The sequence below is a fragment of the Cupriavidus respiraculi genome (assembly GCF_914271545.1).
Classification (GTDB): domain Bacteria; phylum Pseudomonadota; class Gammaproteobacteria; order Burkholderiales; family Burkholderiaceae; genus Cupriavidus; species Cupriavidus respiraculi.
Map to the genome: position 1 here is coordinate 1 of NZ_CAJZAH010000005.1, position 114,036 is coordinate 114,036.

Genomic DNA, 114,036 nt, shown 5'->3' on the forward strand with positions numbered 1-114,036 from the left:
GCTCAGGCCGCCGCGCCGCGCCAGCCCGAGGCCAGACCCGCAACGGCCACGCCCGTGCCGGCGGCACCGGCCGCCTACGCGCCCATGTCGCCCGCACGGGCGGCGCTGGCCGCCGCGCGGCAGGCATCCGCGGGGCGCGCGGGCGGTGCCCGTCCGTCGGCCAATGCCCCGGCCCCGGCACCCGCCGCGGCGGCACGCCAGTCCGCGCAGCCCCTGCGGCCCACGCCCGCGGCGCCGGCCGCCAGGGCCTCGCAGCCGGTCCCGGCGCCGCAGGCGCGTCCCGCACAGCCCGCATCACAGCCCGCATCACAGCCCGCAACGCAGCCCGCAACGCAGCCCGCATCCCAGCCCGCACCCGCCCAGAAACGCAGCCCGGCCGCCGATACGTCGGACGTGCCGCCGTGGGAGGTGGCCGGCGGCAGCGATGTGCCGCCGTGGGAGGAGTTGCCGCCTGACCTGCCGATCATCGGGCCGTACGACATGGAGCCGGCATTCGCGCCGCCGCCCGCGTCGCGGCCCATGCCCGCGCCGCGGGCCGAAGCCGTGCCGGCGGCGCGGCCGGTTCCGCAACCTCGCTCGATGCCGGATGACGGCGCGACGCGGCCAGCCGAACCGCAGGCCCCGGCACGCGCGGCCACGCCGGCCGCCGCGCCCGCGCCCGCCGACGATGGCACGCCGCCCGTGTTTACCGGCGAATGGCCGGCGCTGGCCGCCAGCCTGCCGCTGAAGGGGCTCGCGCAGCAGCTGGCCTATCAGAGCGAGCTGACCGCCGTGGTCGGCCGTACGATCACGCTGCGCGCGCCCGTTGCCGCAATCACCGAAGGCGGCACCGTCGAGCGCCTGCAGCAGGCACTCACCGATCATTTCGGCGTGCCGGTGCGCGTGCAGTGCGAGGTCGGCGCGGTCGCGCAGACCGCCGCCGCCGCCGATGCGCAGGCACGGGCCGAGCGCCAGCGCGAGGCGGAGATCACCATCGACAACGATCCTTTCGTTCAGGGCCTGTTGCGCGAATTCGGCGGGCAGATCGTGCCCGGCTCGATTCAGCCGCGGGCGGCCTGAACGCCATGGACCGAGCAGGCGCACCCGCCGCCGGTCCCGAACCCATCCATCCCATACCAGGAGAGACGCCATGATGAAGGGCCAGATCGCCGGGCTGATGAAGCAAGCCCAGCAGATGCAGGAAAACATGAAGAAGATGCAGGAAGAGCTCGCGCTGATCGAGGTCGAGGGCCAGTCCGGCGCCGGCCTGGTCAAGGTGGTGATGACCTGCAAGAACGACGTGAAGCGCGTGACCATCGATCCGAGCCTGGTCGCCGAGGGCGAGGACAAGGAACTGCTGGAAGACCTGGTGGCCGCCGCGTTCAACGACGCGGTGCGCAAGGCCGAGGCCACGACGCAGGAGAAGATGGGCTCGATGACCTCCGGCCTGCCGCTGCCCCCGGGCTTCAAGCTGCCGTTCTGAGCTGGCGCCGTTGCCTCTGAATCCCCATAGCGCGAGCGCGGTCTCGCCGCGGCGTCCACTGCGATGAAGGCCCCGACCCCGACCTCCCTGCAGGCCCTGATCGAGGCCCTGCGCGTCCTGCCGGGCGTGGGGCCGAAGTCGGCCCAGCGCATGGCCTACCACATGCTGCAGCATGACCGGGAGGGCGCGCGCCGCCTGGGCGACGCGCTGCGCGGCGCGGCGGACGGCATCCGCCACTGCATGCGCTGCAATACCTTTACCGAGCGCGAGATCTGCGAGACGTGCCTGGACGAGCGGCGCGACGCCACGCTGCTGTGTGTGGTGGAGACGCCCGCCGACCAGGCCATGATCGAGCAGACGATGACCTACCGCGGCCAGTATTTCGTGCTGATGGGCCGGCTCTCGCCGCTCGACGGCGTGGGCCCGCGCGAGATCCATCTGGACCGGCTGCTGGCACGCGCCACCGATCCCGAACTCGGTGGCCCGGTGTCCGAGGTGCTGGTCGCGACGAACTTCACCAGCGAGGGCGAGGCCACCGCGCACTATATCGGCGAGATGCTCAAGGCCCGCGGCCTGAAGGTGTCGCGGCTGGCGCGCGGCGTGCCGGTGGGCGGCGAGCTGGAGTACGTCGATGCCGGCACCATCGCCCGCGCGGTGATGGACCGCCGCACGCTATGACGCGCCCGCCGGCGGCCTGTCGCGATGCCCGCGACCGCTGCCACGCCCGCACCATCGCCCCATGAATCTCGCCCGCTTCGATCTCGTCACGCTCGGCCTGTTCGTTGCCGTCGCGCGCCAGGGCAGCATCTCGGCCGGCGCGCGCCAGTCGCATCTGGCGGTGGCCGCGGCCAGCAAGCGCATCTCCGATCTGGAGACCGCGGTCGGTGCGCCGCTGTTCTTCCGGCACGCCGCGGGGGTCCAGCTGACCGAGGCGGGGCAGGCGTGCTTCCACCATGCGCTGACCATCCTGCAGGACGTGGAGCGGATGGCCGGCGTGATGTCGGACTATGCGTCCGGCGTGCGCGGCCAGGTGCGCGTCTGCGCCAATACCTCGGCCATCACGCAATTCCTGCCGGACGACCTCGCCGCGTTCATGCAGCTGCATCCCACCATCCGCATCGAGCTCGAAGAGCAGAACAGCAGCGATATCGTCGCGGCGCTGGTGGAGAACCGCGCCGACGTCGGCATCTTCGCCGACCGCACCCCGTGCGCGGGACTGGTCACCGTGGAATACCGGCAGGACGAACTGGTCATCATCACGCCGCCCGGCCATCCGCTGTCGGGGCGGGGACCCGTGCGCTACGCCGATACGCTCGAATACGACTTCGTCAGCCTGCCGCAGGTCACCTCGCTGGCCGCGCGGCTGCTCGAGGAAAGCAGCCGGCTGGACCGGCCCTTCCGGCTGCGCATCCAGGTGCGCAGCTTCGATGCGATGTGCCGCATGGTGATGGCGCGGCTGGGCGTGGGCGTGCTCCCGCGCATCGCTGCCGAACCCCATGTCAAGTCGATGGGCCTGTCGCTGGTCGCGCTGCAGGACCCGTGGGCGCGCCGCTCCCTGCTGATCGGCATGCGCGATCCCGCCGCGCTGACGGTCTCCGCCCGGCTGCTGATCACCCATCTCTGCGGCGACCGCGCGCCGTTCTAGGCGGCGGGCCCCGATGGCCCTGGGTGGCTTTCGCGTTACGAGAAAGCCCGCTTCTCCGATTGGCGATTCCCGCCACCTCCCCGCTGCGGCACACTCCGTCAAAACCCGCGTGGCGGCATCGCACACACCGCGACAGCCCGCCAACGCCGGACCCCACAGCCATCGCACGGAGACAACCCCATGGCGCGACAGATTCTGGAAGGCATCCGGGTGCTCGAGCTCGGACAGCTGATCGCCGGCCCCTTCGCCGCCAAGACGCTGGCCGACTTCGGGGCCCATGTCATCAAGGTGGAGCCGCCCGGGCAGGGCGATCCGCTGCGCAAATGGCGGATGCTGTACGAGGACACCTCGGTCTGGTGGGAAGCGCAGTCGCGCAACAAGCAGTCGATCTGCATCGACTTGCGCAGCCAGGAAGGGCAAGACGTGGTGCGTAAGCTGGCCGCCGAATGCGACGTGCTGATCGAGAACTTCCGCCCCGGCACCATGGAGAAATGGGGCCTGGGGTGGGACGCGCTGCATGCCGCCAATCCGAAGCTGATCATGGTGCGCGTATCGGGCTACGGCCAGACCGGTCCCAAGCGCGACGAACCGGGTTTCGCCGCCGTGGCCGAGGCCATGAGCGGCCTGCGCCATCTGACCGGCGAACCTGGCCGCCCGCCGGTGCGCGCGGGGTTGTCGCTGGGGGACACCATCGCCGGCCTGCACGGCGCGCTGGGCGTGCTGCTCGCGCTGTACCAGCGCGATGCGCGCGGCGGCGAAGGGCAGGTGATCGACGTCGCGCTGTACGAATCGCTGTTCAACCTCAGCGAAAGCCTGCTGCCCGAGTATTCGGCCTTCGGCGCGGTGCGCCAGCCCGCTGGTGGCGCGCTGCCCGGCATCGCGCCGTCCAACGCGTATCCCTGCGCCAGCGGCGAATACGTGCTGGTGGCGGCCAACGGCGATGCCATCTTCAAACGGCTGATGCTGGCGATCGGCCGCGCGGATCTGGCCGAGGACCCGGCGCTGGCGCGCAACGATGGCCGCGTGCGCCGCGTCGACGAGATCGATGCCGCCATCGCGGCATGGACGCGCACACAAACGGTGGAGGCCGCGCTGGCGGTGCTCAAGACGGCCGAGGTGCCGTCCGGCCGCATCTATACCGTCAAGGACATCGCGGAGGACCCGCACTACCGTGCCCGCGGCGTGATCGAGAGCGTCACGGCCGCGAGCGGGCTGACCGTGGAAGTGCCGGGCATCATCCCGAAGCTGTCCGCCAACCCGGGCGCCATTCACGATCGCGGCCCGACGCTGGGCGAGCACACCGATGCGGTGCTGGCCGAAGCCGGCTTCGACGCCGGCACCATCGCCGATCTGCGCGCACGCGGGGTGGTGGCATGAACGACATCAGACCAGCCGGCAGGGCCGCGGCATTTCCGCTGCGCGGGCCCGCCCGCATCGAGATCAACGAGGTGGCGCCGCGCGACGGCCTGCAGATCGAGCCCGTCGTGGTGCCCACCGATGCGAAGGTCGCGTTCGTCGATGCGCTGGCCGCCTGCGGCTTCGCCCGCATCGAGGCCACCTCGTTCACGTCCGCCAAGGCGATCCCCGCGCTGGCCGACGCCGAAGCCGTGATGCACCGCATGCAGCGCGTGCCCGGCGTGCGCTACACCGCGCTGGTGCCCAACCTGCGCGGGCTGGAGCGCGCGCTGTCGTGCCGGCCCGACGAGGTCAATCTCGTGATGTCGGTCAGCGAGACCCACAACCGCGCCAACCTGCGCATGACGCGCGAGCAGTCGCAGGCGCAGCTGCTGGCCATGACCGGGGCGGCCACTGCCGTCGGCGTGCCGGTCAATGTCTCGCTGTCCACCGTGTTCGGCTGTCCCTTCGAGGGCGACATCGAGCCTGATGCCGTGATGGCGCTCGCCCAGCGCTTCGCCGGGGCCGGCGTGGCCGGTATCACGCTGTGCGACACCACCGGCATGGCGTATCCGAACCAGGTGCGCGCGCTGTGCGAGACGTTCCAGCAGCGCTTCCCCAAGGTGGGGCTGACCATCCATCTGCACAACACGCGCGGCATGGGGCTTGCCAATGCGCTCGCCGCATGGGAGGCGGGCGTGAGCCGCTTCGACGCGGCCGCCGGCGGACTCGGCGGCTGCCCCTATGCGCCCGGCGCCAGCGGCAATGTCGCCACCGAGGAGCTGGTGCATATGTTCGACGCGATGGGCGTCGATACCGGCGTGGACCTGGAGCGGCTGCTCGGCATGGTGGCCGCGCTGCCGCAGCTGGTCCAGCGCGACATCGGCAGCCAGCTGCTGCGCGCCGGCACCCGGCTGCGCACGCACCAGCCGCCGGCCTGGCTCGCGGAGCATTTCGCCGGACAACCGTGATTTCGCGCCTGGCTCGCCGGCGCACCAAGTAGTCGAGCACAACAACAAACACAGGGTCATCAGGAGACAACACATGTCCAAGCAGCAGCCTTCGCACGTCCAGCAAACCCGCACCGGCGCAGCGGTGGTATCCCGCCGCCGCGCCCTGTCCACGGTCATGAGCGCGGCCGCGCTGGCCGCCATGGGCCTGGCCGCGTCCGGCGCCTCGGCGCAGGACGGCGCCTATCCGAACAAGCCGGTCACGCTGATCGTGTCCGCGGCCGCCGGCGGCACCACCGACATCGCGGCGCGCATGATCGCCGAGCCGCTGAGCAAGGCCCTCGGCCAGCCCGTCGTGGTGGACAACCGTCCGGGCGGCAACGGCGGCATCGCCGCCAGCGCGGTGCAACGCGCCAAGCCGGACGGCTATACGCTGCTGGTGCAGTACTCGGGCTTCCACGTCATCACGCCGCTGCTGATGAAGAACCTGCAGTGGGATCCGGTGAAGGACTTCGCGCCGGTGGCGAACCTGCTGTCGGCGCCCCAGGTGCTGGTGGTGCGGCCCAGCCTGCCGGTGAAGTCGCTGAAGGAACTGGTGGCCTACGCCAAGGCCAATCCCAACAAGCTGAACTACGCCTCGTCGGGCAACGGTTCGCTGCAGCATGTGTCCACCGAACTGCTGAACCAGATGGCCGGCATCAAGATCACGCACGTGCCGTACAAGGGCACGGGCCCGGCGATGACGGACCTGCTGGGCGGCTCGGTGGACCTGACGATCACCACGCCGCCCCCGCTGATCCCGCATATCGCCGCCGGCAAGCTGCGTCCGCTGGTGGTCACCAGCAAGAGCCGCATCCCCAGCCTGAACGACGTGCCGTCCGCGCCCGAGGCAGGCTATGCGGATCTGGACGTGTCCTCGTGGTTCGCCATGTACGCGCCGGCCGGCACGCCCAAGGCGGTGGTCGACAAGCTGGCCGGCGATATCGAGGCCATCATGCGCACGGACGCATTCCGCAAGAAGGCCGAGACGCTGGGCGCCGAAGCGAAGTTCATGGGCCCGCAGCAGCTGGACCAGTACCAGCGCGCCGAACTCACGCGCTGGGGCAAGGTGATCAAGTCCGCCGACATCCAGGCCGAATAAGCGGAAGGGCCCTCGCGGGCCCGCATGCCGGGCCGGGCGTGGCCGCTAGGTATTGATCCCGATGCGGCGAACGAGCGCTTGCGGGTAGCATCGCAACGAGCCGCATGGCGGCGCGACACGAGACACGCCCGGCCTTTCCCTCGGACCGGGAGCGAAGAGGCAGGAGACAACATGTACAACAAGAAATTCTGGAAGCAGGCGCTGATCGCGCTCGCGCTGTTCCTGGCGGGCTGGTTCACCTTCGGCGGCTTCGCGCACGCGCAGGGCAAGCCCGAGAAGACCAAGGTCACCATCGCGGTGGGCGGCAAGAACCTGTTCTACTACCTGCCGCTGACCATCGCCGAGCGCCTGGGCTACTTCAAGGAAGAAGGGCTGGACGTCGAGATCGTCGACTTCGCCGGCGGCGCCAAGGCGCTGCAGGCCGTGGTCGGCGGCAGCGCGGACGTGGTCTCCGGCGCCTACGAGCACACCATCAATCTGCAGGGCAAGGGCCAGCAGTACCAGGAATTCGTGCTGCAGGGCAGGGCGCCGCAGATCGTGCTGGTGGTGTCCAACAAGACCATGCCCAACTTCAAGTCGATCGCCGACCTGAAGGGCAAGAAGATCGGCGTGACCGCGCCCGGTTCGTCGACCAACATGATGGCGAACTTCGTGCTGGCCAAGGCCGGGCTGAAGCCGTCGGACGTGTCGTTCATCGGCGTGGGCGCGAGCGCCGGCGCGGTGGCCGCGATGCGCTCGGGCCAGATCGACGCGATGGCCAACCTCGACCCGGTGATCTCGATGCTGACGCAGAAGAACGAGGTGCGCATCGCCTCGGACACGCGCACGCTGAAGGACACGCAAGCCGTGTTCGGCGGCAACATGCCCTCGGGCTGCCTGTACGCGTCGACCGCCTTCATCCAGCAGAACCCCAACACCACGCAGGCGCTGACCAATGCCATGGTGCGCGCGCTGAAGTGGCTGCAGAAGGCGGGCCCGTCGGACATCGTCAAGACGGTCCCCGAAAGCTACCTGCTGGGCGACCGCGCGCTGTACCTGTCGGCCTGGGAGAAGGTGCGCGAGGCGATGTCGCCGGACGGCATGATGCCCGCCGACGGTCCGCGCACCGCGCTGAACACGCTGCAGCAGTTCGACGCCGAGCTGAAGGGCAAGACCATCAAGCTGGAAAACACCTTCACCAACAGCTTCGTGCAGAAGGCGAACGCCAAGTACAAGTAATACGCGCGGCGCCGATCCGCGGCCGGACGACAGGGCCCGCTCTTGATACGGCGGGCCCTTCTGTTTCCCGCGGGGCGCCTTTGTATCAGACAACGCCGCGCCCCTGGGCGGCGAGGCACGACGACGGTCCGCCATGAGCACTTCCGCACCTGTATCCGCTGCATCCCCCTCCCATGCCACGCCCGCGCTGTCCCTGGACAACGTCACCTGTACCTTTGTCTCGCGGGAAGACCGCAGCCAGCGCTATACCGCCGTCAAGGACGTCACGCTGCACGTGGCGCCGGGCGAGTTCGTCTCGGTGGTGGGGCCCACCGGTTGCGGCAAATCCACGCTGCTCAATGTCGGCGCCGGACTGCTGCAGCCCTCGTCGGGCGAGGTGCGCGTATTCGGCGAGCCGCTGGTCGGCGTCAACAAGCGCGCCGGCTACATGTTCCAGTCCGAGGCGCTGATGCCGTGGCGCAGCGCGCTGGACAACGTGATCGCGGGCCTGGAATTCCGCGGCGTCGCGCGCGCCGAGGCAGTGAGGGAAGGCGAGGAATGGCTGCGCCGCGTGGGGCTGGGCGGCTTCGGCGACCGCTATCCGCACCAGCTCTCCGGCGGCATGCGCAAGCGCGTGAGCTTGGCGCAGACGCTGGTGCTGGATCCGGACATCATCCTGATGGACGAACCGTTCTCCGCGCTGGACGTGCAGACCCGGCAGCTGATGGAGAACGAGGTGCTGGACCTGTGGGCGGCCAAGCGCAAGGCGGTGCTGTTCATCACGCACGACCTGGACGAGGCCATCGCCATGAGCGATCGCGTGGTGGTGCTCTCTGCCGGACCGGCGACCCATCCCATCGGCGAGTTCGACATCGATCTGCCGCGCCCGCGCGATGTGGCCGAGGTGCGCAACCAGCTGCGCTTCGTCGAGCTGCACGCGGCGATCTGGGACGTGCTGCGCGAGGAAGTGCTCAAGGGCTATGCACAGCAGCGCAAGGCCGCCTGAGCCCGCGACCGCGAACACGGCGGCAGCTGCCACGGCAGCGACAACGACAACGACAACGGCAACGACGACAACAACGATAACGGCCGCGACGGCCGCAACGGCGAATTCCATGGCATTCCGATCCGACTCCAAGTTCATGCTGCGCGTGTGGCAACTGCTCGTCCTGGTGGCGATCCTGGGCGCATGGCATGCGTTCACGCGCTCGCAGCAGGTGTCCTTCTTCTTCGGCGAGCCGCTGGTGGTGGCGCAGCGCATCTGGAACTGGTTCGTCGTCGAGCGCGATATCTACATCCATCTCGGCGTAACGCTGCTGGAAACCGTGCTGGCCTTCGGCATCGGCACGGTGGCGGGGCTGGGCGTGGGCCTGTGGCTGGCGCTCAGCCCGCTGACCTCGGCCATTCTCGATCCCTACGTGAAGGCGATGAACTCGATGCCGCGGGTCATTCTCGCGCCGATCTTCGCGGTGTGGTTCGGCCTGGGCATCTGGTCCAAGGTGGCGCTGGCCGTCACGCTGGTGTTCTTCATCGTGTTCTTCAACGTCTACCAGGGCGTCAAGGAAGTCAGCCCGGTGGTGCTGGCCAACGCGCGCATGCTGGGCGCCAACCAGAAGCAGCTGCTGCGCCATGTCTATCTGCCCAGCGCGACGAGCTGGGTGTTCTCGTCGTTGCATACGTCGGTGGGTCTGGCCTTCGTGGGTGCCGTGGTCGGAGAGTATCTGGGCTCCGCGCGTGGCGTTGGCTATCTGATCCTGCAGGCCGAAGGCACCTTTGACATCAACACGGTCTTCGCCGGCATCGTGGTGCTGACCGCCTGCGCGCTGGTGCTGGACTGGATGGTGGGCATCGCCGAGCGGCGGCTGATGAAGTGGCAGCCGAGCAGCGGGGAAACGGAAAAGCTGTAGGGCGCCCGGCGGGGCGCTGTCGCCCGCGGGGACTATCTCCTTGCGCGGCGTGGGGTCATGCGGGGACTAAGGGTATTCCCTATAATCGGCCGGACGTGCTGCGCGGCGCCCCTGGGGCGCCGCCAGCGACCCCGACCGCTTCCCCCCAAACACGGCCCCCCCGATGACTTCTTCGCTGTTCCAGCCCGCGCAAGCGGGCGCCGTATCGTTGCCCAACCGCGTCCTGATGGCGCCGCTGACCCGCTCGCGGGCCGGCCAGCCGGGCGATGTCCCCACCGACCTGAACGTCGAGTACTACGTCCAGCGCGCCAGCGCCGGACTGATCGTGACCGAGGCCACGCAGATCTCCCGCCAGGGGCAGGGCTATGCCTGGACCCCGGGCATCTATACCGATGCGCAGGAAGCGGGATGGAAGCGCGTGGTGGACGCCGTGCATGCGCGTGGCGGACGCCTGTCGCTGCAGTTGTGGCACGTGGGCCGGATTTCGCACAGCCTGCTGCAGGAGAACGGGCAGGCGCCGGTGGCGCCGTCCGCGTTGATCGCCGAGAACTCGCAGTGCTTCGTGGTGCAGCCCGACGGCACGCCGGCCAACGTGCCGACGGAAACGCCGCGCGCGCTGGCCACCGACGAACTGCCCGGTATCGTCCTGCAGTACCGCGATGCGACCCGCCGCGCGAAGCGCGCGGGCTTCGACCTGGTGGAGATCCACGCCGCCAACGGCTATCTGCTGAACCAGTTCCTCGCGACGGGGAGCAATCAGCGCACCGACGCCTACGGCGGCTCGCTGGAGAATCGCGCGCGGCTGGTGCTGGAGGTGGTGGATGCCGTCGCGGCCGAGATCGGTGCCGATCGCACCGGCATCCGGCTGTCGCCGCATTTCTCGGGGCATGGCATGGTCGACGACGAGAGCGAGGCCATCACCCTCTATCTGGCGCGCGAGTTCACGCGGCGCGGCCTTGCCTATCTGCATATCGCGGAGCCCGACTGGGCTGGCGGGCCCGACCTGACCGACAGCTTCCGCCGCCAGTTGCGCGAGGCCTTCGGCGGCCTGCTGATCTTCTGCGGCAAGTACGACCGCGACAGCGCCGCGGCGCTGATCGATGCCGGCATCGGCGACGCCGTGGCCTTCGGCCGCCCGTTCATCGCCAATCCGGACCTGGTCGAGCGCATGCGCCGGGATGCGCCGCTGAACAAGCCCGACCGCAACACCTTCTACGGCGGCGGCGCCGAGGGCTATACCGACTACCCGGCGCTGGCGGCCTGACGTCGGGCCTGATGCGCGTCGCGGGGACGTCCGATTTCCCCGCGCGCGCACCGCGTCAAACGCAGGGTCAGGGCACGATCACGATCTTGCCGGTGACCTTGCGCGCCTCCATGTCCTTCAGCGCCTGCGTGGCCTGCTCCAGCGGATAGCGGGCCGAGATATGCGGGCGGATCTTGCCCTCCTGCATCCAGCCCAGCATCTGCGCCATATTGGCCTGATTCGCGCGCGGCTCGCGCCGCACGAACTCGCCCCAGAACACGCCCACCAGCGAGGCGCCCTTGAGCAGCGCCAGGTTCAGCGGCATCTTCGGAATCTCGCCGTTGGCGAAACCCACGACCAGATAGCGTCCGCGCCAGCCAATGGAGCGGAAGGCCGGCTCCGCGTACACGCCGCCCACCGGGTCGTAGACCACATCGGGGCCCTTGCCGGCGGTCAGTTCCTTCACCCGCTCGCGCAGGTCCTCGGTGCTGTAGTTGATCAGCGCATCCGCGCCGTGCTCCTTGCACACCGCGAGTTTCTCGTCGGTCGAGGCCGCGGCGATCACGCGCGCGCCGATGGCCTTGCCGATCTCGATGGCCGCCAGGCCCACGCCGCCCGCGGCGCCGAGCACCAGCATGGTTTCGCCGGCCTTGAGCTCGCCGCGGTCGACCACGGCGTGGTGCGAGGTGCCATAGGTCAGCGTGAAGGCGGCGGCGGTCTCGAAATCGATGCCCGGCGGCATCGGCACCACGGCCTTGGCCGGAGCCTTGGCCTGCGAGGCGAACGCACCGTTGCCCAGGTAGGCGATGACCTTGTCGCCCGGCTTGAACTGCGTCACGCCTTCGCCGACGGCGCTGATCACGCCGGCCAGTTCGGAACCGGGAGAGAAGGGCAGTTGCGGCTTGGCCTGGTACTTGTTCTGGATGATCAGCACGTCGGGAAAATTGACCCCGGCCGCCTTGACGTCGATGACCACTTCGTCCGGACCCGGCACGAGGTCGGGCAGCGTTTCCAGAACCAGCGAATCGGGCGGACCCCAGGCTTTGCACAGCACGGCTTTCATCTTGTCTCCTCGGATAGTGGTTGTTTGCGCGCCGCAACGCAGGCGCGCGGGCCGATCAAGTGTAGCGCACAAAAGTACGACCGTTCAGTTCGGTGAGAGGCGCGCCGGAAGCGGCCGCGCGGTGCGCTGGCGCGCCTTTCGCGCGTGGCGCGGCGGCATTGGCGGGGTTTGCCTCAGGTACAATCGCGGCCATGCATATCCTTCTCGCAAACGATGACGGTTATCTGGCGCCAGGACTTGCCGTCCTGCACGCCGCGCTCGCGCCGCTGGGTCGCATCACGGTGATCGCGCCCGAGCAGAACCATAGCGGCGCCTCGAATTCGCTGACGCTGCAGCGTCCGTTGTCGATCTTCGAGGCCACCGAAGGCGTGCAGAAGGGCTTCCGCTTCGTCAATGGCACTCCGACCGACTGCGTGCATATCGCGCTGACCGGCTTGCTCGACGAAAAGCCCGACCTGGTGGTGTCCGGCATCAACCAGGGGCAGAACATGGGCGAGGACGTGCTGTACTCCGGCACCGTCGCCGCCGCCATCGAGGGCTTCCTGCTGGGCATTCCATCGATCGCCTTCTCGCAGCTGGACAAGGGCTGGGAACATCTGGACGCCGCCGCCCGCATCGCGCGCGGCATCGTCGAGCGCGCCATCGCCGCGCCGATGCCCGAGCCGTTCCTGCTCAACGTCAATATCCCGAACCTGCCGTTCGAACATATCAAGGGCCATCGCGCCACGCGGCTCGGCAAGCGCCATCCGTCGCAGCCCGTGATCGCGCAGGTCAATCCGCGCGGCGAGACCAACTACTGGATCGGCCCCGCCGGCGACGCGCGCGATGCCAGCGAGGGCACGGACTTCCATGCGACCGCGCAAGGCTACGTGTCGCTGACCCCGTTGCAACTCGACCTCACCCATCGCGCCGGGCTGGAACAGATCAGCGCATGGCTGAAGTAAGCCGGTCCGCCATGCGCGCAGCGCCGATACCGTCGCCATGAGTTCGGACTCGCGTCGAAACAAGTGGCCGTTGCCGCTGGACGCCGTCGTCGAGCGCAAGCCGGCGCCGGCGCGCACGGCCGGCCTGCCGGCAGTGGGTGCCACCCGCAAGCCGACCGCCGCGCCGGCACCGGCACCGAAGCCGCGCGCGGCGTCGAGCCCCGCCAAGCCCAAGCCGGCCGCCCCGGCCCCCGCGCCGGCCAGCGCGGTGCTGGCCAAGGCGAGCGCCGCCAGCGCGGGCGGCGGCGGCATGGCCTCGGACAGGGCGCGCGGCGCCCTGGCGGCGCGCCTGCGCGCCGGCGGCATACGCGACGAACGGGTATTGGGCGCGATCGGCACGGTGCCGCGCCATCTGTTCGTCGAGCCCGGCCTGGCCTCGCAGGCGTACGAAGACGCCGCGCTGCCGATCGGGCATCAGCAGACCATCTCCAAACCGTCCGTGGTGGCACGGATGATCGAACTGCTGCGCCATGGGCTGGCGCCGGGGCAGCCGCTGGAGAACGTGCTGGAAATCGGCACTGGATGCGGTTACCAGGCCGCCGTACTTAGCCTGGTGGCGCGCGATGTGTTCTCCATCGAACGGATCCGGCCGCTGCACGAGCAGGCCAAGGCGAACCTGCGTCCTTTACGCCTGCCCAATCTGCGGCTGCACTATGGCGATGGCATGCTGGGCCTGCCGCAGGCGGCCCCGTTTTCATCCATCATCCTGGCGGCGGCCGGCATGGAAGTGCCGGAGGCGTTGCTGGAGCAGCTCGCCATCGGCGGGCGGCTGATCGCCCCCGTGGCGGTGGCGCCCAGCGCCGGGCCGGGACAGGCGGGAACGCAGCAGTTGCTGTTGATCGAACGGCGCGCGCGTCACCGTTTTCACCGTACCGCGCTTGAAGCCGTTTTCTTTGTGCCATTAAAATCGGGCACCACCTGAGTCGAACTATGCACAACATCGTGATTTCGCAACCGATTGCGCAACGTCTGGCACGTGCCGGGCAGTTGGCCACCGTTTCCTCGCTGGTCGCCCTGCTGGCCGCGTGCGCGTCGTCGCCCATGCCCGCCCCGGTGGTCGACCGCACCACCGGCGGCACCGCCGCGGCCCCGGCCCCGCTCGAGCCCGCGCCCCCCGGCTTCTACCGCGTCAAGCGCGGCGATACCCTGTACCGGATCGCGCTCGAGAACGGGCAGTCCTATCGCGATGTCGCGAGCTGGAACAACATCGTCAACGCCAATCAGATCGAGGTTGGCCAGTTGCTGCGCGTGGTCCCGCCCGGTGCCGAGGTCAATGCGGCCACCGGCGTAGCCACCATGCCGATAGCGCCGGGCAGCGTGCAGGCCCAGCCGATCGACCAGGCCACGCCAGCCGCCACGCCGATGCCGTCCGCGCCCGTCGCCACCACCCCGTCCACGCCGCCGTCCGCGCCTGCCGCGGCCTCGGCCCCCGCGGGCGAGGGCTCGGTCGCGCTGGCCTGGCCGGCGACCGGCCAGCTGCTCGGCCGCTTCGATGACAAGGGCAACAAAGGCATCGATATATCGGGCAAGAAAGGCGATGCCGTGCTGGCCGCGGATGACGGCCGCGTGATTCACGTCGGCCCCTTGCGCGGCTACGGGAATCTTGTCATCATCAAACACAACGAGACTTTTCTTACTGCCTACGGCCACAACGAAAAGGTTCTGGTCACCGAGCAATCGACGGTCCGCAAGGGCCAGAAAATTGCGGAAATGGGCAACACTGATGCCGATCGCGTGAAGCTGCACTTCGAGGTACGCAGAAACGGGAAGCCGGTTGATCCGATGCGGTACTTGCCGCCACAGTGAGGGTTCATGCCACGCCAGAAAACTGTCTCCTCCGGAAATACCACACGGACCCGCCGTGCCAAGGAACCGGAAGTCCGCTCTGGTGTGGCACAGTCCGAGGTTGAGATCGACGGCTTCGACGGCGATCTCGCGGCGGACATGGTCCCAGTGACCGACGAACCCATCGCGCCCGGCGCCTCCGTCGCCGAACTGCGCGAAGCCGATATCCTCGCCGACGACGCCGGCTCCGCCCGCGATGACGACGACGGCGACGACGATGCGGACGAGGACGAAGCCACGGCCGAGCCGGCGGCCACCGAACACGAGGAATTCCGCAGCGCGCTCCATACCGAGCTGGCCGCCGATACGGTGCAGCACTACCTGAACCGCATCAGCATCAAGCCGCTGCTGTCCGCGCCCGAAGAACTGCATTTCTCGACCCTGGCCAAGGACGGCGATTTCTCCGCGCGCCAGGTCATGATCGAGCGCAACCTGCGGCTGGTGGTCAGCATCGCGAAGGGCTATCTGAATCGCGGCGTGCCGTTGCTCGACCTGATCGAGGAAGGCAATCTCGGCCTGATGCACGCGATCGAAAAATTCGATCCCACGCGCGGGTTCCGCTTTTCCACCTACGCCACCTGGTGGATCCGCCAGAGCATCGAGCGCGCGATCATGAACCAGGCGCGCACGGTACGGCTGCCGGTCCATGTCATCCGCGAACTGAATCAGGTACTGCGCGCCAAGCGGCATCTGGAGAAGGGCGGCACCGACGGGCGCGACGCCAGCCTCGAGGACATCGCGCACCTGCTGGGCAAGACGCCCGACGAGATCCAGGATGTGCTCGCGTTGAACGAGCACACCACCTCGCTCGATACGCCGTTCGACCTGGACCCGGGCTCGAGTCTTCTGGACTTTCTCTCCGACGAACACAATGCCGCGCCCGATCAGGAAGTCGCGCACCGCGAACTCGAAAACCTGATGAAGCTCTGGCTCGCGCGCCTGTCGGAGAAGCATCGCTACGTGGTGGAGCGCCGTTTCGGCCTCAACCATATCGAACCCGCCACGCTGGAAGAGCTTGCCGAGGAAATGGGCCTGACACGCGAGCGCGTGCGCCAGATCCAGCAGGAAGCCCTCGTCAAGCTGAAGCGGCATTTCGCCTCCCAGGGCGTAAGAAAGGACGCTGTTCTATGACGCCTGTGCTGGTCTTCGACATCGAGACCATTCCCGATGTCGCCGGCTTGCGCCGTCTGCACGACCATCCCGATTCCCTCAGCGATGCCGACGTGGCGGAGCTCGCCTTCGCGGCGCGCCGCGAAAAGACCGGCAGCGATTTTCTGCCGCACTACCTGCAACGGGTAGTGGCCATTTCCTGCGTACTGCGCCGGAACCAGCGCGATGGCACGGCGGTATTCCATGTCGGCTCGCTCGGCTCCGAGGAAGATGGCGAAGCGGCGCTGATTCAGAAGTTCTACGAATTGATCTCGCGCTACAGCCCCCAGCTCGTGTCGTGGAATGGCGGCGGGTTCGATCTGCCGGTGCTGCACTATCGCGGCCTCGTCAATGGCGTGGTCGCGCCGCGCTATTGGGAGATGGGCGAGGGCAGGGACGACGACAGCCGCGACTTCAAGTGGAACAACTACATCAGCCGCTACCACATGCGGCATCTGGACCTGATGGACCTGCTGGCGATGTACCAGCCGCGCGCCAGCGCGCCGCTGGATGACCTGGCCAAGCTGTGCGGCTTCCCCGGCAAGATGGGCATGGACGGCAGCAAGGTGTGGCAGGCCTTCCAGGACAATCAGCTCGCCGATATTCGCGCCTACTGCGAGACGGATGTCGTCAACACCTATCTGATGTACTGCCGCTTCCAACTGATGCGCGGCGGCCTGACGCCCCAGGAGTTCGATCTCGAGATGGAACTGGTGCAGCAGACGCTGGCCGAGCTGCCCGGCTCGCAGTGGATGGAATATCTGCGCGCGTTCCGGCTCTCGCCGATGCACGTCGAGACGGAAGAAGATTGAGCCCCGGCGGCCGCCGCGCGCCCGCCGTTGTCCGAAGCCGCTAGCGCTCCAGCGAGATCGTCAGATGCACGGGCTGATGGTCCGATGCATCGGTTTGCGCATTGACCTCGCATCGCTCGATGCCCGCTTCCAGGTCCTCCGTCACGAACATGAAGTCGCAGGCGAACGGTGGCTGGGGCCATTGCTCCTTGTCGTAGAGACCGCAGGTGGGCGCGTGCGCAAGGTCGGGATGGGTATGGAGCCAGGCGTCGCGCCACCCCGGGATGCCCTCGTCGAACGGGGCAACCGTGCGCTGGTAGGCAACATCGTCCGGCCTCGCATTGAAATCGCCGCAGAGAATGGCCGACTGTGGCCGCGGCTCCGGCGTAAAGGGGCCCGGATAGCTTTCGCCTGGCGCGGGATGCAGCGCGCGTTGGCAAGCCTCCTCGTGCCAGCTACGCAGCGCCTCGGCCTGCGCGGTGCGCTGCCGCTCCGAGTAGTACTCCAGGTGGGTGCAGATGATGCGCACGGGCCGGATGCCCGCCAGCAGCGTGACTTCGAGCGCCACGCGCGGCATCGAGGCCACATGCGGGTCCACGGGCCACGGCAGCGGCCGCCGGAATACTTCCCGCACCGGCAGCCGGGTCGCGATCAGGTTGCCGAACTGCCGCGGCGTGCCGGCCTCGGAGCGCCGGTCCACGCCCGGCGCAAACAGGATCTCGTAGTCCGGCAGCAGTCCCTCCAGTTCCTCCACCTGGTCCCGGCCCGGCGTGCCGCGCAGTTCGGGAAAGCCGCGGGAGACCTCCTGCAGGCACAGCACATCGGCATCCGCCATGTCGCGCAGCGTGGCGACGGTACGGGCCAGGTCGACCCTGCCGTCGCAGCCGCGGCCCCATTGAATGTTCCAGCTGATCAGATCCATGTCATGCCTTCCGGTTGAGTGCGGCGCGCCCGGCCAGCGGTTCGACTGGTCTACAATCGCGCTTTCGCAAAACAATACTCAGGTCCCGCAGGTGTCTCAAGCCGTATCCCCTTCGCAAGCCCCGCTCGCGGCCGCCGCCGCGCCGGCCGATCCCACGGTCACCATCGAAAGCCTCGATATGGAGGCACGGGGCGTGGGCCGCCTGGTCAACGAGGACGGCACGCCCGGGAAAGTGGTCTTCGTGGAAGGTGCGTTGCCCGGCGAAGTGGTGAGCTACCGCAGCTTTCGCCGCAAGCCCAGTTACGAGCAGGCCCATCTGGTCGAGGTCAAGCAGGCCTCGGTGATGCGGGTGGCGCCGGGATGCCAGCATTTCGGCGTGTGCGGCGGCTGCTCGATGCAGCACCTGGACGCGCGCGCCCAGCTTGCCATCAAGCAACGCATCCTGGAAGACAACCTGTGGCATCTGTCCAAGGTGCGGCCTGACATCGTGTTCCGCCCCATCGCCGGGCCGGATTGGGGATACCGCTATCGCGCGCGGCTGACCGTGCGGCATGTCGCCAAGAAGGGCGGGGTGCTGGTCGGTTTCCACGAACGCAAGAGCAGCTACGTGGCGGACATGACGCGCTGCGAGGTGCTGCCGCCGCACCTTTCCGCGATGCTGGTGCCGCTGCGCGAACTGGTGGGCGGGCTGTCGATCCGCGATCGCATGCCGCAGATCGAGGTGGCCGTCGGCCACGAGGTGACCGCGCTGGTGCTGCGCATCCTGGAGCCCCTCACCGACGCCGACAAGGATCTGCTGCGCGCCTTCGCCGACCGGCATGGGGTGCAGTTCTGGCTGCAGCCCAAGGGCCCCGACACCGTCGCGCCGTTCTATCCGCTGGACGTGGAACTGGCTTACGAATTGCCGGAGTTCGGCATCCGCATGCCGTTCAAGCCGACCGACTTCACGCAGGTCAACCACCAGATCAATCGCGTGCTGATCGGCCGGGCGCTGCGGCTGCTCGATGCCCAGCCCGGCGACCGGCTGCTGGACCTGTTCTGCGGTATCGGCAATTTCACGTTGCCGCTGGCGACCCAGGGACGCGCCGTGGTCGGCATCGAGGGCAGCGAGGCGCTGACCACCCGCGCGCTGGCCAACGCCGAATACAACGGTCTCGCGCACAAGACCGAGTTCGCCTGCCGCAATCTGTTCGAGGTGGGCGCCGAGGACATCGCGGCGCTGGGCCGCTTCGACCGCTGGCTGATCGATCCGCCGCGAGAGGGCGCGCTGGCCGTGTGCAAGGCGCTCGGCGAGCTGGCCGAGCAGGGCAGCGATGTGCTGCCGCGGCGTATCGTCTATGTGTCGTGCAATCCCGCCACCCTGGCGCGCGATGCCGGGCTGCTGGTGCACGAGGCCGGATATCGCCTGACCGGCGCCGGCGTGGTGAACATGTTCCCGCACACGTCGCACGTGGAATCCATCGCCGTCTTCGAGCGGGACTGAGCAGCAAGAGGCGCAAAAAAAAGAGCCAGCTCGCGCTGGCTCTTTTCACATGGGCCGCAGGCCCGGGTGCGTATGGGTCAGTCCCTGTTGCCGCCGAAGATGCCGAGCAGCGCGAGCAGGTTGACGAAGACGTTGTAGACGTCGAGGTAGATCGCCAGCGTCGCCGTGATGTAGTTGGTTTCGCCGCCATTCACCACGCGCTGCACGTCGTACAGCATGTATGCGGAGAAGATACCGATCGCCAGCACCGACACCGTGATCATCAGCGACGGCAGTTGCAGCCAGATATTGGCCACGCTCGCCAGGATCAGCAGGATCACGCCGACGAACAGGAACTTGCCCATGTTCGAGAAATCGCGCTTGCTGACCGTGGCGACGGTCGCCATCGTCGCGAAGATCGCCGCGGTGCCGCCGAAGGCATACATGATCAGCGCCGGGCCGTTGGAGAACTGCAGCACCGAGCCGATCAGCCGGGACAGCATCAGCCCCATGAAGAACGTGAAGGCCAGCAGCAGCACGACGCCCATCGAGCTGTTCTTGGTCTTCTCGATGGCGTAGAAGAAGCCGAAGGCGATGCCGAGGAACAGGATCAGCGACAGGCCGGGGCTGCCCGCCATGAAGCTGAAGCCCGTCGCCACGCCGATCCAGGCGCCCAGCACGGTGGGGATCATGGACAGCGCAAGCAGCCAGTAGGTGTTGCGCAGGACCCGGTTGCGAACGGCGACGGAACCCGCCGTCGTGCTCGCGCTGCCGAAACTATAGGTGTTCAGCTTGTCGTTCATGGTGACTCCTGTGTCGGAAGATGCGGCGCCCCGGTTCTGCCCGGGCATACCCACCGCCAATGTGGCACCGACCAATGGCGATTGCAAGCCCTGGAAGGTAGGGAAAAAATCACATTTCGTTGAAAAAGTGCGCTGTCCCAACGCTGCTTAGTGTGGTTCGGTGGCGAGGCCGTTCCCATGTATTGCACATTTGTAATGTTGGCTCGCCGCTCAGCCCGCGCCGGGCTTCCCGGCGCCGGTCCTGTTCTCGAAAGTCATGCGGTCTCATGCTAGAATCTCGCGTTTCTTCCATTGGTAACCCCTTCATTTTTCGGAGTTTTTATGGCGATCGAACGCACCCTGTCGATTATCAAGCCCGATGCCGTGGCTAAAAATGTCATCGGCCAGATCTATGCCCGTTTCGAAGCCGCTGGCCTGAAGGTCGTGGCCGCCAAGATGGTGCACCTGTCGCGTGGCGAAGCCGAGCAGTTCTACGCCGTGCACAAGGCCCGCCCGTTCTTCAAGGACCTGGTGGACTTCATGGTTTCCGGCCCGGTCATGATCCAGGCGCTGGAAGGCGAGAACGCCATCGCCAAGAACCGCGAACTGATGGGCGCGACCGATCCGAAGAAGGCCGACAAGGGCACCATCCGCGCCGACTTCGCCGACAGCATCGACGCCAACGCCGTGCACGGCTCGGACGCCGCGGAAACGGCCGCCGTCGAAATCGCCTTCTTCTTCCCGGGCATGAACGTTTACTCGCGTTGATTGTCTGGTCTGTCACGCAACACTAGACTGACATCCAAGCGGATACTGCCGTCATGAACGATCTCGTCAACCTGCTCGATCTCGATGCGGACGCGCTCACCGCCTATTGCGGCGAGCTCGGCGAGAAGCCGTTTCGCGCGCGGCAGTTGCAGCGCTGGATCCACCAGTTCGGCGCCAGCCGTTTCGACCAGATGTCGGACCTGGCCAAGTCGTTGCGTGAAAAGCTGGCTACCCGCGCCGAGATCCGCTCGCCGGGCGTCATGGCCGACCACCTGTCGGCCGATGGCACCCGCAAGTGGCTGCTCGACGTGGGCAACGGCAATGCCGTCGAGACGGTATACATCCCCGAAGAAACGCGCGGCACGCTGTGCGTTTCCTCGCAGGCGGGATGCGCGGTCAATTGCCGCTTCTGCTCCACCGGCAAGCAGGGCTTCTCGCGCAACCTGACCACCGGCGAGATCATCGGTCAGCTGTGGATGGCGGAATTCGCCATGCGCGCGCAGCTGGGCCGCGGCCCCAAGGACGACCGCGTCATCTCCAACGTGGTGATGATGGGCATGGGCGAGCCGCTGCTGAACTACGACGCGGTCGTGCCGGCAATGCGCCTGATGCTGGACGACAACGCCTACGGGCTGTCGCGCAGGCGCGTGACGCTGTCCACCTCGGGCGTGGTGCCCATGATGGACCGCCTTGCCAGGGATCTGCCGGTCGCGCTCGCGGTGTCGCTGCACGCGTCGAACGATGCACTGCGCGATGGATTGGTGCCGCTGAACAAGAAATATCCGCTCGCCGAACTGATGGCCGCCTGCCGCCGCTATCTGGAGTTCGCGCCGCGCGACTTCATCACCTTCGAATACTGCATGCTGGACGGTGTCAACGACAGCGTCGAGCATGCGCGGGAACTGTTGAAGCTGGTGGCCGACGTGCCATGCAAGTTCAACCTGATTCCTTTCAATCCCTTCCCGGAGTCGGGGCTGAAGCGATCCAACAACGAGCAGATCCGGCGTTTCGCGCAGGTGTTGCTGGATGCCGGCATCGTCACCACGATCCGCAAGACGCGCGGCGACGATATCGACGCGGCCTGCGGCCAGCTCGCTGCCGAAGGGCGCGTGCAGGACCGCACGCGGCTCGCCCAGCGCGGCAAGTTCGGCAAGATCACGCCGATCGTCGCCGCGCCCGCCGGGGACGAGGCCAAGGCTCGGGAGGCTCGCCCTGCATGATGCGCCTGATTGTGGCGGTCTGTTCCGGGCTGATGCTGCTGTCCGCCTGCCAATTGCCGCACACGCCGGCGCAAGACATCCAGACCGCTTCGGACCAGACCGATGCGCGGCGGCGCGCCAGCATCCGCCTGCAGCTGGCCAGCAGCTATCTGGAGGCCGGACAATACGCGGTGTCGCTGGACGAGGCCAAGCAGGCCATCGCCATTGACCCGTCGCTGGTGGACGCCCACCATGTGAAGGCGTTGGCGTACATGGGCATGAACGAGAACGCGCTGGCCGAAGACAGCTTTCGCACCGCGTTGTCGATGCGGGCCAGCGATGGCGACCTGCTGAACAACTACGGTTGGTTCCTGTGCCAGTCGGGCCGCTATGCCGAAGGCATGGCGACGCTGCGGCGCGCGGTGGCTTCGCCCTCCACAGCGGGGGCCGGCAAGCCGTTAACCAGTCTGGGCGCGTGCCAGTTGCGCGCCGGCGACGCGGTGGCGGCGGAAAAGACGCTGCTTGCCGCGCTCGGTTACGACCGCAACAACCCGGTGGCCAACACGAGCCTTGCGCAACTGTATTACCAGCGGGGCGACTACCCGCAAGCCAGGCAGTACGTCGGACGCGTCAACAGCGGCATCTACGCCAGCGCGCAATCGCTGTGGCTGGGTGCGCGCGTGGCCCGCCGGCAGGGCGATACGGCGGCGCAGAATGCGCTGGTCGCCCGGCTGCGCGAACGGTTTCCCCAGTCGCGCGAGTTGACCGCCTACGAACAAGGAGCATGGGATGAGTGAACACGAGCGCGCCGAGAGCCCGGCCGTCTCGCCGAACCAGGTGGCCGGCAGCCCCGCGGAAGCGGTGGCCCGCGAGATCGGTGCGAGTCTTGCCCGCGAACGCGAGGCGCAGGGATTGTCGCTCGACGACGTCAGCGCTCGCCTGAAGGTGGCGGGCAACAAGCTGGCCGCGATCGAGGCGGGGCGCATCGACGCGCTGCCTGACCTGACGTTCGCCAAGGGCGTGATGCGCGCCTATGCACGCATGCTGCATGCGGACATCGACAATCTGCTCGCCCGCTTCCATGCGCAGGCGATGCCCGCCGTGGATGTCGGCATCCGGCGGCAAGGCACCATCAACGAGAGCTTTGACGACCGTGCGCGCTTCCGCTCCAGCGGCTCATTCCGCTCCAGCGGTTCGAGCGGCTCGGGTGGCCGCTGGGTCTGGCTGGCGCTGATGGCGGCGGTGGTGTGCGCCGGCGCGCTGTTCGGCGTGGACCATATCAAGCAATGGATCGACGCCCAGCGCGAAGGGTTTGCCACCTCCGCCCCGGCCGACGAGACGACCGCGACGACCACCGAGTCGGGCACCGTGGTGGCGCCGCTGCCGCAGGTGATGGCGGGCGCCGATGCGTCGGCACCGTCCGAGTCGCCCGCCATCGGCGCGACGGCGACCACCGGCACGACCGGCACCACCGAAACGCCGCTCGCGGCGCCCCTCGGTGGCGCTTCCGCGCCCGTGGGCACGGTGGCTCCCGCCGCTTCCGCGCCGGTGGCCGCTCCCGCCGTTGCCACGGCGCCGGCCGCCAGCGGCGACGTGCGCCTGCGCTTCGTCGCCGAAACGTGGTACGAGGTGCGCGACAGCAGCGGCAAGGTCGTGATCGGCGGCACCGCCAAGGCGGGCGACGAAATCGCAGGCACCGGCACGCCCCCCTACAAGGTCGTGATCGGCAACGTCAAGGGCGTCGAATCGATGACCCGTGGCGGCGCGCCGGTCGACGTGCAGGCGGCCAACCGTAACAACGTGGCGCGCCTGACGCTGCCTTGAGCGAAGCTCGGCGGCGCAGGTGCAATGCAAGGTGGTAACGCTATGAACCAACAGGACGGCTCGCCGGTACTGCCCGGCTCGATGCCGCGCCGCCAGACCCGGCAGGCGCGGGTGGCGTGGGGCGACAACATCGTCACCATCGGCGGCGACGCGCCGGTGCGCGTGCAGTCGATGACCAACACCGACACGGTCGACGCCATCGGCACCGCGATCCAGGTCAAGGAACTGGCGCGCGCCGGCTCGGAGATCGTGCGGATCACGGTCAATACGCCGGAAGCCGCCGCGGCGGTGCCGGGCATCCGCGAGCAGCTCGACCGCATGGGCGTGAACGTGCCGCTGGTCGGCGACTTCCACTACAACGGCCACAAGCTGCTGCAGGACTATCCCGAGTGCGCGCAGGCGCTGTCCAAGTACCGGATCAATCCGGGCAACGTGGGGCAGGGCGCCAAGCGCGACACGCAGTTCGCGCAGATGATCGAACTGGCCTGCCGCTACGACAAGCCGGTGCGCATCGGCGTGAACTGGGGCAGCCTGGACCAGGCGCTGCTGGCGCGCGTGATGGACGAGAATGCGCAGCGGCCCCAACCGTGGCCGGCGCAGAGCGTGATGGTGGAGGCGCTGATCACCTCGGCCATCGAGTCCGCGCGCAAGGCCGAGGAGATCGGACTGGCGGGCAACCAGATCATCCTGTCGTGCAAGGTGTCGCAGGTGCAGGAGCTGATCGCGGTCTACCGCGAGCTCGCGCGCCGCTGCGATTACGCGCTGCACCTGGGCCTGACCGAGGCCGGCATGGGCAGCAAGGGCATCGTCGCTTCGACCGCGGCGCTGTCGGTGCTGCTGCAGGAAGGCATCGGCGATACCATCCGCATCTCGCTGACGCCGGAGCCCGGCGCCCCGCGTGAGAAGGAGGTCTATGTCGGGCAGGAAATCCTGCAGACCATGGGCCTGCGCAACTTCACGCCGATGGTGATCGCGTGTCCCGGTTGCGGACGCACCACCAGCACGGTGTTCCAGGAGCTGGCGGCCAGCATCCAGGCCTATCTGCGCGAGCAGATGCCGGTCTGGAAGACCGCCTATCCGGGAGTCGAGGAAATGGACGTGGCCGTGATGGGCTGCATCGTCAACGGTCCCGGCGAGAGCAAGCACGCCAATATCGGCATCTCGCTGCCGGGCTCGGGCGAGTCGCCCGCCGCGCCGGTGTTCGTCGACGGCGTCAAGGTCCGGACCCTGCGGGGCGACCGGATCGCCGAGGAATTCCAGGCCATCGTCGACGACTACGTGCGCACGCACTACGGCAAGGACGCCAAGCCTGCCGCGCCGGCGGCCTGAGCCGAACGAATCGCGCTCGCGCGAGCATATTGAGAACAATGAACCAGACCGAGAAAGCGGCGCCCGGCGATGGCGCCAAGCCTGAAGAAAAGAGCAAGCCGGCCAAGGCGCTGCAGGGTGTGAAGGGCATGAACGACATGCTGCCCGCCGACGCGCCGCTGTGGGAGCATTTCGAGAGTGCCGCGCGCGCGATGCTGCGCGCCTATGGCTACCAGCAGATCCGCACGCCCATCGTCGAGCACACGCAGCTGTTCGTGCGCGGCATCGGCGAGGTGACCGATATCGTCGAGAAGGAGATGTACTCCTTTACCGACGCGCTCAACGGCGAGCAGCTCACGCTGCGCCCGGAGGGCACCGCGGCCGCGGTGCGCGCCACCATCGAGCACAACCTGCTGTACGACGGTCCGAAGCGCCTGTGGTACACCGGCCCGATGTTCCGCCACGAGCGCCCGCAGCGCGGCCGCTACCGCCAGTTCCACCAGCTTGGCGCCGAGGCGCTCGGCTTCGCCGGTCCCGATGTGGATGCCGAGATCATCCTGATGTGCCAGCGGCTGTGGGACGACCTGGGCCTGACCGGCGTGCGGCTGGAGCTCAATTCGCTGGGGCAGGCGCACGAGCGCGCCGCCCATCGCGAGGAACTGATCAAGTACCTGGAAGGCTTCCAGGACATCCTGGACGAGGACGGCAAGCGCCGGCTCTACACCAACCCGCTGCGCGTGCTGGACACCAAGAATCCCGCGCTGCAGGAGATGGCCGCCAACGCCCCCAAGCTGATCGACTTCCTCGGCGAGGAATCGCTGGCCCATTTCGACGGCGTGCAGCGCCTGCTGAAGGCCAACAATATTCCGTTCAAGATCAATCCGCGCCTGGTGCGCGGGCTGGACTACTACAACCTGACGGTGTTCGAGTGGATCACCGACAAGCTCGGCGCGCAGGGCACCATCGCCGGCGGCGGCCGCTATGACCCGCTGATCGCGCAGATGGGCGGCAAGCCGGCGCCCGCCTGCGGCTGGGCCATGGGCATCGAGCGGATCATCGAACTGCTGCGCGAGGAAAAGCTGGCGCCGCAGGCCGAGGGCTGCGACGTGTACCTGGTGCACCAGGGCGAAGCCGCCGCGCAGCAGGCGATGGTCGTGGCCGAGCGCCTGCGCGATGCCGGCCTGGACGTGGTGCTGCATGCCACCCCGGACGGCAAGAGCGGCAGCTTCAAGTCGCAGATGAAGAAGGCGGACGCCAGCGGCGCGGCCTATGCCGTTATCATCGGCGACCAGGAAGTGGAGGGCGGCGTGGCACAGGTGAAGGATCTGCGCCAGGCGGCGGGCGGCGAGACCAACAACCAGGTCACCGTGCCGGCCGATGTGCTGGTCGACTACGTCATCGACGCCATGGTCGGCGCCAGCGAATGAGCGCATACCGCTCGAACGCCTGATCGCAGCAACGGGGCGGCGCTGGCCGGCTCCGGCAGTTCAAGGGGCCGCCAGCGGGCGGCCTTGCCCATAACGGAAACGACAACGGAACGCGGGTGGATCCCTCGACATGGCTTACGATCTAGAAGAACAGGAACAGCTCGAGAACATCAAGGCATGGTGGCGCCAGTACGGCAACTTCCTGACCTGGCTCCTGATCGCCTGCCTGCTGGCATTCGCGGCATGGAACGGCTGGAACTACTGGCAGCGCAAGCAGGCCGGCGAGGCGGCGCTGCTGTACGAGCAGGTGATGAAGGCGGCCGAGAGCCGCGACGTCGAACGCACCAAGCGCGCGGCCGGCGACCTGGAGCAGAAGTTCGGCAAGACCGCCTATGGCCAGATGTCCGCCATGGTCGCGGCCAAGGTGCTCTATGACGCGGGCGATCTGGCCGGCGCCAAGAGTCATCTGCAGTGGGCCGTCGAGCATGGCGACGGCGAATACGTGCATCTGGCGCGCGTGCGCCTGGCCGGCATCCTGCTGGACGAGAAGGCGTACGACCAGGGCCTGGCGCTGCTCAAGGACGAGCCGCCCGCACCGTTCGTGTCGCTGTACGCCGACCGGCGCGGCGATCTGCTCGCCGCCCAGGACAAGCGCGAGGAAGCGCGCGCGGCCTATCAGAAGGCGCTCGACAAGATGAGCGCCGGCGATGCGTCGATGCGCCAGATCATCCAGTTCAAGCTCGACGCGCTCGGCACGGCATAATCCGCACACCCGAACCGGCCAGTCCGCCGCTCCGTCCGCCCTTCGGTGAAGGGGCGGCCCGAGGTGGCGGATTTTCGCTTCACCATTTTCAGGAACGACAAGCACATGACGTCCATGCATTACGGAGCCGCCCGGATTTCGCGCCATGGCGGATTTGCAGGTGCCCTGACGGCCGCGGCCTGCGCGGCCCTGCTGGCAGGCTGCTCGCTGTTCGGCAAGGCCGACAAGCATCCGCCCAACGAACTGAAGCCGTTTACGCAGACGCTGTCGATCAAGCAGGCGTGGAGCGCCAGCGTCGGCAAGAGCGGGCCCTACTCCCTGCAGCCGGTCGCGGTGGGCGACAAGGTCTACACGTCGTCCAATGGCGGCAACGTGCTGGCGCTGGACGGCGCCACGGGCCGTACGGTGTGGCAGGCGAAGACCGATGTGGACCTGACCTCCGGCCCCGGCAGCGACGGCACGGTCACCGCGGTGGCCGGCGAGAAGGGCGCGGTGTTCGCCTTCGACGGCAGCGGCAAGCAGCTGTGGAAGAAGCAGGTCAACGGCGAGGTGCTGTCGGCCCCGCTGGTGGGCAACGGGCTGGTCGTGGTCCGCACCACCGATACCCGGGTGATGGGCCTGGATGCGCAGACCGGCGAGCGCCGCTGGATCTACCAGCGTTCGCAGACGCCGCTGAATCTGCGCGCCGCAATGGGCATGGTGTTCGCCGGCGACGGCATCGTGATGGGCTTCCCGGGGGGCAAGCTCGGCGTGCTGGCTCCTTCCAACGGCGTGTTGCGCTGGGAAAGCACGATCTCGTATCCGAAGGGCGTGTCCGAGATCGAGCGGCTCAACGACGTGACGGGCCTGCCCATGGTCAACGGCCGCCAGGTCTGTGCCACCACCTTCCAGGGCCGCATCGCGTGCCTGGAACTGGCCAACGGCCAGCCGCAGTGGGGCAAGGAATTCTCGTCGCCGACCGGCCCGACGCAGGACGACACCTCGCTGTTCGCGGGCGACGAGCGTTCGGTACTATATGCATTCGACCGCTCGAACGGGACCGAACGCTGGCGCAACGACCAGCTGCTGAACCGGCGCCTGGGCGTGCCGCTGGCCCTGGGCCGTTCCGTGGTGGTAGGCGACTTCGAGGGCTATGTCCACTTCCTGTCGCGCGAGGACGGGCAGTTCCTCGCGCGCGTCAAGGCCGACGGCAGCGCCATCACCGCCGCGCCCGTGGTATCGGGCCAGACCATGGTGGTCCAGAGCCGCGACGGCGATATCTACGGTTTCCGGCCGGAATAAGGCCGGACCGACAACCAACCGGCATCCAGCCGCGCACCTGTCGGCGCGGCGGACGTCCAACCCGGCAGCATGATCGTCGCGATCGTGCGGGTGAATACGGAAGGGGCGACGCACCCTTTCACCCGACAGGATTGCCGGCCGGCAGCGCAGCGCGCGCCGGCCCTCGGACCAACGTGACTCCGGAGTTGTTGGGGGCGGCGCCAGCCGGCCCCCATTTCCGCTTATTGCATGAAACCAGTGATCGCAATCGTCGGCCGCCCCAATGTGGGCAAGTCGACGCTATTCAACCGCCTGACCCGCTCGCGCGACGCTCTCGTCGCGGACCTGCCGGGCCTGACGCGTGACCGCCACTATGGCGAGGGACGCATCGGGGAGCGGCCCTTCATCGCCATCGATACCGGTGGCTTCGAGCCGGTGGCCAAGGAAGGCATCGTCGCCGAGATGGCCAAGCAGACGCGCCAGGCGGTGGTCGAGGCCGACGTCGTCATCTTCATCGTCGATGGCCGCCTCGGGCTTGCGCCGCAGGACGAGGTCATCGCCGACTACCTGCGCAAGACCGGCCGCCGCGTGATGCTGGCGGTCAACAAGGCCGAGGGGATGAAGTACACCACGGTCACGGCGGACTTCTACGAGCTGGGCATGGGCGATCCCTATGTCATCTCGGCCGCCCATGGCGATGGCGTGCGCGAACTGGTGGACGAGGCGCTGGACCTGGCCGTGCAGGAGCGGCCGGAGCTGGCCGAGCCCGAGGACGAGAATCGCCGTGGCGTGAAGATCGCCATCGTGGGCCGGCCCAACGTGGGCAAGTCCACGCTGGTCAACACGCTGATCGGCGAGGAGCGCGTGATTGCGTTCGACATGCCGGGCACCACGCGCGATGCCATTTATGTCGAGTTCGAGCGCGGCGGCAAGCCGTACACGCTGATCGACACCGCCGGCCTGCGCAAGCGGGGCAAGGTCTTCGAGGCCATCGAGAAATTCTCGGTGGTCAAGACGCTGCAGTCGATCGCCGACGCCAATGTCGTCGTGCTGCTGCTGGACGCCCAGCAGGATGTCTCCGAACAGGACGCCCATATCGCGGGCTTCATCGTGGAGTCGGGCAGGGCGCTGGTGGTGGGCGTGAACAAGTGGGATGGGCTGGACGGACATGCGCGCGACCGGATCAAGCACGATCTGGAGCGCAAGCTGAAGTTTCTCGAGTTCGCAAACTTCCACTTTATTTCGGCGCGCGAGCGCACCGGCATCGGCGCGCTGCTGCGCTCCGTCGACGATGCCTTCGCCGCGGCGATGCGCAAGCTGCCGACCCCGCAACTGACGCGCGTGCTGGAGGAGGCGGTCACCTTCCAGCAACCGCGCCGCACGGGTGCGACTCGGCCCAAGATGCGCTATGCCCACCAGGGCGGCTCGAACCCGCCGATCATCGTCGTGCACGGCAATTCGCTGTCCGGGGTGCCCGAGACTTACCGGCGCTACCTGGAAGGGCGTTTCCGCGCCGCCTTCAACCTGAAGGGCACGCCGTTGCGAATCGAATTTCGCACGAACAAAAACCCGTATGCCGACTCGAAAGACTGAGTCAGAAGGCAAGTCTGCGGGGCGCTTGCCCGGGCAAGTTTCGTTTGCGTTCGTTTGGAACTGCGGCTAAATTCACGATAGCAGGGAGGCCCTGCGAGTTGATGCCGGCTTGGTACCGTTTTGACTTTTTTCTGGCGCGTTTTTGTGCCGACTTACTTGAAATCGGGGACTTCGGTCCCCATCATCCATCACTAAATCTATAAATTTGGAGTGTGCCATGAGCAACAAAGGGCAATTGCTACAAGACCCGTTTCTGAACGCGCTGCGCAAGGAGCACGTGCCGGTTTCCATCTACCTCGTCAATGGCATCAAGCTGCAAGGCAATATCGAATCGTTCGACCAGTACGTCGTCCTGTTGCGCAACACGGTGACCCAGATGGTCTACAAGCATGCAATCTCCACTGTGGTTCCGGCACGCGCGGTCAACTTCCGCGTGGACGATACCGCCGAGGGCTGATCGCTCCCCGGGGCCGCGCCGGCGCGCGGCCAGCGCATTCGACGGCCGCCTCAGCACCGGACACGCTGGCGCGGCCGCTTTCACGAGCACGATCCCCTGTCCACCCCTGTCATCCGTTTCTCACGCCGGTCCGCCGGCCCCCGGCCGCTCCATTGGCCGCCCTTGCACGGGCAGGCCACGCAGGCAGCGAGACCCCTCGCCGGGCAGGCCATGATGCCGCCCCGCACACCGATCGTCGTTATCCGCGTCTTCGACGCGCCAAGGTAAATTCCACGCTTGCAAGCTAGACCCACCTCCAATTCCGAGCCTTCCCGCGCCGTTCTCGTCGGCGTCGATTTCGGCAAGCACGATTTTCAGGAAAGCCTGAGCGAGCTTGCCTTGCTGACGTCCACGGCCGGTTCCATGCCCGTGCACACGCTGACGGGCAAGCGGTCGCGTCCCGACCCGGCGCTGTTCATCGGTTCCGGCAAGGCCGCGGAACTGAAGGAAGCGGCCGACGCGCTGGATGCCGACATCGTCGTCTTCAACCATGCCCTCAGTCCGGCGCAGCAGCGGAATCTGGAGCGCTTCCTGCAGCGGCACGTGATCGACCGCACCGGCCTGATCCTCGATATCTTCGGGCAGCGCGCGCAGAGCCATGTCGGCAAGGTGCAGGTCGAGCTGGCGCAGGTCCAGTACCAGGCTTCGCGGCTGGTCCGCGCCTGGAGCCACCTGGAGCGGCAGAAGGGCGGTATCGGCATGCGCGGCGGCCCTGGCGAGCGCCAGCTCGAGCTGGACCGCCGGATGCTCGACGAGCGCGCCAAGCGGCTGAAGTCGGACCTGTCGCGCCTGCAGCGGCAGCACACCACGCAGCGGCGCGCCCGTTCGCGCAACGACACGCTCAGCATCTCGCTGGTTGGCTATACCAATGCCGGCAAGTCGACACTGTTCAACGCGCTGACCAAGGCGCGCGCCTACGCGGCGGACCAGTTGTTCGCCACGCTCGATACGACCTCGCGCCGGCTGTATCTGGACGGCCTGGGCAATGTGGTGCTGTCCGATACGGTCGGCTTCATCCGCGACCTGCCCACGCAACTGGTGGCGGCGTTCCGCGCCACGCTCGAGGAAACCGTTCACGCCGACCTGCTGCTGCATGTGGTGGACGCCTCCAGTCCCGTGCGGCACGAGCAGATCGAGCAGGTCAATCGCGTGCTGGCCGAGATCGACGCGGACGATATTCCGCAGATCGTCGTGATGAACAAGATCGACGCCGCGCCCGAACTGCTCGAGCAGGGCCCGCGCATCGAGCGCAACGAGGACGGCGTGCCGACCCGCGTCTATATCAGCGCGCGCGACGGCATCGGACTCGATGCGCTGCGCGAGGCCATCGTCGACGTGGCCCGCTGGCTGGCGGAGCGCCCACCCGAACCCGAACTTCCCGATGCGCGCCTGGTCGACCCGGCCGTGCGTCAGGATGGGTCGGTGGACCCCGCGCCGGACGACTCGCAGGCCACCGACGCTCCCTGACAGGCCGGCGGCCAATCGCCGCCGGTTTGGACGAAATGAGCAAAAGTGGCGTCGATGACTGCTAGAATCCCCCGTTATCAATCTCCCGGACCCTTGCCCTTCATGCCCCAGTTCTACCGGAATACTGATTCGAGCATGCCTCGACGCGACCGTCCCGCAACGGTGTGGCGGCGTCTGCGTGCCATCTTCTCGTTGAACGACCCGCGCTGGGGCAAGGGCGGTGACGACGACAAGGATGGCCGCGACAACGGCCGCCAGAACCAGCGGCCGCCCGAAGGCGGCCCTCCGGACCTGGACGAGCTGTGGCGCGACTTCAACCGCCGGCTCAACAATCTGCTGGGCCGCAAGGACAACGGCGGCGGTGGCAACAACCAGAACTACGGCGGCACGCCGCGCGTGCCGGGCAAGGGCTCGGGCATCGGCGCGGGCGTGATTCTCGCGGCGGTGGTCGGCATCTGGCTCGCCAGCGGCTTCTTCATGGTGCAGGAAGGGCAGACCGCGGTGATCCTGCAGTTCGGCAAGTTCAAGTACACCACCGGCCCCGGTATCAACTGGCGCATGCCGTGGCCGATCCAGTCGGCGGAGATCGTCAACCTGTCGGCGGTGCGTTCGGTCGAGGTCGGCCGCTCGACGTCGATCAAGGACAGCAACCTGAAGGACTCGTCGATGCTCACGCAGGACGAGAACATCATCGACGTGCGCTTCACGGTGCAGTACGACATCCAGGACGCCACCGAATTCCTGTTCTTCAACCGCACCGACCGTGGCGGCGACGAAGAGCTGGTGACGCAGGCCGCCGAGACCTCGGTGCGAGAGATCGTCGGCCGCAACAAGATGGACTCGGTGCTGTACGAGAACCGCGAGCAGATCGCCCAGCAGCTGGCGAAGTCCATCCAGGCCATTCTCAGCGCGTACAAGACCGGCATTCGCGTGATCTCGGTGAACGTGCAGAGCGTGCAGCCGCCCGAGCAGGTGCAGGCCGCGTTCGACGACGTCAACAAGGCCAGCCAGGATCGCGAGCGCGCGATCAGCGAGGGCCAGGCCTACGCCAACGACGTGATTCCGCGCGCCCGCGGTACCGCCGCGCGCCTGATGGAGGAAGCGCAGGCCTACAAGTCGCGCGTGGTCGAGCAGGCCACCGGTGACGCATCGCGCTTCAGCCAGGTCCAGAACGAATATGCGCGGGCGCCGCAGGTGACGCGCGACCGCATCTACACGGAAACCATGCAGCAGGTCTACTCCGCCACCAGCAAGATCCTGGTCGACACTACCAAGGGCAACAACCTTCTGTACCTGCCGCTGGACAAGCTGATGGCCCAGTCCCAGGGCGACCCGCGCGCCGCCACGGCCACCGCGCCGCAGGGTGCCCCCGGCGTGCCGGCGGTGCCGGAAGCTGGCGCCGATTCCCGCTCGCGCGAAGCGCTGCGCAACCGCGATCGCGACTCCCGCTGAGAAGAGGCCCCGATATGAACCGTCTGATTTCCATTGTTATCGGCTTCTTCATCGTGCTGGCCATCGCTTCGTCGATGGTCTTCGTGGTGGACCAACGCCAGTACGCCGTCGTGTTCGCCTTCGGCGAGATCAAGCAGGTGGTGCGCGAGCCCGGCCTGCATTTCAAGCTGCCGCCGCCGCTGCAGAACGTGGTCTTCATGGACCGCCGCCTGCAGACCATCGACGTGGCCGCCAGCGAGCGCTTTCTGACCGCCGAGAAGAAGAGCATGGTGGTGGACTGGTTCGTCAAATGGCGCATCACGGATCCGCGCAATTTCTTCGTGGCGTTCGGGGGCAATCTGCGCGGCGCGCAGGACCGCATGACGCAGCGTATCGACGCGGCCGCCCGTGAGGAATTCGGCCGCCGCACCGTGGCGGACGTGGTCGCCGGCGAGCGCGAGCAGGTCATGCAGAACATCCGCAACAGCATGGTCGAGTACGGCAAGTCGGTCGGCGTCGAGATTCTCGACGTGCGCCTCAAGCGCGTGGACCTGCTGCCGGCGATCAGCGAATCGGTCTACCGCCGGATGGAAGCCGAGCGCAAGCGCGTGGCCAACGAACTGCGCTCGACCGGCGCCGCCGAGGGCGAGAAGATCCGCGCCGATGCGGACCGCCAGCGCGAAGTGGTGCTGGCCGAGGCCTACCGCGACGCGCAGAAGATCAAGGGCGAGGGCGATGCCCGCGCCTCGCAGATCTATGCCGAGGCATTCGGCCGCGACCCGCAGTTCGCGCGCTTCTGGCGCAGCATGGAGGCCTATCGCTCGACCTTCCGCGACAAGCGCGACGTGCTGGTCCTGGAACCGAACTCCGAGTTTTTCCGATATATGCAAGGCTCCGGTGGCGCGACACCGGCGCCGGCGCCAGCGCCACGTCGTTGATCCGCGGGCGCATGACGGTTGTGCGGTATCACGGAACCCCGGCTTGCCGGGGTTTTGTTCGGATGCGCGACTGACTTGCCTGCCTGCCACTGTCTTACCGAGAAGAGAAGCACCATGTCCAACCACTGGCTCCTGCCTGAGAACATCGCCGACGTGCTGCCGTCGGAAGCCCGCAAGATCGAGGAACTGCGTCGCCGCATGCTGGACATGTTCCGCACCTACGGCTACGAGCTCGTGATGCCGCCGATGCTCGAGTACATCGAATCGCTGCTGACCGGCACCGGGCACGATCTCGACCTGCGCACCTTCAAGCTGGTGGACCAGCTGTCGGGGCGCACCATGGGCCTGCGGGCCGACATCACGCCGCAGGTGGCCCGCATCGACGCCCACCTGCTGAACCGCCCCGGCGTGACGCGGCTGTGCTATGCCGGCAACGTGCTGCACGCGCGTCCGGCGGGTTTTCACGCCACGCGCGAACCGATCCAGGTCGGCGCCGAGATCTACGGCCATGCCGGCCTGGAGGCCGACGTCGAGGTGCAGGCCATGATGCTGGCCGCGCTGCAGGCGGCCGGTCTCGACGAGGTCCGGCTGGACCTGTGCCACGCGGGCATCCTGGCGGCGCTGCTCGATGGCCTGCCTTCGACTCGCCAGAACGAGGACGCGCTGTTCGCCGCGCTGGAATGCAAGGACATCTCGTCGCTGCGGGAGCTGACGGCCGGGCTGCCGCAGACGGAGCGCGAGGCGCTGCTGGCGCTGCCGACGCTGTACGGCGGCGCCGATGTCATCGAGCGCGCCCGGGGGGTGCTGCCGGCCAGTCCGGCCATCGGCCGCGCGCTGGACGAGCTCGCTTTCCTGGCGGGCCAGGTGCGCGGCGCGAGCGTCAACATTGACCTGGCCGACCTGCGGGGCTATCACTACCACAGCGGCGTCATGTTCACGGCCTACGTGGCCGGGCTGCCCAACTATGTCGCCCGTGGCGGCCGCTATGACAAGGTGGGCGAGGCCTTCGGCCGGGCCCGTCCGGCCACCGGCTTCTCGCTGGACCTGCGCGAAGTCGCGGCGCTGTCTCCGGTGCAAGTCCGGGCCTTCGCCATCTTCGCCCCGTGGGATGCCGATCCGGCGCTGGGCGCGGCGATCGCCGACCTGCGCCGTGCGGGGGAGATCGTGATCCAGTCGCTGCCCGGCCACACGCACGAGCTGGACGAGTTCAATTGCGACCGCCAGCTGGTGCGCCAGGGCGCGGCCTGGGTGGTGATGCCGCGCTGAGGGCGGGCGCCGCCCGACAGTCCGATTCCGGCGTTGCCGGAGGCGTCCGGCCGTTTTGGCGGGACGCCCCGGCAACGAGAGTAGAATACGTTTTTAACCCTTCTGACCCAATCAAAATGTCCGCTTCAGCAGTAAGCCAGGGACGCAACGTCGTCGTGATCGGCACCCAATGGGGTGACGAAGGCAAAGGAAAAATCGTCGATTGGCTTACCGATCATGCAAAGGGCGTGGTGCGGTTCCAGGGTGGCCACAATGCGGGCCACACGCTGATCATCGGCGGCAAGAAGACCATTCTTCGGCTGATCCCGTCGGGCATCATGCGCGAGGACACCGTCTGCTACATCGGCAATGGCGTTGTACTGTCGCCCGAAGCGCTGTTCCGCGAGATCGAGGAACTGGAAGCCGCCGGCCTGAAGGTGCAGAACCGCCTGCGCATCTCCGAGGCGGCCACGCTGATCCTGCCGTACCACGTCGCCATCGACAAGGCGCGCGAGGCGCGCCGCGGCGCCGGCAAGATCGGCACCACCGGCCGTGGCATCGGCCCGGCCTATGAGGACAAGGTGGCCCGCCGCGCGCTGCGCGTGCAGGACCTGTTCGATCCGCAGCAGTTCGCCGAACGCCTGCGCGAGAACCTGGACTACCACAACTTCATGCTGACCCAGTACCTGGGCGCCGAAGCCGTGGACTTCCAGCAGACGCTGGACGAGGCGCTGTCCTATGCGGCGCGCCTGAAGCCGATGGTGGCCGACGTGTCGGCCGAGCTGTACGCGGTCAACGCGGCTGGCCAGAACCTGATGTTCGAGGGCGCGCAGGGCACGCTGCTCGACGTCGACCACGGCACCTATCCCTTCGTCACCTCGAGCAACTGCGTGGCCGGTGCGGCCGCCGCGGGCGCCGGTGTCGGCCCGGGCCGCCTGCACTACATCCTGGGCATCACCAAGGCTTACTGCACGCGCGTCGGCTCCGGCCCCTTCCCGAGCGAGCTGTACGACAACGACAATCCCCGCTGCCAGGACCCGGTCGGCGTGCGTCTGGCCAATGTCGGCAAGGAATTCGGCTCGGTCACCGGCCGTCCGCGCCGCACCGGGTGGCTCGACGCCGCCGCGCTGAAGCGCTCGGTGCAGATCAACGGCGTGTCCGGCCTGTGCATGACCAAGCTGGACGTGCTCGACGGCCTCGAAACGCTGCGCCTGTGCGTGGGCTACAAGGTCGACGGCAAGCAGGTCGATATCCTGCCGCGCGGCTCCGACGCCGTGGCGCGCTGCGAGCCGGTCTACGAGGAATATCCGGGCTGGAACGAGTCCACCTTCGGCGTCAAGAGCTGGGATGCGCTGCCGGAACAGGCGCGCGTGTACCTGAAGCGCGTCGAGGAAGTGGTCGGCATTCCGATCGACATGATCTCCACCGGTCCCGACCGCGACGAGACCATCCTGCTGCGTCATCCCTACCTGGTCTGACGCCCGCGGTCCGCGACGGACCGAGGGACGTCCGGAACGACGCACCGCACGACACCGGCCCCATCGCGGGCCGGATTTCATATCGGGCCCCATGCCGACGCACGCGGGCCCGCGACACACGAAGCAAGAAAGAGCAAGACCATGACCCTGCCGCCCAACGATGACGAGAATCTGTGGATCTCCTGGGACGAATACCACCGCCTGATCGCACGCTTGTCGCTGAACGTGCACGAGTCGGGCTGGAAGTTCGACAAGATCCTGTGCCTGGCGCGCGGTGGCCTGCGCGTGGGCGACCAGATGTCGCGCATCTTCGATGTGCCGCTGGCGATCCTGGCGACCAGCAGCTACCGCGAGGCGGCGGGCACCCAGCAGGGCGATCTCGATATCGCGCAGTACATCACGATGACCCGCGGCGAGCTGTCGGGCAAGATCCTGCTGGTCGACGACCTGGTGGACTCGGGCGTCACGCTGGAGCGGGTGGGGCGCCATCTGCAGGAACGCTATCCGGCCGTGACCGACGTGCGCTCGGCGGTGCTGTGGTACAAGGCCTGCTCGAAGGTCAAGCCCGACTATCACGTGGACTTCCTGCCCTCAAATCCCTGGATCCACCAGCCGTTCGAGGAATACGACACGCTGCGTCCGCACAACCTGGCCGCCTGGCTCAAGCGCGGCCGCCGTGCCGAACCGGCCGCCGGCGACGTCGCCTGAGCGCGCGCCTTCAATATCAGTAGCCCACGGTGAAGCGCTGGCGCGAATGCGCCGGCGTCTCCAGTTCGTCGACGAGTGCGGTGGCGTAGTCCTCCATCGAGATCCAGCTCTTGCCCGTCGCATCGGTCAGCAGATCGTCCTTGCCGATGCGGTAGCGGCCGGTGCGCTCGCCCGGCTCCAGCAGGGCGGACGGCGACACGAACGTCCAGTCCAGTTCCACTTCCTGGTTCAGCACCGACAGAAAGTCGCGCCCGGCGCCGGCCTCGATCCGGTAGGCCTCGGGAAAGTCGGGCGTGTCCATCAGCTGCATGCCGGGCGCCACGAACAGGCTGCCGGCGCCGCCCACCACCACCAGCCGCGGCACGCCCGCCTTCTTCGTCAGGCTGACCAGCGCTTCGGGGTCGGCCAACCGGAAGGGCATGGCGCTGACCATGGCGTCATGGCCGCCGATCGCGCCGACGATGGCGGGGCCGTCGGCCGCATCGATATCGCGCGTGACGAGGCGGTCGCGCGCCGCGAGCGTGCCGGCGTGGCGGGCGATCGCGGTGACGGCATGGCCGCGCCGCAGGGCTTCATCGGCGATGCGGCTGCCGACGCGGCCGGTGGCTCCCAGAATGGCAATCTTCATATCCGTCCTTGTGCTTGGCGAAGCGGGTGGATGGCGTGCCGTGGCTGACGAAATGGCGCGCCTCGGATATATAGTCTGAAATGGTCCGGCATGGTTCGCCATGCGGCAACATCGGCCGGCGGGTTGCCGTAATTGGGCGGCCGGGCGAGGAAGAATGCCGGAATCGCCACTGAAGCTGATACACTGCCCGACACGCGCATGGTATCCACCGTGGCGCCAGGGATGGTCCCCGGGCAATTGCCCGACGAAGGCGCCATCCGGAACGCGGTCTTGCGAGACCGCAAGCGCGACGGCAATCGCGGTCGCAGAGCGACGCGGCATTGCCGGCGTATTGAACAAGGAGCGCAAGTTTGTCGGATCGAAGGCCAGAAAAGAAAAAACCCGCAAGGCTCGAAAGCGCTGCGGGTCTTCTTTTTACTGCTTTGATCTGGTGCCCAGGAGAGGACTCGAACCTCCACAGTGTTGCCACCGCTAGGACCTGAACCTAGTGCGTCTACCAATTCCGCCACCTGGGCAGGTGTCGAAACAACCGAAGCGCTCATTATATCGACGACTTTTCGTTTGTCAAATCCTTCCAAGAAAAAATTGAATCAGAACAGTTATCCGATCCCCAGTCGGGAAGAAATCCTCGGGGTCCTGAGAACCTCGGGATCGCCCCTGTCGGCCGGCGACATCGCCAAGGCCCTGGCGGTCACGCGCAAGGAGCACGATGGTTTTCAGAAGCGCCTCGCCGCGATGGAGCGGGACGGCCAGATCGAGCTGAACCGCAAGGGCCGCTATGAGCTGGCCCATCAGCCGAACTTCGTGGTCGGCCGTGTGCAGGGCCATCGCGACGGCTTCGGCTTCCTGATCCGGGACGATGCCGAGGACGACATCTTCCTGCCCGAGCGCGAGCTGCAAAAGGCGATGCACAATGACCGCGCGCAGGTGCGCGTGGTGGGCTACGACCGTCGCGGCCGTCCTGAAGGCCAGATCGTGGAGATCGTCGAGCGCGCCAACCGCTATGTCATCGGCCGCCTGCTCAACGAGGGCGGCGTGCTGGTGGTGGCGCCCGAGGACAAGCGCATCAGCCAGGACATCCTGATCCCGCCCAAGGCGCAGGGCAAGGCCAAGGTGGGGCAGGTCGTCAGCGTCGAGATCGTGGAGTATCCGGACCGTTATGTGCAGCCGGTCGGCCGCGTGATCGAGGTGCTCGGCGATATCGACGACCCCGGCATGGAAATCGAGATCGCGGTGCGCAAGTACGGCGTGCCCCATGCCTTTTCGCCGGACTGCCTCAGCGAGGCCGCGGCGCTGCCCGATTCGGTGCAGCAGGCCGATCTCGATCACCGCATCGACCTGCGCGACGTGCCGCTGGTCACCATCGACGGCGAGGACGCCCGCGACTTCGACGACGCGGTCTACTGCGAGCCGGTCAAGATCGGCCGCACCAAGGCGTGGCGCCTGGTGGTGGCCATCGCGGACGTGTCGCACTACGTGCGTCCCGGCACGGCGCTGGACGCCGACGCCATCGACCGCGCCACCTCGGTGTACTTCCCGCGGCGGGTGATCCCGATGCTGCCGGAGAAGATCTCCAACGGCCTTTGCTCGCTCAATCCGCAGGTGGACCGCCTGTGCATGGTCTGCGATACGGTGATCACGTCCAAGGGGGAGATCAAGGCGTACCAGTTCTATCCGGCGGTGATGCATTCGGCCGCGCGCCTGACCTACAACGAGGTGTGGGCCGTGCTGTCGAACACCAAGGGTCCGGAGGCCCACAAGCGTGCCGATCTGGTGCCACACCTGCAGAATCTGTACGAGCTGTTCCAGACGTTGCTGAAGGCCCGCCGGCAGCGGGGTGCGATCGACTTCGATACCACCGAGACCTACATCGTCTGCAATGCGCAGGGCAAGATCGAGCAGATCCTGCCGCGCACCCGCAACGATGCGCACCGGCTGATCGAGGAATGCATGCTGACCGCGAACGTCTGCGCGGCCGACTTCCTCGAGCGCTTCAAGCATCCGGCGCTGTACCGCGTGCATGCCGGTCCCAACGAGGAAAAGCTGAAGAACCTGCGCGAGTTCCTGCGCACCGCCGGGCTGTCGCTGGGCGGCGGCGACAAGCCGCACGCCTCCGACTATGCCGAGGTGATGGACAAGATCAAGGCGCGGCCGGATGCGCCGATGCTGCAGACCATGCTGCTGCGCTCGATGCAGCAGGCCGTCTACAGCCCGGACAATATCGGCCACTTCGGGCTGGCCTACGAGGCCTATGCGCACTTCACCAGCCCGATCCGCCGCTATCCGGACCTGCTGGTGCACCGCGCGATCAAGGCCGTGCTGGCGCATACGAAGTACAAGCCGGTATTCGGCCACGGCATCCAGTTCAATACCGCCGTCTCGCCCAAGGCGCGCCGCCTGCAGGCCAAGGACGCGGCCGCGAAGGCGGAGCTCGCCGCGGGCCGCGCCCAGCGCAACGAGGGTGTGTGGGACGAGCTCGGCCTGCACTGCTCGGCCAACGAGCGCCGCGCCGACGAGGCGTCGCGCGACGTGGAGGCGTGGCTCAAGTGCTATTTCATGCGCGACAAGCTGGGCAGCGAGTATGCGGGCACGGTCAGCTCGGTGACCTCGTTCGGCATCTTCGTGCAGCTGGACGAGCTGTACGTCGAAGGCCTGGTCCATGTGACCGAGCTGGGCAGCGACTATTTCCAGTACGACGAGGCGCGCAACGAGCTGCGCGGCGAGCGTACGGGCATCCGCTACCGGCTGACGGACCGCGTGCGCGTGCAGGTTTCGCGCGTGGACCTGGACGCGCGAAAGATCGACTTCCGCCTGGTGCAGGAGCCGTCCGTCAAGGCGCCGCGCGCGCGCCCGACGGTGGCTGACGTGGCGCCGCACGTGCCCGCCGCCCACGCGGTGCCGGCGCGCAAGAAGGGCCGCCAGCTCGCGGCGCTGCTGGGCGGTACCTCCAAGCCGGAAGAATCCTTCGACGAGACGCTGGACCGCGTCATCGAGGAGCAGCCGGTGTTCGAGGCGGTGATCACGCCGATCGACGCGCCGCCGGGCACCGGCGGCAAGCCGTCCCGTCGCACCGCCAAGCCCAAGCCCCAGCATGCGGGCAACGCGCGCAAGAGCGGCGCACGCTCGGGCGCCAAGACCGGCGCGAAGGCAGGCAAGGCGGGTGCCAAGTCGGCCAGCAAGACCAGCCGGGCCGCGCGCAAGCGGTAACGGCGGCGGGGAGCCGGCCCGTGCGCCGGCTCCCGCCTTGCCGGCGGGTACAATCCCGCCATGGCTAAACAAAAACTCCTGATCGGCTTTCACGCCGTTACCGCGCGCCTGCGCCAGCATGCCGCTGGCGTGACCGACGTCTACGTTGAATCCGCCCGGCGCGACCGCCGGATGCAAGACTTTATCCGCATGGCCGAGGGCCTCGGCGTGCGCCTGCACCCGGTGGATGCCGAGCGCCTGCGCGGCATGGCCGGCACCGACAAGCACCAGGGCGTGGTGGCCCGCGCCGAGGATGTCTCCCTCGCGCTGAACCTGGACGAACTGCTCGACGGCATCGAAGGCACGCCGCTGCTGCTGGTGCTCGATGGCGTCACCGATCCCCACAACCTCGGCGCGTGCCTGCGCGTGGCCGACGGCGCCGGTGCCCATGCCGTGATCGCGCCCAAGGACCGCAGCGTGGGCCTGAACACCACCGTCGCCAAGGTCGCCAGCGGCGCGGCCGAAACCGTTCCCTATATCACCGTCACCAATCTGGCCCGCACGCTGCGCGAATTGCAGGAGCGCGGCATCTGGGTGGTGGGCACCGCCGACGGTGTCGACAAGACGCTGTACGACGTCGACCTCAGGGGGCCGATGGCGCTGGTGATGGGCGCCGAAGGGGAGGGCATGCGGCGCCTGACGCGCGAGACCTGCGACGAGCTCGTCGGCATCCCGATGGCCGGCGGCGTGGAGAGCCTGAACGTTTCCGTGGCGAGCGGCGTGTGCCTGTACGAAGCGGTGCGCCAGCGGCGCCTGCCGCGCTGAGCATGGCCTCTCCGCCCGACACCGCGACCCTCGACGCCGCCCGCGCCACGATCGCGCGCGCGACGGACGTGCTGGTCCTGACGGGCGCGGGCATCTCGGCCGAGTCGGGCGTGCCGACCTTCCGCGACGCGCTGACCGGCCTGTGGGCGCGCTTCGATCCGGAGGAACTGGCGACCGAGGCCGCCTACCGCCGCCAGCCCGGACTGGTCTGGGACTGGTACCAGCACCGGCGCGAGCTGGTCAGTGCCGCCCGGCCCAATCCCGCCCATTACGCGCTCGCGGCGCTCGCCGCGCGCACGAAAATGACGCTCGTCACGCAGAACGTCGACGGCCTGCATCAGCGGGCCGGCAGTACCGACGTGATCGAGCTGCATGGCAACCTGTTCGCCAACAAGTGGCTGGACGGCTGCGGCCGCTGCGAGGCGGCGCCCGGCGATACGGCCAGCCCGCCGCGCTGCGTGCACTGCGGCGCAATGATGCGGCCCGGCGTGGTGTGGTTCGGCGAAGACCTGCCGCGGGTCGCGAGCTACCGGGCGGACCATGCGGCGCGAAGCTGCGGTCTGTGCCTGGTGGTGGGCACCTCGGGCCTGGTGTATCCGGCGGCCGGGCTGCCCGGCATCGCGCGCGACCAGGGTGCCGAGGTGATGGTGATCAATCCGCAGCCCTCGGCGCTGGACGATACCGCGACACTGGTGGTGCGGGCCGCCGCCGGCGAGGCGCTGCCGCTGCTGTTGCCCGCGGGCGGCTGAGCCGCCTCGGGCGCCCGGCGGTCCGCAGGTTGCGGCGTTTCGCTCAAGCCGGCTGCTCGACGGCCCATACCCGCGTATCGCGCGGCGTATCGATCAGGTAGTCGCTGTAGCGGCGATCGAACAGCTCGGTGCCAAGACGCTCCGCTTCGGCCACGGCACCGGCGGGGTCGCGTACCACTTCCCCGCGGCGATTGCCGGTACCGCGAACGACGCCCACCAGCTCCGAATGCGTATAGCGCGCGTACTCCTGGAGTTGATGCACGATGCCCAGCGCCGCGCCGCCATAGCTTTCCTCGGAGGCCAGCACCAGTCCCAGGCGCTTGCGGCCCATCCGGGCCAGCACGTCGGCGGAGTCGGGGTGCGAGGCCGCGTAGTAGCAGAACATCCGGTCGAAGAAGGCCTTGGTCTGCGCCGACATGCCATACCAGTAGATCGGCGAGCAGAACACCACGCCGGCGGCCGGCAGGAAGTCGTCGCGCAGCAGCGCGCCATAGCCGTCGTCGATGCCGCAGCTGCCGTCGGCGCGCCGGCACTGGCGGCAGTCGCGCAGCAGTCCGCCGATGTAGTCGTCCAGAAAGCGCAGCTTGACCGGTGTGCCGGCTTGCTCGGCGCCGCGTCGCACGGCTTGCGCGAGCACTGCGGAATTGCCGTCGCGCCGCGGGCTGCCCACCAGGATCAGTAGCGGTCCGCTAGCGTGCGGGTGGGCGGGTGTCATGTCCGTCATGGTGTCGTTCCTTACATTGGTGGCTGGGACATGGCGACTGTAGGATGGCGGTTTCGGCGCGACAAACGAACAATGCTTGCGCCGGACAAGCTGCATTCACCCCAGATACTTTTCGCATTCGACTGGAGCGCGACGCATGTTCGCTTCCTTGCCCATCGCCGCGCTGCGCGTGTTCGAATCCGCCGCGCGGCACCTTAGCTTCAAGGCGGCTGCCGCCGAGCTGTCCGTCACGCCCGCGGCGGTGTCGCACCAGGTGCGCGCACTCGAATCGCGCCTGGGCGTGGCGCTGTTCGACCGCCAGCCGCGCGGCGTGGCGTTGACCGCGGAGGGAGAGCGGCTGTTCCACCGGCTGCATGGCGCGCTGCTGGATGTGGCGCAAGCCGTCGATGCGATGCGCCCGCGGCCGGCGGCCGGCGCGTTGATGGTCACCACCTCCGCGTCGTTTGCGGCGCTGTGGCTGGTCCCACGGCTAGGGCGCTTCTACCGGGCGCATCCGGAAATCCAGGTACGGATCGATAGCGACGGTACGCCGGTCAACCTGCATCAGGAAGGGCGCATCGACGTGGCGATCCGCTATGGGCATGCCGAGTCGCCACTGCTGCGGAGCGCGGGCAGGCTGCAAGAGACCTTCGGCGTTTATGGCGCGCCGGCGCGGATCGCGGCGCTCAGCGACGGCATGCCGGAACTGATCACCGTGCGCTGGAGGGACTCCACGCTGTACGACGATGGCTGGCAGGCATGGTGCGAGGCCGCCGGCGAACGATGGCTGCGGCAAGGGGCGACGATGCGCGCGTACGACGAGGAAAGCTACGCGCTGCAGGCCGCCATCGCGGGCCAGGGGCTGGTGCTGGCGAGCTCGATCATGGTGTCGGACAGCGTGCGCAATGGGCTGCTGCTGCCTTACCGCCCGGAGATCGCCGTGGCCGGCGCCGCGTACACGGCGCTGTGCGTGCCGGGGCGGGAGCGCCATCCGCCCGTGCGCGCGTTCCTCGCGTGGCTGGCGCAGGAGTGGGCATGACCGGCCGGGATCGCATCGCCTGCGCCGATGGATTGCACCAAGGAAAAGGCCCGCCGTAGCGGGCCTTGCCGGGGTGCTGCGCGGAACTCAGGCCGCCAGCTCCGCGATCAGCTTCTCCAGCTTCACCGCGTCCGCCGCGAAGAGGCGGATGCCTTCGGACAATTTCTCCGTGGCCATCGGGTCTTCGTTCAGCTGCCAGCGGAACGATGCCTCGTCGCACGCGATGCGGGCAATATTGCCGGCCTGGGCGTGATCCACCGACAGCTTGCGCTCCAGCGGGCCCTCCGCCGCCGCGAGTTGCTCCAGCAGGTCGGGGCTGATGGTGAGCAGGTCGCAGCCGGCCAGCGCCGCGATCTGGCCGATGCCGCGGAAGCTCGCGCCCATCACCTCGGTCGGGTAGCCGAACTTCTTGTAGTAGTCGTAGATCTGGCGCACCGAGCGCACGCCGGGGTCGTTGTCGCCCGCGTTGGCGGCGGCGTCCCACTGGTCGCCGGCCTGCTTGCGGTGCCAGTCCAGGATGCGGCCGACGAAAGGCGAGATCAGCTGTGCGCCGGCTTCCGCGCAGGCCACGGCCTGCACCAGCGAGAACATCAGCGTCATGTTGCAGCGGATGCCTTCGCGCTGCAGGATCTCGGCGGCGCGGATGCCTTCCCAGGTGGCGGCGATCTTGATCAGCACGCGCTCGCGGGCGACGCCGCGCTGCTCGTACATCGCGATCAGGTGGCGTGCCTTGGAAACGGTGGCTTCCGTATCGAAGGACAGCCGCGCATCGACCTCGGTGGACACGCGGCCCGGCACGATGGCGAGGATCTCGGTGCCGAAGGCGATCAGCAGCGCGTCCATCACGGCCTCGGCGCCCTGGTCCGCGCCGGCGCCGAAGTCGCGCACCGCCTGCTCCAGCAGGGGACGGTACTCGGCCTTCTGCACGGCCTTCAGGATCAGGGACGGATTGGTGGTGGCGTCCTGCGGCTTGTACTGCTTCATCAACTGGAAGTCGCCGGTATCGGCCACCACCGTGGTGAACTGCCTGAGTTGTTCGAGCTGGTTCATGGTCGTGTGTCGCTGCTTGTCGTGAAAACGTGGCGGCGCGAAAGGCCGCCCCTGGCGGGTCGGGACCATTGTAACGTCGGCGGTCTGGCCCACCGTGCGATCCGTTACACTACGTGGCTTCTCCCACCCTCAATCCATAGTGGCTGTTGTCATGACTCAGGATGAACTCAAGGCGCTGGTGGCGCAAGCGGCGGCTGACTACGTGCGCGAGGAAGTGCCCGCCGGCTCGGTGCTCGGCGTGGGCACCGGCTCCACCGCCAATCTCTTTATCGATGCGGTGGCGGCGTTCAAGGAACGCTTCGCCGGCGCAGTGTCCTCCTCGGAGGCTTCGACCCGCCGCCTGGAACAGCATGGCTTCAAGGTGCTGGACCTGAACGAGGTCGACGATATTCCGGTGTACGTGGACGGCGCCGACGAGATCGATGCCAGCGGCGCGATGATCAAGGGCGGCGGCGGCGCGCTGACGCGCGAGAAGATCGTCGCCTCGGTGGCCCGCCGCTTCGTCTGCATCGCGGACGGCAGCAAGCTGGTCGGCGTGATGGGCACGTTCCCGCTGCCGGTCGAGGTGATTCCGATGGCACGGGCGGCCGTGGCGCGCAAGCTTGCCACGCTGGGCGGCCAGCCGCGCCTGCGCATGACCAAGGAAGGCGGCATCTACAAGACCGACAACGGCAACGTCATCCTGGACGTGGCGGGCCTGGCGATCGGCGATCCGCGCGACCTGGAGCAGACGATCAACCAGGTGCCCGGCGTGGTGACGGTGGGCCTGTTCGCGTTGCGCGGCGCCGACGTGCTGCTGCTGGGCACGGCGGATGGCGTCAAGCGCACCGACTTCTGAGCGGCACGCGGCCATGAAAAAGGCGCCCATGCGGGCGCCTTTTTTCGTTGCGGTGGCGGCTCAGCCCTGCGGCGGCGGCACATAGCCGGCGGCGGCATCGGCGCCTTCGCCGAAGAAGTACTTCTCGGTCTGCTTCAGCAGATACTGGCGCGCACGCGCGTCGGCCATGTTCAGGCGGTTCTCGTTGATCAGCATGGTCTGATGCTTGAGCCAGCCCGCCCACGCTTCCTTCGACACGCTTTGCCAGATCTTCTTGCCCAGCTCGCCGGGCAGCGGCGGAAAGTCCAGACCTTCGGCTTCCTTGTTCAGTTTGACGCATTGGACCATGCGGGCCATGGGAACTCCTTGTATTCGTGGGGGTGCGGCGATGCCGGTATTGTAGCGAAGCAGGCCGCGCGCGGCCCGACGTCCCTACGCGGCCGGGGCCTTTGGCGGCCCCGCCGGCCTACAGCTTCTTCATCAGCACCATCGACTTGCGCTGCCAGTTGTAGAGCTTGCGCTTGTCCTCGGGCAGGTCGTCGACGGTGGCGTGGACGAAGCCGCGCTTGAGAAACCAGTGCTCCGTGCGCGTGGTGAGCACGAACAGCCGGTCCAGTCCGAGGGCGCGGGCACGGCGCTCGATGCGCTTGAGCAGCCGCTCGCCGTCGCCGGTGCCCTGCGCCTCGGAGGACACCGTCAGGCAGGCCATCTCGGCCATGCCCTCGCGCGGATAGGGGTAGAGCGCCGCGCAGCCGAACAGCACGCCGTCGTGCTCGATCACCGAGAAGTTGCCGATATCGCGCTCGATCAGATGGCGGCCGCGCGGCACCAGCGTGCCGTCGAGCTCCAGCGGGGCGATCAGCTGCACGATGCCGCCCACGTCGTCCAGCGTGGCTTCGCGCAGGCTCTCCAGGTCGGTGTCGGCCAACATCGTGCCAACGCCGTCGTGCAGGAACAGCTCGAGCAGCACCGAACCGTCGAGCTGGAAGGGGATCAGGTGGGCGCGCGGCACGCCGCCGCGCAGCGCCTTGACCAGATGCTCCAGGTAGTTGGCGACGTCCGGCGTCAAATGGTTGTTCTGCAGCCGCTCGACCGCGGTGCGCAGCGACATCTCGGGCATCAGCTTGCCGGTGGCGTCCTGCACGCCGGGCACTTCGGTGATGAAGATCAGCTTGTCGGCCTTGAGCATGGTGGCCGTCGCGCTGGCCACGTCCTCCATCGACAGATTGAACGCCTGCCCCGTGGGCGAGAAGCCCAGCGGCGACAGCAGCACGATCTTGCCGTGCGTCAGCGACATCCGCACCGATTCGACATCGACCTTGCGCACCAGCCCGGTGTGCTGGTAATCGACGCCCTCGACGATGCCCACCGGCCGCGCCGTAACGAAGTTGCCGGACACCACGGACAGCTGCGCGCCGGCCATCGGCGTATTGGGCAGGCCCTGGCTGAACGCTGCCTCGATATCGAGGCGCAGTTCGCCGGCGGCCTCCTTGGCGCATTCGAGCGCGGCGTTGTCGGTGATGCGCACGCCCGCCTCGAAGCGGGAGGCCACCTGCCGCAGCGCCAGCTGCTCCTCGACCTGCGGGCGCGAGCCGTGCACCAGCACGATCTGCATGCCCATCGCATGCAGCAGCGCCACGTCGTTGACCAGCGCGTTGAGCATGCCGGCCTTGACCAGCTCGCCGCCGAAGGCGATCACGAAGATCTTGCCGCGGAAGGCGTGGATATACGGGGCGACCGCGCGCAGCCAGTCGACGAACTGCTGCTGGTCGGGGCCGCTGCGCTCGACGGGGTCGGGAGCGGCGACGACGGCGGGCTGGATCGCGGTGGCCAGCATGGCGGGGGTGGGCTGCGCGGCGGCGCTGTCGGCGGTCGTCGGGGCCGGAGAGACGGGCGATGCGGGGTGGGCCGCGGCGGCGGACGGGTCGGTTGGGGCTTTCATGCGGCGGATTATAATCCTGCCCAATGTCAGAACACCGTCCCGCCAAGCCGTTGCCACCCGGCGCAAAGCCAGCCGCCGAGCCCGGCGCCCGAGCCGCCCGGCCAGGCGCCAACCCCGGCGCCCCGCAAGCCCGGCCACCGTCCGCCAAGCCCCAGCAGCCCCGACCGCCCCGGCCGTCCGCGCAGGATGCCGCGCAGGCCGGCGCCGCCAGTTCGCCTCGTCCGCCTCGTCCGCCTCGTTCTGCGCTCCCCGCCGGATCGCCTCGCCCCGCCGGCGCGCCCGACGCACGCGGCCCGCGCGCGCCGCGTCCGCCGCGGGCCGCCAATCCGCTGCCGCCGATCACCTTTCCCGAGGCTTTGCCGGTATCGGCGCGCCGCGACGAGATCGCGCAGGCGCTGCTGGCCAACCAGGTGGTGATCGTCTCGGGCGAGACCGGCTCGGGCAAGACCACGCAGCTGCCCAAGATCTGCCTGTCGATCGGCCGCGGTCCCGGCACCGGCGAGCGCGCCGGGCAGGGTGGCCTGATCGGGCATACGCAGCCGCGGCGCATCGCGGCGACCTCGACGGCCAAGCGCATCGCGCAGGAGCTCGGCTCGCCGGTGGGCGAGCACGTCGGCTACCAGGTGCGCTTCAACGACACCATGTCGCCCGGCGCCTCGGTCAAGCTGATGACCGACGGCATCCTGCTGGCCGAGACGCAGACCGATCCGCTGCTGCGCGCCTACGACACCATCATCATCGACGAGGCGCACGAGCGCAGCCTCAACATCGATTTCCTGCTGGGCTATCTGAAGCAGATCCTGCCGCGACGGCCGGACCTGAAGCTGATCATCACCTCGGCCACCATCGATGCACGGCGCTTCGCCGAACACTTCGGCACCGCGGACAAGCCCGCGCCGGTGATCGAGGTCAGCGGCCGGCTGTATCCGGTCGAGATCCGCTACCGGCCCATCGAGAGCGATGCGCCGGCACCGGGTCAGGGCGGCGCACAGGGCGCGCCGTCGAAGACCACGCAGAAGGACAGGGACCGCGATCTCTACGACGGCCTGGTCGACGCCGTCGACGAGCTGTGCCGGCTGGGCCCGGGCGACGTGCTGGTGTTCCTGCCCGGCGAGCGCGAGATCCGCGAGGCCGCCGAGGCGCTGCGCAAGCACCATCCGCCCCATACCGAGATCCTGCCGCTGTTCGCGCGGCTGTCGGTGCAGGAGCAGGAGCGCGTGTTCCGCCCCTCGAACACCCGCCGCATCGTGCTGGCCACCAATGTGGCCGAGACCTCGCTGACGGTGCCGGGCATCCGCTACGTCGTCGATACGGGCCTGGCGCGCGTCAAGCGCTATTCGTACCGCAACAAGGTCGAGCAGCTGCAGATCGAACCGATCTCGCAGGCCGCCGCCAACCAGCGCGCGGGCCGCTGCGGCCGCGTGGCGGACGGCGTCTGCATCCGGCTGTACGACGAGACCGACTTCGCCGGCCGGGCGCGCTTCACCGACCCGGAAATCCTGCGTTCGTCGCTGGCGGCCGTGATCCTGCGCATGAAGGCGCTGCGGCTGACCGAGATCGAGTCCTTTCCGTTTATCGAGCCGCCGCTGGGCCGGGCCATCGCCGATGGCTACCAGCTGCTGCAGGAGCTGGGCGCGGTCGACGACGCCAACGCGCTGACGCCGACGGGCCGCCAGCTGGCCAAGCTGCCCCTGGACCCGCGCGTGGGCCGCATGATCCTGGCCGCGCGCGAGCAGCACTGCCTGCGCGAGGTGCTCGTGATCGCCAGCGCGCTGTCGGTGCAGGACCCGCGCGACCGTCCGCAGGAAGCCCAGGAAGCCGCCGACCAGGCGCATCGCAAGTTCATGGACGAGCGCTCCGAATTCCTCGGCTGGGTCAAGCTGTGGAAGTGGTTCGAGGAGGCCGTCGCGCACAAGAAGAGCAATCGCCAGCTGCAGGACCAGTGCCGGGCCAACTTCCTGTCGCACGTGCGGCTGCGGGAATGGCGCGACGTGCATTCGCAGCTGCTGACCACCGTGGCCGAGCAGGGCTGGAAGCTCAACGACAGCGAGCCGACCTACGAGCAGGTCCACAAGGCGCTGCTGACGGGGCTGCTGGGCAACGTGGGCCTGAAGCTGGAGGAAGCCGACGGCCGCGGCCGGGAATACCTGGGCGCGCGCGGCATCAAGTTCCACCTGTGGCCCGGCTCGCTGATCGCGCGCAAGGTGGGCCGCTGGATCGTCGCGGCGGAGCTGGTCGAGACCAGCCGGCTGTTCGCCCGCACGCTGGCGAAGATCGAGCCGGACTGGCTGGAGCAGGTCGGCCGCCATCTGCTGAAGGTCAGCTGGAGCGAGCCGCACTGGGAAAAGAAGGCGGGGCAGGTGCTGGCGCTGGAGCGGGCCACGCTGTACGGGCTGGTCGTGTACCAGCATCGCCGCGTCCACTACGGGCCGATGAACCCGGCCGAGGCGCGCGAGATCTTCCTCCGGCGGGCGCTGGTCGAAGGCGAGTTCGATACGAAGCTGCCGTTCTACGCGCACAACCAGCGCTTGCGGCGCGAGATCGAAAACCTGGAACACAAGTCGCGCCGGCAGGACGTGCTGGTCGACGACGAGCTGATCTATGCCTTCTACGACCGGCTGGTGCCCGCCGACGTCAATCAGCAGACCGCCTTCGAGGCGTGGTACCAGAAGGCCAGCGCGCAGGACCGCAAGCTGCTGTACCTGAACCGCGACGAACTGATGCGGCACGAGGCCGCCGGCATCACCACCGACCTGTTCCCGAAGGTGCTGCCGGTGGCCGGCGTCGACATGGCGCTGACCTACCACTTCGAGCCGGGCAGCCACCGCGACGGCGTGACGATGGCCGTGCCGTTGTACGCGCTGAACCAGGTGCGGCCCGAGCGCACCGAATGGCTGGTGCCGGGCATGATCAAGGAAAAGGTGCACCTGCTGCTGAAGTCTCTGCCGCAGAAGCTGCGCCGGCATTGCGTGCCGCTGCCCGACTACGCGGCCGGCTTCGTCGACCGGCAGCCCTTCGGCGAGGGCGAGCTGATCGACGTGCTGATCGCCGATATCCGCGAGCAGACCGGCACGCAGGTCAAGCGCGCGGACTTCAAGCTCGAAACGCTGCCGGCGCACCACTTCATGAACTTCAAGGTCATCGACGAGCATGGCCGGCAGCTGGACATGGGCCGCAACCTGGCCCAGCTGCGCGCGGAGCTCGGCGGGCAGGCGCAGCAGTCGTTCCAGAACATCGTGGCCGCCGATACGCCGGCAGCCGAGGCCGGCCAGTACGAAGGCCTGACCGCATGGACGTTCGGCGAACTGCCGGAGCTGCTGGAGATCCGCAAGGGCAACCAGCGCCTGTACGGCTATCCCGCGCTGGTGGACCGCGGCGACCATTGCGACGTCGAGGTGTTCGACGATCCGCAGGAAGCCGAGCGCATCCACTACGCCGGCCTGCGCCGGCTGTTCGCGCTGCAGCTGCGCGAGCAGATCAAGTTCGTGCAGAAAAACATTCCCGGCCTGTCGCAGATGGCCATGCAGTACATGACGCTGGGCACGCAGGACATGCTGCGGGACCAGATCGTGACGCTGGCGCTGGAGCGGGCCTGCATGCAGGCCCCGCTGCCGCGCAACGACGCCGAATTCGCGGCGCGCAAGGACGAGGGCAAGACGCGGCTGTCGCTGCTGGCGCAGGAGATCGCGCGGCTGGCGGCGGCCATCCTGGCCGAGTACATGGGGCTGCCGCGCAAGCTGCTGCAGGCCAAGCCGTTTCCCGCGGCGCATGCCGACATGGAGGCCCAGCTCGGGCGGCTGATGGGCAAGCATTTCCTGGCCGATACGCCGTACGGCCAGCTGGTGCACTTCCCGCGCTACCTGAAGGGCATCGCCATGCGGATCGACAAGCTCAAGGGCGATCCGGGGCGCGACGCCCAGCGCCTGCAGGAGATGGCGCCGCTCATCCAGCAATGGCAGCGCGCCGAGAAGCAGCTGCGCAGCCAGGGCAGGGGCGTGGAGGACGCGCGCCTGGACGAGTTCCGCTGGATGCTGGAGGAGCTGCGGATCGCCCTGTTCGCCCAAGAGCTGCGCACCCCGGTGCCGATGTCGGTCAAGCGCCTGCAGAAGGTGTGGGAGTCGATGCAGCGCTAGGCCGGGAGGGAGCCGGCGACGACGGCCAAGGGCGGTTGTCGCGCGCTTACGACGCCCGGCATCCGGGTTTGCGACAGGTCATCGGAACGCGATGTTCAGCCGTTAGAATGCCTGTCCCGCAGACGGCCACAGCGGGCCCGCCGCGGTCCGCCGTGGCGGCTTACGGCCGCAGATCTTTCCCTTCTCGTTCCATCCCTATGTCCGCATTGCGTCGTGTTGTTGCAGCCGTTGTTTCGGCCGGCTCCCTGGTAGTGGCTTTGCTTCCGGCCCCGGCCCTCGCGGAAGTGGTGGTGGTGCTCAATTCCGGTGATGCCAGCGTCACGCTGATCGACCGGGACACGCAGAAGGTGCTGGAGACCTTTCCGGTCGGCAAGGAGCCCCACCACCTGATCGCGACGCCGGACAACAAGTCGCTGATCGTCGCCAACGCGGTCGGCAACGACCTGGTGCTGCTGGACCCGGTCACGGGCAAGGTGCAGCAGCGCGTGGCCGATATCGACGATCCTTACCAGATCGGCTTCTCCCCCGACCAGAAGTGGTTCGTGGTGACCGGCAACCGCCTGGATCGCGTCGATCTGTACCGCTGGGACGGCAAGGCGCTGAAGATGGCCAGGCAGCTGCCGCTGGCCAAGACGCCCAGCCACGTCGCCTTCACCGACGACAGCCGCATCGCCTTCGTCACGCTGCAGGACTCCAACGAGGTGGTCGCCATCGACCTGCCGACGCAGACGGTGATGTGGCGCATGGAGGCGGGCTCGGCGCCGGCCGGCATCTGGGTCACGCCGGACCAGAAGTACCTGCTGGTGGGCATGACCGGGGCCGACTACGTGGCCGTGATCGACTGGCGCGCCCGCACGGTGGTCAAGCAGATCCAGACCGGCAAGGGCGCGCACAACTTCCGCGCGCTCGGCGACCGCCGCCACCTGTTCCTGAGCAACCGTGTCTCCGGCACCATCAGCATCATCGACCAGCAATCGCTTTCCAAGGTGGGCGATATCACCGGACTGCTGCCCGGCCCCGACGACATGGAGCTGAGCGCCGACGGGAAGACCCTGTGGGTGACGTTCCGCTGGGCGCGCGCGGTAGGCGTGATCGACGTGCCGTCGCGCAAGCTGATGAAGACCATCAAGGTCGGCAAGTCCCCGCACGGCATCTATTTCCGTACGCGCGCGCCGCTGTACTAGAGGCCAGCCATGCAAGCCGCCCACGGGCCTCGTACCACGTTGCCGCGCCGGCTGCTGGCTGGTGCGGCGGGCCTGCTCGCTTCCGCCGCGCTCATGGTTTCCGCCGTTGCCGCGGCGGCGGCCCCGGCTGCCGCGCCGAAGGGCGCCTGTCCCGCCGGCACCCTGTACCTGACTTTCGACACCGGCAGCATGAGCCAGGCGGCGCTGATCGCCGACGTGCTGCGCCGCCATCGCGTGCCGGCCACGTTCTTCCTGGCCAACGAGCCCACCGTGCGCCAGGACCATTCGCTGGATCCTTCCTGGGCCGGCTACTGGCGCGGGCTGGTCGCCGACGGCCACCTGTTCGGCTCGCACACTTTCGACCACGTCTACCTGCGTTCCGCGCGCGACGGCAAGGTGACCATGCGCCCGCAGTTCGGCCCCGGCGCCGGCCGCGATGTCGCGATGGACGCCGCCTCGTTCTGCGCGGAGCTGAACCGCAGCGCCGAGGCCTTCGAAGGCATGACCGGCGCCAGGCTGGCGCCGCTGTGGCGCGCGCCCGGCGGCCGCACCGCGCCGGCGACGCTGGCCTGGGCCGAGCAATGCGGCTACCGGCATGTCGGCTGGGCCGACGCCGGCTTCCTGGGGGACGAGCTGGACTCGGCGCGCTACCCGAACGCCAGGCTGCTGGAGCGTGCCCTGGCCAATCTGCGCGATGGCGATATCGCCATGGCGCACCTGGGCATCTGGTCGCGCAAGGATCCCTGGGCGCCCGCCGTGCTCGAGCCGCTGGTCACCGGCCTGCAGCGCAAGGGCTTCTGCTTTGCCACGCTGCGCGCGCATCCGGCGTACCGCGACTGGTTCGCCCGGCAGCAGGCGCGGCCGCGCGATGTACCCGGCAAAGAGGAAACACGCCGATGATCGAGACGCTGGAAACATGGTTTGGCGAGCTGGAAGGCACGCTGTTCCAGGACATCATCCTGCCGGTGGTCTATCAGCTCGGGTTTGGCGGCTATGCGGAGGAGGCTTTCACCGGCACCGAGTGGCTGCTGGTGGGGCTGATCCAGATCGCCGTGATGTTCCTGATCCTCGGGCCGCTGGAGCGGCTGCGCCCCGTCGAGCCCGTGACCGACCGCGCCGCCATCCGCACCGACATGCTCTACACGGCCATCCACCGGCTCGGGCTGTTCCGGCTGGCGATGTTCTTCGTGCTCGGCCCGACGATGGACTGGGTCGAAGGGCATCTGCGCCTGCTGGGCTGGCAGCGGATCAACGTCGAGGACTGGTGGCCCGGCGTGACCTCGATCCCGCTGGTCAGCTTCTGCGTCTACCTGCTGCTGTTCGACCTGCTGGACTACTGGTACCACCGCATGTCGCACACCTGGCGCTGGTGGTGGAGCCTGCATGCGCTGCACCACAGCCAGCGGCAGATGACGGTATGGAGCGACAACCGCAACCACCTGCTCGACGACCTGCTGCGCGACGCGGTATTCGCCGTGGTGGCGCTGGCCGTGGGCGTGGAGCCGTCGCAGTACGTGGTGCTGGTCGCCCTGTCGCAGTTGCTGCAGAGCCTGCAGCATGCCAACCTGCGGCTGCATTTCGGCCGCATCGGCGAGCGCCTGCTGATCTCGCCGCGCTTTCACCGGACCCATCACGCGGTGGGGGTCGGCCACGAGGCCAGCGGCCAGCCGCAACGTCTGGGCGGCTGCAACTTCGGCGCGATCTTCCCGTGGTGGGACATGATGTTCGGCACCGCGCGGTTCGCCGACGGGTATCACGCCACGGGCATCCGCGACCAGCTGCCGCCGCCGGTCGGGCGCGGCCGCGACTACGGGGCCGGCTTCCTGCGGCAGCAGTGGTATGGGCTGAAGCGGCTGCTGGGACGCGGTTGAGGACGGCCGGCGGATGTGACGTGTGCTAGTCTGTCCGTCCGGTTGTTCTCCTTTCCGCTGTTCCCCTTCCTGACGTCGAAGCGCATGAGCCATCTGTTCCGGGCGTTCGCCCGCGCTCTTATCAGCCAGCTGCATCCGCGCATGCTGGCGCTGACCCTGCTGCCGTTCGTCATCGCCACGCTCGCGTGGGGCGGTGCGCTCTACTGGGGCTGGGACCCCGTCATGTCGGCGGCGCGCTCCTTCCTCGAAACCTCGGTGATGACGCGCTGGATCTTCGGCGCGCTGGACTGGTTCGGCCTGCCTTCGCTGCGCGCCGCCGTCGCGCCGCTGTTCGTGATCGCCACCATGATTCCGCTGGTGATCGTCTCCATCCTGCTGTTCATCAGCGTGGTCTCCGTGCCGGCCGCGGTGCGCTTCCTGGAGCGCGCGTATCCAGGCCTGGCCAAGGCCAAGGGCGGGAGCCTCGCCGGCAGCGTCGCGCGCGCGCTGGGCAACACGCTGGTGTTCCTGCTGATGATCGTGGTGACGCTGCCGCTGTGGCTGGTGCCCCCGCTGTTCGCGCTGATTCCGCCCGCGCTGTGGGGCTGGCTGACCTATCGCGTGATGACGTACGACGCGCTGGCCGACCACGCCACGGCCGAGGAGCGCAAGACCATCATGCAGCGCCATCGCGTGCCGCTGCTGACGATGGGCATCGTGGTCGGGCTGCTGGGCTCCGCCCCGACGCTGCTGTGGGTGTCGTCGGTGGCCATCATCTTCCTGTTCCCGTTCGTGCTGATCGGCGCGCTGTGGCTGTACGTGCTGATCTTCATCTTCTCCGCGCTATGGTTCGGCCACTACTGCCTGCATGCGCTGGCCCAGCTGCGCGCCGAGCGCGCGGCCGAAGCGCCGCCGCCGACGCCGCAGGGCGGGGGTGACATCATCGACCTGGCGCCGTCGGACGTGCGGCGCATCGAACACACTTGACTAGCAAGAGGGCATCATGGGTTTCGGCTTGATCGTCATCGGCGACGAGATTCTGTCGGGGCGGCGCGAGGACAAGCATCTGCGCCGCACCATCGAACTGCTGGGCGCGCGGGGGCTGGCGCTGGATTGGGCGGAGTACGTGGGCGACGAGCGCGCCCGCATCACCGCCACGCTGCGCCGCACCTTCGCCGGCGAGGACGTGGTGTTCTGCACCGGCGGCATCGGCGCGACGCCCGACGACCATACGCGCCAGTGCGCCGCCGCGGCGCTGGGCGTCGGGCTGGAGCTGCATCCCGAGGCGCGCGAGCAGATCGCGCTGCGTATCGCGGAGACCGCCAACGGCGATCCGGTCAAGGCGGACTTGAACCAGCCGGACAACCAGCATCGTTTCAAGATGGGCGAGTTTCCCGTGGGCGCCCGCATCATTCCCAACAGCTACAACCGCATCCCGGGCTTCTCGTTCGCCGATCACCACTTCATGCCGGGCTTTCCGGTGATGGCGTGGCCGATGATGGAGTGGGTGCTGGACCAGTACTACCCGCACCTGTTCCATCAGGCGGTGCAGGTCGAGCGTTCGTTCTTCGTGTTCGAGGCGCCGGAATCGACGCTCACGCCGCTGATGGAGCGCGTGGAGGCGGCGTTCCCAGGCGTGCGCGTGTTCAGCCTGCCTTCGGTGGGCGATCCCGAGCGCGGCGAGGGCTTCGGCCGCCGCCATATCGACCTGGGCGTGAAGGGGCGGGGCGACGAGGTGCTGCAAGCCTACGTCATGCTGCACGAGGGCGTGAGAGAGATGGGGTACGAGACCGTGGAGGCGCCGGTGGCGACGTCGTTGCCCTGAGGCGGCGACGCCGTTGCCCTGAGGCGGCGACGGCAGGAACGAAAAACGGGCCCCTCGGGGCCCGTTCTCGTTGGCGGCCGGCGCGTGTTGCCGGCCGCGGCGGCGATGCGGCTCAGGCGCCGTGCCAGGGCAGGCCGCGCACGCACCAGCCCTCGACGGTCTTGCGGTGGTGCTGCTCGTCGCGCGCGCCCTCGAAGCCTTCCAGCACGTCCATGGCGAACCGGTAGCCGGCCTCGGTGGCCACGCGCGCCGCATGCTTGGAGCGCGCGGCGCTGCGGCACAGGAACAGTACCGGCGCATCGACCGGCACCCGTGCCTTGAGCTCCTCGACGAAGCGGGGATTCTGCGCGCCGCCCGGGTAGCCGGACCATTCCACGTGGGCCGACTGGGCTTCGGGGACGTCGGGCCCGCCGATCCAGTCCAGTTCCGCCTGAGTCCGGACATCGACCAGCACGGCGCGCGGGTCCGCGCGCAGCAGGTCGTAGGCTTCCTGCGGGGTCAGCGCGCCGAAGTAGGGGAGTTGGTCCTGTTGCCGGCGCTCTTGCGCGGCCTGAAGCAGAGTGTCTCGGGAAGTCATCGGATGGGGAATCGGGTTGGAAACCGGCGCGGACGCCAGACGGCTATTCTAGCGCGGCGCCCGTGGCCCGCTGCGAAAACCGCATGGACTTGCCACAAAGGCAGTGCGGCCCGTCCACGGTGCAGCGTGCACGATAACAGTGCTTTCTAGAGCGAGACTGCACCATAATGGCGATTCCGTCGTCCTCGCAAGGCAGCGCAGGTGCGGCTTTCCGCAGGGCCGGCGCCCGCATGTGGCGCCGGACTTGCCCATGCGCCAGCCGGGTGCGCGCGGCCAGGCCGCGGCACTGCACAGTTTTCGGGAAACCGCCGTGTCTGGACGCGAAAGGGAGCCGGAGCTTGGCATGCTTTCTGCTAACATTCGACGTCCCTTTCACGGCCGGTCGTCGGCGCCGCGGCATACCGCGAGCCTCCTCCGGGACGACGTCCGGCACAAGAATGACTCCCACCGACCTCAGCCGAATTATCAGGAGATAGGCATGTCCCAGAGCGTTGCAGATGTGATGAAGCTGGTGAAGGAAAACGACGTCAAGTTCGTCGATTTCCGCTTCACCGATACCAAGGGCAAGGAGCAGCACGTGTCGGTGCCCGTGTCGCACTTCGACGACGACAAGTTCGAGAGCGGCCATGCCTTCGACGGTTCCTCCATCGCCGGCTGGAAAGGTATCGAGGCTTCCGACATGCTGCTGATGCCGGATCCGAACACGGCCCACGTGGACCCGTTCTACGAAGAACCGACCCTGGTGATGACCTGCGACGTGGTCGAGCCGTCGGACGGCAAGGGCTATGACCGCGATCCGCGTTCCATCGCCAAGCGCGCCGAAGCGTACCTGAAGAGCACCGGCCTGGGCGACACCGCCTTCTTCGGTCCCGAGCCCGAGTTCTTCATCTTCGACGGCGTGACCTGGAACATCGACATGCAGGGCTGCTTCGTGAAGATCCATTCCGAAGAAGCCCCCTGGTCGTCGGGCAAGGACTTCGAGCACGGCAATTCGGGCCACCGCCCGGGCAAGAAGGGCGGCTACTTCCCGGTCGCCCCGATCGACACGTTCCAGGACATGCGTTCGGAGATGTGCCTGATCCTCGAATCGCTGGGCATCCCCGTCGAGGTCCACCACCACGAAGTGGCTGGCCAGGGCCAGAACGAAATCGGCACCAAGTTCAGCACGCTGGTGCAGCGCGCCGACTGGACGCAACTGCAGAAGTACGTGATCCAGAACGTGGCGCACACCTACGGCAAGACGGCGACCTTCATGCCGAAGCCGGTGGTCGGCGACAACGGCTCCGGCATGCACGTGCACCAGTCCGTGTGGAAGGACGGCCAGAACCTGTTCGCGGGCAACGGCTACGCCGGCCTGTCGGAGTTCGCGCTGTACTACATCGGCGGCATCATCAAGCATGCCCGCGCGCTGAACGCGATCACCAACCCGGGCACGAACTCGTACAAGCGCCTGGTGCCGGGCTTCGAGGCGCCGGTGAAGCTGGCCTACTCGGCCCGCAACCGCTCGGCATCGATCCGCATTCCGTACGTCGCCAACCCGAAGGGCCGCCGCATCGAAACGCGCTTCCCGGATCCGCTGATGAACCCGTACCTGGGCTTCTCGGCGCTGCTGATGGCCGGCCTGGACGGCGTGCAGAACAAGATCCACCCGGGCGAGGCAGCCGACAAGAACCTGTACGACCTGCCGCCGGAAGAGGATGCAAAGATCCCGACCGTGTGCTCGAGCCTGGATCAGGCCCTCGAATACCTCGACAACGACCGCGAGTTCCTGACGCGCGGCGGTGTGTTCTCCAACGCGATGATCGATGCCTATATCGAGCTGAAGATGGAGGAGGTCACGCGCTTCCGCATGACCACGCACCCGCTCGAGTTCGAGATGTACTACTCGCTGTAAGGTGACAGGGTTGCCGGGCGATGCCGGGCAATCCCGCCATCGCCGCACCACGAAGGGGCAGCCACGGCTGCCCCTTTCCGTTTGGGTCGCTAGAATTGGACTCCCGAACGAACACCGACCCCAGTCCATGACCGCGCCTACGCTTTTCGCCCCGATCCCGCACCATGGCGGTGCCCGCCGACCGCGCCATGCACGCCTGGCGTGCGCGGCCGGCCTGGCGCTGGCTCTCGGACTCTGCGCCGGGCTGCCCGCCCGCGCGCAATCGTCCGACGTCTATGTCTGCAACGGGCCGAACGGCGTGCCGGAGTATCGCAACGGTCCCGGGGGCAAGGGCTGCAAGCGGCTGAACCTGCCGGACGTGATGACGGTGCCCGGCGTGCGCACCGCGCCCGCGGGCCGCGCCAGCAACGCGCCGGCCGCCAATGCCGGCAACGCGGCCACCGTGGCCGGCTTTCCCCGCGTGGACAGCGCCACGCAGCGCAGCCGCGACAACGACCGCCGCGCCGTGCTCGAGCACGAACTGCAGGCGGAAGAAGCCAAGCTGGCCGCGCTGCGCGCCGAATACAACAACGGCGAGCCCGAGCGCCAGGGCAACGAGCGCAACTACCAGAAGTATCTCGACCGCACCAACGCGCTGCGCGACGATATCGCGCGCACTGAGGCCAATGCCGCCTCGCTGCGGCGCGAACTAGCCAACATGAGGAATTGAAGCCGTATGCGACGCCTGATCCGCAGCGTTTCCCGCAAGGTCGGCGGGGCAGACCGTGCCCCGGCCGCCGACGCCGCCAACGAGGTCGGGAGGGCGCCGGGCGTCGCCGCCTTCCATCCGGGCTTTCACCCGGGCCTGGACATGGTGCCCAATCCGGTGCTGCTCGTGCGCCAGCCGGGGCTGCGCGTGGTCTACGCCAACCCCGCGGCCGAGGCCAGCTTCGGCATCTCGCGCAAGGCCATGCTGGAGCTGTCGCTGGACGATCTGTTCGGCCCTTCCGAGGAACTGGGCACCATGATCGGCTCGGTGATCGAGCGCCAGTTCGATGCGCGCCGGCAGGACGTGCTGCTGCATCCGCCACTGCAGGAACCGATGCATGCCCACGCGGTGATCGGCGCGCTGGACGGTTGCGCGGACGCGGTGCTGGTCGAGGTGCTGCCCACCGAGCAGAAGGTGCGCAGCGACCGCGAGGAACGCATCCTGGACCTGACCTCGGCCAACAAGGAGCTGATCCGCAATCTCGCCCACGAGATCAAGAACCCGCTGGGCGGCATCCGCGGCGCGGCGCAGTTGCTCGAGTTCGAACTGCCCGAGCGGGCGCTGCGCGAATACACGCAGGTCATCATCAAGGAATCGGACCGCCTGCAGACGCTGGTGGACCGCCTGCTGGAGCCGCACCGCCATCCGCACATCGTCTCCGAGCTGAACATCCACGAGGTGCTCGAGCGCGTGCGCTCGGTGGTGCTGGCCGAGTTCCCCAACGGGCTCGACATCGTGCGCGACTACGACGCCAGCCTGCCCGACCTGCGTGGCGACATGGAGCAGCTGATCCAGGCCGTGCTCAACATCGTCCATAACGCGGCGCAGGCGCTGAGCGAGCGCATCGCGCGCGGCGATGCGCAGATCGTGCTGCGCACGCGCGTCGCGCGGCAGGTCACGATCGCCAAGCGCCTGTACAAGCTGGCATTGGACTTGCATGTCATCGATAACGGCCCGGGCATTCCCGAGGATATCCGCGAACGCATCTTCTACCCGCTGGTTTCGGGGCGGGATGGCGGCAGCGGACTCGGTCTCACACTCGCTCAAACCTTCGTGCAGCAGCACGAGGGCTTGATCGAATGCGAGAGCCGGCCGGGCAGTACCGATTTCCGCATCCTGCTGCCGCTGCACTAGCCGGCGCGACGTCGCATCCATCGCGGCGCCGTGCGGCGGGCGGCAGCGCGGAACACCCCTACACCGAGCAGACAAGCGACGCACATGAAGCCGATCTGGATAGTCGACGACGATCAATCAATCCGCTGGGTCCTCGAGAAGGCCCTCGCCCGCGAAAGCCTGCTGTCACGCAGCTTCACCAACGTGCGCGACGTGCTGGCGGCGCTCGAGGACGACGAACCCCAGGTGCTGATCTCCGATATCCGCATGCCGGGCGGCTCGGGCCTGGACCTGCTGCAGGCGATCAAGACGCGCCATCCCGGCCTGCCGGTCATCGTGATGACCGCGTACTCGGATCTGGACAGCGCGGTCGCCGCGTTCCAGGGCGGCGCCTTCGAATATCTCGCCAAGCCCTTCGATGTGGACAAGGCCGTCGAGCTGATCCGGCGCGCGCTGGAGGAAAGCCTGCGCGAGGAGGAGATGGACGCCCAGCTGGTCGACGCCCCCGAGATCCTCGGCCAGGCGCCCGCGATGCAGGACGTGTTCCGCGCCATCGGCCGGCTGTCGCAGTCCAATGTCACGGTGATGATCACCGGCGAGTCGGGCACCGGCAAGGAACTCGTCGCGCGCGCGCTGCACAAGCACAGCCCGCGCGCCAACGGACCCTTCATCGCCCTCAATACCGCGGCCATTCCGAAGGACCTGCTCGAGTCCGAACTGTTCGGCCACGAGCGGGGCGCCTTCACCGGCGCGCAGACCATGCGGCGCGGACGCTTCGAGCAGGCCGAGGGCGGCACGCTGTTCCTCGACGAAATCGGCGACATGCCGTTCGACCTGCAGACGCGCCTGCTGCGCGTGCTCTCCGACGGCAACTTCTATCGGGTGGGCGGCCACAACCCGCTGCGCGCCAATGTGCGCGTCATCGCCGCCACCCACCAGAACCTGGAGGCGCGCGTCAAGGAAGGGCTGTTCCGCGAGGACTTGTTCCACCGCCTGAACGTCATCCGGCTGCGCCTGCCGCCGCTGCGCGAGCGTCCCGAGGACATCACGCTGCTGGCGCGGCATTTCCTGCAGAAGAGCGCCAAGGAACTGGGCGTCGAGCCCAAGCGCATGTCCGACGAAGCGCTGGCCTATGTCAGCACGCTGCCGTTCCCCGGCAACGTGCGGCAGCTCGAGAACCTGTGCAACTGGCTGACCGTGATGGCGCCCGCGCAAACCATCGAGGTCAAGGACCTGCCGCGCGAGATGATCGGCACCGGCGTGTCCAACGGCCACGCGCATGCGCCGCGCATCGCCGAGCGGATGACGGAGGGCGCGCTGGCGACCGAAGGCGTCGAGACGATGGCAAGCGCCGAGTACGGCGGCGTTGTGGCGATGGCCCCGGAGGTCGACACGCTGGCCTATGCCACGCGCGCGGCCGTGGTCGGCGCCCATGCGATGGCCACCGCCAACGCGGCACAGGGGCTCGGCGCGAGCTGGGAAAGTCTGCTTGCCGGCGAGGCGCGCTCCATGCTGGAGGCGGGCCAGACCGAGGTCATGGACGCGCTCACGCGGCGCTTCGAGAAGGCCGTGCTGGAAGCCGCGCTGGGCGTCACGCGCGGCCGCCGCGTGGAGGCCGCCACCCGGCTGGGCATCGGCCGCAATACGATCACGCGCAAGCTGCAGGAGTTGGGCTTCGATTGAGCCACCGAAGCGCGGCCCACACTGGTGCGATCCACTGCAACACCCCGATCGTCGACGGACGATCGGGGTGTTTTTTTTGATGTCGCTCTGGCCGTAGTCCGGGCCGCAAGTCAGACAATTTTCGGTAATTGCGGTCGCATGCGGTTCTGTTCACAGACGTGCGTTTGCAGTGCGGCTTGCCTATGGCTCCGTGCGTTGTCGCGGAGTACGATCGGCCCGGCATGTTTCGTGGGGGAACAACATGGTCGGAAAAATCAGTGGTGAAGGGTCGAAGCGTGCGACCGGCAGGTCGGGCATGTCGGCAGCAGGGGGTTCGAAGGCAAGCGAAAAGGGCCGCAAGCCCCGGGCGACTGAGAACGATGACCTCGCCGCGCGGCTGATCAGGTGTCTGGCAAACGTTGGCGGTGTCCGCCTGAAGTTCAAGAAGACGATACCGATCTACTATGCCGACGCGAAGCGACCCTGGCTGGTGGTGCGTGAGCTTGGCAAGCGAAAGGAAACAGGCCGGATCACGAAAAAGGGCCGCTTCGTCAAGGTCCCGTGATGGCCCGGTCCATCGGTACGGCGCTCGCCGCCGCGCTGGGGGCGCGAAACGCGCCGTTTTCCATCATCCTTGCCGGTCACAACGGAGCGGGCAAATCGACGCTGTGGCACGAGCATCTTGCCGATCATGTGCAAGTCCCGCTGGTCAACGCCGATCGCGTGATGCTGGCCCTTCTGCCGGAGCCGGATCCGGCGCAGGGTTTGCGGCGCTGGGCAAGGGAGCTGCGCGATACCAACGCATCCTGGATGCAGGTGGCGAGAAGGGCGGTCATGGCATTGGTAGCCGAGGCCGCCGGTACCGAGGTCTCGTTCGCGATGGAAACCGTCTTCTCTCATTGGCCGCCGCAGCCTGACGGCACCGTGCGCAGCAAGGTTGACTTGATCCGCAAGCTTCAACGGTCGGGCTACTTCGTGTTGCTGATCTTCGTCGGCATGGCGAACCAGGGCCTGTCGATCGTCCGTGTGCGAAACCGCGTCATGCAAGGCGGACACGCAGTTGCCCTCGACAAGCTGGTCCATCGTTTCCAGCGGACACAGCAGGCGGTACGCGAGGCGCTGGATGTTGCGGACGCTTCGGTACTGTTCGACAACAGCCTGTCCAGGGCAAGTGCCTTTACCCCGGTACACGTGCGCAGGCGCGGCACAGTGCTGTTCGATGTTCGGCAGTCCAGCAACACAGTGCCGGAGACCATCACGGCTTGGCTGGACATCGTCGCGCCACGGCGATGAGCGGTCCGGGCGCCGTGCCAAACGGCGCGGCGCCCGCGCCGGTCAACCCTGGCGCTGTCCCATCGTAAAGGCGATATCCGCCAGTCCCGCGACCCCGCCGGTCACCTTGTCGCCCGGCTCGATCCTGCCCACGCCGGCCGGCGTGCCGGTGAAGATCAGGTCGCCCGGGGCGAGCGCCACGCTCTGCGAGATATAGGCGATGACATCGGCCACGGGCCAGATCAGTTCGTTCAGGTCGCCTTCCTGGCGCACCTCGCCGTTGACCGCGAGCCAGATCCGGCCCTGGGCCGGATGGCCGACCGCCGACACCGGATGCAGCGGGCCGCACGGGCCCGAGGCGTCGAAGGCCTTGGACCAGTCCCACGGCCGGCTCATCTTCTTGGCGACATCCTGCAGGTCGCGGCGGGTCAGGTCGACGCCGACGCCATAGCCCCATACATGCTCCAGCGCGCCGCCCACGGCGATATCGCTGCCGCCCTTGCCGATGGCCACCACCATTTCGATCTCGTGGTGCAGGTTGTCGGTCAGCGGCGGATAGGCGACCGTGCCTTCGGCCGGCACGACCGCGTCGGCCGGCTTGGTGAAGAAGAAGGGCGGCTCGCGGTCGGGATCCTTGCCCATCTCGCGCGCATGCGCGGCATAGTTGCGTCCCACGCAGAACACGCGGCGGATCGGAAAGCGGGCGGTGCCGCCGGCCACGGCGACGCTGGCTTGCGGGGCGGGCTGGATGACGAATTCGGTCATGGAAGGTATCGGTTGGGTTCCGGGAGGGGCCGCGTGCGGCCTTACTTGGCGAAGACCTGGCTCATGTCGCCGAAGGCCTTGAATTCCAGCGCGTTGCCCGACGGGTCCAGGAAGAACATGGTGGCCTGTTCGCCGACCTGGCCCTTGAAGCGCACGTGCGGCTCGATCACGAACTTCGTGCCGGCCTGGCGCAGCTTCTCGGCCAGCGATTCCCATTCCTGCATCGGCAGGATCGCGCCGAAATGGCGCACCGGCACGTCGTCGCCGTCCACCGCGCTGGTGGCGCGATGGCCGCATTCCTCGGGCGCCAGGTGAGCGACGACCTGGTGGCCATAGAAGTTGAAATCGATCCAGGCATCCGAGCTGCGGCCTTCCGGACAGCCCAGCAGGCCGCCGTAGAAGCGGCGCGCCTCGGCGAGGTCGTTGACGGGGAAGGCGAGGTGGAACAGCGGAATGGCGCTCATGGGGGGCGGTCCTTGGTGGGGTTTGTGGTGGTTGGCGTCGGCGCGGCCCGCGGGCCGGCGCGCCCGGTCGTTGATTGTAATCAGCAAGACTCGTAATATGAAACGAATCATTTTTGCCCTGAGCATCAAAACTTTCGATAGATGATCCGCTACTTCCAGACGTTCATCGTGGCGGCGGAGACTGCCTCGTTCTCGGCCGCCGGCGCGCGGCTCGGGCTGACGCAGTCCGCCGTCAGCACGCAAATCCGGCGGCTGGAGGAAGACCTCGGCTGCTCGCTCTTCGACCGCGCCGGCAAGTCCGTCGCGTTGAGCGAGGAGGGCCGCAAGCTGCTGCCCGAGGCGCTGCGCTTCGTGGCGCTTTACCAGGGCATGAAGGGGCTGGCGCAGGCGCAGCCGCAGGCGGACATGGCGCCGCTGGACCTGGGCGCCGTGTCGACGGTGCAGGCCACGCTGCTGCCCAAGGCCATGCAGCGCTTCCGCGCCGCCTATCCGGCCACCTACGTGAACATCGTTCCCGGCATGTCGAACCAGCTGCTGACGCAGGTGGATGCCCGCGAGCTCGATATCGCGGTGATGATCCGTCCGCGGCTGGGCCTGTCGGCCGAGCTCAAATGGGTGCCGCTGATGCAGGAGCGCTTCGTCTGCGTCGCCCCGGCAGGGGCCCCCACGGAGATGAAGGCGGTGCTCGCGGCGCTGCCGTTCATCCGCTACAACCGCCATTCGATGGGCGGCCAGCTGGTGGACCGCTATCTGAAGGGCCACCGGCTGTGGGTCAACGAGGGCATGGAGCTGGACGAGCCGGCGGTCATGCTGCAGATGGTGGAAGAGGGGCTGGGCTGCGCCATCATCCCGTCCGAACTGGTGCCGCTGCGCGAGACGCCCAACGTGCAGGCGGTGCCGATGCCGGGGCCGCCGATTCACCGCGAGATCGGCGTGCTGGTGCGCGCGGCCGCGCTCAAGCGGCCGTCCACCGAGGCGTTGATCGAGGCGTTCGTGGCGGAAAGCCGGCGCTGGGAAGCGAGGAACCGGAGCGCCGGCAAGGCCGCGAAGGCTCGCCGGCCGACGAAATCCGCCGCCGCCCGCGCCGCCAAACCAAAATAAAATTTTGGTTAATCGGTTTGTTAATCGCTTTTTCTTGCTTCCCAAGGTCTCCACACTGGCGGTCACGGCGCGCCCATGCCTTTGCATGCGGACATGGCGCCGGCGATAACAAGACCAGGAGACCTCATGACCACCCCACTGCAACGCGCATCCCGCCGCCACTGGCTCGGCGCCGGCCTGCTGACGCTGGCGACGATGCTCGCACCGGTTCCCTTCGCCGCGGCCCAGGCCACGTATCCGGACAAGCCGGTGCGGCTGGTGATTCCGTATCCGCCGGGCGGCGCCACCGACGTGATCGGCCGCATCGTGGCGGCGCGGCTGGGCGATGCGCTCGGCCAGCAGGTGGTGGTGGAGAACCGCGGTGGGGCGGGCGGCAATATCGGCGCGGAGGTGGTCGCCAAGAGCGCGCCGGATGGCTATACGCTGCTGATGGGCGCGCTGACCTCGCATTCGACCATGGCCACCCTGGAGAAGGGCCGGCTGCGCTATGACATCATCAAGGACTTCTCGCCGGTGATGGTGGTGGGTTCCGTTCCGCTGGTGGTGGTGGTCAATCCCAAGCTGCCGGTCAATACGCTGGACGAGCTGATCAAGTACGGCAAGGCCAATCCGGGCAAGCTGAACTACGCGTCCTCGGGCGCGGGCGCGCCGCAGCGGATGGCCGCCGAGATCTTCCGCAAGGAGGCCGGCATCGATATGGTCCACGTGCCGTACAAGGGCAGCGGTCCCGCCATGACCGACCTGGTCGCGGGCCAGGTCAACATGATGGTCGAGACGGTGCCGGCGGCGCAGCCCTTCATCAAGAGCGGGCAACTGCGGCCGGTGGCCGTCGCGGCCGCCAAGCGCATTTCGATGCTGCCGGACGTGCCGGCCGCGGGCGAGGCGGGCATGCCGTCGCTGGATGTCAGTTCCACCTTCGGCGTGCTGGCCCCGGCCGGCACGCCGGCACCGGTGATCCAGCGCCTGAACGGCGCGCTGGCAAAGATCCTGGAGATGCCCGACGTGAAGGCGCAGTTCCTGCAGCAGGGCGTCTATGCCGCGCAGGCCACCACGCCGGACAAGGCCGCCGAGCGCCTGCGCGACGAGGTCTCGCGCTGGCAGAAGGTGATCACCGATGCCAAGATCCAGTCCGACAGCTGAAGCCGCGCGACCGGCGGCCGTATCGCGGTACATGCAACACGCAACGCATTCAAACCGAGTCCCACGTATCCACGATGAGCACTACCCCGAAGACGCCGGCCGCTGCCGGCGATGACACCACGCAGGGCGACACCGGCCTGCGCAAGGGCCTGACCAACTACGGCGACCGCGGGTTCTCGCTGTTCCTGCGCAAGGCCTTTATCAAGGGATCGGGCTATACCGATTCCGCGCTGGACCGGCCCGTGATCGGCATCGCCGACACCGGCAGCGCCTTCAACCCCTGCCACGGCAACATGCCGCAGCTGATCGAGGCGGTCAAGCGCGGCATCATGCTCGCCGGCGGGCTGCCGATGGCGTTTCCGACCATCTCCATCCACGAGAGCTTTGCCGCGCCGACCAGCATGTATCTGCGCAACCTGATGTCGATGGACACCGAGGAGATGATCCGCGCGCAGCCCATGGACGCGGTGGTGCTGATCGGCGGCTGCGACAAGACCGTGCCCGCGCAGCTGATGGGCGCGGCCTCGGCCGGCGTGCCCGCGATCCAGCTGGTGACCGGCGCCATGCTGACCGGCTCGCACCGCAGCGAGCGCGTGGGCGCCTGCACCGACTGCCGCCGCTACTGGGGCAAGTTCCGCGCGGGCGAGATCGATGCGGAGGAAACCTCGCAGGTCAACGACCAGCTCGTCGCCAGCGTGGGCACCTGCTCGGTGATGGGCACGGCAAGCACCATGGCATGCCTGACCGAGGCGATGGGCATGAGCCTGCCGGGCGCGGCCACGCCGCCGGCGGTCACCGCCGACCGCATTCGCATCGCCGAGCAGACCGGCGCGCGTGCGGTGGCGATGGCGCGCGAGCGGCTGACCATCGACTGCGTGCTGACGCCGGCCGCCTTCGAGAACGCCATGCGCGTGCTGCTGGCCATCGGCGGCTCCACCAACGGCATCGTGCACCTGGCCGCCATCGCGGGGCGCATGGGCCTGGACATCGACATGCAGGCGCTGGACCGCATGGGGCGCGAGACGCCGGTGCTGCTGGACCTGAAGCCCAGCGGCCAGCACTACATGGAGGACTTCCACAAGGCCGGCGGCATGGCGACGCTGATGCGCGAACTGCGGCCGCTGCTGCGCCTCGATGCGATGACGGTCACCGGCCGCACGCTCGGCGAGGAACTGGACGCCGCCGGCCCGGGCTTTGCGCAGGACGTGGTGCGCACCATGGCCGATCCGATCTATCCGCAGGGCGGCATCGCGGTGCTGGTCGGCAATCTGGCGCCGGGCGGGGCCATCATCAAGCAGTCGGCCGCCGATGCGAAGCTGATGGAGCACGAGGGCCGCGCCGTGGTCTTCGAGAACTCGCAGGACCTGGTCGAGCGCATCGACAGCGACGATCTCGACGTCAATGCGGACGACATCCTGGTGCTGAAGAACATCGGGCCCAAGGGCGCGCCGGGCATGCCGGAGGCGGGCTATATCCCGATCCCGCGCAAGCTCGCGCGTGCCGGCGTCAAGGACATGGTGCGCATCTCGGACGGGCGCATGAGCGGCACGGCCTTCGGCTCGGTGGTGCTGCACGTCACGCCCGAGGCGGCGGTGGGCGGGCCGCTCGCCTATGTGCGCACGGGCGACCGCATCCGGCTCAGCGTCAGCCGGCGCGAACTGAGCCTGCTGGTGTCCGACGAAGAGCTCGAGCAGCGGCGCGCGGCGCAACCCGTGGTCGAGCCCAGCGCGCCGCGCGGGTACATGAAGCTGTTCCTGCAGACCGTGACGCAGGCGGACCAGGGCGTGGACTTCGACTTCCTGCGCGGGGCGAAGCACATGGGCAAGACGCCGGAGTAGGCTCTGGCGCCGGTTCCTCCCTCTCCCGTCAGCGGGAGAGGGAGGAACCATCGTCGGCGTTGGTTGCGTGTTCCAGCAGCGTGCGCGACAGCGCGCCGTGCGCGGCATGCGGCGACCACAGCAGGCCCACCTGCCGCACCGGCGCGCGGCCCGGCAGGGGGACGCGCGCCACGCGGATGCCCTCGGGCCACGGCGGCGTCCAGTCCGGCACCAGCGAGACGCCGATGCCCTGGTGCACCATGCTGGCGATGGCGTTCAGCGCATCGATCTCGAGCCGCTCCTGCGGCACGATGTTGTGTTCTTGCAGATAGCGGTCGGCCACCATGCCGCCCCACATCCCGCGGTCGTAGCGGATAAACGGCTCGGTCGCCAGCAGATCGTGCGCGCCGCGATGGGCCATCGCTTCGGGCGCCAGCACGATGAACGGCTCGGTGACCAGCACGTGCCATTCGAACGCCTTCGGGATGGTGAACTGCGGCGCCACGATGATGCCGGCATCGAGATCGCCGCCCACGATGCGCCGGTACAGGTGCGACGACGAACCCGGCTCGACGAATATCTTCAGGCGCGGATGGGCGGCGTAGAGGCGCCTGAGGATGGGCGGCAGCAGGCCGGTCAGCGCCGATGTCGATACGCCCAGCCGCAATTCCCCCAGCAGGCTGTCGTCATGCGCCACCGCGTTCAGGTCGCGCACGTCGCGGACCACGGCGCGCGCCTTGGGCAGGATGCGCAGACCGCCTTGCGTCGGCACCACGGTGCGGCCGGCGCGCTGTACCAGGGGCGTGTCCAGCGATTCTTCCAGCGCCTTGACGCGCGCGGCGATGGCGGCGGGCGTCAGGCCGAGCCGGCGCGCGGCCTCGGCGAAGGAGCCGTGTTCGACGACGGCGACGAAGCTTTGGAGGTAGCGGATGTCCACGGCTGGGGTTTGGGGTTGTTGTGGTTGTCGTTATGTTGGGGCTCTTGGCCGGCGGTCACCCTCACCCCGCCCATCTCGCCGGCGGGAGACGGGAGACGGGAGAGCACCGCCGCCGCATGAAGCCCTGTCGGTTTGCTCCCCCCGCACGCGGGAGAGAGGCCGGGGGTGAGGGTGACCGACCCCGCGAAGTCCGGCTCACCGTCGCCGCGTCCGCCCCGTCTTCTGCGCGGCAGAAGGCTTCCCGAACAGCGCGATGGCCTCCGCCAGCAGCGCCTCGGCCAGCGATGCGCGCGGCCCCTGGGTCGCCCAGATCAGGCCGACGCGGCGCACGGGCGCCCGCGCGGGCAACGGACGCCGTGCGATGCGCAGGCCGCTCTTCCACATGGGTGCCCAGTCGGGCACCAGCGCCACGCCGAGCCCCTCGGAGACCAGCGTCGCGATCGCCATTAGCCCGTCCACCTCCAGCCGCTGGTGCGGATGGATGCCGTGATCGCGCAGATAGCGGTCGGCCAGCTGGCCGCCGAGCACCGAGCGTTCGTAGCGGATAAACGGCTCGTTGGCCAGCAGCTCATGCGGATCGCGCGTCGCCATCGACTTCGGCGCCACCACCACCAGCGGCTCCTCCAGGATCTGCGCCCAGCGGTAGCCCTTGGCGACGGCGAACTGCGGCTCGACCACGAGCGCCGCATCGAGCTCGCCATTGGTCACGCTGTGACACAACTCCACGGAGCCGCCGGGCTTGACGAAGAAGCTGACGTCCGGGTGCTGGCGGTACAGGCGTGCCAGCACCGGCGGCATGATGCCGGTCATCGCGGAGACGAACACGCCGAGGCGGAATTCGCCCAGCGCGGCGCCCGCACTTGCCACCGCGCTCATGTCGCGCACGTCGCGCAGCACCTGCCGCGCGCGGTCCAGGATCCGCATGCCGGCTTCGGTCGGCAGCACCGAGCGGCCGGCGCGCTTGACCAGCGGCGCGCCCAGCTGCTCCTCCAGCGAATGCAGGCGTGCCGCGATCGCGGCCGGCGTGAGGTCCAGGCGGCGGGCGGCCTCGGCAAGCGAGCCGACGTCGACCACGGTCACGAAGCTTTGAAGGAATCTGACATCCATCAGGAAATGTTAGCAAAGCATCGGTGGGAAGATAGTTTTTTTATTGATCGCCGGCGCCGGATCTTTGCCATCCGGCCGCGGCTTTGGCCGATACTGTTCGCCGCCGCCGCGCATGACGGCCCGCCAACACCGCAGGAGACACGATGCCAGCCAACACGCCACTGACCGCGGACGCCCGCGGCGTCTTCCCGATCGCCCCCACGCCGTTCTTCGAGGACGGCACCATCGACGTCGATTCGATCGACCGCATCACCGATTTCTACCTGGCCTGCGGCGCCACCGGCGTGACCGTGCTCGGCCAGCTCGGCGAGGCGCCCAAGCTCGAACACGCGGAGTCGGTGGACGTGGCCGAGCGCATGATCCGCCGCGCCGGCAGGCTGCCGGTAGTGGTGGGCGTCTCCGCCCCCGGCTTTGCCGCCATGCGCGCGCTGACCCGCGAGGTCATGGACCGCGGCGCCGCCGGCGTGATGATCGCGCCGCCGAACACGCTGCGCACCGACGACCAGATCGTCGGCTACTACCGCCAGGCCGTCGAGGCCATCGGCGCCGACGTGCCGTTCGTGCTGCAGGACTATCCGCTGACGTTCTCGGTGCAGATGACGCCCGGCGTGATCCGCCGCATCGTGCAGGAGTTGCCCTCGTGCGTCATGCTCAAGCACGAGGACTGGCCCGGACTGGAGAAGATCTCGGCGCTGCGCGGCTTCGAGCGCGACGGCTCGATGCGGCATATCTCCATCCTGTGCGGCAACAACGGCCTGTTCCTGGACTACGAGGTGGAGCGGGGCGCCGATGGCGCCAATACCGGCTACGCGTTTCCCGACATGCTGTGCGACGTGGTGCGGCTGCAGGCCGAGGGCCGCCGCGAGGAGGCGCATGACCTGTTCGACGCCCACCTGCCGCTGCTGCGCTACGAGCAGCAGCCCGGCGTGGGACTGGCCGTGCGCAAGTACGTGCTGATGCGCCGCGGCCTGCTGAGCTCGGCGGCGCAGCGCAAGCCGGCGGCGGCCATGTCGGCGCAGGCGCGCGCCGAGGTCGACCACCTGCTGTCGCGGCTCGCGCGGCACGACCCGCGCGCGGCGGGGCTCGCCTCGGCGTGATGGCGCGCGGTGGCAGACGAAAAAATATTTATCGTTTGAAGCAGCCGCGCGCTGCTGTTTCCGTGGGGCAGCGGTTCCTAGAATTGGGGCCGTCGCAATAACTACAACACCCACAGGAGACCACCATGACGTTCCCATCCACGCCCGCGCCGCGCCGCGCGGGCTTGCGCCTCGCACTGTGCGCGTCCGTGTCCGCCGTCGCCGGCTTCGCCATTGGCGCTGCGGCGCCGGCGTCGGCCACCACCGACGGATTTCCCAGCAAGCCCATCCGCATCGTCGTGGGCTTCGCCCCGGGCGGCGGGGCGGATATCGTGGCGCGCCAGCTCGGCGCGCAACTGTCCAAACAGATGGGGCAGTCGGTGGTGGTCGAGAACCGCCCCGGCGCCACCGGCACCATCGCGGCGACCAATGTCGCGCAGTCGGCGGCGGACGGCTACTCGATCATGCTGGCGTCGCAGTCCACGATGGTGATCGCGCCCAGCATGTACGGCAAGCTGCCGTTCGATCCGCTGAAGGACTTCCTGCCGGTCACGCAGGTCGTCTCGATGCCGCTGGTGATGGTGGTCAATCCGTCGGTGCCGGCCAGCACCGTCAAGGAAGTGGGCGAGCTGGTGCGCGCCGGCAAGCTGGCCAGCTATGCGTCGTCCGGGCCCGGCGGTCCGCAGCACATCGCCGGCGAACTGTTCAACACCATGAGCGGCATCAAGCTGACGCACGTGCCCTACAAGGGCGAGTCGGCCGCGCTGACCGACGTGATGGCAGGCAACGTGCCGGTGATGTTCGCCAACGTGCCGGTGGCCGCCCCCTTCATCAAGTCCGGCAAGCTGAAGGCGATCGCGGTGTCGAGCCTGGCGCGCGCCCCCGGCCTGCCGCAGGTGCCCACGGTCGCCGAAGCCGGCCTGAAGGACTTCGAGGTGCTGACGTGGTACGGCCTGTTCGTGCCGGCCAGCACGCCGCGACCCGTGGCCGCCCGCATCAGCGACGAGGTCGGGCAGGCGCTGAAGGAGCCGGGGCTGCGCACCAAGTTCGCCGAGCAGGGCCTGACCATCCTTGGCACCAATCCCGAGCAGTTCGGCAAGTTCATGACCAGCGAAGTGCCCAAGTGGGCCACGGTGGTCAAGTCCGCCAATATCCGGCCGGAATAGCCCGCCGGGCCAGGCAGTACGGCGCCCCTCGCGCGCCGATATCAATCCCCACGCACCACGGAAGGCTGTATGGAAACCCGCCACGAAAAAAGCATCATCGGACCCTGCATCCGGCTGCATCCGGCCGACAACGTGCTGGTCGCCCGCATCAACGTCGGCATCGGCGCGCAGGTGCCGGGCCAGACCTGGACCACGCGCGGCCAGGTGCCGGCCGGGCACAAGATCGCCGCGCGCGCCATTCGCGCCGGCGAGCCGATCGTCAAGTACAACGTCTGCATCGGCTTTGCCGCCACCGATATTCCGGCGGGCAGCTACGTGCATTCGCACAACGTCAGCTTCCAGGAGTACGAGCGCGACTACGCACATGCCCGTGACTACGTGCCCGTCGAGCCGGTGCCCGCCGCGCGGCAGGCGACCTTCGACGGCATCGTGCGGGCGGATGGCCGCGTGGCGACGCGCAACTACGTGGGCATCCTGTCCACCGTGAACTGCTCGGCCACCGTGGTGCGCAAGATCGCCGACTGGTTTACGCCCGAGCGGCTGGCGGACTTCCCTAACGTGGACGGCGTGGTGGCGTTCAGCCATTCGCTGGGCTGCGGCATGGAAATGACCGGCGAGCCGATGGACCTGCTGCGCAGGACCATGGCCGGCTACGCGCGCCATGCGAACCTTGGCGGCACGCTGATCGTGGGGCTGGGCTGTGAGCGCAACCAGCTCAAGGGGCTGCTGGAGACCCAGTCGCTGGAGGACGGCCCCTTGCTGCGCACGTTCGTGATGCAGGACACCGGCGGCACGCGCAAGACCATCGAGGCGGGCATCGCGGCGGTGATGGAACTGCTGCCCGAGGCCAACCGCGTCGAGCGCCGGCCGGTGCCGGCCAGCCATCTGACCGTGGGCCTGCAATGCGGCGGTTCGGACGGGTTCTCGTCGATCACCGCCAATCCGGCGCTGGGCGCGGCGGTGGACCTGCTGGTGCGCCATGGCGGCACCGCCATCCTGTCGGAGACGCCCGAGATCTACGGCGTCGAGCACACGCTGACGCGCCGGGCCGCGAGCCGGGCGGTCGGCGAGAAGCTGCTCGAGCGGGTGCGCTGGTGGAAGGAGGAGTATTCGGTCGGCCGCGACGTGCAGATCAACGGCCAGGTCAGTCCGGGCAACCAGATGGGCGGGCTGGCCAATATCTTCGAGAAGTCGCTGGGCTCGTCGATGAAGGGCGGCACGGGGCCGCTGATGGAGGTCTACCGCTATGCCGAGCCGGTGACGCAGAAGGGCCTGGTCTTCATGGATACGCCGGGCTACGACCCGGTGTCGGCCACCGGCCAGATCGCTGGCGGCGCCAACCTGATCGCCTTCACCACGGGGCGCGGCTCGATGTTCGGCGCCAAGCCGGTGCCGAGCCTGAAGCTGGCCACCAACTCGCCGATGTACCGGCGGCTGGAGGAGGACATGGACATCAACTGCGGCACCATCCTCGACGGCGAGAAGACCATCGAGCAGGTGGGCGAGGAGATCTTCCAGCTGATGCTGCGCACCGCCTCCGGGCAGCCGTCCAAGAGCGAAATGCTGGGGCTGGGCGACAACGAGTTCGTGCCCTGGCATATCGGCATCATGAGCTGATGCCGCGCCGGGGACGCGGGCCCCGGGCTTGCCTCAGGCGAACTTGCGGCGCGCGTCCAGCGCGAGGCCGGAGCCGATGCCGCCGAAACGGTCGCCCTCGATGTTCTTGGCCGCGGGCAGCAGCGCGGCCAGGCGCTGGCGCAGCACCGGCACGCTGCTGGAGCCGCCGGTAAACAGGATGGTATCCACCGCGTCCGCACCGATGCCGGCCGTGCGCAGCAGCCCCTGGACCGTGGTTTCGATCTTCGTCACCAGCTTGCCGATGGCGTCGTCGAACTGCGGGCGCGTGATCTCCAGCGATTCCCCAGGTGCGATGCGGCCCATGTCGACGGCCGTGGCGTCCTGCGTGGACAGCGCGATCTTGGCGTCTTCCACCTGCATCGCCAGCCAGTGTCCGGCGCGTTCCTTGATCAGCCGGACCAGCCGGTCCAGCGGCACGGTGTCCGCGGCATCGCGGTAGTTGTCCATCACGTGCGCCCACGCCTTGCGCGTGTAGATCAGATTGATGGTGTGCCAGCTTGCCAGGTCGAAGTAGTAGCCCGACGGCATGGCCTTGCCGTTCTTGAGCGAACTGCCCAGTCCGAGATACGGCATGGCGCTGGCCAGGCTCAGGTACTTGTCGAAGTCCGTGCCGCCGATATGCACGCCGCCATTGGCCAGGATGTCCTCGCGCCGGTCGGTCTTCGCCGCGCGCTCGGGCGACAGGCGCACCAGCGAGAAGTCCGAGGTGCCGCCGCCGATATCGGCCACCAGCACCAGTTCCTCGCGCGTCATCGTGGCCTCGTAGTCGAACGCCGCGGCGATCGGCTCGAACTGGAATTCCACGTCCTTGAAGCCTGCGGCCGCCGCGATCTCGCGCAGGGTGTCTTCGGCCAGGCGGTCGGCCTGCGGGTCGTCGTCGATGAAGTACACCGGGCGGCCCAGCACGGCGCGGTCGAAGGCGGTGCCCGCGGCGCGCTCGGCGCGCGCCTTCAACTCACCGATGAAGTGGGCGAGCAGGGTGCGGAACGGCATGGGCCGGCCCATCACCTCGGTGCTGTCGTCCATCATCGAGGTGCCGAGCAGGCTCTTCAGCGAACGCATCATCCGGCCTTCATAGCCGGCCAGATAGTCGGTCAGCGCCGCGCGGCCATAGCTGACCAGCGGGTCGTCGGCGTGGAAGAAGATCACCGAGGGCAACGTGTCCTTGCCATCCTCGAGCGGCAACAGGGTCGGGTGCGCCGGCCGGATCCATCCGACGGTGGAATTGGACGTGCCGAAGTCGACGCCGCACGCGTTAGACATCAGGGGGCTCCTGCAGGAAGGGGGAACGGAAGAGCAAAGGAGGGGCCGCGCCCGGACAGGGTCGGGGCGCGGCAGCCGGGCATGATAGCAAGACGCGGCCGGCCCGCCCAGCGGCGCGCCGGCCGGGGCTTCCGGCGAGGTCAGGCGTTGCGCGCGGCCAGCAGCCGGTCGGCCATCTCGGCGAAGCCTTCGCCGCAGGCCGCTTCGGTGACGTAGGCGGGCGGGCTGGGCAGCAGCGGCAGGATCTCCCGCACATTGGCCACGCCGACCGACAGCGGGAAATGCGCGAACATCGCCGCATCGTTGGCCGAGTCGCCGATAAACAGCCACTCGTCGCGCGCGGCATCGACGTCCGCGCCCAGCAGTTCGGCCGCGCACAGCCGGCTCATGGTCAGCTTGTCGTGGTCGCCGAACCAGCCGTTGACATGGATGGAGCTCACCGTGGCCGTCATGCCGGCTTCGCGCATCAGCGCCACGATGCGGTCCACGCTGGCCGGCGGCAGCGGCGCCACGTCCTCGGCATGGTCGATGGCGAGGTCGGCGGCATGCCAGGCCTGGTCCGAGGCCAGCGCGCAGCCGGGCACCTCGCGCACGATGCGCTCGCCGAGCGCGTGGATGCGGGCCAGGTTGTCGGCCCGGGTCGCCGCGTCGTCCAGATAGCGCGTGACCAGCTTGCCGTCGCGCAGATACGAATAGAAGGCGCCGTTTTCGCCGATGATCGCGTCCACGGGCCATAGCCGCGTCAGGATTTCGGCCCACGCGATGCAGCGGCCGGTGACCGGTATCACGTGCAGGCCGGCCTGCTTGAGGCGGTCCAGCGCCATGTAGGTCGAGGCCGGCAGCCGGCCGTCGGTGGTGAGGGTGCCGTCGATATCGGTCAGGACGCCGCGCACCTTGCGCAGGGCGGCGGGGGAGAGGGTGCTCAGTGCTTGCATGGCGGCGGATTGTACCGGCCGGCCCGCCGTTTTGGCGATGTCACCGTGCGGTCATATCCCATTCGGACCCCGCCAGGGGGGAAAACATTGGGGGAAATGCTCGGATTTCCATTTATCCCTTGGCGATGTAACATCCGGCTGTCACAAAAAGTACATAGATTCGGGTCCGTTGGATCCGAATGAAGCAATAAGAAAAGGAGTGAAGTCGATGTCCGTCAAACGTAATGCACTCAAGCTCGCCGCCATCGCGCTGATGGCCGGTGCGGGTCAGGCGCAGGCCGCCGTGGAAATCCAGTGGTGGCACGCCATGCAGGGCGCGCTGAACGACAAGGTGAACGAGATCGCCAACAAGTTCAACGCCAGCCAGTCCGACTACAAGGTCGTCCCGGTCAACAAGGGCAACTACGACGAAACCATGGCCGCCGGCATCGCGGCCTTCCGCGCGGGCGGCTCGCCCGCGATCCTGCAGGTATTCGAAGTGGGCACCGCGACCATGATGAGCGCCAAGGGCGCCATCAAGCCGGTCTCCACCGTGATGAAGGAAGCCGGCGAATCGTTCGACCAGAAGCGCTACATCCCGGCCGTCGCGGGCTACTACACGTCGGCCAAGGGCGAGATGCTGTCGTTCCCGTTCAACAGCTCGACCACGGTGTTCTATTACAACAAGGACGCCTTCAAGAAGGCCGGCCTGGATCCGAACAAGCCGCCCAAGACCTGGCCCGAGGTAATGCAGTATTCGGCCAAGATCAAGGCCTCGGGCGGCAACTGCGCCTACACCACCGACTGGCAGGGCTGGGTGCACCTGGAGAGCTTCTCGGCCTGGCATAACACGCTGTTCGCCAGCAAGAACAACGGCTTCGGCGGCACCGATACGCGCCTGGCCTTCAACTCCCCGCTGCACGTCAAGCACATCGGCAATCTGCAGGACATGGTCAAGAAGGGGTATTTCAGCTACGGCGGCCGCAAGGCGGAATCGCAGGGCAAGTTCTACAACGGCGAATGCGCGATGTTCACCGGTTCGTCGGCGACGCTCGCCAACGTCCGCAAGAACGCCAAGTTCGCGTTCGGCGTGTCGCAGCTGCCGTACTATCCGGATGTCGAGGGCGCGCCGCAGAACACCATCATCGGCGGCGCTTCGCTGTGGGTGATGGGTGGCAAGAAGCCGGAGGAGTACAAGGGCGTAGCCAAGTTCTTTACCTTCCTGTCGCGCCCGGAGATCCAGGCGGACTGGCATCAGGCCACCGGCTACCTGCCGGTCACGATGGAAGCCTATGAGCTGACCAAGAAGTCCGGCTACTACGACAAGAACCCCGGTGCCGACGTGTCGGTGCAACAGATGGTCGTCAAGACCACCGACAAGTCGCGCGGCGTGCGCCTCGGCAACATGGTGCAGGTCCGTACCGTGGTCGACGAGGAACTGGAAGCCGTGTGGGCCGGCAAGAAGGAGCCGAAGGAAGCGCTGGATACCGCGGTCAAGCGCGGCAACGAGCTGCTGGAGCGTTTCCAGAAGACCGCGCGCGAATAAGCGCGGCGGTCAGCCGGAATGGCCGCCCCCCTCCACAGGGGTGGCGGTGCGACGGGCGGTGGATCACACTACCGCCCGTTTTGCTTGCCGGGTTCCGCCCGGCGGCGACAAGACAAGCATAAGGGCGCGCTGGCGCCCGATCTGATTCGGCGCCGCAGCCCTGGCGCCCATTCACACTGATAGCGCATGGAAAAACGGGTCGTGTTCCGTTCTCGATGGCTGCCGTATCTGCTGGTGCTGCCGCAGATCGCCATCACGCTGATTTTCTTCTTCTGGCCCGCGGGCCAGGCCCTGTACCAGTCCGTGCTGCAGCAGGACGCCTTCGGCATCAGCCTGGAGTTCGTCGGCCTGGACAACTTCCGCACGCTGTGGAACGACCCGCTCTACCTGGAGTCGTTCCGCATCACGGCCGTGTTCGCCGCCGGCGTGGCGCTGCTGGGCATGTCGTTCGCGCTGCTGTTGGCCTACTTCGCGGATCGCGTGCTGCGCGGGGCGATGGCCTACAAGACGCTGCTGATCTGGCCGTATGCGGTCGCGCCGGCCGTGGCCGGCGTGCTGTGGATGTTCCTGTTCAACCCCACGCTGGGCGTGGTGGCGTACGCGCTGCGCAAGGGCGGCGTCGAGTGGAACTTCCTGCTCAATGGCAACCAGGCGCTGCTGCTGGTGATCATCGCGGCGGCATGGAAGCAGGTCAGCTACAACTTCCTGTTCTTCCTCGCGGGATTGCAGAGCATCCCGAAGTCGCTGATCGAGGCCTCGGCCATCGACGGCGCTGGCCCGTGGCGCCGTTTCTGGTCCATCGTGTTCCCGCTGCTGTCGCCGACCACCTTCTTCCTGCTGGTGATCAACGTGGTGTACGCGTTCTTTGACACCTTCGCGATCATCGACGCGGTGACCCACGGCGGTCCTTTCAACTCGACCAATACGCTGGTGTACAAGGTGTTCCACGACGGCTTCCGCGGCATGGACATCGGTGGCTCCGCGGCGCAGTCGGTGGTGCTGATGGTGATCGTGATCGCGCTGACCGTGGTGCAGTTCCGCTACGTGGAGCGCAAGGTCCAGTATTGAACGGACGCCCCCGCGGCGGCGCTCCGATAGCCTGACGAACATGGCCAAGCAAACATGGTAGAACGACGACCTTTTCTGGATTTCCTGACCCACCTGGTGCTGATCATCGGCATCGTGATCGTGGCGTTCCCGGTCTATGTGACCTTCGTCGCCTCGACGCTGACCGCCGAGGAGGTGCTGGACGCGCCGATGACGCTGATCCCGGGCAGCCACTTCCTGTCCAACTACGCGACTGTGCTGTTCAAGGGCGGGACGGGCGTGGCGGCCGCGCCGGTGTCCACGATGCTGATGAACAGCATGATCATGGCGCTGGGCATCGCGCTCGGGAAGATCGCCATCTCGATCATCTCGGCTTTCGCGGTGGTGTATTTCAAGTTTCCGCTGCGCAAGACCTTCTTCTGGATGATCTTCATCACGCTGATGCTGCCGGTGGAAGTGCGCATCCTGCCGACCTACAAGGTGGTGTCGGACCTGGGCATGCTCAACAGCTACTTCGGGCTGACGGTGCCGATCATCGCCTCGGCGACGGCCACCTTCCTGTTCCGGCAGTTCTTCCTGACCATCCCCGACGAACTGGCCGAGGCCGCGCGCATCGACGGCGCCGGTCCGATCCGCTTCTTCCGCGACGTGCTGCTGCCGCTGTCCAAGACCAGCATCGCGGCGCTGTTCGTGATCCAGTTCATCTACGGCTGGAACCAGTACCTGTGGCCGCTCCTGATCACCACGGAAAAGTCGATGACGCCGGTGGTGGTGGGCGTCACCCAGATGATCTCGCGCTCCGGCGATGCCACGACCGATTGGAATCTGGTGATGGCCACCGTGATGCTGGCCATGATCCCGCCCGCGGTGGTGGTGATCCTGATGCAGAAATGGTTCGTCAAGGGCCTGGTCGAAACCGAGAAATAACAAAGAATCAGACATGGCAAAACTGTCGCTTCGTAACGTACAGAAGACCTACGCCGGCAACGTCGCCGTCGTGCACGGCATCGACATGGAAATCGCCGACGGCGAATTCATCGTGATCGTGGGCCCCTCCGGCTGCGGCAAGTCCACGCTGCTGCGCATGGTCGCGGGGCTGGAAACGATCACCGGCGGCGAGGTCCATATCGGCGACCGCGTCGTCAACCAGCTGGAACCGGCCGAGCGCGATATCGCGATGGTGTTCCAGAACTACGCGCTCTATCCGCACATGAGCGTGTACGACAACATGGCCTACGGCCTGAAGATCCGCGGCATGGCCAAGGCCGAGATCGACCAGCGCGTGCGCCACGCCGCCGGCATCCTCGAACTGGGTCCGCTGCTGGAGCGCAAGCCGCGCCAGCTCTCCGGCGGCCAGCGCCAGCGCGTGGCCATGGGCCGCGCCATCGTGCGCGAGCCGGCGGTGTTCCTGTTCGACGAACCGCTGTCGAACCTGGACGCCAAGCTGCGCGTGCAGATGCGCCTGGAGCTGAAGGAGCTGCACCGCCGGCTGCGCACCACCAGCCTCTATGTCACCCACGACCAGGTCGAGGCGATGACGCTGGCCGACCGCATGATGGTGCTCAACGGGGGCAGGGTGGAGCAGATCGGCACGCCGCTGGAGGTCTACAGCAAGCCAGCCAGCACCTTCGTCGCCAGCTTCATCGGCTCGCCGCCGATGAACCTGGTGCCGGTGGCCCGCAACGACGCCGGCCAGCGCGACGAGGTGGCGATGCGCGTGACCGGCGCCGACGGCGCGGTGACCGACGCCACGCTGGGCCATCTGCCGATGGGCCTGCATCTGCCCGAGCGCGCGCTGCTGGGCCTGCGCCCGGAACACATCGAGCCGTGCGCGAGCGAGCAGGCCATCGCCCATATCGATGTGCGCGTGGTCGAGGCGCTGGGCGCCGACTCGTTCGCCTACGGCACGCTGGGCGGCCAGCCGGTCGTGGTGCGGCTCGAGAGCCATCAGCGGGTGGCCTCGGGCGACCGCCTGCCGGTCACCGCGTCGGCCGACCATCTGCACTTCTTCGACGTAACCACCGGCAAGCGCATCGAGGCCTGAGCATGAGCGCGTCCAACCCGTCCTCTTCCGCGCCGGCCGCCGCATCGCTGGCCCCGTGGCCGTATCCGCGGCATATCGCCCACCGCGGCGCGGGCAAGCTGGCGCCGGAAAACACCCTGGCGGCGATGCGCCACGGGGCGTCGTTCGGTTACCGGATGTTCGAGTTCGACGTGAAGCTCTCGGGCGACGGGCGGGCGATGCTGCTGCACGACGCGACGCTGGACCGCACCACGAGCGGCCGCGGCCGCATGGACACGCTTACCTTCGCCGAACTGGCGCAGCTGGACGCCGGCGGCTGGCACAGCCCCGCCTATGCCGGCGAGCCGATGCCCACGCTGGCAGCGGTGGCGCGCTATACCCGCGCCAACGGCCTGCACGTCAATATCGAGATCAAGCCCGTGCCGGGCACCGAGGCGCGCACCGGCGCGGCGGTGGCGCTCGATGCGCTGTCGCTGTGGGCCGGCGCCGAGGTGCCGCCGCTGCTGTCCTCGTTCTCGGAGGTGGCGCTGGAGGCGGCCCGCGCCGTGGCGCCGGACCTGCCGCGCGCCTTGCTGCTGGACCGGCTGCCGGCCGACTGGCTGGAGCGGCTGCGCCGGCTGGAGTGCGTGGCGCTGGACGCCAATCACCGCGAGCTGAATGCACAAGTCATCGCCGCCGCGCATGAAGCGGGGTTTCGCGTGGCCTGCTATACGGTCAACGACCCGGCCCGCGCGGCGCAACTGCTGGATTGGGGGCTGGATGGGCTGATTACCGACGCGGTGGATTTGATTCCCCCGTCGGCCTGAATCCCGGCGCGTGTTGCAAAATCGTTCCGTATCACGAAAAGGTGCTGGACATTTGTGCAAACGTGCTATTCTTACGCGCAGTGAAGACTTAGGTCCTTCCCCGCACAACTTGCCCTTTCGGGCCTCCTGCTTAGCGTGTTTCCGGCACCCGTGTTGGTGCCGTTTGCATAATGGGGCGGCCTCCAAGAGTTGTTTGCAATCCGCTAACCGGTCAAGCCGTGTCGCGGAAGGTTGATAAACCCGCTGAACTCCGGCATTCCCGGAGAATAGTGAGCGCCCCATGATGCAGCAGTACCAGAGCAATTCGTACCTCTTCGGCGGTAACGCCCCGTATGTGGAAGAGCTGTACGAGGCTTATCTCCAGAATCCCTCCTCGGTCCCCGACAACTGGCGCGCGTATTTCGACGCGATGCAGAACGTGCCGGCCGTCGACGGTTCCAATTCCCCCGATATTCCCCACGCCCCGATCGTCGCTTCGTTCGCCGAGCGCGCCAAGCAGGGCCCGATCCGCACCATCGTCGCCTCCGCCGATGCGGACATGGGCCGCAAGCGCGTGGCCGCGACGCAGCTGATCGCCGCCTACCGCAATATCGGTTCGCACTGGGCCAATCTCGATCCGCTGCAGCGCCAGGAGCGTCCGCCCCTGCCTGACCTGGATCCGGCCTTCTACGGTTTCTCCGAAAGCGATCTCGATATCGTTTTCAACGCCAGCAATACCTATTTCGGCAAGGAAACGATGAGCCTGCGCGAGCTGCTCAACAACCTGCGCGAAACGTATTGCAGCAGCATCGGCGCCGAATTCATGTACATCAGCGACCAGGCGCAGAAGCGCTGGTGGCAGGAGCGCCTGGAAACCACGCGTTCCAAGCCGGTGTTCACCGCTGACAAGAAGAAGCACATTCTCGAGCGCCTGACCGCCGCCGAGGGCCTGGAGCGTTTCCTCCATACCAAGTACGTCGGCCAGAAGCGCTTCTCGCTGGAAGGTGGCGACGTCTTTATCGCCGCGATGGATGAACTGATCCAGCACAGCGGCAGCAAGGGCGTGCAGGAAATCGTCATCGGCATGGCCCACCGCGGCCGCCTGAACGTGCTGGTCAACACGCTGGGCAAGATGCCGGCGGACCTGTTCGCCGAGTTCGAAGGCAAGCACGTCGACGACCTGCCGGCCGGCGACGTCAAGTACCACAAGGGCTTCTCCAGCGATGTGTCGACCCCGGGCGGCCCGGTGCACCTGTCGCTGGCGTTCAACCCGTCGCACCTGGAAATCGTCAACCCGGTGGTGGAAGGCTCGGTCAAGGCCCGCCAGGAACGCCGCGGCGAAGACGCCGGCCATCGCGAAGTGCTGCCCGTGCAGGTGCACGGCGACGCGGCCTTCGCCGGCCAGGGCGTGGTGATGGAGACGCTGAACCTGGCGCAGACCCGCGGCTACGGCACGGGCGGCACCATGCACATCGTCATCAACAACCAGATCGGCTTCACCACCTCCGATCCGCGCGACTCGCGTTCGACGCTGTATTGCACGGACGTGGTCAAGATGATCGAGGCTCCGGTGCTGCACGTGAACGGCGACGATCCCGAAGCCGTGGTGTTCGCGATGCAGCTGGCGGTGGACTTCCGCATGGAGTTCAAGAAGGATGTCGTGGTCGACATCATCTGCTACCGCAAGCTGGGCCACAACGAGCAGGACACCCCGGCGGTCACGCAGCCGCTGATGTACAAGAAGATCGCCCAGCATCCGGGCACGCGCAAGCTGTACGCCGACAAGCTGGCCACGCAGAACGTGGTGCCGGCCGAGTTCGGCGACGAGCTGGTCAAGGAATACCGCGCGGCCATGGACGCGGGCAAGCATACGGTCGACCCGGTGCTGTCGAACTTCAAGAACAAGTTCGCCGTGGACTGGATGCCGTTCCTGAACCGCAAGTGGACGGACGCCGCCGACACCGCCGTGCCGGTGACCGAACTGAAGCGCCTGGCCGAGCGGATCACCACGATCCCCGAGCACCTGAAGCTGCATCCGCTGGTGGAGCGCGTGGTCAAGGACCGCGCCAACATGGGCCGTGGCGACCAGCCGCTGGACTGGGGCATGGGCGAGCATCTGGCCTTCGCCTCGCTGGTGGCATCGGGCTACCCGGTGCGCATCACCGGCCAGGACGCCGGCCGCGGCACCTTCACCCACCGCCATGCCGTGCTGCACGACCAGAACCGCGAGCGTTGGGATGCCGGCACCTATGTGCCGCTGCAGAACGTCTCCGAAGGCCAGGCGCCGTTCACGGTGATCGACTCGGTGCTGTCGGAAGAGGCCGTGCTCGGCTTCGAATACGGCTACTCGACGGCCGAGCCGAACGCGCTGGTCATCTGGGAAGCCCAGTTCGGCGACTTCGTCAACGGTGCGCAGGTCGTGATCGACCAGTTCATCTCGTCGGGCGAAGTGAAGTGGGGCCGCGCCTCGGGCCTGACGCTGATGCTGCCGCACGGCTACGAAGGCCAGGGTCCGGAACACAGCTCCGCCCGTATCGAGCGTTTCCTGCAGCTTTGCGCGGACCACAACATGCAGGTCTGCCAGCCGACCACGCCGGCCCAGATCTTCCACCTGCTGCGCCGCCAGATGATCCGTCTGTTCCGCAAGCCGCTGGTGATCATGACGCCGAAGTCGCTGCTGCGTAACAAGGATGCGGTCTCGTCGCTCTCGGAACTGGCCAACGGCCACTTCCAGACCGTGATTCCGGAGCACGAGGAACTGAACGCGGCCAAGGTCAAGCGCCTGATCATGTGCTCGGGCAAGGTGTACTACGACCTGGTTGCCACCCGCAAGGAACGCGGCGCCAACGACGTGGCCATCATCCGCATGGAACAGCTCTATCCGTTCCCGCACAAGGCGCTGGCCGCCGAGCTCAAGAAGTATCCGAACGTCACCGAAATCGTGTGGTGCCAGGACGAGCCGCAGAACCAGGGCGCCTGGTTCTTCGTCCAGCACTACATCATGGAAAACATGACGGAAGGCCAGAAGCTCGGCTACGCCGGTCGTCCCGCCTCGGCCTCGCCGGCGGTGGGCTACTACGCCAAGCACAACGAGCAGCAGAAGGCGCTGCTGGATGCGGCCTTTGCCAAGCTGAAGGGCTTCGTACTGTCCAAATGACCGGGATGAACATGGCGGCATGCGCCGAGGGCGCGCCGCCATGTTTTTTTGCTGCCCGCCCCAAGATCACACGCATACAACAAGGAAATACCAACCATGGCTATTGTTGACGTCAAGGTTCCGCAACTGTCCGAATCGGTCGCCGAAGCGACCATGCTGAACTGGAAGAAGAAGCCTGGCGAAGCTGTCGCCCAGGACGAAATCCTGATCGAGATCGAGACCGACAAGGTCGTGCTCGAAGTGCCGGCGCCGTCCGCCGGCGTGCTGTCGCAGATCATCAGGAATGACGGCGATACCGTGGTTGCCGACGAGATCATCGCGAAGATCGATACCGAAGCCACCGCTGGCGCCGCGGCTCCCGCCGCTGCCGCTCCGGCTCCGGCCGCCGCCGACGCCGCCAAGCCGGTCGCCGGCTCGACGGCCGCCGCCCCGGCCCCGGCAGCCGCCGGTGGCGTGGCCATGCCCTCGGCCGCCAAGCTGATGGCTGAAGCCAACCTGCAGCCGGGCCAGGTCGCCGGCACCGGCAAGGATGGCCGCATCACCAAGGGCGACGTGCTCGCCGCCGGTTCGGCCCCGGCCGCCAAGGCCGCGCCCGCGCCGGCTCCGGCCGCCGCCAAGCCGGCGCTGCAGCAGGTGTCGACCCCGGTGGACTTCGCCGCGCTGGGCGACCGCCCGGAAGAGCGCGTGCCGATGAGCCGCCTGCGCGCCCGTATCGCCGAGCGCCTGATCCAGTCGCAATCGACCAACGCCATCCTCACCACCTTCAATGAAGTGAACATGAAGCCGGTGATGGACCTGCGCGCCAAGTACAAGGACCGCTTCGAGAAGGAACACGGCGTCAAGCTCGGCTTCATGTCGTTCTTCGTGAAGGCCGCGGTCCACGCGCTGAAGAAGTACCCGATCATCAACGCCTCGGTCGACGGCAACGACATCCTGTACCACGGCTACTTCGACATCGGTATCGCCGTGGGCTCGCCGCGTGGCCTGGTGGTGCCGATCCTGCGCAACGCCGACCAGATGAGCCTGGCCGACATCGAGAAGAAGATCGCCGAGTTCGGCGCCAAGGCCCGCGACGGCAAGCTGTCGCTGGAAGAGCTGACCGGCGGCACGTTCTCGATCTCGAACGGCGGCACCTTCGGTTCGATGCTGTCGACCCCGATCATCAACCCGCCGCAATCGGCCATCCTTGGCGTGCACGCGACCAAGGACCGCGCCGTGGTGGAAGACGGCCAGATCGTGATCCGTCCGATGAACTACCTCGCCATGTCCTACGACCACCGCATCATCGACGGCCGCGAAGCCGTCCTCGGCCTGGTGGCCATGAAGGAAGCGCTGGAAGATCCGGCACGCCTGCTGCTGGACCTGTAAGGGCAGAACGCGCGGTCGCGCCACCGCCACGAGCCGGCCCGGTGCCGGCCGCGGCGGCGGCGCGCGAGACTCGACTTAGGAATTCCCATGAGCAAACAATTCGATGTGCTGGTGATCGGCGCCGGCCCCGGCGGCTACATCGCCGCGATCCGCGCCGGCCAGCTGGGCCTGAACGTGGCCTGCTGCGAAGACAACCCCTATGACGATCCCAAGGGCGAACCGCGCCTGGGCGGCACCTGCCTGAACGTGGGCTGCATCCCGTCCAAGGCGCTGCTGGCCTCGTCGGAAGAGTACGAGAACGTCCAGCACCACCTGGGCGCGCACGGCATCACCGTGGGCGACGTCAAGGTCGATATCGCCAAGATGCTCAAGCGCAAGGACGATATCGTCGGCAAGATGACCAAGGGCATCGAGTTCCTGTTCCGCAAGAACAAGGTCGCGCTGCTCAAGGGCCACGGCTCGTTCGTCGGCAAGAACGCCGACGGCTTCCAGGTGGAAGTGGCCGGCAAGGACGGCACCGAAGTCGTGACGGCCAAGCAGGTCATCATCGCCACCGGCTCCAAGGCGCGCCATCTGCCGGGCATTCCGGTCGACAACGTGCTGATCGCCGATAACGAGGGCGCGCTGAAGTTCGCCGAGGTGCCGAAGAAGCTGGGCGTGATCGGCGCCGGCGTGATCGGCCTGGAGCTGGGCTCGGTGTGGCGCCGCCTCGGTGCGGACGTGACCGTGCTGGAAGCGCTGCCGACGTTCCTGGGCGCCGCCGACGAAGGCGTGGCCAAGGAAGGCCAGAAGCTGCTGACCAAGCAGGGCCTGAAGTTCAACTTCGGCGTCAAGGTCAACGAAGTCAAGACCGGCAAGAACAACGTCACCGTCAGCTATACCGACAAGGACGGCGCCGCGCAGACGCTGGAAGTCGACCGCCTGATCGTGTCGGTCGGCCGCGTGCCCAACACCGACAAGCTGGGCCTGGACAAGGTCGGCCTCGGTACCGACGAGCGCGGTTTCATTCCGGTGGACGACCACTGCGCCACCAGCGTGCCGGGCCTGTGGGCCATCGGCGACGTGGTGCGCGGCCCGATGCTGGCGCACAAGGCGGAAGACGAGGGCGTGGCCGTGGCCGAGCGCATCGTCGGCCAGAAGCCGCACATCGACTACAACTGCGTGCCCTGGGTGATCTACACCTACCCGGAAATCGCCTGGGTCGGCAAGACCGAGCAGCAGCTCAAGGCCGAAGGCCGCGAGTACAAGTCGGGCCAGTTCCCGTTCATGGCCAACGGCCGTGCGCTGGGCATGGGCGCTTCGGACGGCTTCGTCAAGATGCTGGCCGACGCCAAGACCGACGAGATCCTCGGCGTGCATATCGTCGCGGCCAACGCCTCCGACCTGGTGGCCGAAGCCGTGGTGGCGATGGAATTCAAGGCCGCGAGCGAAGATATCGGCCGCGTCTGCCATCCGCACCCGTCGATGTCCGAAGTCATGCGCGAAGCCGCGCTGGCCGTGGACAAGCGTCAGCTCAATATGTAAGACGGCGCGCGCCGGGGAGGCGTGCTTCCCTTGCGCGCGACGGCGCGTCGCATCCGCGGCGCGCTTTTTTTTGCTTTGCTCCGCTCTCCCGCCAGCGGGGCCAGGTGAGTTTTCGCTTTGCTCCCCTCTCCCGCCAGCGGGAGAGGGGCCGGGGTGAGGGTGAACGCCGGATGCGATGGGTTTGGTGCTCGCGCGGACCGCAATCAGACCTGCCGCCAGGTAAACCGAACACCATCGGCCCTGGTACACCGTCACCCTCAGCCCCAACCCCTCTCCCGCCAGCGGGAGAGGGAAGCACACCAGCGTGTATTTGTACGCCCGACGATTGACCCATTTCACCCCATGAACGTCACCGAGTACTACCACAACGAACTCAGGCAGCGCGGCTACCAGCCCGACGAGGCGCAGTTGCAGGCCGTCGCCCGCCTGCAGCGTTGCTATGACGAATGGGTGGAATACAAGAGCCGCCGCAGCAGCACGCTGAAGAAGTGGCTGGTGCGACCGGAGGTGCCGAAGGGCGTGTACCTGTGGGGCGGGGTGGGGCGCGGCAAGTCCTTCCTGATGGACAGCTTTTTCCATTGCGTGCCGGTGGTGCGCAAGACGCGGCTGCATTTCCACGAGTTCATGCGCGAGGTGCATCGCCAGCTCGAAGAGCTGCGCGGCCGTCCCGATCCGCTCGACGAGCTGGCCAAACGGGTCGCGCGCAAATACCGCCTGATCTGCTTCGACGAATTCCATATCAGCGACGTGGCCGACGCGATGATCATGCACCGGCTGCTGGACCAGCTGTTCGTCAACGGCGTGCAGTTCGTCATGACGTCGAACTACCGTCCCGACCTGCTCTATACCGACGGCCTGCACCGCGACCGCGTGCTGCCCGCCATCGCGCTGCTGCAGCAGAAGCTGGACGTGCTGAACGTGGACGCCGGCATCGACTACCGCAAGCGGGCGCTGGAACAGGTGCAGGCGTACCACACGCCGTTGGGGCAGGAGGCCAGCGCGGCGCTGCGGGCCGCCTTCACCACCATCGCGGGCGTCGCCGACGAGTCGCCGCTGCTGCATATCGAGCACCGCGAGCTGCAGGCGCTGCGCAAGGCCGATGGGGTGGTGTGGTTCGACTTCGCGACGCTGTGCGGCGGCCCGCGCTCGCAGAACGACTACCTGGAGCTGGCGTCGCGCTTTCACACGGTGATCCTGTCGGACGTGCCGAAGATGACGCCGCGCATGTCGTCGGAGGCGCGCCGCTTCACCTGGCTGATCGACGTGTTCTACGACCACAAGGTCAAGCTGCTGATGTCGGCCGAGGTGCCGGCCGACGAGCTGTATGTCGAGGGGCAGATGGCCAACGAATTCCACCGCACCGTGTCGCGCATCATCGAGATGCAGTCCCGCGAGTACGTCGAGGCGCCCCGGCGCACGGTGGATACCGCGCTGGCCTGAGCGGCCGGCACCGGTACTTGATCTGCATCAAGGCGGCTGGACCGCCCGGGCGCTACGATGCGCCGGGTAAAAAAGGGTCTCGATGCCGCCATCCCATTCTCTGTTCGCTTCCGTTGCTCCCTTGCCGCTGGTGCCCGCGGCGGGCACCTGTGCGCCCGTCGCGTGCTGCTTCCATTGCGGACAGCCGGCGGGCAAGGCGCCGCTGCGCGCCGCGGTCGACGGCGCCGAACGGACCTTTTGCTGCGGCGGCTGCCAGTCGCTGGCGCTGACGCTGCACGACGCCGGCTTCGGCCATCTCTACGACGGCGAGGCGCGCTTCTCGCGCCCGCTCGACGGCGCCGCGCGCGACGAGGCCGCGGCGCTGTGGCCGGCCTACGATACCGAGGAGCTGCACGCGCAGTTCGTGCGTCCGCTGGAGGGCGGCCGCGCCGAAATCACGCTGGCGCCCGAAGGCATCCGCTGCGCCGCCTGCGCCTGGCTGATCGAGCAGCAGCTCTCGCGCCTGCCCGGCGTGGAATCGGTGGTCGCCAACGTCGCGACCCGGCGTGTGCTGGTGCGCTGGCGCGCGGCCGAGCAGCCGGTATCGGCGCTGCTGGCGGCGCTGGCGGACATCGGCTACCTGGCGTGGCCCTTCGAGGTATCGCGCACCGACCGGCACGAGAAGGCCCAGCGCCGCGGCCTGCTGATGCGGATGGCGGTGGCGATGCTGGGCATGATGCAGGTCATGATGTACGCGTGGCCGGTCTACACCCATGAGGGCACCATCGACGCCGGGCACCTGCAGCTGATGCGCTGGGCCAGCTTCGCGCTGACGCTGCCGGTGATGTTCTACTCGGCCTCGCCGATTTTTGCCGGCGCCTGGCGCAGCGTGCGCCGGCGCCATGTCGGCATGGACGTGCCGGTGGCCCTGGGCCTGGCGGCGGCGTTCGCGGCCAGCGCGGTGGCCACGCTGCGCGGCAGCGGCGAGGTGTACTTCGATTCCGTGACGATGTTCGTGGCGCTGCTGCTGCTCGCGCGCTATCTGGAGCTACGCGTGCGGCAGGCCTCGCGCAGCGGCGCCGAGATGCTGGCGCGCCAGTTGCCGGCGACCTGCGAACGCCTGGGGCCGGACGGGCAGGCCGAGCGCGTGCCGGTGGCGCGGCTGCGCGCGGGCGAGCGCATCCGCGTGCGGGCCGGCGAAATCGTGCCGGTGGACGGCGAGGTGCTCACCGGCCGCAGCGAACTGGACGAATCGATGCTGACCGGCGAGAGCCGCCCGGTGCCGCGCGGCGTCGGCGACGCGGTGCTGGCCGGCTGCTTCAACGCCGCCAGCCCGCTGGAGATCCGTGTCGACAGGCTCGGCGCCGGCACGCGGCTGGCGGAGATCGTCGCGGTGCTGGACCGCGCGCTCGCCGAAAAGCCACGGCTGGCCGCGCTGGCCGACCGCGTGGCCGGCTGGTTCGTGGCGGCGCTGCTGCTGCTGGCCGCGGCGACCGCGCTGGCGTGGTGGTGGATCGATCCGTCCCGGGTGCTGCCGGTCACCGTGGCGGTCCTGGTGGTCAGCTGTCCGTGCGCGCTGTCGCTGGCCACGCCGGCGGCGCTGGCCGCGGCCGGCGCCGCGCTGTCGCGCCGGGGCCTGCTGCTCACGCGCGGCCACACGCTCGAGACGCTGGCGCGCGTGACCGACGTGGTGCTGGACAAGACCGGCACGCTGACCGAAGGCCGCTTCGCCGTGGCCGGCATCTTTGCCGTGGGCGGGGCCGACGAGCGGCAGTGCCTGACGCTGGCGTGCGCCCTGGAGCAAAGCGGCGAGCACCCCATTGCGCGGGCCATTGTCGAGGCGGGGCGGCGCCGGGGCGTCGAGCCCGTGGCGGCGCCGGCCGCGGGCCTGCGAAACGTGCCCGGGCAGGGCATCGAAGCCAGGGTCGACGGCCGCCTGGTGCGGCTGGGCAGCAAGGAATTCGTCGGCGGCCTGTGTCCCGGCGCGGCGCCGCCCAACGACGGCCAGTTCGCCGCCAGCCTGCACCACGGCGCCACGCCGGTGTGGCTGGGCGATGCGCACGGCTGGCTGGCGCTGTTCGTGCTGGCCGATGTGGAGCGCCGCGCCACGGGACGGCTGCTCGCGCGGCTGCGCCGGCAGGGCGTGACGTGCCATCTGGTGTCGGGCGACAGCGCCCCGACCGTGCGCTGGTGGGCCACGCATTTCGGCATCGAGCGCCAGCACGGGCAGGTCGGCCCCGAAGGCAAGCGCGACTACGTGGCCGCGCTGCAGCGGCAGGGCGCCATCGTGCTGGCGGTGGGCGACGGCATCAACGACGCGCCGGTGCTGGCCCAGGCGCAGGTGGCCATCGCCATCGGCAGCGGCGCGCCGCTGGCGCAGGCCGGGGCGGACGCGGTGCTGACCCACGACGGCATCGACGAGATCGCACACGCGCTGGCGGTGGCGCGCGCCACGCGCCGCGTGGTGCGGCAGAACCTGGGCTGGGCCTTCGCCTACAACGTGGTCGCGATTCCGCTGGCCGCCGGCGGACATGTCAGCGCGTGGATGGCGGGCGTGGGCATGTCGCTGTCCTCGCTGCTGGTGGTCGCCAACGCCTGGCGGCTGCTGCGCGCCGGTGCGGCCCGGGAGAACTGAACGCATGGAAACGCTCTATCTGCTGGTGCCCATGAGCCTGGTGCTGGTCGGCGCGATCGCCGGCGCGCTGTGGTGGGCCGTGCATGCGGGCCAGTACGACGACCTCGACCGCCCGGCCGAGGCCATCCTGCTCGACAACGACAAGCCCTGAGCGCGGGCCGCTGTTGCGGCCGCGCATCGCGCGCAGGCCGCTTCTCGCCGCGCTTTTCCCCGGGTTCCCTTCCTCTCGCGGCCGCTTGATGCAGATCAACGCGGCCGCTTCCCCAAGTTCCTAAAGTGGCGTCATCGCATCGATGTTCACTATCAACTCGGGGGTCTTTTCATGGATGTCACAGCCGCGGGCTCGCACGCGGGCACCTTCAGCGGGGCGCAAGCTCCCGCGCGCGCGGAAACCTTCAACTACGGGGTGGTGCGGCAGTTCGCCGTCATGACCGTGGTATGGGGCATCGTCGGCATGGCCGTCGGTGTCCTGCTGGCCGCGCAACTGATCTGGCCCGAACTCAACTTCAATACGCCGTGGCTGTCGTTCGGCCGCCTGCGTCCCTTGCATACCAACGCGGTGATCTTCGCCTTCGGCGGCTGCGCGCTGTTCGCCACGTCGTACTACGTGGTGCAGCGTACCTGCCAGGCGCGGCTGTTCTGCGCGCCGCTGGCGGCCTTCACCTTCTGGGGCTGGCAGCTGGTCATCGTGGCCGCGGCCATCACGCTGCCGATGGGCATCACCACGTCGAAGGAGTACGCGGAACTGGAGTGGCCCATCGACCTGCTGATCACGGCGGTCTGGGTGGCCTACGCCATCGTCTTCTTCGGCACCATCATCAAGCGCAAGACGCGGCATATCTACGTCGCGAACTGGTTCTTCGGCGCGTACATCCTGACCATCGCGATCCTGCATATCGTCAACAACATCGAGATGCCGGCCTCGATGTGGAAGTCCTACTCCGCGTATGCGGGCGTGCAGGACGCGATGATCCAGTGGTGGTACGGCCATAACGCCGTGGGCTTCTTCCTCACGACCAGCTTCCTCGGGATGATGTACTACTTCATCCCCAAGCAGGCCGGCCGCCCGATCTACTCGTACCGCCTGTCGATCGTCCACTTCTGGGCCCTGAACTTCACCTACATGTGGGCCGGCCCCCACCACCTGCAGTACACCGCGCTGCCCGACTGGGCGCAGTCGCTGGGCATGGTGTTCTCGCTGATCCTGCTGGCGCCGTCCTGGGGCGGCATGATCAACGGCATCATGACCATGTCCGGTGCCTGGCACAAGCTGCGCACCGATCCCATCCTCAAGTTCCTGGTGGTGGCGCTGTCCTTCTACGGCATGTCGACCTTCGAGGGTTCGATGATGTCGATCAAGACCGTCAACTCGCTGTCCCACTACACGGACTGGACCATCGGCCACGTGCACTCCGGCGCGCTGGGCTGGGTCGCGATGATCTCCATCGGCTCGCTGTACTACCTGGTGCCGCGCCTGTTCGGCCAGCAGCGCATGTACAGCATGCGCATGGTGGAGTGGCACTTCTGGGTCGCCACCATCGGCGTGGTGCTCTATATCGCCTCGATGTGGATCGCCGGCGTGATGGAGGGGCTCATGTGGCGCGCCACGCAGCCGGACGGCACGCTCACCTATGCCTTCGTGGAAGCGGTCAAGGCCAAGTACCCGTTCTACCTGATCCGCCTGCTCGGTGGCCTGTGCTTCCTCGCCGGCATGCTGATGATGGCGTGGAACGTGGCCAAGACCATCGCCGGCAAGCCCGCCTTCGACGCGCCGGTTCCCACGGGCCTTGCCGCCAACGTGGCTCACTGAATATCCAGGAAGAAAAACGATGTCAGAAAATCGACGCTTCTTCACGCACGAGACGCTGGAGAAGAATATCGGCTGGCTGATCGTCTGCACCATCCTCGTGGTCAGCATCGCCGGGCTCGTGCAGATTGTCCCGCTGTTTTTCCAGCACTCCACCACCAAGCCCGAGGCCGGCATCACGCCGTATTCGCCGCTGCGCCTGATGGGCCGGGACATCTATATCCGCGAAGGCTGCGTGGGCTGCCATTCGCAGCAGGTGCGCACGCTGCAGGCCGAGGTGGAACGCTACGGCCACTACTCGACGGCCGGCGAGGCGGTATACGACCACCCCTTCCTGTGGGGCTCCAAGCGGACCGGCCCCGACCTGGCCCGCGTGGGCGGCCGCTACTCCGATGACTGGCAGCGCGTCCACCTGCGCAATCCGCGCGACCTGGTGCCGGAATCGGTGATGCCGTCGTACCCGTGGCTGGAGCGCACGGCGCTGCGCACCGACGATATCGCCGCCCGCATGCAGGCGCTGCGCCGGCTCGGCGTGCCGTACTCCGACGCCGAGATCGCCGACGCGCCCGAGCAGCTCGCGGGCAAGACCGAAGAGGACGCGCTGGTCGCGTACCTGCAGGGCCTTGGCATCAACAAGCGCAATGTGCGCGCCGACGTGGCCGCCGCGGCCGCGCTCGCGAAGGAGTAAGCGATGGCCATGCTTGCCGCCATCTCCACGGTGGTGTCGTTCGCCGCCTTCATCGGCATCTGCTGGTGGGCCTGGTCGTCCGGACGCCAGCGCGCCAACCGCGAATCCGCGATGCTGCCGTTCGCCTTGCCCGATGAGGGCCCCGCCGGCACCGTCGCGACCAACCCATCCAGCAGGAACAACCTGTCATGAGTGATTTCTTTTCCGACTTCTGGAGCTACTACATCGCCGCCATCGCGCTGGCCGGCATCGGCTGGTGCGTGTGGCTGCTGTTCTCCCAGCGCACCATGGCGGGCGACGGACCCGCCGACGACACCGGCCACGTGTGGGACGGCGACCTGCGCGAACTGAACAATCCGCTGCCGCGCTGGTGGGCGTGGATGTTCCTGCTGGCCTGCGTGTTCGGCCTGTCGTACCTGCTGCTGTATCCGGGCCTGGGCTCGTATCCGGGCATGCTCGAGACCTCGTCGCGCGTGGAGCTCGCCGAGCATCGCAAGGCCGCGGAAGCGCGCCAGAACGAGGTCTACGCCAAGTACCTGTCGATGGACATCAAGCAGGTGGCGGCCGACCCGCAGGCGCGCGAGATCGGGCAGCGCCTGTTCCTGAACACCTGCGCGCAGTGCCACGGCTCGGACGCGCGGGGCAGCCGCGGCTATCCGAACCTGAGCGACACCGACTGGCTCTACGGGGGCGATCCGGACACCATCGCGCAGACCATCGCCAAGGGCCGCCACGGCATGATGCCGTCGTTCGCGGGCGCGGTGGATGCGAAGCAGGCCGGCGACGTGGCGCAGTACGTGCGCTCGCTGTCGGGCCTGGCCAGCGATCCGATCCGCGTGGCGCGCGGCGAGCCGGTCTTCAAGACCACCTGCGCCGCCTGCCATGGCGCCAGCGGCAAGGGCAACGCCGCGCTGGGCGCGCCCAACCTGAGCGACAAGGTCTGGCTGTACGGCAGCTCGGAGGCCAGCATCGTCGAGGCCATCCTGAAGGGCCGCGACAACCGCATGCCGGCGCACGAGGACATCCTGACGCCCGAGCGCATCCGCATGCTGACGGCCTACGTGTGGGGTCTGTCCAATACGTCGGGAGCGCGGCAATGAGCGACGCCCCCGGATCCGGAACGCCGGCGCGCGGGAAGGGCGGTCAGCGATGAACGCCCCCGACTGGCGGCCTCTGCGCCCGGCCTCGGGCGCGGACGAGCCCACCGAAACCTCGCTGTACGAGGTCCGCCGCAAGATCTATCCCCGCTCGGTCACCGGCGCGTTCTCGCGCTGGCGGGTGTGGATGGTGATCCTGACGCAGCTGGTGTTCTACGGCATGCCGTGGCTGCAGTGGAACGGCCGCCAGGCCGTGCTGTTCGACCTGGGGGCGCGCAAGTTCTACCTGTTCGGCCTGGTCATGTGGCCGCAGGACGTGATCTATCTCGCGGTGCTGCTGGTGATCTCCGCGCTGGCGCTGTTCCTCTTTACCGCCATTGCCGGGCGCCTGTTCTGCGGCTATGCCTGTCCGCAGACGGTCTACACCGAGATCTTCATGTGGATCGAGCGCAGGGTCGAGGGCGACCGCATCGCCCGCATCCGGCTCGACGGCGATGCGTGGAGCCTGCGCAAGCTGCGCCTGAAGGCGGCCAAGCACGGCGCGTGGGTGGCGATCGCGCTGTGGACCGGCTTTACCTTCGTCGGCTACTTTTCGCCGGTGCGCGAGCTCGGCGGCGCGGTGCTGCACTTCTCGCTGGGGCCGTGGGAAGGCTTCTGGATGCTGTTCTACGCCTTCGCCACCTGGGGCAACGCGGGCTTCATGCGCGAGCAGGTGTGCAAGTACATGTGTCCCTACGCGCGCTTCCAGAGCGTCATGGTGGACAAGGACACCTTCGTCGTGACCTACGACGAGGGCCGCGGCGAAGCGCGCGGCGGCCGCTCGCGCAAGGCCGATCCGCGGCAGCTTGGCCTGGGCGACTGCGTGGACTGCAGCATCTGCGTGCAGGTCTGCCCCACCGGCATCGACATCCGCGACGGGCTGCAGTACGAGTGCATCGGCTGCGGCGCCTGCATCGATGCATGCGACCAGGTGATGGACAAGATGGCGTACCCGCGCGGACTGATCCGCTACACGTCGGAGAACGCCATGCGCCAGGGGCTGTCGGCCAGCGCGGCGCGCAGGCGGCTGCTGCGTCCGCGCACGATGCTGTATGCCGCGCTGTGGCTTGCGCTGATCGCCGGCTTCCTGGTGTCGCTGGCGATGCGCAGCCCACTGAAGGTCGACATCATCCGCGACCGCGGCACGCTGGGGCGCGAGGTGGACGGGCGCTGGATCGAGAACGTCTACCGCCTGCAGCTGATCAACACGACCGAGGCGCCGATGCGCATTGCGATTAGCGCGGACAGCGACGCGCTGCCCGGCATCGCCATCGAGTACGACGACGCGGCGGCGCGGCTCGAGCCGGTCTCCAACCGCCTGCTGCCGGTACGGGTCAGGGTGCCGATCGAGAACGCCTCGCGCGGCACGCACAAGATCGAGGTGAGCGTGGTCGGCGAGACCGCCGGCGGGCAGCGGCCCGAGATCCGCGAGGCGACCAGCTTCATCGTCCCGCGCAATCCATGAACCTCATCGCCCGACAACAAGGAGCGGCAATGCAGATCGAACAAACGGACAGTGGCAGGCCCTGGTGGAAGGAGCCGTGGCCGTGGCTGCTGATGAGCGGCCCGCTGGTGGCGATGGCCGGCTGCGCCGTCACCATCTGGCTGGCCATGCAGCACGCGGATACGCCCATCGTGGACGGCGTGCAGCGGCGCGGACTGGTGATCGAGCAGGCCGGCCGCGCGTCCGGCGCGCAGGCGCCGGCGGCGGACACGCGGACGGCGGGGCGGCCATGAGGTGGCGCTGGCTGATGTGGGTGCTGTGGCCCGGCTTTCTCGCCGCGGGCGTGGCATGCGCGGTGGTCTTCGCCGTGGTGGACCCGGGCGACGTGCACGTGCTCGGGCAGCCGGTGCAGGCCTCCCGCGAGGCGGTCTATACGGTGGGATTCCTGCTCGCGTGGGCGCTGTGCGCGATCTCGAGCGGGCTGACGCTGTTCACGCTGCCCGCGAGCCTGCGGGACACGGACGAACTGGAGTGATGCGGCGATGGCGGCAATGACGGCCCGGGCCGCGGCGTGCGCGGGGAACGCTTCAGCAGGACTTGCCGACGAGCTGCTTGATGCCGTCCATGTCCACCAGCTTCACGTGGCGCTGGCGGATCTGGATCAGGCCCGCCTCGGCAAAGCGCGAGAACAGGCGGCTGACGGTCTCCAGCTTCAGGCCCAGGTAGCTGCCGATCTCCTCGCGGCTCATGCGCAGCACGAACTCGGAAGGGGAGTAGCCGCGCGCCCGCAGGCGTTCGGACAGGTTGACCAGGAAGCCGGCCAGCCGCTCCTCGGCGCGCATGGAACCCAGCGTGATCAGCATGACCTGGTCCTGCGTGATCTCCTTGCTCATCAGCCGCATGAACTGGTGCTGCAGCGAGGGCAGGGATGCGGACAGCGTCTGCATCTCGTCGTAGCGGACCACGCAGACCTCGGTGTCCTCCAGCGCGGTCGCGTCCGAGGCATGCTGCATCTCGGCGAAGCCGTCGAGCCCCACCACCTCGCCGGGCAGGTAGAAGCCCGTGACCTGGGAGCGGCCGTCTTCCATCGTCACGTGCGTCTTCAGCGTGCCGAAGCGCACCGCGTACACCGCGGTCAGCGGCTCGCCCAGGCGGTACAGCGTCTCGCCCTTGCGCACGCGGATGCGGTCCTGCACCAGCGCATCCATTTTCTGCAGATCCTGCGCCGTCATGCCGACCGGCAGGCAGAGCTGTCCGAGCGAGCAGGTGGAGCAGCGCGGCGAATGTTCGGAAACCGGAATGGAAGTCAGCAAGGTGGACCTGTAATGGAAAACGGTGCAGGCAGCCCTGCGATCGACGGTGCGGCCAACGCCGATGGCGCGGACACGGCATGCGCCATGCGCCCGGGCGGGCAATACCGCGATTCTAACTTGCCATGTGACGCCGATGGGGGCACACCGTGACCGCGGCCGTCCTCTCCAGCGTATTTTTGATGGCACTGTTGGGCGGTGTCCACTGCGCCGCCATGTGCGGCGGCATCGCGCTGGCGGCCGAATCCGGCGCCCGGGGCGCTGTCACCGTGGTGCCGGCGGTCGTGCGGCGGCGGCCGCGCGACTGGCTCGTGGAGCAGCTCGCCATGCACGCCGGCCGCCTGCTGACCTATATGGTGCTGGGCGCGGCGCTGGGCGCGCTGGGCGCCGCCGCGTGGAAGACCCAGTATCTGCCGGTGCAGCGCTGGCTGTTCGGGGCGGGCAGCGCGATGCTGCTGGTGTCGGGCCTCGCCATGCTGGGCACCGGCGTGCCCGGCTCCGGACTGGCCGAGCGCCTGCTCGGGCGGATGGGCCGCCGCACCGGCGCGCTGTCCATGGCGTTCCGCAGGGCATCCGGCGGCACGGGGAACCACGTGCTGGCACGCCGATTCGGCATCGGCCTGGCCTGGGGACTGGTCCCCTGCGGCATGGTGTACGGGGCGCTGGCGCTGGCGCTGCTGGCCGGCAGCGCCCCGTCGGGCGCACTTGTGATGGGGGTGTTCGGGCTCGGCACGCTGCCCAATCTGCTGATGCTGTCCGGGCTGTCCGGCTATCTGCGGCGCCTGTCGCGCCGCCCGGCGTTCCGGCTCGGTGCCGGCGCCGCCATCGCGATATTCGGCGCCGCCGGCGTGGTGCGGGCCGCCACGCTGCCCGACACGCTTGCCGCACACGGCTTCTGCCTGGTGTTCTGAGGCGGACGCGGGCGCCGCGCCCGCGCGAGCCCCGGCAAGCAAATCGGTTGCGGCGGCGCCCGTGTATGCCATACAATCCCGGGAACAGCGATAACGCGCCACGCCTTTCATCGTGGCATCGCCAGGCGGCACCGGTTTCCAGAGGTGCCTGCCCAAGGGTCCGGTGGCTTTCGAACGACTCATCGATTGAAGACCGACCGATTGAACGACCGACCCTATCCCCGCGCATCCGGGTTCCACACGGCAGTTCCAGGCACCATCCGGTCCACCATGTCTTCCTTGCCTTCCGGCTCCAGCGATCCGGCGAGGCGGTCGAGGGCGACAGGCGGGCGGCGGTGCGGACGCCGCGATCGGTAATCACGGCACCAGCCGGCGGGCGGCGAAGCGAATCGCGCAGGAACGATATCCGTTTTTATTCTTGCTGACCGGGCGGTCGAGGTCGCCCCGGACATGTCCGCCAATAGGGGAGAGGCGCGACGCAAGAGGTTCTGCAGCCGGCAAATAGCGCGAGCAATATCGCAGGCAGCGCCGGCGGCCGAACGATTCTCCTGCCGGACCGAACCGGCATTCGAAGCAAAACAAACAGGCGCTCGCGCCCGATGCCTTGCATCAGGGCTCGCTCCGCGATGAATGGCGGCGGCATTCCAGACCGCTGGATCCGAAAATCTCCGGTGCGCCCGGCTACCCGGGCGCAGGTGCAAAGACAGGCTGCACACAATCAATATGAATACCCAAGAGGCGAAAATCGTCCTCGAGACCGCGCTGATCTGCGCGCAGGAGCCGTTGCGCGTCAGTGACCTGCGGCGCTTGTTTGCCGACGATCTGGGCGCCGACACGATCCGTGTCCTGCTGGACGAGCTGCGGCGGGACTGGGAGCCGCGGGGCGTCGAACTGGTGGCGCTGGCCAGCGGCTGGCGCTTCCAGAGCCGGCCCGCGATGCGGGAATACCTGGACCGCCTGAATCCGGAAAAGCCGCCGAAGTATTCGCGCGCCGTCATGGAGACGCTGGCCATCATCGCCTATCGCCAGCCCGTGACCCGGGGCGATATCGAGGAAATCCGGGGCGTCACGGTCAGCACCGAAGTCGTCAAGAAGCTGGAGGACCGCGGCTGGATCGAGGTCATCGGCCATCGGGACGTGCCGGGCAAGCCGGCGCTCTACGCCACCACCAAGGCCTTCCTGGACGACCTCGGGCTGCGCACGCTGGACGAGCTGCCGCCGCTGGAGGATCCGCAGGCCCAGGCCCAGGCGGCGCTGCTGAACCAGCAGGCCATCGACTTCGAGGCGGTCGCCACGGCCGCCGGCGCGGACGAGGAAACCTTCGCCGCGCCGCTGAACGGCCATGCCAGCGAGACGCTGGCCGAGGCCGACGGCGCGGCCCAGCACCCGGCGGCAGCGGAGGCGGCGACCGAAGCGGCGCCCGCCGGCACCGAACACAACGAACCGGTTGCGACAGCCAACGGCTTCCCCACGGAAGGCACGTCGGGCGATTCGCTTGCCGAAGACGAGGCCGCTCCCACGGCCACTCCGTCGCACCCCAGCGAGCACGACGAGCGCGTGTCCAACTGACTTTCATGCAACAACCGACAGTGAACAATTTGTCCGACAACATCGACCAAGAGGTCCGCCAGGCAGACGCGCCCGGCAAAGCGGGTGCCGACGGCGCCGACTCCGGCGCGGCCGCCGACGGCGCGCCGCGCCGCAAGGGGCTGCGCCGCGGTCTGCGGAATCTGGTCGCATCGCGTCGGCAGGCCTCGCAGGACCGCGAAGCCGGCCGCGACGACAGCGGCGGCGAGTCCGCGTCCGAGGCCGGCGCCGGCAACGGCGCCAACGGCCCGCAAGGCGCCGCTCCCGCGCCGCGTGGCGATGCCGGCCGTGGCGCACCGCGCGGCCGCGGCAAGCGCAAGCCCGCCGCCGAGGGCGACGCCCCGCGCGAAGGCGCGCCGCGCCGCCGCCAGCAGGGCGGCCAGCGTGGCGAAGGCCAGCAGCGTGCCGAGGGCGGCAACGGCCAGGGCGGCCAGGGCAACCCCCGCGGCCAGGCCCGCAAGGGCGGGGCGGGCAAGGGTGGTGGCGCCGGCAAGGCCCGCGCACCGCAGGCCGCCGCGCCGGCGGACAAGGGCGGCGCCTCGGGCGAGGACCTGTTCCGCTTCGTCATCTCGGGCCAGTACGATGCCGACGGCGGCGCCGTGCCGCGCGGCAAGGCCAAGCCGGTGCGGGAGCTCTCGGCCGACGACGATGCGCCTAAGCTGCACAAGGTGCTGGCCGAAGGCGGCCTGGGCTCGCGCCGCGAGATGGAAGAGCTGATCCTGCAGGGCCGCGTCTCGGTCAATGGCCTGCCCGCGCATATCGGCCAGCGCATCCTGCCGACCGACCAGGTTCGCGTGAACGGCAAGCTGATCCACCGCAAGGTCAGCAGCAAGCCGCCGCGCGTGCTCCTGTATCACAAGCCGGCCGGCGAGATCGTCAGCCAGTCGGACCCGGAAGGCCGTCCCACGGTGTTCGACAGCCTGCCGCGCATCAAGGCGGGCAAGTGGGTGGCGGTGGGCCGGCTGGACTTCAATACCGAGGGCCTGCTGATCTTCACCACCTCGGGCGATATCGCGAACCGCTTCATGCATCCGCGCTACGGCGTGGAGCGCGAATATGCGGTGCGCACGCTGGGCGAGCTGGCCGAGGCCGATCGCCAGCGCCTGCTGCACGGCATCAAGCTCGATGACGGCGAGGCGAACTTCCTGCGCATCGCCGACGGCGGCGGCGAAGGCGTCAACCAGTGGTACCACGTGGCGCTGACCGAGGGCCGCAACCGCGAAGTGCGCCGCATGTTCGAGGCCGTCGGCCTGACCGTCTCGCGCCTGATCCGCACCCGCTATGGCCAGTTCCTGCTGCCGCGCGGCCTCAAGCGCGGCCGCTGGCAGGAGCTGGAGGCCGACGACGTGCGTGCGCTGATGGGCACCATCGGCCTGAAGGCACCGGCCAAGAACGGTGCCGGCAAGGGCGGTGGGGCCACCAAGGTGGGCGGCCGCAAGGCGCGCGCGCAGGCGGCCATCGACGGCATGCCGATGCATACCGGCATGGACGGCCTGCCGCGCTTCAACAAGGAAGCGCCGCGTGGCGGCGGCGCCGCGCGCGGCCAGCCGGATCCGATGCAGACCTCGATGGGCTATATCAACGGCCCGACGCTGCTGACCTCGCACTCGGCCAAGTTCGGCGGTGGCATGGGCGGATTGCCCGGCATGGGCGGGCTCGGCGGCGGCGCGGGCGGTGGCAAGGGCGGCCAGCGCGGCCCCCGTGGTGTGCGCGGTCAGGCGCAGCCCCAGGGGCAGGCGCAGCCACGTGGCCGTGCCCCACGACGGGGCGGCGAGGCCAACGGCAATGTGGCCCCCAAGGCTGCCAAGCCCGGCGGCAACCGGCGCCCCCGCACGCGGGACGGCAATCGCTGAATTTGTCCGCGGCGGCGCCGGCATATTGCCGGAATGCCGCCAGTTGCTTTGCCTTTTGGGGATTGTCCGCGTATAATCCCCATCTATTCAAAAAGTCATCCTCCAAAGGGGTGGGCGAATGATGGGCATTGCGCCCATTTTTTTTTGGTTCGCCCGTTTTGTTTTCCCCTGGCGTCCCCATCGTGGTGCGGGAGGAAGCAGGCAGGCAGACCGCGGATGGTTCGCGGTGTTCGCCGCCGGTTTATCGTGGATGGTGGCGCGAATGCGCCGCCGATATGTCGCGGTCCCGGCGCGGACCCGGCGGTCCGCAAGGATACGCGGCGGCCTCGTCGCAATCATGGCCGCCTCGCCTGTCCCCAGGTTGATGGCCAATTTTCGGAAATACAGTGCATCTGGCAGATTTGATCGAAACCACCCTGATTGGCATGGGGTACGAGCTGGTTGAGCTCGAACGCGCTCCGCAGGGACTCTTGCGCGTATACATCGATCAGCCTGACACCGGCATTGCCATTGAGGACTGCGAGAAGGTGAGCCGCCAGCTCACCCACGTGCTGACGGTCGAGAACGTCGACTACGAGCGCCTCGAAGTGTCCTCGCCGGGGCTGGACCGGCCGTTGAAGAAGCTGGCGGACTACGTCCGTTTCGCCGGCGAGCAGGCGCGGATCACGCTGCGCCTGCCGGTCAACGGTCAGAAGAACTTCGTCGGCACCCTGCAGGCTCCGACCGGTGAACCCGGCGCGGAACACATCGGGCTGGAGTTCGAAGGCAAGGACGGCCTGGCGCTGCTGGAATTCGCCGTATCCGATGTCGACAAGGCACGCCTGGTGCCGGTGATCGACTTCAAAGGAAATCAAAGAAAAGGGAACAAGCAATGAGCCGCGAAGTTCTGTTGCTCGTCGATGCGCTTGCGCGTGAGAAGAACGTCGACAAGGATGTGGTATTCGGTGCGCTGGAAGCGGCTCTCGCTTCGGCCACCAAGAAGCGTTTCGAGGAAGACGTCGATATCCGCGTGGCCATCGACCGCGAGACCGGCGAACACGAGACCTTCCGTCGCTGGCTGGTCGTTCCCGACGAACAGGGCCTGCAGGAGCCGGACAAGCAGATTCTGCTGTTCGAGGCGCGCGACCAGGATCCGAACATCAACCTGGAAGATTTCGTCGAGGAGCAGATCGAGTCGGTCGAGTTCGGCCGTATCGGTGCCCAGGCCGCCAAGCAGGTGATCCTGCAGAAGATCCGCGACGCCGAGCGCGAGCAGATCCTCAACGATTATCTGGACCGCGGCGAGAAGATCATGACCGGCACGGTCAAGCGTGCCGACAAGAAGGGCCTGATCGTGGAATCCGGCCGGGTGGAAGCCCTGCTGGCACGGGATCAGATGATTCCGAAGGAAAACCTGCGCACCGGCGACCGCGTCCGCGCCTATATTCTGAATGTCGACCGCACCGCGCGCGGCCCGCAGATCGAGCTGTCGCGCACGTCGCCGCAGTTCCTGATCAAGCTGTTCGAGAACGAAGTTCCCGAAATGGAGCAGGGCCTGCTGGAGATCAAGGCGGCGGCGCGCGATCCTGGCGTGCGCGCCAAGATCGCCGTGGTGGCGCATGACAAGCGCATTGACCCGATCGGTACCTGCGTCGGCGTGCGTGGCACGCGCGTGACCGCGGTGCGCAACGAGATCGGCGGCGAGGCGGTGGACATCGTGCTGTGGTCGGAAGACCCGGCGCAGTTCGTGATCGGCGCCCTGGCGCCGGCGCAGGTGCAATCGATCGTCGTCGACGAGGAAAAGCACAGCATGGACGTGGTGGTGGACGAGGAAAACCTCGCCGTCTCCATCGGCCGCAGCGGTCAGAACGTACGCCTGGCGTCCGAGCTGACCGGCTGGCAGATCAACATCATGACGCAGGAAGAATCGGCGCAGAAGCAGGCCGAGGAAAGCGAAGTGGTGCGCAAGCTGTTCATGGCGAAGCTGGACGTGGATCAGGAGGTTGCCGACATCCTGATCGACGAAGGTTTCTCCTCGCTGGAAGAAGTGGCCTATGTGCCCATCAGCGAAATGATGGAGATCGAGGCCTTCGACGAGGACACGGTCAATGAACTGCGCAATCGTGCACGCGATGCGCTGTTGACGATGGAACTGGCCCGGGAAGAAAAGGTGGAAGCGGTATCGCAGGATCTGCGCTCGCTCGACGGCCTCAACCCGGAACTGATCGGCAAGCTGGCCCAAGGTGATATTCACACGCGCGACGACCTGGCCGAACTGGCCGTCGACGAGCTGGTCGAGATGACCGGCATCAGCGAGGAAGACGCCAAGGCGCTGATCATGAAAGCACGGGAACACTGGTTCAACTGAGGGACACGTTCGCATAGAGCGCGCTTTCCGCACAAGACTGTCCCGACGTAGAAACCGAGCATTGAAAGGGTTTGAATGGCAAGCACAACAGTTGCCCAACTGGCCGCAGAACTAAGTCGCAGCGCAGCTGCCCTGCTGGAACAATTGCAGGCAGCTGGGGTGGGCAAGACGACGTCCGACGACGTCATCACCGAATCCGACAAGGCCAAGTTGCTGGATTATCTGAAGCGGTCGCACGGGCAGGCCGATGACGGCTCGCGCAAGAAGATCACGCTGACCAAGCGCGAGACTTCGGAGATCCGTCAGGCGGACGCTACGGGCAAGACCCGTACCGTCCAGGTCGAGGTGCGGAAGAAGCGCGTGCTGATCAAGCGCGACGAAGCTTCCGCCGACGCCGGCGCGGATGGCCAGGAGATGGCCGCATCGGTGGTCGACGAAGCGGAAAATGCCCGCCGCGAGGAAGAGGAGCGCCGCCAGGCGGAGCTGCTGGCTCGCCAGGAAGCCGAGCTGAAGGCGCGGCAGGAAGCCGCCGAACGCGAGGAGGCCGAGCGCCGCGCGCGTCAGGAAGCGCTGGAGGCGGAAGAACGCCGCCAGGCCGAACTCGCCGCCCGCAAGGCGGAAGAGGAAGCCGCCGCGCTGCGCGCCGTCAGCGACGCTGCGCAGGACGACGCGTCCCGCAAGAAGGCCGAGGACGACAAGGTGCGCCTTGCCGCCGAGCGTGAGGCCGCCCAGAAGGCCGCGGACGATGCCAAGGCCGCCGCCGACAAGGTGCGCGCCGAGCAGGACGCCGCCCGCAAGCGCCGCGAGGCCGCCGAGGCCGAGGCCCGCGCCATCCAGCAGATGCTGAATGCGCCGGCCCGCGTGCTCAAGGCGCCGTCGGAGCGCAAGGCCGAGGAAAAGAAGGCCGAGCAGACCGGCACGCTGCACAAGCCGGTGAAGCCGGCCGGCGCGACCGACGCGAAGAAGGACGAGAAGAAGCCGGTGACGGCCACGGCAACCACGACGGTCGACAAGAAGACCGGCAAGGTGGTCAAGGGCACGTCGTCGACCTGGCAGGACGAAGGTTCGCGCAAGAAGGGCAGCGGCCTGAAGACGCGCGGCGACTCGTCGGGCGGCGTGGGCGGCTGGCGCGGTGGTCCGCGCGGCCGCGGCGGCCGTCATCAGCAGGACGACAGCCGCAGCAACTTCCAGGCGCCGACCGAGCCGGTGGTGCGCGAGGTGCATGTGCCCGAAACCGTGTCTGTCGCCGATCTGGCGCACAAGATGGCGGTCAAGGCCTCCGAGGTCATCAAGCAGATGATGAAGCTCGGCCAGATGGTGACCATCAACCAGGTGCTGGACCAGGAAACCGCCATGATCGTGGTGGAGGAAATGGGCCACAAGGCGCTGGCGGCCAAGCTGGACGATCCGGAAGCGCTGCTGGTGGTGGGCGAGGACCATGGCGATGCGGAGCAGTTGCCGCGTCCGCCGGTGGTGACCGTGATGGGCCACGTCGACCACGGCAAGACCTCGCTGCTCGACTACATCCGCCGCGCCAAGGTGGCGGCGGGCGAAGCGGGCGGCATCACCCAGCATATCGGTGCCTACCACGTGGAAACCGAGCGTGGCGTGATCACCTTCCTGGATACCCCGGGCCACGAGGCCTTCACGGCCATGCGTGCCCGCGGTGCCAAGGCGACCGACATCGTGATTCTGGTGGTGGCCGCGGACGACGGCGTGATGCCGCAGACCAAGGAAGCCATCGCCCACGCGAAGGCGGCCGGCGTGCCGATCGTGGTGGCCATCAACAAGATGGACAAGCCCGAGGCCAATCCCGACCGCGTCAAGCAGGAACTGGTGGCCGAGCAGGTGTTGCCGGAAGAGTACGGCGGCGACTCGCCGTTCGTGCCCGTGTCCGCCAAGACCGGTGCCGGCATCGACGACCTGCTGGAGCAGGTGCTGCTGCAGGCCGAAGTGCTGGAACTGAAGGCGCCGGTCGATGCGCCGGCCAAGGGCCTGGTGGTGGAAGCCCAGCTCGACAAGGGCAAGGGTCCGATCGCCACCATCCTGGTCACCAGCGGCACGCTCAAGCGTGGCGACGTGGTGCTGGCCGGCAGCGCCTACGGCCGCGTGCGTGCCATGCTGGACGAGAACAGCAAGCCGACCAAGGAAGCCGGCCCGTCGATCCCGGTCGAAATCCAGGGCCTGTCCGAGGTTCCGGCCGCGGGCGAGGAAGTGCTGGTGTTGCCGGACGAGCGCAAGGCCCGCGAAATCGCGCTGTTCCGCCAGGGCAAGTTCCGCGACGTGAAGCTGGCCAAGCAGCAGGCGGCCAAGCTCGAGACGATGCTGGAGCAGATGGCCGAGGGCGAGGTGCAGACGCTGCCGCTGATCGTCAAGGCCGACGTGCAGGGTTCGCAGGAAGCGCTGGTGCAGTCGCTGCAGAAGCTGTCGACCGACGAAGTGCGCGTGCAGATCGTGCACGCCGCCGTGGGTGGCATCACGGAGTCCGACGTCAACCTGGCCACGGCATCGAAGGCCGTGATCATCGGCTTCAACGTGCGCGCCGACGCAGGCTCGCGCAAGCTGGCCGAGAACAACGGCATCGACATCCGCTACTACAACATCATTTACGATGCGGTGGACGAGATCAAGGCGGCGATGTCGGGCATGCTGGCGCCGGAGAAGCGCGAGGTCGTGATCGGCCAGGTCGAGGTGCGCCAGGTATTCCGCGTGCCGAAGATCGGCGCGGTGGCCGGTTGTATGGTCACCGACGGTACGGTCAAGCGCGGTGCCTTCGTGCGCGTGCTGCGCAACAACGTCGTGCAGTTCTCGGGCGAGCTCGATTCGCTCAAGCGCTTCAAGGACGATGTCAAGGAAGTCAAGCAAGGCTTCGAGTGCGGTCTGTCGATCAAGAACTTCAACGACGTTCAGGAAGGCGACCAGCTCGAAGTGTATGAAATCACCGAGGTGGCGCGCTCGCTGTAAGGCGGCGCACGGCGGCGGGTCCGGTTCACGGGCCCGCCGGCACTACCTCACGGAGCCGACCTCACGGTCGTATTGAATGGCCAAGAAAGGCAATATCTCTTCCCGCAACCTGCGCCTGTCCGACCAGATCCAGAAGGACCTGGCCGAGATGATCCAGCGCGAGCTGCGCGACCCCCGCCTGGGGCTCGTCACGCTGCAATCGGTCGCGCTGACCCCGGACTATGCGCACGCCAAGGTGTACTTCACCGTGCTGGGCGCGGAGCCCGAGGACGCGGCGGCCATCCTGAACGAGAAATCCGGCTACCTGCATTCGCTGCTGTACAAGCGGCTGCATATCCATACCGTGCCGACGCTGCGGTTCTTCCACGATACGTCGGTCGAACACGCGATCAAGATGTCGCAACTGATCAACGAGGCGAATGCCACGCCGCCGAAGGACGACTGAACGCTGTCGTCCGTCCGAGTCGCCAGTCCGGCCCGCCTAGGCGGGCCGTGCTGTTTCTGCGGCATGCGCCTTCGCTCCCATCCCGTTCCGTTTCATGACCGCTCCCAACGATAACGCCGCACCCCAGCGCCCGCCGCGGCTGCCGCGCCGCGATGTGCACGGCGTGCTGCTGCTCGACAAGCCCCTGGGCCTGTCGTCCAACGATGCGCTGGTGCGCGCCAAGCGCCTGCTGCGCGCGCAGAAGGCCGGCCACACCGGTACGCTCGATCCGCTGGCCAGCGGCCTGCTGCCGCTGTGCTTCGGGGAGGCGACCAAGTTCTCGCAGGACCTGCTGGAGGCAGACAAGACGTACGAGGCCGTGGTGCGGCTGGGCCAGAAGACCAGCACCGGCGACGCGGAGGGCGAGGTCATCGCCGAGCGGCCGGTGCACTGCGACATCGAGGCGGTGAAGGCCGCGCTGCTCCGGTTCACCGGCGAGATAGAACAGGTGCCGCCGATGCATTCGGCGCTGAAGAAGGATGGCCGTCCGCTGTACGAGTACGCACGTGCCGGGCAGACGGTCGAGCGCGCGGCGCGTCGCGTCACCATCCGGGAGATCGCCTTGCTGTCGTCCGGCCTGCCCGGGACGCCGGAGTTCGCCATGCGCGTGACCTGCAGCAAGGGCACCTATATCCGGACGCTGGGCGAAGACATTGGCGAGACGCTAGGCTGCGGTGCGCACCTGACCGCGTTGCGGCGTACCGGCGTCGGCGACCTGTCGCTGGCCGGCGCGGTGACGCTGGAGCAGCTGGAGGCGGTCTCCGACGAGGAGCGTCCGGCGCTGCTGGCGCCCGTGGACGCGCTGCTGCAGCGCTGTCCCGTGGTGGTGCTCGACGCCGCGGCGATGACCCGCTTCCTGCAGGGCCAGCGCATCGCCGCGCGCGACCTGCCCGCCGGTGCCGCGCCGGAGGAGGGCGCGCTGGCGCGCGTCTATGGCGGCGAGCCGCGCCGTCTGCTGGGCGTGGCGCGGATGCGCGAAGGCGCGCTGCGGCCGGAGCGGCTGGTAAAGCTGTAGACCGGCGCGCTGGCGTACGAAGCAAAAAAGGGGCGCCCGCATGGGCGCCCCTTTTTGCTTGCTGCCGATTCCCCTCGTGTCGCGCGTACCGCTCAGTGCGCCGCCATCGCGTCCGCCGAACCGCCGCCTTGCTTCCCGGGCTTCGTCAGCCAGACGAATACGATCAGGAAGAAGAACAGCACGCCGGAGATCCAGAAGATGTCGTTCGCCCCCAGCATGGCGGCCTGCTGCGAGATGGTGCGCTCGATCACGCCGACGGCCTGCGTCTGGCTCATGCCCAACTGCGTCAGATGGTCGAGCTGCGCGGTATAGGTCGGGTTGTACGGATTGACCTGTTCCACCAGCCGCGCATGGTGCAGGGCCGTGCGGTTCTCCCAGATGGTGGTCGAGATCGACGCCCCGATCGCACCGAAGGTGATGCGCACGAAGTTCGACAGGCCCGACGCCGCCGGGATCTTGTCCGGCGGCTGGCCGGACAGGATGATCGACGTCAGCGGGATGAAGAACATCGCCATCGCCGCGCCTTGGATCAGCGTGGGAATCATCAGCGTGGTGGTGTCCACGTCGATGGTGAAGCGCGAGCGCATCAGGCTCACCACGCCGAAGGTGATGAACGCTGCGGTGGCGACCCAGCGCGCGTCCATCTTCGGCAGGTTGCGGCCGATCACCGGCGACAGCAGGATCGCGAAGATGCCCACCGGCGCCATCACGATGCCCGCGTCCGTGGCGGTGTAGCCCACGATGGTCTGCAGCCACAGCGGCAGGATCACCAGGTTGCCGAAGAACAGGCCGTAGGCGACCGAGATCGCCACCACGCCCGCGCTGAAGTTGCGCCCCTTGAACAGGTGGATGTCCACCACCGGGTGCTTCTCGTAGTTCTCCCAGGCCAGGAAGAACAGGAAGCCGACGATGGCGATGACCGTGAGCGCGACGATCTCGGGCGACTGGAACCAGTCCAGCTCCTTGCCCTTGTCGAGCATCAGCTGCATCGACCCCACCCAGATGACCAGCAGCGCCAGGCCGATGCGATCGATCGGCAACTGCTTGGTTGGCGTCTCGCGGTCGCGATAGATGGCCCAGGTCGCATAGGCCGCGAGAATGCCCACCGGGATGTTGATATAGAAGATCCACGGCCAGGTCATGTTGTCGGAGATCCATCCTCCGAGCAGCGGGCCCATGATCGGCGCCACCAGCGTGGTCATGCCCCAGAGCGCGAGGGCCATGGTGCTCTTGTGCGGCGGATAGCTCGACAGCAGCAGCGACTGCGAGAGCGGAATCATCGGGCCGGCCACCGCGCCCTGCAGGATGCGCGCGGCCAGCAGCACCTCGAGGTTGGGCGCGATGCCGCACAGCCATGACGAGATCACGAACAGCAGGATCGACGTGATGAACAGCCGCACCTGGCCGAAGCGCGTGGTCAGCCAGCCGGTGAGCGGCACCGAGATGGCGTTGGCCACCGCGAACGACGTGATGACCCACGTGCCCTGGTTGGGCGCGACGCCGAGATCGCCGGAGATGGCAGGGATAGAGACGTTGGCGATCGACGAGTCCAGCACGTTCATGAACGTGGCCAGCGACAGCGCGATGGTGCCGATCAGCAGCTTGCCGCCCGTGAGCGGCGCATGTACCGCACCGGCCGGCGGCTGGGGCGCGGCCGCGGCGGGAGGGGCCGGCGGCGCGCCGGCGGCGTTGGCGGAGGTAGCCATGATCAGGTGTGGGCCGGCTTGGCGCCGCGCGCAACGGCGGGCGCGGCGGCGGGCGCGCCCGTCTGGCGGCCGCCATTGTTGACCGCGATGATGCGCGCGATCAGCTCGTCCGCCTCGTGGCCCACCTTGTCATAGACGTTGGTCTGCATGGGCGCGACCGCATTGGCCGAAACCAGCGAGGCGCCGTCTTCCTTGCGCACGTCGACGGACACGTTCATCGACAGGCCCACGCGCAGCGGATGGTCCTTGAGCTCGCGCGCATCCAGCGCGATGCGCACCGGCAGGCGCTGCACCACCTTGATCCAGTTGCCGGTGGCGTTCTGCGCCGGCAGCAGCGAGAAGGCCGACCCGGTACCGGCCGAGAAGCCGGCCACCTTGCCGTGGTATTCGACCTTGGAGCCGTAGACGTCGGCTTCCAGCGTGACCGGCTGGCCCACGCGCATATGGGTGATCTGCACCTCCTTGAAGTTCGCATCGACCCAGACCTGGTCCAGCGGCACCACGGCCATCAGCGGTGCGCCGGGTGCGACGCGCTGGCCGACCTGCACCGAACGCTTGGCGACATAGCCGGTAACCGGCGCGGGCATCGTCGAACGGGCATAGGCCAGGTAGGCAGCGCGCAGGTTGGCGGCGGCGCGCTGCACGCTCGGATGCTTCTCCACCGTGGTCTGGTCCGTCAGGGCGCGGTTCGACGCCAGCTGTTCGCGCGCGGCCAGCAGCGCCGATTCGGCGCCCTTGAGCGTGGTCTGCGCGTGCGACAGTTCCTCGCTCGACACGGCGCCCGAGCCGGCGATCGCCTGGCGGCGCTTGTAGTCCTCCCGGGCGCGCGCCACGTCGGCCTCGCGCAAGGCGA

At 68.0% G+C, this 114,036-nt stretch carries 101 protein-coding genes and 1 tRNA gene (1 of these 102 only partly in view); 83 read left to right on the top strand and 19 right to left on the bottom strand.

The genetic code is table 11. The features are described from left to right. The 11 genes from LDO27_RS19840 to LDO27_RS19890 form a co-directional block, all read left to right on the top strand. On the top strand, positions 1 to 1,059 hold a 1,059-nt coding region (locus LDO27_RS19840; protein WP_290368842.1), incomplete at its 5' end, for a DNA polymerase III subunit gamma/tau C-terminal domain-containing protein. Positions 1,060 to 1,129: 70 nt separating this feature from the next. Further along, a complete protein-coding gene (locus tag LDO27_RS19845) occupies positions 1,130 to 1,462 on the top strand; it encodes a YbaB/EbfC family nucleoid-associated protein (RefSeq protein ID WP_222203702.1) in 333 nt (110 codons plus the stop codon). Between the two features lie 63 nt (positions 1,463 to 1,525). Then, a complete protein-coding gene (recR, locus tag LDO27_RS19850; protein ID WP_222203698.1) occupies positions 1,526 to 2,140 on the top strand; it encodes a recombination mediator RecR in 615 nt (204 codons plus the stop codon). 61 nt (positions 2,141 to 2,201) lie between these two features. Next, positions 2,202 to 3,107 carry a LysR substrate-binding domain-containing protein gene (locus tag LDO27_RS19855; RefSeq protein WP_222203694.1) on the top strand — a complete coding sequence of 302 codons (906 nt, stop codon included), beginning with the start codon at positions 2,202 to 2,204 and terminating at the stop codon, positions 3,105 to 3,107. A 180-nt stretch (positions 3,108 to 3,287) separates the two neighbouring features. Next, positions 3,288 to 4,484 (top strand): CaiB/BaiF CoA transferase family protein, encoded by a 1,197-nt coding sequence (locus tag LDO27_RS19860; protein WP_222203690.1) that lies wholly within the window; start codon positions 3,288 to 3,290, stop codon positions 4,482 to 4,484. Next, complete coding sequence (locus tag LDO27_RS19865) at positions 4,481 to 5,473, top strand: hydroxymethylglutaryl-CoA lyase (RefSeq protein ID WP_224043629.1); 993 nt, start codon at positions 4,481 to 4,483, stop codon at positions 5,471 to 5,473. Before LDO27_RS19860 ends, LDO27_RS19865 begins: the two co-directional genes overlap by 4 nt. A 157-nt stretch (positions 5,474 to 5,630) precedes the next feature. Then, positions 5,631 to 6,593 (top strand): Bug family tripartite tricarboxylate transporter substrate binding protein, encoded by a 963-nt coding sequence (locus LDO27_RS19870; RefSeq protein WP_224043832.1) that lies wholly within the window; start codon positions 5,631 to 5,633, stop codon positions 6,591 to 6,593. Between the two features lie 171 nt (positions 6,594 to 6,764). Continuing rightward, positions 6,765 to 7,811, top strand: a complete 1,047-nt coding sequence (locus LDO27_RS19875; RefSeq protein ID WP_222203683.1) for an ABC transporter substrate-binding protein — start codon at positions 6,765 to 6,767, stop codon at positions 7,809 to 7,811. Positions 7,812 to 7,944: 133 nt separating this feature from the next. Next, positions 7,945 to 8,796 (top strand): ABC transporter ATP-binding protein, encoded by an 852-nt coding sequence (locus tag LDO27_RS19880; RefSeq protein ID WP_224043631.1) that lies wholly within the window; start codon positions 7,945 to 7,947, stop codon positions 8,794 to 8,796. A 109-nt stretch (positions 8,797 to 8,905) separates the two neighbouring features. Then, on the top strand, positions 8,906 to 9,697 hold the full coding sequence (locus LDO27_RS19885; protein WP_222203679.1) for an ABC transporter permease: 792 nt from the start codon (positions 8,906 to 8,908) through the stop codon (positions 9,695 to 9,697). Positions 9,698 to 9,860: 163 nt separating this feature from the next. After that, on the top strand, positions 9,861 to 10,961 hold the full coding sequence (locus LDO27_RS19890) for an alkene reductase (protein ID WP_222203677.1): 1,101 nt from the start codon (positions 9,861 to 9,863) through the stop codon (positions 10,959 to 10,961). Positions 10,962 to 11,028: 67 nt separating this feature from the next. Here the strand turns inward: LDO27_RS19890 and LDO27_RS19895 are convergent, their stop codons facing one another. Next, on the bottom strand, positions 11,029 to 12,003 hold the full coding sequence (locus tag LDO27_RS19895; RefSeq protein ID WP_222203675.1) for an NADPH:quinone oxidoreductase family protein: 975 nt from the start codon (positions 12,001 to 12,003) through the stop codon (positions 11,029 to 11,031). A 191-nt stretch (positions 12,004 to 12,194) separates the two neighbouring features. Between LDO27_RS19895 and surE the strand changes: the two genes are divergently transcribed. Genes surE through LDO27_RS19920 form a run of 5 tightly spaced genes read left to right on the top strand, consistent with a single transcriptional unit; the run spans position 12,195 to position 16,792 of the window. Then, the gene (gene surE / locus LDO27_RS19900) at positions 12,195 to 12,947 is read left to right on the top strand and encodes a 5'/3'-nucleotidase SurE (RefSeq protein WP_222203673.1); all 753 of its coding nucleotides are present in this window, start codon (positions 12,195 to 12,197) and stop codon (positions 12,945 to 12,947) included. A 37-nt stretch (positions 12,948 to 12,984) separates the two neighbouring features. Then, positions 12,985 to 13,908, top strand: a complete 924-nt coding sequence (locus LDO27_RS19905; RefSeq protein WP_224043632.1) for a protein-L-isoaspartate(D-aspartate) O-methyltransferase — start codon at positions 12,985 to 12,987, stop codon at positions 13,906 to 13,908. A gap of 8 nt (positions 13,909 to 13,916) precedes the next feature. Then, positions 13,917 to 14,792: a peptidoglycan DD-metalloendopeptidase family protein gene (locus LDO27_RS19910; protein WP_222203669.1), complete on the top strand. Its 876-nt coding sequence runs from the start codon at positions 13,917 to 13,919 to the stop codon at positions 14,790 to 14,792. 6 nt (positions 14,793 to 14,798) lie between these two features. Next, a complete protein-coding gene (rpoS, locus tag LDO27_RS19915; RefSeq protein ID WP_224043633.1) occupies positions 14,799 to 15,962 on the top strand; it encodes an RNA polymerase sigma factor RpoS in 1,164 nt (387 codons plus the stop codon). Next, positions 15,959 to 16,792, top strand: a complete 834-nt coding sequence (locus tag LDO27_RS19920; protein WP_222203663.1) for a 3'-5' exonuclease — start codon at positions 15,959 to 15,961, stop codon at positions 16,790 to 16,792. The genes rpoS and LDO27_RS19920 overlap by 4 nt, the downstream gene beginning before the upstream one ends. A 40-nt stretch (positions 16,793 to 16,832) precedes the next feature. Here LDO27_RS19920 and LDO27_RS19925 read toward each other — a convergent pair whose 3' ends face one another. After that, positions 16,833 to 17,693 (bottom strand): endonuclease/exonuclease/phosphatase family protein, encoded by an 861-nt coding sequence (locus LDO27_RS19925; RefSeq protein ID WP_224043634.1) that lies wholly within the window; start codon positions 17,691 to 17,693, stop codon positions 16,833 to 16,835. A 178-nt stretch (positions 17,694 to 17,871) separates the two neighbouring features. On the opposite strand from LDO27_RS19925, the gene rlmD reads away from it, so the two are divergent. Beyond that, positions 17,872 to 19,176 (top strand): 23S rRNA (uracil(1939)-C(5))-methyltransferase RlmD, encoded by a 1,305-nt coding sequence (rlmD, locus tag LDO27_RS19930; protein ID WP_233472471.1) that lies wholly within the window; start codon positions 17,872 to 17,874, stop codon positions 19,174 to 19,176. 77 nt (positions 19,177 to 19,253) lie between these two features. On the opposite strand, the gene LDO27_RS19935 is transcribed toward rlmD, so the two are convergent. After that, a complete protein-coding gene (locus LDO27_RS19935) occupies positions 19,254 to 19,958 on the bottom strand; it encodes a Bax inhibitor-1/YccA family protein (RefSeq protein ID WP_222203659.1) in 705 nt (234 codons plus the stop codon). A 321-nt stretch (positions 19,959 to 20,279) separates the two neighbouring features. Between LDO27_RS19935 and ndk the strand changes: the two genes are divergently transcribed. The 16 genes from ndk (at position 20,280) to LDO27_RS20015 (ending at position 37,842) form a co-directional block, all read left to right on the top strand. After that, complete coding sequence (gene ndk / locus LDO27_RS19940) at positions 20,280 to 20,705, top strand: nucleoside-diphosphate kinase (protein WP_222203658.1); 426 nt, start codon at positions 20,280 to 20,282, stop codon at positions 20,703 to 20,705. A gap of 53 nt (positions 20,706 to 20,758) precedes the next feature. Then, on the top strand, positions 20,759 to 21,925 hold the full coding sequence (rlmN, locus tag LDO27_RS19945; protein ID WP_222203657.1) for a 23S rRNA (adenine(2503)-C(2))-methyltransferase RlmN: 1,167 nt from the start codon (positions 20,759 to 20,761) through the stop codon (positions 21,923 to 21,925). After that, on the top strand, positions 21,922 to 22,701 hold the full coding sequence (pilW, locus tag LDO27_RS19950) for a type IV pilus biogenesis/stability protein PilW (RefSeq protein ID WP_222203656.1): 780 nt from the start codon (positions 21,922 to 21,924) through the stop codon (positions 22,699 to 22,701). The genes rlmN and pilW overlap by 4 nt, the downstream gene beginning before the upstream one ends. Further along, positions 22,694 to 23,728 carry a RodZ domain-containing protein gene (locus tag LDO27_RS19955; protein ID WP_222203653.1) on the top strand — a complete coding sequence of 345 codons (1,035 nt, stop codon included), beginning with the start codon at positions 22,694 to 22,696 and terminating at the stop codon, positions 23,726 to 23,728. Before pilW ends, LDO27_RS19955 begins: the two co-directional genes overlap by 8 nt. A 42-nt stretch (positions 23,729 to 23,770) precedes the next feature. Beyond that, positions 23,771 to 25,057, top strand: a complete 1,287-nt coding sequence (ispG, locus tag LDO27_RS19960) for a flavodoxin-dependent (E)-4-hydroxy-3-methylbut-2-enyl-diphosphate synthase (protein WP_224043635.1) — start codon at positions 23,771 to 23,773, stop codon at positions 25,055 to 25,057. Between the two features lie 38 nt (positions 25,058 to 25,095). Further along, complete coding sequence (hisS, locus tag LDO27_RS19965; protein ID WP_224043636.1) at positions 25,096 to 26,463, top strand: histidine--tRNA ligase; 1,368 nt, start codon at positions 25,096 to 25,098, stop codon at positions 26,461 to 26,463. Positions 26,464 to 26,593: 130 nt separating this feature from the next. Beyond that, positions 26,594 to 27,226: a YfgM family protein gene (locus LDO27_RS19970; RefSeq protein WP_222203645.1), complete on the top strand. Its 633-nt coding sequence runs from the start codon at positions 26,594 to 26,596 to the stop codon at positions 27,224 to 27,226. Between the two features lie 105 nt (positions 27,227 to 27,331). Beyond that, positions 27,332 to 28,507 (top strand): outer membrane protein assembly factor BamB, encoded by a 1,176-nt coding sequence (bamB, locus tag LDO27_RS19975; protein WP_224043638.1) that lies wholly within the window; start codon positions 27,332 to 27,334, stop codon positions 28,505 to 28,507. A 228-nt stretch (positions 28,508 to 28,735) separates the two neighbouring features. After that, positions 28,736 to 30,079: a ribosome biogenesis GTPase Der gene (der, locus tag LDO27_RS19980; RefSeq protein ID WP_222203641.1), complete on the top strand. Its 1,344-nt coding sequence runs from the start codon at positions 28,736 to 28,738 to the stop codon at positions 30,077 to 30,079. Between the two features lie 217 nt (positions 30,080 to 30,296). After that, positions 30,297 to 30,536, top strand: a complete 240-nt coding sequence (gene hfq, locus LDO27_RS19985) for an RNA chaperone Hfq (protein WP_017229727.1) — start codon at positions 30,297 to 30,299, stop codon at positions 30,534 to 30,536. A 276-nt stretch (positions 30,537 to 30,812) separates the two neighbouring features. Continuing rightward, positions 30,813 to 32,042, top strand: coding sequence for a GTPase HflX (gene hflX, locus LDO27_RS19990; protein ID WP_224043639.1), 1,230 nt, complete (start codon positions 30,813 to 30,815; stop codon positions 32,040 to 32,042). 102 nt (positions 32,043 to 32,144) lie between these two features. Next, a complete protein-coding gene (hflK, locus tag LDO27_RS19995; RefSeq protein ID WP_224043640.1) occupies positions 32,145 to 33,494 on the top strand; it encodes an FtsH protease activity modulator HflK in 1,350 nt (449 codons plus the stop codon). Positions 33,495 to 33,508: 14 nt separating this feature from the next. Next, on the top strand, positions 33,509 to 34,411 hold the full coding sequence (hflC, locus tag LDO27_RS20000) for a protease modulator HflC (RefSeq protein ID WP_222203637.1): 903 nt from the start codon (positions 33,509 to 33,511) through the stop codon (positions 34,409 to 34,411). 114 nt (positions 34,412 to 34,525) lie between these two features. Beyond that, positions 34,526 to 35,677: an ATP phosphoribosyltransferase regulatory subunit gene (locus tag LDO27_RS20005; protein WP_222203634.1), complete on the top strand. Its 1,152-nt coding sequence runs from the start codon at positions 34,526 to 34,528 to the stop codon at positions 35,675 to 35,677. A gap of 116 nt (positions 35,678 to 35,793) precedes the next feature. Continuing rightward, entirely contained in the window at positions 35,794 to 37,134 is a 1,341-nt protein-coding gene (locus LDO27_RS20010; RefSeq protein ID WP_224043641.1) for an adenylosuccinate synthase, read from the top strand. Positions 37,135 to 37,275: 141 nt separating this feature from the next. Further along, on the top strand, positions 37,276 to 37,842 hold the full coding sequence (locus LDO27_RS20015) for a phosphoribosyltransferase (protein ID WP_222203629.1): 567 nt from the start codon (positions 37,276 to 37,278) through the stop codon (positions 37,840 to 37,842). 16 nt (positions 37,843 to 37,858) lie between these two features. On the opposite strand, the gene LDO27_RS20020 is transcribed toward LDO27_RS20015, so the two are convergent. After that, positions 37,859 to 38,470: an NAD(P)-dependent oxidoreductase gene (locus LDO27_RS20020; RefSeq protein WP_222203626.1), complete on the bottom strand. Its 612-nt coding sequence runs from the start codon at positions 38,468 to 38,470 to the stop codon at positions 37,859 to 37,861. 198 nt (positions 38,471 to 38,668) lie between these two features. On the opposite strand from LDO27_RS20020, the gene LDO27_RS20025 reads away from it, so the two are divergent. Then, positions 38,669 to 38,896 (top strand): hypothetical protein, encoded by a 228-nt coding sequence (locus LDO27_RS20025; RefSeq protein ID WP_222203624.1) that lies wholly within the window; start codon positions 38,669 to 38,671, stop codon positions 38,894 to 38,896. 2 nt (positions 38,897 to 38,898) lie between these two features. On the opposite strand, the gene LDO27_RS20030 is transcribed toward LDO27_RS20025, so the two are convergent. Continuing rightward, a tRNA-Leu gene (locus LDO27_RS20030) sits at positions 38,899 to 38,985 on the bottom strand. Between the two features lie 70 nt (positions 38,986 to 39,055). Between LDO27_RS20030 and rnr the strand changes: the two genes are divergently transcribed. Genes rnr through LDO27_RS20045 form a run of 3 tightly spaced genes read left to right on the top strand, consistent with a single transcriptional unit; the run spans position 39,056 to position 43,230 of the window. Then, on the top strand, positions 39,056 to 41,677 hold the full coding sequence (rnr, locus tag LDO27_RS20035; RefSeq protein ID WP_224043642.1) for a ribonuclease R: 2,622 nt from the start codon (positions 39,056 to 39,058) through the stop codon (positions 41,675 to 41,677). 60 nt (positions 41,678 to 41,737) lie between these two features. After that, positions 41,738 to 42,481, top strand: coding sequence for a 23S rRNA (guanosine(2251)-2'-O)-methyltransferase RlmB (gene rlmB, locus LDO27_RS20040; RefSeq protein WP_224043643.1), 744 nt, complete (start codon positions 41,738 to 41,740; stop codon positions 42,479 to 42,481). 2 nt (positions 42,482 to 42,483) lie between these two features. Then, positions 42,484 to 43,230: an SIR2 family NAD-dependent protein deacylase gene (locus tag LDO27_RS20045; RefSeq protein ID WP_224043644.1), complete on the top strand. Its 747-nt coding sequence runs from the start codon at positions 42,484 to 42,486 to the stop codon at positions 43,228 to 43,230. 43 nt (positions 43,231 to 43,273) lie between these two features. Here LDO27_RS20045 and LDO27_RS20050 read toward each other — a convergent pair whose 3' ends face one another. Further along, positions 43,274 to 43,954 carry a flavodoxin family protein gene (locus LDO27_RS20050; protein ID WP_224043645.1) on the bottom strand — a complete coding sequence of 227 codons (681 nt, stop codon included), beginning with the start codon at positions 43,952 to 43,954 and terminating at the stop codon, positions 43,274 to 43,276. 136 nt (positions 43,955 to 44,090) lie between these two features. On the opposite strand from LDO27_RS20050, the gene LDO27_RS20055 reads away from it, so the two are divergent. After that, complete coding sequence (locus tag LDO27_RS20055) at positions 44,091 to 44,972, top strand: LysR substrate-binding domain-containing protein (RefSeq protein ID WP_224043646.1); 882 nt, start codon at positions 44,091 to 44,093, stop codon at positions 44,970 to 44,972. An 87-nt stretch (positions 44,973 to 45,059) separates the two neighbouring features. Here the strand turns inward: LDO27_RS20055 and tal are convergent, their stop codons facing one another. Next, positions 45,060 to 46,022 (bottom strand): transaldolase, encoded by a 963-nt coding sequence (gene tal / locus LDO27_RS20060; RefSeq protein ID WP_224043647.1) that lies wholly within the window; start codon positions 46,020 to 46,022, stop codon positions 45,060 to 45,062. Positions 46,023 to 46,173: 151 nt separating this feature from the next. Here tal and rpiA point away from each other — a divergent pair, with 151 nt between their 5' ends. Next, complete coding sequence (rpiA, locus tag LDO27_RS20065) at positions 46,174 to 46,860, top strand: ribose-5-phosphate isomerase RpiA (RefSeq protein WP_222203616.1); 687 nt, start codon at positions 46,174 to 46,176, stop codon at positions 46,858 to 46,860. 60 nt (positions 46,861 to 46,920) lie between these two features. Here rpiA and LDO27_RS20070 read toward each other — a convergent pair whose 3' ends face one another. Together LDO27_RS20070 and argA are read right to left on the bottom strand one after the other, a co-directional pair. Beyond that, positions 46,921 to 47,196, bottom strand: a complete 276-nt coding sequence (locus LDO27_RS20070; protein ID WP_222203615.1) for an oxidative damage protection protein — start codon at positions 47,194 to 47,196, stop codon at positions 46,921 to 46,923. Positions 47,197 to 47,305: 109 nt separating this feature from the next. After that, entirely contained in the window at positions 47,306 to 48,781 is a 1,476-nt protein-coding gene (gene argA / locus LDO27_RS20075; protein WP_222203614.1) for an amino-acid N-acetyltransferase, read from the bottom strand. A 23-nt stretch (positions 48,782 to 48,804) separates the two neighbouring features. Here argA and hrpA point away from each other — a divergent pair, with 23 nt between their 5' ends. From hrpA to LDO27_RS20105, 6 genes are all read left to right on the top strand, one after another. Further along, entirely contained in the window at positions 48,805 to 52,914 is a 4,110-nt protein-coding gene (hrpA, locus tag LDO27_RS20080) for an ATP-dependent RNA helicase HrpA (RefSeq protein ID WP_224043648.1), read from the top strand. Between the two features lie 197 nt (positions 52,915 to 53,111). Next, positions 53,112 to 54,098: a YVTN family beta-propeller repeat protein gene (locus tag LDO27_RS20085; RefSeq protein WP_224043649.1), complete on the top strand. Its 987-nt coding sequence runs from the start codon at positions 53,112 to 53,114 to the stop codon at positions 54,096 to 54,098. Positions 54,099 to 54,191: 93 nt separating this feature from the next. Continuing rightward, positions 54,192 to 54,998, top strand: a complete 807-nt coding sequence (locus LDO27_RS20090) for a polysaccharide deacetylase family protein (RefSeq protein WP_224043833.1) — start codon at positions 54,192 to 54,194, stop codon at positions 54,996 to 54,998. Continuing rightward, positions 54,995 to 55,969: a sterol desaturase family protein gene (locus LDO27_RS20095; RefSeq protein WP_224043650.1), complete on the top strand. Its 975-nt coding sequence runs from the start codon at positions 54,995 to 54,997 to the stop codon at positions 55,967 to 55,969. Before LDO27_RS20090 ends, LDO27_RS20095 begins: the two co-directional genes overlap by 4 nt. Before the next feature lie 84 nt (positions 55,970 to 56,053). Further along, entirely contained in the window at positions 56,054 to 56,935 is an 882-nt protein-coding gene (locus LDO27_RS20100) for an EI24 domain-containing protein (protein WP_224043652.1), read from the top strand. Between the two features lie 16 nt (positions 56,936 to 56,951). Further along, positions 56,952 to 57,773, top strand: coding sequence for a competence/damage-inducible protein A (locus tag LDO27_RS20105; protein WP_222203599.1), 822 nt, complete (start codon positions 56,952 to 56,954; stop codon positions 57,771 to 57,773). Between the two features lie 112 nt (positions 57,774 to 57,885). Here LDO27_RS20105 and LDO27_RS20110 read toward each other — a convergent pair whose 3' ends face one another. Continuing rightward, positions 57,886 to 58,350, bottom strand: a complete 465-nt coding sequence (locus LDO27_RS20110; RefSeq protein WP_224043653.1) for a rhodanese-like domain-containing protein — start codon at positions 58,348 to 58,350, stop codon at positions 57,886 to 57,888. Positions 58,351 to 58,828: 478 nt separating this feature from the next. Between LDO27_RS20110 and LDO27_RS20115 the strand changes: the two genes are divergently transcribed. From LDO27_RS20115 to LDO27_RS20140, 6 genes are all read left to right on the top strand, one after another. Continuing rightward, the gene (locus LDO27_RS20115) at positions 58,829 to 60,244 is read left to right on the top strand and encodes a 3-hydroxylaminophenol mutase (RefSeq protein ID WP_222203597.1); all 1,416 of its coding nucleotides are present in this window, start codon (positions 58,829 to 58,831) and stop codon (positions 60,242 to 60,244) included. A 127-nt stretch (positions 60,245 to 60,371) separates the two neighbouring features. Further along, entirely contained in the window at positions 60,372 to 60,953 is a 582-nt protein-coding gene (locus tag LDO27_RS20120) for a DUF4124 domain-containing protein (protein WP_224043654.1), read from the top strand. A 6-nt stretch (positions 60,954 to 60,959) separates the two neighbouring features. Then, a complete protein-coding gene (glnL, locus tag LDO27_RS20125) occupies positions 60,960 to 62,126 on the top strand; it encodes a nitrogen regulation protein NR(II) (RefSeq protein WP_224043655.1) in 1,167 nt (388 codons plus the stop codon). 84 nt (positions 62,127 to 62,210) lie between these two features. After that, complete coding sequence (ntrC, locus tag LDO27_RS20130) at positions 62,211 to 63,788, top strand: nitrogen regulation protein NR(I) (RefSeq protein ID WP_224043656.1); 1,578 nt, start codon at positions 62,211 to 62,213, stop codon at positions 63,786 to 63,788. Between the two features lie 241 nt (positions 63,789 to 64,029). Further along, a complete protein-coding gene (locus LDO27_RS20135) occupies positions 64,030 to 64,332 on the top strand; it encodes a hypothetical protein (RefSeq protein ID WP_222203592.1) in 303 nt (100 codons plus the stop codon). Beyond that, complete coding sequence (locus tag LDO27_RS20140; protein ID WP_224043657.1) at positions 64,332 to 65,060, top strand: zeta toxin family protein; 729 nt, start codon at positions 64,332 to 64,334, stop codon at positions 65,058 to 65,060. Before LDO27_RS20135 ends, LDO27_RS20140 begins: the two co-directional genes overlap by 1 nt. A 42-nt stretch (positions 65,061 to 65,102) precedes the next feature. On the opposite strand, the gene LDO27_RS20145 is transcribed toward LDO27_RS20140, so the two are convergent. Continuing rightward, entirely contained in the window at positions 65,103 to 65,804 is a 702-nt protein-coding gene (locus LDO27_RS20145; RefSeq protein ID WP_224043659.1) for a fumarylacetoacetate hydrolase family protein, read from the bottom strand. Positions 65,805 to 65,845: 41 nt separating this feature from the next. Continuing rightward, entirely contained in the window at positions 65,846 to 66,268 is a 423-nt protein-coding gene (locus LDO27_RS20150) for a VOC family protein (protein WP_222203586.1), read from the bottom strand. Positions 66,269 to 66,409: 141 nt separating this feature from the next. Between LDO27_RS20150 and LDO27_RS20155 the strand changes: the two genes are divergently transcribed. The 3 genes from LDO27_RS20155 to LDO27_RS20165 all read left to right on the top strand — a co-directional run bounded on the left by LDO27_RS20155 (position 66,410) and on the right by LDO27_RS20165 (position 70,347). Then, a complete protein-coding gene (locus LDO27_RS20155) occupies positions 66,410 to 67,369 on the top strand; it encodes a LysR family transcriptional regulator (protein WP_224043660.1) in 960 nt (319 codons plus the stop codon). A gap of 126 nt (positions 67,370 to 67,495) precedes the next feature. Beyond that, positions 67,496 to 68,509 (top strand): Bug family tripartite tricarboxylate transporter substrate binding protein, encoded by a 1,014-nt coding sequence (locus LDO27_RS20160; protein ID WP_222203583.1) that lies wholly within the window; start codon positions 67,496 to 67,498, stop codon positions 68,507 to 68,509. A 74-nt stretch (positions 68,510 to 68,583) separates the two neighbouring features. After that, positions 68,584 to 70,347, top strand: coding sequence for an IlvD/Edd family dehydratase (locus tag LDO27_RS20165; protein WP_224043662.1), 1,764 nt, complete (start codon positions 68,584 to 68,586; stop codon positions 70,345 to 70,347). A 28-nt stretch (positions 70,348 to 70,375) separates the two neighbouring features. Here the strand turns inward: LDO27_RS20165 and LDO27_RS20170 are convergent, their stop codons facing one another. Then, on the bottom strand, positions 70,376 to 71,263 hold the full coding sequence (locus LDO27_RS20170; RefSeq protein WP_224043664.1) for a LysR family transcriptional regulator: 888 nt from the start codon (positions 71,261 to 71,263) through the stop codon (positions 70,376 to 70,378). A 195-nt stretch (positions 71,264 to 71,458) separates the two neighbouring features. Continuing rightward, the gene (locus LDO27_RS20175; protein WP_224043666.1) at positions 71,459 to 72,370 is read right to left on the bottom strand and encodes a LysR substrate-binding domain-containing protein; all 912 of its coding nucleotides are present in this window, start codon (positions 72,368 to 72,370) and stop codon (positions 71,459 to 71,461) included. Between the two features lie 143 nt (positions 72,371 to 72,513). Between LDO27_RS20175 and LDO27_RS20180 the strand changes: the two genes are divergently transcribed. From LDO27_RS20180 to LDO27_RS20190, 3 genes are all read left to right on the top strand, one after another. Continuing rightward, the gene (locus tag LDO27_RS20180) at positions 72,514 to 73,467 is read left to right on the top strand and encodes a dihydrodipicolinate synthase family protein (RefSeq protein WP_224043667.1); all 954 of its coding nucleotides are present in this window, start codon (positions 72,514 to 72,516) and stop codon (positions 73,465 to 73,467) included. A gap of 125 nt (positions 73,468 to 73,592) precedes the next feature. Continuing rightward, entirely contained in the window at positions 73,593 to 74,612 is a 1,020-nt protein-coding gene (locus tag LDO27_RS20185; RefSeq protein ID WP_224043669.1) for a Bug family tripartite tricarboxylate transporter substrate binding protein, read from the top strand. Positions 74,613 to 74,681: 69 nt separating this feature from the next. Then, a complete protein-coding gene (locus tag LDO27_RS20190) occupies positions 74,682 to 76,229 on the top strand; it encodes a UxaA family hydrolase (RefSeq protein WP_224043671.1) in 1,548 nt (515 codons plus the stop codon). Between the two features lie 33 nt (positions 76,230 to 76,262). On the opposite strand, the gene LDO27_RS20195 is transcribed toward LDO27_RS20190, so the two are convergent. Next, positions 76,263 to 77,516: an Hsp70 family protein gene (locus LDO27_RS20195; protein ID WP_224043834.1), complete on the bottom strand. Its 1,254-nt coding sequence runs from the start codon at positions 77,514 to 77,516 to the stop codon at positions 76,263 to 76,265. Between the two features lie 137 nt (positions 77,517 to 77,653). Then, the gene (locus tag LDO27_RS20200; protein ID WP_222203575.1) at positions 77,654 to 78,448 is read right to left on the bottom strand and encodes an HAD-IIB family hydrolase; all 795 of its coding nucleotides are present in this window, start codon (positions 78,446 to 78,448) and stop codon (positions 77,654 to 77,656) included. A 208-nt stretch (positions 78,449 to 78,656) separates the two neighbouring features. On the opposite strand from LDO27_RS20200, the gene ugpB reads away from it, so the two are divergent. From ugpB to LDO27_RS20290, 18 genes are all read left to right on the top strand, one after another. After that, entirely contained in the window at positions 78,657 to 79,973 is a 1,317-nt protein-coding gene (gene ugpB / locus LDO27_RS20205; protein WP_222203573.1) for a sn-glycerol-3-phosphate ABC transporter substrate-binding protein UgpB, read from the top strand. A gap of 186 nt (positions 79,974 to 80,159) precedes the next feature. After that, positions 80,160 to 81,041, top strand: a complete 882-nt coding sequence (gene ugpA / locus LDO27_RS20210) for a sn-glycerol-3-phosphate ABC transporter permease UgpA (RefSeq protein WP_222203570.1) — start codon at positions 80,160 to 80,162, stop codon at positions 81,039 to 81,041. 54 nt (positions 81,042 to 81,095) lie between these two features. After that, positions 81,096 to 81,947 (top strand): sn-glycerol-3-phosphate ABC transporter permease UgpE, encoded by an 852-nt coding sequence (gene ugpE / locus LDO27_RS20215; protein WP_222203569.1) that lies wholly within the window; start codon positions 81,096 to 81,098, stop codon positions 81,945 to 81,947. A 13-nt stretch (positions 81,948 to 81,960) separates the two neighbouring features. Next, positions 81,961 to 83,064: a sn-glycerol-3-phosphate import ATP-binding protein UgpC gene (locus LDO27_RS20220; protein ID WP_224043673.1), complete on the top strand. Its 1,104-nt coding sequence runs from the start codon at positions 81,961 to 81,963 to the stop codon at positions 83,062 to 83,064. Positions 83,065 to 83,066: 2 nt separating this feature from the next. After that, positions 83,067 to 83,849 carry a glycerophosphodiester phosphodiesterase gene (gene ugpQ, locus LDO27_RS20225; protein WP_224043675.1) on the top strand — a complete coding sequence of 261 codons (783 nt, stop codon included), beginning with the start codon at positions 83,067 to 83,069 and terminating at the stop codon, positions 83,847 to 83,849. A gap of 280 nt (positions 83,850 to 84,129) precedes the next feature. Further along, complete coding sequence (locus LDO27_RS20230; RefSeq protein WP_222203566.1) at positions 84,130 to 86,985, top strand: 2-oxoglutarate dehydrogenase E1 component; 2,856 nt, start codon at positions 84,130 to 84,132, stop codon at positions 86,983 to 86,985. A 96-nt stretch (positions 86,986 to 87,081) separates the two neighbouring features. Continuing rightward, positions 87,082 to 88,353: a 2-oxoglutarate dehydrogenase complex dihydrolipoyllysine-residue succinyltransferase gene (gene odhB, locus LDO27_RS20235; RefSeq protein ID WP_222203565.1), complete on the top strand. Its 1,272-nt coding sequence runs from the start codon at positions 87,082 to 87,084 to the stop codon at positions 88,351 to 88,353. 87 nt (positions 88,354 to 88,440) lie between these two features. Next, positions 88,441 to 89,877, top strand: a complete 1,437-nt coding sequence (gene lpdA, locus LDO27_RS20240) for a dihydrolipoyl dehydrogenase (RefSeq protein WP_224043676.1) — start codon at positions 88,441 to 88,443, stop codon at positions 89,875 to 89,877. A 342-nt stretch (positions 89,878 to 90,219) separates the two neighbouring features. Next, the gene (zapE, locus tag LDO27_RS20245) at positions 90,220 to 91,317 is read left to right on the top strand and encodes a cell division protein ZapE (RefSeq protein ID WP_222203562.1); all 1,098 of its coding nucleotides are present in this window, start codon (positions 90,220 to 90,222) and stop codon (positions 91,315 to 91,317) included. Between the two features lie 82 nt (positions 91,318 to 91,399). Continuing rightward, positions 91,400 to 93,931 carry a heavy metal translocating P-type ATPase gene (locus LDO27_RS20250; protein ID WP_224043678.1) on the top strand — a complete coding sequence of 844 codons (2,532 nt, stop codon included), beginning with the start codon at positions 91,400 to 91,402 and terminating at the stop codon, positions 93,929 to 93,931. A 4-nt stretch (positions 93,932 to 93,935) separates the two neighbouring features. Then, entirely contained in the window at positions 93,936 to 94,082 is a 147-nt protein-coding gene (gene ccoS / locus LDO27_RS20255) for a cbb3-type cytochrome oxidase assembly protein CcoS (RefSeq protein WP_222203556.1), read from the top strand. 171 nt (positions 94,083 to 94,253) lie between these two features. Continuing rightward, the gene (gene ccoN / locus LDO27_RS20260; protein ID WP_224043681.1) at positions 94,254 to 95,741 is read left to right on the top strand and encodes a cytochrome-c oxidase, cbb3-type subunit I; all 1,488 of its coding nucleotides are present in this window, start codon (positions 94,254 to 94,256) and stop codon (positions 95,739 to 95,741) included. 19 nt (positions 95,742 to 95,760) lie between these two features. After that, entirely contained in the window at positions 95,761 to 96,426 is a 666-nt protein-coding gene (gene ccoO / locus LDO27_RS20265) for a cytochrome-c oxidase, cbb3-type subunit II (RefSeq protein WP_222203554.1), read from the top strand. Positions 96,427 to 96,429: 3 nt separating this feature from the next. Beyond that, positions 96,430 to 96,618 (top strand): cbb3-type cytochrome oxidase subunit 3, encoded by a 189-nt coding sequence (locus tag LDO27_RS20270; protein ID WP_224043682.1) that lies wholly within the window; start codon positions 96,430 to 96,432, stop codon positions 96,616 to 96,618. Further along, the gene (gene ccoP, locus LDO27_RS20275) at positions 96,615 to 97,526 is read left to right on the top strand and encodes a cytochrome-c oxidase, cbb3-type subunit III (protein ID WP_224043683.1); all 912 of its coding nucleotides are present in this window, start codon (positions 96,615 to 96,617) and stop codon (positions 97,524 to 97,526) included. The genes LDO27_RS20270 and ccoP overlap by 4 nt, the downstream gene beginning before the upstream one ends. A gap of 49 nt (positions 97,527 to 97,575) precedes the next feature. Then, positions 97,576 to 99,027 (top strand): cytochrome c oxidase accessory protein CcoG, encoded by a 1,452-nt coding sequence (gene ccoG, locus LDO27_RS20280; RefSeq protein ID WP_224043685.1) that lies wholly within the window; start codon positions 97,576 to 97,578, stop codon positions 99,025 to 99,027. Positions 99,028 to 99,056: 29 nt separating this feature from the next. Next, a complete protein-coding gene (locus LDO27_RS20285; protein ID WP_222203547.1) occupies positions 99,057 to 99,299 on the top strand; it encodes a FixH family protein in 243 nt (80 codons plus the stop codon). Then, positions 99,296 to 99,541, top strand: coding sequence for a hypothetical protein (locus tag LDO27_RS20290; protein ID WP_222203546.1), 246 nt, complete (start codon positions 99,296 to 99,298; stop codon positions 99,539 to 99,541). The genes LDO27_RS20285 and LDO27_RS20290 overlap by 4 nt, the downstream gene beginning before the upstream one ends. A 52-nt stretch (positions 99,542 to 99,593) precedes the next feature. Here the strand turns inward: LDO27_RS20290 and fnr are convergent, their stop codons facing one another. Continuing rightward, a complete protein-coding gene (gene fnr / locus LDO27_RS20295) occupies positions 99,594 to 100,319 on the bottom strand; it encodes a fumarate/nitrate reduction transcriptional regulator Fnr (protein ID WP_222203545.1) in 726 nt (241 codons plus the stop codon). A 146-nt stretch (positions 100,320 to 100,465) separates the two neighbouring features. Here fnr and LDO27_RS20300 point away from each other — a divergent pair, with 146 nt between their 5' ends. The 8 genes from LDO27_RS20300 (at position 100,466) to truB (ending at position 111,477) form a co-directional block, all read left to right on the top strand. Next, the gene (locus LDO27_RS20300) at positions 100,466 to 101,227 is read left to right on the top strand and encodes a sulfite exporter TauE/SafE family protein (RefSeq protein WP_222203544.1); all 762 of its coding nucleotides are present in this window, start codon (positions 100,466 to 100,468) and stop codon (positions 101,225 to 101,227) included. 723 nt (positions 101,228 to 101,950) lie between these two features. Further along, entirely contained in the window at positions 101,951 to 102,796 is an 846-nt protein-coding gene (scpB, locus tag LDO27_RS20305; RefSeq protein WP_224043692.1) for an SMC-Scp complex subunit ScpB, read from the top strand. 5 nt (positions 102,797 to 102,801) lie between these two features. Then, on the top strand, positions 102,802 to 104,667 hold the full coding sequence (rluB, locus tag LDO27_RS20310) for a 23S rRNA pseudouridine(2605) synthase RluB (protein WP_224043694.1): 1,866 nt from the start codon (positions 102,802 to 102,804) through the stop codon (positions 104,665 to 104,667). Between the two features lie 386 nt (positions 104,668 to 105,053). After that, a complete protein-coding gene (gene rimP / locus LDO27_RS20315; RefSeq protein WP_222203537.1) occupies positions 105,054 to 105,542 on the top strand; it encodes a ribosome maturation factor RimP in 489 nt (162 codons plus the stop codon). After that, complete coding sequence (gene nusA / locus LDO27_RS20320) at positions 105,539 to 107,014, top strand: transcription termination factor NusA (RefSeq protein WP_222203535.1); 1,476 nt, start codon at positions 105,539 to 105,541, stop codon at positions 107,012 to 107,014. Before rimP ends, nusA begins: the two co-directional genes overlap by 4 nt. A 75-nt stretch (positions 107,015 to 107,089) precedes the next feature. Continuing rightward, positions 107,090 to 109,978 (top strand): translation initiation factor IF-2, encoded by a 2,889-nt coding sequence (gene infB, locus LDO27_RS20325; protein ID WP_222203533.1) that lies wholly within the window; start codon positions 107,090 to 107,092, stop codon positions 109,976 to 109,978. Positions 109,979 to 110,054: 76 nt separating this feature from the next. Continuing rightward, positions 110,055 to 110,423 (top strand): 30S ribosome-binding factor RbfA, encoded by a 369-nt coding sequence (gene rbfA, locus LDO27_RS20330; protein ID WP_222203528.1) that lies wholly within the window; start codon positions 110,055 to 110,057, stop codon positions 110,421 to 110,423. Positions 110,424 to 110,517: 94 nt separating this feature from the next. Continuing rightward, positions 110,518 to 111,477 carry a tRNA pseudouridine(55) synthase TruB gene (truB, locus tag LDO27_RS20335; protein WP_222203525.1) on the top strand — a complete coding sequence of 320 codons (960 nt, stop codon included), beginning with the start codon at positions 110,518 to 110,520 and terminating at the stop codon, positions 111,475 to 111,477. A 92-nt stretch (positions 111,478 to 111,569) separates the two neighbouring features. Here the strand turns inward: truB and LDO27_RS20340 are convergent, their stop codons facing one another. Together LDO27_RS20340 and LDO27_RS20345 are read right to left on the bottom strand one after the other, a co-directional pair. Next, positions 111,570 to 113,183 carry a DHA2 family efflux MFS transporter permease subunit gene (locus LDO27_RS20340; RefSeq protein WP_224043696.1) on the bottom strand — a complete coding sequence of 538 codons (1,614 nt, stop codon included), beginning with the start codon at positions 113,181 to 113,183 and terminating at the stop codon, positions 111,570 to 111,572. Positions 113,184 to 113,185: 2 nt separating this feature from the next. After that, on the bottom strand, positions 113,186 to 114,036 hold the 3' portion of the coding sequence (locus LDO27_RS20345) for an HlyD family secretion protein (protein ID WP_224043698.1). Its footprint extends 385 nt past the window's final position; only the last 851 of its 1,236 coding nucleotides appear in the window; its start codon lies off the right edge, out of view — the gene reads right to left on this strand; the stop codon is at positions 113,186 to 113,188.

Coding starts and splice junctions, on each gene's coding strand:
- LDO27_RS19845 (WP_222203702.1), top strand. CDS start 1,130: ATGATGAAGGGCCAGATCGCCGGGCTGATGAAGCAAGCCCAGCAGATG.
- recR (WP_222203698.1), top strand. CDS start 1,526: ATGAAGGCCCCGACCCCGACCTCCCTGCAGGCCCTGATCGAGGCCCTG.
- LDO27_RS19855 (WP_222203694.1), top strand. CDS start 2,202: ATGAATCTCGCCCGCTTCGATCTCGTCACGCTCGGCCTGTTCGTTGCC.
- LDO27_RS19860 (WP_222203690.1), top strand. CDS start 3,288: ATGGCGCGACAGATTCTGGAAGGCATCCGGGTGCTCGAGCTCGGACAG.
- LDO27_RS19865 (WP_224043629.1), top strand. CDS start 4,481: ATGAACGACATCAGACCAGCCGGCAGGGCCGCGGCATTTCCGCTGCGC.
- LDO27_RS19870 (WP_224043832.1), top strand. CDS start 5,631: ATGAGCGCGGCCGCGCTGGCCGCCATGGGCCTGGCCGCGTCCGGCGCC.
- LDO27_RS19875 (WP_222203683.1), top strand. CDS start 6,765: ATGTACAACAAGAAATTCTGGAAGCAGGCGCTGATCGCGCTCGCGCTG.
- LDO27_RS19880 (WP_224043631.1), top strand. CDS start 7,945: ATGAGCACTTCCGCACCTGTATCCGCTGCATCCCCCTCCCATGCCACG.
- LDO27_RS19885 (WP_222203679.1), top strand. CDS start 8,906: ATGGCATTCCGATCCGACTCCAAGTTCATGCTGCGCGTGTGGCAACTG.
- LDO27_RS19890 (WP_222203677.1), top strand. CDS start 9,861: ATGACTTCTTCGCTGTTCCAGCCCGCGCAAGCGGGCGCCGTATCGTTG.
- LDO27_RS19895 (WP_222203675.1), bottom strand. CDS start 12,003: ATGAAAGCCGTGCTGTGCAAAGCCTGGGGTCCGCCCGATTCGCTGGTT.
- surE (WP_222203673.1), top strand. CDS start 12,195: ATGCATATCCTTCTCGCAAACGATGACGGTTATCTGGCGCCAGGACTT.
- LDO27_RS19905 (WP_224043632.1), top strand. CDS start 12,985: ATGAGTTCGGACTCGCGTCGAAACAAGTGGCCGTTGCCGCTGGACGCC.
- LDO27_RS19910 (WP_222203669.1), top strand. CDS start 13,917: ATGCACAACATCGTGATTTCGCAACCGATTGCGCAACGTCTGGCACGT.
- rpoS (WP_224043633.1), top strand. CDS start 14,799: ATGCCACGCCAGAAAACTGTCTCCTCCGGAAATACCACACGGACCCGC.
- LDO27_RS19920 (WP_222203663.1), top strand. CDS start 15,959: ATGACGCCTGTGCTGGTCTTCGACATCGAGACCATTCCCGATGTCGCC.
- LDO27_RS19925 (WP_224043634.1), bottom strand. CDS start 17,693: ATGGATCTGATCAGCTGGAACATTCAATGGGGCCGCGGCTGCGACGGC.
- rlmD (WP_233472471.1), top strand. CDS start 17,872: ATGGAGGCACGGGGCGTGGGCCGCCTGGTCAACGAGGACGGCACGCCC.
- LDO27_RS19935 (WP_222203659.1), bottom strand. CDS start 19,958: ATGAACGACAAGCTGAACACCTATAGTTTCGGCAGCGCGAGCACGACG.
- ndk (WP_222203658.1), top strand. CDS start 20,280: ATGGCGATCGAACGCACCCTGTCGATTATCAAGCCCGATGCCGTGGCT.
- rlmN (WP_222203657.1), top strand. CDS start 20,759: ATGAACGATCTCGTCAACCTGCTCGATCTCGATGCGGACGCGCTCACC.
- pilW (WP_222203656.1), top strand. CDS start 21,922: ATGATGCGCCTGATTGTGGCGGTCTGTTCCGGGCTGATGCTGCTGTCC.
- LDO27_RS19955 (WP_222203653.1), top strand. CDS start 22,694: ATGAGTGAACACGAGCGCGCCGAGAGCCCGGCCGTCTCGCCGAACCAG.
- ispG (WP_224043635.1), top strand. CDS start 23,771: ATGAACCAACAGGACGGCTCGCCGGTACTGCCCGGCTCGATGCCGCGC.
- hisS (WP_224043636.1), top strand. CDS start 25,096: ATGAACCAGACCGAGAAAGCGGCGCCCGGCGATGGCGCCAAGCCTGAA.
- LDO27_RS19970 (WP_222203645.1), top strand. CDS start 26,594: ATGGCTTACGATCTAGAAGAACAGGAACAGCTCGAGAACATCAAGGCA.
- bamB (WP_224043638.1), top strand. CDS start 27,332: ATGACGTCCATGCATTACGGAGCCGCCCGGATTTCGCGCCATGGCGGA.
- der (WP_222203641.1), top strand. CDS start 28,736: ATGAAACCAGTGATCGCAATCGTCGGCCGCCCCAATGTGGGCAAGTCG.
- hfq (WP_017229727.1), top strand. CDS start 30,297: ATGAGCAACAAAGGGCAATTGCTACAAGACCCGTTTCTGAACGCGCTG.
- hflK (WP_224043640.1), top strand. CDS start 32,145: ATGCCCCAGTTCTACCGGAATACTGATTCGAGCATGCCTCGACGCGAC.
- hflC (WP_222203637.1), top strand. CDS start 33,509: ATGAACCGTCTGATTTCCATTGTTATCGGCTTCTTCATCGTGCTGGCC.
- LDO27_RS20005 (WP_222203634.1), top strand. CDS start 34,526: ATGTCCAACCACTGGCTCCTGCCTGAGAACATCGCCGACGTGCTGCCG.
- LDO27_RS20010 (WP_224043641.1), top strand. CDS start 35,794: ATGTCCGCTTCAGCAGTAAGCCAGGGACGCAACGTCGTCGTGATCGGC.
- LDO27_RS20015 (WP_222203629.1), top strand. CDS start 37,276: ATGACCCTGCCGCCCAACGATGACGAGAATCTGTGGATCTCCTGGGAC.
- LDO27_RS20020 (WP_222203626.1), bottom strand. CDS start 38,470: ATGAAGATTGCCATTCTGGGAGCCACCGGCCGCGTCGGCAGCCGCATC.
- LDO27_RS20025 (WP_222203624.1), top strand. CDS start 38,669: ATGGTATCCACCGTGGCGCCAGGGATGGTCCCCGGGCAATTGCCCGAC.
- rlmB (WP_224043643.1), top strand. CDS start 41,738: ATGGCTAAACAAAAACTCCTGATCGGCTTTCACGCCGTTACCGCGCGC.
- LDO27_RS20045 (WP_224043644.1), top strand. CDS start 42,484: ATGGCCTCTCCGCCCGACACCGCGACCCTCGACGCCGCCCGCGCCACG.
- LDO27_RS20050 (WP_224043645.1), bottom strand. CDS start 43,954: ATGACGGACATGACACCCGCCCACCCGCACGCTAGCGGACCGCTACTG.
- LDO27_RS20055 (WP_224043646.1), top strand. CDS start 44,091: ATGTTCGCTTCCTTGCCCATCGCCGCGCTGCGCGTGTTCGAATCCGCC.
- tal (WP_224043647.1), bottom strand. CDS start 46,022: ATGAACCAGCTCGAACAACTCAGGCAGTTCACCACGGTGGTGGCCGAT.
- rpiA (WP_222203616.1), top strand. CDS start 46,174: ATGACTCAGGATGAACTCAAGGCGCTGGTGGCGCAAGCGGCGGCTGAC.
- LDO27_RS20070 (WP_222203615.1), bottom strand. CDS start 47,196: ATGGCCCGCATGGTCCAATGCGTCAAACTGAACAAGGAAGCCGAAGGT.
- argA (WP_222203614.1), bottom strand. CDS start 48,781: ATGAAAGCCCCAACCGACCCGTCCGCCGCCGCGGCCCACCCCGCATCG.
- hrpA (WP_224043648.1), top strand. CDS start 48,805: ATGTCAGAACACCGTCCCGCCAAGCCGTTGCCACCCGGCGCAAAGCCA.
- LDO27_RS20085 (WP_224043649.1), top strand. CDS start 53,112: ATGTCCGCATTGCGTCGTGTTGTTGCAGCCGTTGTTTCGGCCGGCTCC.
- LDO27_RS20090 (WP_224043833.1), top strand. CDS start 54,192: ATGGTTTCCGCCGTTGCCGCGGCGGCGGCCCCGGCTGCCGCGCCGAAG.
- LDO27_RS20095 (WP_224043650.1), top strand. CDS start 54,995: ATGATCGAGACGCTGGAAACATGGTTTGGCGAGCTGGAAGGCACGCTG.
- LDO27_RS20100 (WP_224043652.1), top strand. CDS start 56,054: ATGAGCCATCTGTTCCGGGCGTTCGCCCGCGCTCTTATCAGCCAGCTG.
- LDO27_RS20105 (WP_222203599.1), top strand. CDS start 56,952: ATGGGTTTCGGCTTGATCGTCATCGGCGACGAGATTCTGTCGGGGCGG.
- LDO27_RS20110 (WP_224043653.1), bottom strand. CDS start 58,350: ATGACTTCCCGAGACACTCTGCTTCAGGCCGCGCAAGAGCGCCGGCAA.
- LDO27_RS20115 (WP_222203597.1), top strand. CDS start 58,829: ATGTCCCAGAGCGTTGCAGATGTGATGAAGCTGGTGAAGGAAAACGAC.
- LDO27_RS20120 (WP_224043654.1), top strand. CDS start 60,372: ATGACCGCGCCTACGCTTTTCGCCCCGATCCCGCACCATGGCGGTGCC.
- glnL (WP_224043655.1), top strand. CDS start 60,960: ATGCGACGCCTGATCCGCAGCGTTTCCCGCAAGGTCGGCGGGGCAGAC.
- ntrC (WP_224043656.1), top strand. CDS start 62,211: ATGAAGCCGATCTGGATAGTCGACGACGATCAATCAATCCGCTGGGTC.
- LDO27_RS20135 (WP_222203592.1), top strand. CDS start 64,030: ATGGTCGGAAAAATCAGTGGTGAAGGGTCGAAGCGTGCGACCGGCAGG.
- LDO27_RS20140 (WP_224043657.1), top strand. CDS start 64,332: ATGGCCCGGTCCATCGGTACGGCGCTCGCCGCCGCGCTGGGGGCGCGA.
- LDO27_RS20145 (WP_224043659.1), bottom strand. CDS start 65,804: ATGACCGAATTCGTCATCCAGCCCGCCCCGCAAGCCAGCGTCGCCGTG.
- LDO27_RS20150 (WP_222203586.1), bottom strand. CDS start 66,268: ATGAGCGCCATTCCGCTGTTCCACCTCGCCTTCCCCGTCAACGACCTC.
- LDO27_RS20155 (WP_224043660.1), top strand. CDS start 66,410: ATGATCCGCTACTTCCAGACGTTCATCGTGGCGGCGGAGACTGCCTCG.
- LDO27_RS20160 (WP_222203583.1), top strand. CDS start 67,496: ATGACCACCCCACTGCAACGCGCATCCCGCCGCCACTGGCTCGGCGCC.
- LDO27_RS20165 (WP_224043662.1), top strand. CDS start 68,584: ATGAGCACTACCCCGAAGACGCCGGCCGCTGCCGGCGATGACACCACG.
- LDO27_RS20175 (WP_224043666.1), bottom strand. CDS start 72,370: ATGGATGTCAGATTCCTTCAAAGCTTCGTGACCGTGGTCGACGTCGGC.
- LDO27_RS20180 (WP_224043667.1), top strand. CDS start 72,514: ATGCCAGCCAACACGCCACTGACCGCGGACGCCCGCGGCGTCTTCCCG.
- LDO27_RS20185 (WP_224043669.1), top strand. CDS start 73,593: ATGACGTTCCCATCCACGCCCGCGCCGCGCCGCGCGGGCTTGCGCCTC.
- LDO27_RS20190 (WP_224043671.1), top strand. CDS start 74,682: ATGGAAACCCGCCACGAAAAAAGCATCATCGGACCCTGCATCCGGCTG.
- LDO27_RS20200 (WP_222203575.1), bottom strand. CDS start 78,448: ATGCAAGCACTGAGCACCCTCTCCCCCGCCGCCCTGCGCAAGGTGCGC.
- ugpB (WP_222203573.1), top strand. CDS start 78,657: ATGTCCGTCAAACGTAATGCACTCAAGCTCGCCGCCATCGCGCTGATG.
- ugpA (WP_222203570.1), top strand. CDS start 80,160: ATGGAAAAACGGGTCGTGTTCCGTTCTCGATGGCTGCCGTATCTGCTG.
- ugpE (WP_222203569.1), top strand. CDS start 81,096: ATGGTAGAACGACGACCTTTTCTGGATTTCCTGACCCACCTGGTGCTG.
- LDO27_RS20220 (WP_224043673.1), top strand. CDS start 81,961: ATGGCAAAACTGTCGCTTCGTAACGTACAGAAGACCTACGCCGGCAAC.
- ugpQ (WP_224043675.1), top strand. CDS start 83,067: ATGAGCGCGTCCAACCCGTCCTCTTCCGCGCCGGCCGCCGCATCGCTG.
- LDO27_RS20230 (WP_222203566.1), top strand. CDS start 84,130: ATGATGCAGCAGTACCAGAGCAATTCGTACCTCTTCGGCGGTAACGCC.
- odhB (WP_222203565.1), top strand. CDS start 87,082: ATGGCTATTGTTGACGTCAAGGTTCCGCAACTGTCCGAATCGGTCGCC.
- lpdA (WP_224043676.1), top strand. CDS start 88,441: ATGAGCAAACAATTCGATGTGCTGGTGATCGGCGCCGGCCCCGGCGGC.
- zapE (WP_222203562.1), top strand. CDS start 90,220: ATGAACGTCACCGAGTACTACCACAACGAACTCAGGCAGCGCGGCTAC.
- LDO27_RS20250 (WP_224043678.1), top strand. CDS start 91,400: ATGCCGCCATCCCATTCTCTGTTCGCTTCCGTTGCTCCCTTGCCGCTG.
- ccoS (WP_222203556.1), top strand. CDS start 93,936: ATGGAAACGCTCTATCTGCTGGTGCCCATGAGCCTGGTGCTGGTCGGC.
- ccoN (WP_224043681.1), top strand. CDS start 94,254: ATGGATGTCACAGCCGCGGGCTCGCACGCGGGCACCTTCAGCGGGGCG.
- ccoO (WP_222203554.1), top strand. CDS start 95,761: ATGTCAGAAAATCGACGCTTCTTCACGCACGAGACGCTGGAGAAGAAT.
- LDO27_RS20270 (WP_224043682.1), top strand. CDS start 96,430: ATGGCCATGCTTGCCGCCATCTCCACGGTGGTGTCGTTCGCCGCCTTC.
- ccoP (WP_224043683.1), top strand. CDS start 96,615: ATGAGTGATTTCTTTTCCGACTTCTGGAGCTACTACATCGCCGCCATC.
- ccoG (WP_224043685.1), top strand. CDS start 97,576: ATGAACGCCCCCGACTGGCGGCCTCTGCGCCCGGCCTCGGGCGCGGAC.
- LDO27_RS20285 (WP_222203547.1), top strand. CDS start 99,057: ATGCAGATCGAACAAACGGACAGTGGCAGGCCCTGGTGGAAGGAGCCG.
- LDO27_RS20290 (WP_222203546.1), top strand. CDS start 99,296: ATGAGGTGGCGCTGGCTGATGTGGGTGCTGTGGCCCGGCTTTCTCGCC.
- scpB (WP_224043692.1), top strand. CDS start 101,951: ATGAATACCCAAGAGGCGAAAATCGTCCTCGAGACCGCGCTGATCTGC.
- rluB (WP_224043694.1), top strand. CDS start 102,802: ATGCAACAACCGACAGTGAACAATTTGTCCGACAACATCGACCAAGAG.
- nusA (WP_222203535.1), top strand. CDS start 105,539: ATGAGCCGCGAAGTTCTGTTGCTCGTCGATGCGCTTGCGCGTGAGAAG.
- infB (WP_222203533.1), top strand. CDS start 107,090: ATGGCAAGCACAACAGTTGCCCAACTGGCCGCAGAACTAAGTCGCAGC.
- rbfA (WP_222203528.1), top strand. CDS start 110,055: ATGGCCAAGAAAGGCAATATCTCTTCCCGCAACCTGCGCCTGTCCGAC.
- truB (WP_222203525.1), top strand. CDS start 110,518: ATGACCGCTCCCAACGATAACGCCGCACCCCAGCGCCCGCCGCGGCTG.
- LDO27_RS20340 (WP_224043696.1), bottom strand. CDS start 113,183: ATGGCTACCTCCGCCAACGCCGCCGGCGCGCCGCCGGCCCCTCCCGCC.